106 protein-coding genes and 9 pseudogenes are annotated in these 115,343 nt (G+C 43.5%); 61 read left to right on the forward strand and 54 right to left on the reverse strand.

Annotated elements, in window-relative coordinates:
- Positions 1-240: 240 nt before the first annotated feature.
- Together F6K63_RS12280 and F6K63_RS12285 are read right to left on the reverse strand one after the other, a co-directional pair.
- The gene (locus F6K63_RS12280; RefSeq protein ID WP_287312267.1) at positions 241-2,451 is read right to left on the reverse strand and encodes a caspase, EACC1-associated type; all 2,211 of its coding nucleotides are present in this window, start codon (positions 2,449-2,451) and stop codon (positions 241-243) included.
- A 296-nt stretch (positions 2,452-2,747) separates the two neighbouring features.
- Entirely contained in the window at positions 2,748-3,680 is a 933-nt protein-coding gene (locus F6K63_RS12285) for a hypothetical protein (RefSeq protein WP_287312268.1), read from the reverse strand.
- An 801-nt stretch (positions 3,681-4,481) separates the two neighbouring features.
- Between F6K63_RS12285 and F6K63_RS12290 the strand changes: the two genes are divergently transcribed.
- The 3 genes from F6K63_RS12290 to F6K63_RS12300 all read left to right on the forward strand — a co-directional run bounded on the left by F6K63_RS12290 (position 4,482) and on the right by F6K63_RS12300 (position 5,860).
- A complete protein-coding gene (locus tag F6K63_RS12290) occupies positions 4,482-4,649 on the forward strand; it encodes a hypothetical protein (RefSeq protein WP_154659652.1) in 168 nt (55 codons plus the stop codon).
- A gap of 399 nt (positions 4,650-5,048) precedes the next feature.
- Positions 5,049-5,471 (forward strand): helix-turn-helix domain-containing protein, encoded by a 423-nt coding sequence (locus F6K63_RS12295; protein WP_044492023.1) that lies wholly within the window; start codon positions 5,049-5,051, stop codon positions 5,469-5,471.
- 200 nt (positions 5,472-5,671) lie between these two features.
- On the forward strand, positions 5,672-5,860 hold the full coding sequence (locus F6K63_RS12300; RefSeq protein ID WP_287312270.1) for a hypothetical protein: 189 nt from the start codon (positions 5,672-5,674) through the stop codon (positions 5,858-5,860).
- Here F6K63_RS12300 and ftsY read toward each other — a convergent pair.
- The 3 genes from ftsY to F6K63_RS12315 all read right to left on the reverse strand — a co-directional run bounded on the left by ftsY (position 5,850) and on the right by F6K63_RS12315 (position 9,399).
- A complete protein-coding gene (ftsY, locus tag F6K63_RS12305; protein ID WP_287312272.1) occupies positions 5,850-7,769 on the reverse strand; it encodes a signal recognition particle-docking protein FtsY in 1,920 nt (639 codons plus the stop codon). The genes F6K63_RS12300 and ftsY overlap by 11 nt on opposite strands.
- Positions 7,770-8,000: 231 nt before the next feature.
- A complete protein-coding gene (nusB, locus tag F6K63_RS12310; RefSeq protein WP_008178519.1) occupies positions 8,001-8,630 on the reverse strand; it encodes a transcription antitermination factor NusB in 630 nt (209 codons plus the stop codon).
- A 40-nt stretch (positions 8,631-8,670) separates the two neighbouring features.
- The gene (locus tag F6K63_RS12315; RefSeq protein WP_008178521.1) at positions 8,671-9,399 is read right to left on the reverse strand and encodes a DUF502 domain-containing protein; all 729 of its coding nucleotides are present in this window, start codon (positions 9,397-9,399) and stop codon (positions 8,671-8,673) included.
- A gap of 102 nt (positions 9,400-9,501) precedes the next feature.
- Between F6K63_RS12315 and F6K63_RS12320 the strand changes: the two genes are divergently transcribed.
- The gene (locus tag F6K63_RS12320; RefSeq protein ID WP_154659653.1) at positions 9,502-9,642 is read left to right on the forward strand and encodes a hypothetical protein; all 141 of its coding nucleotides are present in this window, start codon (positions 9,502-9,504) and stop codon (positions 9,640-9,642) included.
- 812 nt (positions 9,643-10,454) lie between these two features.
- Here F6K63_RS12320 and F6K63_RS12325 read toward each other — a convergent pair.
- Together F6K63_RS12325 and hpsJ-B are read right to left on the reverse strand one after the other, a co-directional pair.
- Positions 10,455-11,354, reverse strand: a complete 900-nt coding sequence (locus F6K63_RS12325; protein ID WP_287251762.1) for a glycosyltransferase family 2 protein — start codon at positions 11,352-11,354, stop codon at positions 10,455-10,457.
- A gap of 52 nt (positions 11,355-11,406) precedes the next feature.
- Positions 11,407-12,225, reverse strand: coding sequence for a hormogonium polysaccharide biosynthesis protein HpsJ (hpsJ-B, locus tag F6K63_RS12330; RefSeq protein ID WP_008178528.1), 819 nt, complete (start codon positions 12,223-12,225; stop codon positions 11,407-11,409).
- A 427-nt stretch (positions 12,226-12,652) separates the two neighbouring features.
- On the opposite strand from hpsJ-B, the gene pgl reads away from it, so the two are divergent.
- The 9 genes and pseudogenes from pgl (at position 12,653) to F6K63_RS12375 (ending at position 21,639) form a co-directional block, all read left to right on the forward strand.
- Positions 12,653-13,375 (forward strand): 6-phosphogluconolactonase, encoded by a 723-nt coding sequence (pgl, locus tag F6K63_RS12335; protein WP_008178529.1) that lies wholly within the window; start codon positions 12,653-12,655, stop codon positions 13,373-13,375.
- A gap of 293 nt (positions 13,376-13,668) precedes the next feature.
- Positions 13,669-14,556: a double zinc ribbon and FHA domain-containing protein gene (locus tag F6K63_RS12340; protein WP_008178531.1), complete on the forward strand. Its 888-nt coding sequence runs from the start codon at positions 13,669-13,671 to the stop codon at positions 14,554-14,556.
- A gap of 272 nt (positions 14,557-14,828) precedes the next feature.
- Positions 14,829-15,242 carry a hypothetical protein gene (locus F6K63_RS12345; RefSeq protein ID WP_008178534.1) on the forward strand — a complete coding sequence of 138 codons (414 nt, stop codon included), beginning with the start codon at positions 14,829-14,831 and terminating at the stop codon, positions 15,240-15,242.
- A gap of 136 nt (positions 15,243-15,378) precedes the next feature.
- Positions 15,379-15,874 (forward strand): annotated as a pseudogene (locus F6K63_RS37780) (IS1 family transposase); the annotation flags it as partial.
- A gap of 536 nt (positions 15,875-16,410) precedes the next feature.
- A complete protein-coding gene (locus F6K63_RS12355) occupies positions 16,411-16,887 on the forward strand; it encodes an FHA domain-containing protein (protein WP_229414261.1) in 477 nt (158 codons plus the stop codon).
- Positions 16,888-17,718: 831 nt separating this feature from the next.
- Complete coding sequence (locus tag F6K63_RS12360; protein WP_008178542.1) at positions 17,719-18,270, forward strand: sterol desaturase family protein; 552 nt, start codon at positions 17,719-17,721, stop codon at positions 18,268-18,270.
- 145 nt (positions 18,271-18,415) lie between these two features.
- Complete coding sequence (locus F6K63_RS12365; RefSeq protein WP_008178544.1) at positions 18,416-19,039, forward strand: Crp/Fnr family transcriptional regulator; 624 nt, start codon at positions 18,416-18,418, stop codon at positions 19,037-19,039.
- Positions 19,040-19,335: 296 nt separating this feature from the next.
- Positions 19,336-21,030 carry a cyclic nucleotide-binding domain-containing protein gene (locus tag F6K63_RS12370; protein WP_008178547.1) on the forward strand — a complete coding sequence of 565 codons (1,695 nt, stop codon included), beginning with the start codon at positions 19,336-19,338 and terminating at the stop codon, positions 21,028-21,030.
- Positions 21,031-21,303: 273 nt separating this feature from the next.
- Entirely contained in the window at positions 21,304-21,639 is a 336-nt protein-coding gene (locus tag F6K63_RS12375; RefSeq protein WP_008178549.1) for a DUF8822 family protein, read from the forward strand.
- A 225-nt stretch (positions 21,640-21,864) separates the two neighbouring features.
- Here the strand turns inward: F6K63_RS12375 and rpsN are convergent, their stop codons facing one another.
- The 5 genes from rpsN to F6K63_RS12400 all read right to left on the reverse strand — a co-directional run bounded on the left by rpsN (position 21,865) and on the right by F6K63_RS12400 (position 26,601).
- Positions 21,865-22,167 (reverse strand): 30S ribosomal protein S14, encoded by a 303-nt coding sequence (gene rpsN / locus F6K63_RS12380; protein ID WP_008178551.1) that lies wholly within the window; start codon positions 22,165-22,167, stop codon positions 21,865-21,867.
- 57 nt (positions 22,168-22,224) lie between these two features.
- A complete protein-coding gene (nth, locus tag F6K63_RS12385) occupies positions 22,225-22,941 on the reverse strand; it encodes an endonuclease III (RefSeq protein WP_008178553.1) in 717 nt (238 codons plus the stop codon).
- Between the two features lie 389 nt (positions 22,942-23,330).
- Positions 23,331-24,422 (reverse strand): RIP metalloprotease RseP, encoded by a 1,092-nt coding sequence (gene rseP / locus F6K63_RS12390; RefSeq protein WP_008178559.1) that lies wholly within the window; start codon positions 24,420-24,422, stop codon positions 23,331-23,333.
- Positions 24,423-24,519: 97 nt separating this feature from the next.
- Positions 24,520-25,803 (reverse strand): serine--tRNA ligase, encoded by a 1,284-nt coding sequence (serS, locus tag F6K63_RS12395; RefSeq protein WP_287312273.1) that lies wholly within the window; start codon positions 25,801-25,803, stop codon positions 24,520-24,522.
- Between the two features lie 228 nt (positions 25,804-26,031).
- Complete coding sequence (locus tag F6K63_RS12400) at positions 26,032-26,601, reverse strand: DUF3611 family protein (protein WP_008178563.1); 570 nt, start codon at positions 26,599-26,601, stop codon at positions 26,032-26,034.
- A 741-nt stretch (positions 26,602-27,342) separates the two neighbouring features.
- Between F6K63_RS12400 and F6K63_RS12405 the strand changes: the two genes are divergently transcribed.
- Both F6K63_RS12405 and F6K63_RS12410 read left to right on the forward strand, forming a co-directional pair.
- A complete protein-coding gene (locus F6K63_RS12405) occupies positions 27,343-27,747 on the forward strand; it encodes a PadR family transcriptional regulator (RefSeq protein ID WP_287312274.1) in 405 nt (134 codons plus the stop codon).
- A 248-nt stretch (positions 27,748-27,995) separates the two neighbouring features.
- Complete coding sequence (locus F6K63_RS12410; RefSeq protein WP_008178567.1) at positions 27,996-28,544, forward strand: cofactor assembly of complex C subunit B; 549 nt, start codon at positions 27,996-27,998, stop codon at positions 28,542-28,544.
- A 150-nt stretch (positions 28,545-28,694) separates the two neighbouring features.
- On the opposite strand, the gene F6K63_RS12415 is transcribed toward F6K63_RS12410, so the two are convergent.
- Positions 28,695-29,012, reverse strand: a complete 318-nt coding sequence (locus tag F6K63_RS12415) for a DUF3155 domain-containing protein (protein WP_287296231.1) — start codon at positions 29,010-29,012, stop codon at positions 28,695-28,697.
- Between the two features lie 484 nt (positions 29,013-29,496).
- On the opposite strand from F6K63_RS12415, the gene F6K63_RS12420 reads away from it, so the two are divergent.
- Complete coding sequence (locus tag F6K63_RS12420) at positions 29,497-30,918, forward strand: GAF domain-containing sensor histidine kinase (RefSeq protein WP_008178573.1); 1,422 nt, start codon at positions 29,497-29,499, stop codon at positions 30,916-30,918.
- 532 nt (positions 30,919-31,450) lie between these two features.
- Here F6K63_RS12420 and F6K63_RS12425 read toward each other — a convergent pair.
- Together F6K63_RS12425 and F6K63_RS12430 are read right to left on the reverse strand one after the other, a co-directional pair.
- Positions 31,451-32,701 (reverse strand): S-layer homology domain-containing protein, encoded by a 1,251-nt coding sequence (locus F6K63_RS12425; protein WP_071104304.1) that lies wholly within the window; start codon positions 32,699-32,701, stop codon positions 31,451-31,453.
- A gap of 367 nt (positions 32,702-33,068) precedes the next feature.
- On the reverse strand, positions 33,069-33,497 hold the full coding sequence (locus F6K63_RS12430) for a tellurite resistance TerB family protein (protein ID WP_008178579.1): 429 nt from the start codon (positions 33,495-33,497) through the stop codon (positions 33,069-33,071).
- Between the two features lie 77 nt (positions 33,498-33,574).
- Between F6K63_RS12430 and F6K63_RS12435 the strand changes: the two genes are divergently transcribed.
- Both F6K63_RS12435 and aat read left to right on the forward strand, forming a co-directional pair.
- A complete protein-coding gene (locus tag F6K63_RS12435) occupies positions 33,575-33,760 on the forward strand; it encodes a hypothetical protein (RefSeq protein WP_071104303.1) in 186 nt (61 codons plus the stop codon).
- 310 nt (positions 33,761-34,070) lie between these two features.
- The gene (gene aat, locus F6K63_RS12440; RefSeq protein WP_287312275.1) at positions 34,071-34,655 is read left to right on the forward strand and encodes a leucyl/phenylalanyl-tRNA--protein transferase; all 585 of its coding nucleotides are present in this window, start codon (positions 34,071-34,073) and stop codon (positions 34,653-34,655) included.
- A gap of 12 nt (positions 34,656-34,667) precedes the next feature.
- On the opposite strand, the gene F6K63_RS12445 is transcribed toward aat, so the two are convergent.
- A complete protein-coding gene (locus F6K63_RS12445) occupies positions 34,668-35,243 on the reverse strand; it encodes a hypothetical protein (protein ID WP_287312276.1) in 576 nt (191 codons plus the stop codon).
- A 130-nt stretch (positions 35,244-35,373) separates the two neighbouring features.
- Here F6K63_RS12445 and F6K63_RS12450 point away from each other — a divergent pair, with 130 nt between their 5' ends.
- From F6K63_RS12450 to hpnH, 3 genes are all read left to right on the forward strand, one after another.
- Positions 35,374-38,385 carry an efflux RND transporter permease subunit gene (locus tag F6K63_RS12450; RefSeq protein WP_287312277.1) on the forward strand — a complete coding sequence of 1,004 codons (3,012 nt, stop codon included), beginning with the start codon at positions 35,374-35,376 and terminating at the stop codon, positions 38,383-38,385.
- Positions 38,386-38,479: 94 nt separating this feature from the next.
- Positions 38,480-39,451, forward strand: a complete 972-nt coding sequence (hpnA, locus tag F6K63_RS12455) for a hopanoid-associated sugar epimerase (RefSeq protein ID WP_287312278.1) — start codon at positions 38,480-38,482, stop codon at positions 39,449-39,451.
- 756 nt (positions 39,452-40,207) lie between these two features.
- A complete protein-coding gene (hpnH, locus tag F6K63_RS12460; RefSeq protein WP_287254146.1) occupies positions 40,208-41,227 on the forward strand; it encodes an adenosyl-hopene transferase HpnH in 1,020 nt (339 codons plus the stop codon).
- Between the two features lie 158 nt (positions 41,228-41,385).
- Here hpnH and F6K63_RS12465 read toward each other — a convergent pair whose 3' ends face one another.
- Positions 41,386-41,661, reverse strand: coding sequence for a hypothetical protein (locus F6K63_RS12465; RefSeq protein WP_287312279.1), 276 nt, complete (start codon positions 41,659-41,661; stop codon positions 41,386-41,388).
- A gap of 431 nt (positions 41,662-42,092) precedes the next feature.
- Positions 42,093-42,215: a hypothetical protein gene (locus tag F6K63_RS12470; RefSeq protein ID WP_287312280.1), complete on the reverse strand. Its 123-nt coding sequence runs from the start codon at positions 42,213-42,215 to the stop codon at positions 42,093-42,095.
- Positions 42,216-42,428: 213 nt separating this feature from the next.
- Here F6K63_RS12470 and F6K63_RS12475 point away from each other — a divergent pair, with 213 nt between their 5' ends.
- The 3 genes from F6K63_RS12475 (at position 42,429) to F6K63_RS12485 (ending at position 44,590) form a co-directional block, all read left to right on the forward strand.
- The gene (locus F6K63_RS12475; protein WP_287312281.1) at positions 42,429-42,701 is read left to right on the forward strand and encodes a hypothetical protein; all 273 of its coding nucleotides are present in this window, start codon (positions 42,429-42,431) and stop codon (positions 42,699-42,701) included.
- A gap of 539 nt (positions 42,702-43,240) precedes the next feature.
- Positions 43,241-43,966, forward strand: coding sequence for a hypothetical protein (locus tag F6K63_RS12480; RefSeq protein WP_287312282.1), 726 nt, complete (start codon positions 43,241-43,243; stop codon positions 43,964-43,966).
- Positions 43,967-44,014: 48 nt separating this feature from the next.
- On the forward strand, positions 44,015-44,590 hold the full coding sequence (locus F6K63_RS12485) for a hypothetical protein (RefSeq protein WP_287312283.1): 576 nt from the start codon (positions 44,015-44,017) through the stop codon (positions 44,588-44,590).
- A gap of 75 nt (positions 44,591-44,665) precedes the next feature.
- Here the strand turns inward: F6K63_RS12485 and F6K63_RS12490 are convergent.
- The 3 genes and pseudogenes from F6K63_RS12490 to F6K63_RS12495 form a co-directional block, all read right to left on the reverse strand.
- Positions 44,666-44,911 (reverse strand): annotated as a pseudogene (locus F6K63_RS12490) (IS1 family transposase); the annotation flags it as partial.
- Positions 44,853-45,032: a helix-turn-helix domain-containing protein gene (locus F6K63_RS37785; RefSeq protein WP_502708305.1), complete on the reverse strand. Its 180-nt coding sequence runs from the start codon at positions 45,030-45,032 to the stop codon at positions 44,853-44,855. The pseudogene F6K63_RS12490 and the gene F6K63_RS37785, both read right to left, overlap by 59 nt.
- Positions 45,033-45,044: 12 nt before the next feature.
- On the reverse strand, positions 45,045-45,248 hold the full coding sequence (locus F6K63_RS12495) for a hypothetical protein (RefSeq protein ID WP_287312284.1): 204 nt from the start codon (positions 45,246-45,248) through the stop codon (positions 45,045-45,047).
- Positions 45,249-45,377: 129 nt separating this feature from the next.
- Here F6K63_RS12495 and F6K63_RS12500 point away from each other — a divergent pair, with 129 nt between their 5' ends.
- Positions 45,378-46,160 (forward strand): hypothetical protein, encoded by a 783-nt coding sequence (locus F6K63_RS12500; protein ID WP_287312285.1) that lies wholly within the window; start codon positions 45,378-45,380, stop codon positions 46,158-46,160.
- 741 nt (positions 46,161-46,901) lie between these two features.
- On the opposite strand, the pseudogene F6K63_RS12505 reads toward F6K63_RS12500, so the two are convergent.
- Positions 46,902-48,797 (reverse strand): annotated as a pseudogene (locus F6K63_RS12505) (serine hydrolase domain-containing protein).
- 151 nt (positions 48,798-48,948) lie between these two features.
- Positions 48,949-49,161: a hypothetical protein gene (locus tag F6K63_RS12510; protein WP_287312286.1), complete on the reverse strand. Its 213-nt coding sequence runs from the start codon at positions 49,159-49,161 to the stop codon at positions 48,949-48,951.
- 54 nt (positions 49,162-49,215) lie between these two features.
- Here F6K63_RS12510 and F6K63_RS12515 point away from each other — a divergent pair, with 54 nt between their 5' ends.
- The gene (locus tag F6K63_RS12515; RefSeq protein WP_287312287.1) at positions 49,216-49,749 is read left to right on the forward strand and encodes a hypothetical protein; all 534 of its coding nucleotides are present in this window, start codon (positions 49,216-49,218) and stop codon (positions 49,747-49,749) included.
- Positions 49,750-49,841: 92 nt separating this feature from the next.
- Positions 49,842-50,498 carry an ankyrin repeat domain-containing protein gene (locus F6K63_RS12520; protein ID WP_008178110.1) on the forward strand — a complete coding sequence of 219 codons (657 nt, stop codon included), beginning with the start codon at positions 49,842-49,844 and terminating at the stop codon, positions 50,496-50,498.
- Positions 50,499-50,593: 95 nt separating this feature from the next.
- Here F6K63_RS12520 and F6K63_RS12525 read toward each other — a convergent pair whose 3' ends face one another.
- A complete protein-coding gene (locus tag F6K63_RS12525) occupies positions 50,594-50,764 on the reverse strand; it encodes a hypothetical protein (RefSeq protein WP_154659645.1) in 171 nt (56 codons plus the stop codon).
- A 90-nt stretch (positions 50,765-50,854) separates the two neighbouring features.
- On the opposite strand from F6K63_RS12525, the gene F6K63_RS12530 reads away from it, so the two are divergent.
- Positions 50,855-51,190, forward strand: coding sequence for a XisI protein (locus F6K63_RS12530; protein WP_008178108.1), 336 nt, complete (start codon positions 50,855-50,857; stop codon positions 51,188-51,190).
- Between the two features lie 37 nt (positions 51,191-51,227).
- On the opposite strand, the gene F6K63_RS12535 is transcribed toward F6K63_RS12530, so the two are convergent.
- Both F6K63_RS12535 and F6K63_RS12540 read right to left on the reverse strand, forming a co-directional pair.
- Positions 51,228-51,548: a Txe/YoeB family addiction module toxin gene (locus tag F6K63_RS12535; protein ID WP_502708306.1), complete on the reverse strand. Its 321-nt coding sequence runs from the start codon at positions 51,546-51,548 to the stop codon at positions 51,228-51,230.
- Positions 51,517-51,825, reverse strand: a complete 309-nt coding sequence (locus F6K63_RS12540) for a type II toxin-antitoxin system Phd/YefM family antitoxin (RefSeq protein ID WP_287312289.1) — start codon at positions 51,823-51,825, stop codon at positions 51,517-51,519. The genes F6K63_RS12535 and F6K63_RS12540 overlap by 32 nt, the downstream gene beginning before the upstream one ends.
- Before the next feature lie 132 nt (positions 51,826-51,957).
- Here F6K63_RS12540 and F6K63_RS12545 point away from each other — a divergent pair, with 132 nt between their 5' ends.
- Positions 51,958-53,076 (forward strand): type III secretion system chaperone family protein, encoded by a 1,119-nt coding sequence (locus F6K63_RS12545; RefSeq protein WP_287312290.1) that lies wholly within the window; start codon positions 51,958-51,960, stop codon positions 53,074-53,076.
- Between the two features lie 78 nt (positions 53,077-53,154).
- Here the strand turns inward: F6K63_RS12545 and F6K63_RS12550 are convergent, their stop codons facing one another.
- Complete coding sequence (locus F6K63_RS12550) at positions 53,155-53,286, reverse strand: PIN domain-containing protein (protein ID WP_267875564.1); 132 nt, start codon at positions 53,284-53,286, stop codon at positions 53,155-53,157.
- Positions 53,279-53,526, reverse strand: a pseudogene (locus F6K63_RS12555) (UPF0175 family protein). The gene F6K63_RS12550 and the pseudogene F6K63_RS12555 overlap by 8 nt, the downstream one beginning before the upstream one ends.
- A 318-nt stretch (positions 53,527-53,844) precedes the next feature.
- On the opposite strand from F6K63_RS12555, the gene F6K63_RS12560 reads away from it, so the two are divergent.
- Together F6K63_RS12560 and F6K63_RS12565 are read left to right on the forward strand one after the other, a co-directional pair.
- Positions 53,845-54,915: a hypothetical protein gene (locus tag F6K63_RS12560; protein ID WP_287312291.1), complete on the forward strand. Its 1,071-nt coding sequence runs from the start codon at positions 53,845-53,847 to the stop codon at positions 54,913-54,915.
- A gap of 25 nt (positions 54,916-54,940) precedes the next feature.
- A complete protein-coding gene (locus F6K63_RS12565; protein ID WP_071103428.1) occupies positions 54,941-55,168 on the forward strand; it encodes a hypothetical protein in 228 nt (75 codons plus the stop codon).
- Between the two features lie 202 nt (positions 55,169-55,370).
- Here F6K63_RS12565 and F6K63_RS12570 read toward each other — a convergent pair whose 3' ends face one another.
- A complete protein-coding gene (locus tag F6K63_RS12570) occupies positions 55,371-55,817 on the reverse strand; it encodes a tellurite resistance TerB family protein (protein ID WP_071103429.1) in 447 nt (148 codons plus the stop codon).
- Between the two features lie 306 nt (positions 55,818-56,123).
- On the opposite strand from F6K63_RS12570, the gene ligA reads away from it, so the two are divergent.
- A complete protein-coding gene (gene ligA / locus F6K63_RS12575; protein ID WP_287267468.1) occupies positions 56,124-59,414 on the forward strand; it encodes an NAD-dependent DNA ligase LigA in 3,291 nt (1,096 codons plus the stop codon).
- A 191-nt stretch (positions 59,415-59,605) separates the two neighbouring features.
- Here ligA and rpsU read toward each other — a convergent pair whose 3' ends face one another.
- Together rpsU and dusB are read right to left on the reverse strand one after the other, a co-directional pair.
- A complete protein-coding gene (rpsU, locus tag F6K63_RS12580; RefSeq protein ID WP_008186741.1) occupies positions 59,606-59,785 on the reverse strand; it encodes a 30S ribosomal protein S21 in 180 nt (59 codons plus the stop codon).
- A 424-nt stretch (positions 59,786-60,209) separates the two neighbouring features.
- On the reverse strand, positions 60,210-61,256 hold the full coding sequence (gene dusB / locus F6K63_RS12585; protein ID WP_287312292.1) for a tRNA dihydrouridine synthase DusB: 1,047 nt from the start codon (positions 61,254-61,256) through the stop codon (positions 60,210-60,212).
- A 170-nt stretch (positions 61,257-61,426) separates the two neighbouring features.
- On the opposite strand from dusB, the gene F6K63_RS12590 reads away from it, so the two are divergent.
- Together F6K63_RS12590 and dnaK are read left to right on the forward strand one after the other, a co-directional pair.
- Entirely contained in the window at positions 61,427-61,561 is a 135-nt protein-coding gene (locus tag F6K63_RS12590) for a hypothetical protein (RefSeq protein WP_287312293.1), read from the forward strand.
- Between the two features lie 1,178 nt (positions 61,562-62,739).
- A complete protein-coding gene (gene dnaK / locus F6K63_RS12595) occupies positions 62,740-64,653 on the forward strand; it encodes a molecular chaperone DnaK (protein WP_287312294.1) in 1,914 nt (637 codons plus the stop codon).
- Between the two features lie 117 nt (positions 64,654-64,770).
- Here the strand turns inward: dnaK and F6K63_RS12600 are convergent, their stop codons facing one another.
- Positions 64,771-64,926 carry a hypothetical protein gene (locus F6K63_RS12600; RefSeq protein ID WP_287312295.1) on the reverse strand — a complete coding sequence of 52 codons (156 nt, stop codon included), beginning with the start codon at positions 64,924-64,926 and terminating at the stop codon, positions 64,771-64,773.
- 157 nt (positions 64,927-65,083) lie between these two features.
- Here F6K63_RS12600 and F6K63_RS12605 point away from each other — a divergent pair, with 157 nt between their 5' ends.
- Genes F6K63_RS12605 through F6K63_RS12615 form a run of 3 tightly spaced genes read left to right on the forward strand, consistent with a single transcriptional unit; the run spans position 65,084 to position 67,264 of the window.
- The gene (locus tag F6K63_RS12605; RefSeq protein WP_287312296.1) at positions 65,084-65,773 is read left to right on the forward strand and encodes a HEAT repeat domain-containing protein; all 690 of its coding nucleotides are present in this window, start codon (positions 65,084-65,086) and stop codon (positions 65,771-65,773) included.
- Complete coding sequence (locus F6K63_RS12610; RefSeq protein WP_287312297.1) at positions 65,773-65,931, forward strand: hypothetical protein; 159 nt, start codon at positions 65,773-65,775, stop codon at positions 65,929-65,931. The genes F6K63_RS12605 and F6K63_RS12610 overlap by 1 nt, the downstream gene beginning before the upstream one ends.
- A gap of 10 nt (positions 65,932-65,941) precedes the next feature.
- Complete coding sequence (locus F6K63_RS12615; protein WP_287312298.1) at positions 65,942-67,264, forward strand: ATP-binding protein; 1,323 nt, start codon at positions 65,942-65,944, stop codon at positions 67,262-67,264.
- Here F6K63_RS12615 and F6K63_RS12620 read toward each other — a convergent pair.
- The 3 genes from F6K63_RS12620 to F6K63_RS12630 form a co-directional block, all read right to left on the reverse strand.
- Positions 67,261-68,454, reverse strand: a complete 1,194-nt coding sequence (locus F6K63_RS12620; protein WP_287312299.1) for an HhoA/HhoB/HtrA family serine endopeptidase — start codon at positions 68,452-68,454, stop codon at positions 67,261-67,263. The two genes, F6K63_RS12615 and F6K63_RS12620, sit on opposite strands and share 4 nt — an antisense overlap.
- Positions 68,455-68,862: 408 nt before the next feature.
- Positions 68,863-71,181 (reverse strand): tetratricopeptide repeat protein, encoded by a 2,319-nt coding sequence (locus tag F6K63_RS12625; protein WP_502708307.1) that lies wholly within the window; start codon positions 71,179-71,181, stop codon positions 68,863-68,865.
- A gap of 138 nt (positions 71,182-71,319) precedes the next feature.
- Complete coding sequence (locus F6K63_RS12630) at positions 71,320-72,156, reverse strand: esterase/lipase family protein (RefSeq protein WP_287312300.1); 837 nt, start codon at positions 72,154-72,156, stop codon at positions 71,320-71,322.
- Positions 72,157-72,195: 39 nt separating this feature from the next.
- On the opposite strand from F6K63_RS12630, the gene F6K63_RS12635 reads away from it, so the two are divergent.
- Entirely contained in the window at positions 72,196-72,342 is a 147-nt protein-coding gene (locus F6K63_RS12635) for a hypothetical protein (RefSeq protein WP_287312301.1), read from the forward strand.
- A gap of 332 nt (positions 72,343-72,674) precedes the next feature.
- A complete protein-coding gene (locus F6K63_RS12640; RefSeq protein WP_287256131.1) occupies positions 72,675-72,929 on the forward strand; it encodes a hypothetical protein in 255 nt (84 codons plus the stop codon).
- A 416-nt stretch (positions 72,930-73,345) separates the two neighbouring features.
- Here the strand turns inward: F6K63_RS12640 and F6K63_RS12645 are convergent, their stop codons facing one another.
- From F6K63_RS12645 to F6K63_RS12655, 3 genes are all read right to left on the reverse strand, one after another.
- The gene (locus tag F6K63_RS12645) at positions 73,346-73,573 is read right to left on the reverse strand and encodes a hypothetical protein (protein WP_287255840.1); all 228 of its coding nucleotides are present in this window, start codon (positions 73,571-73,573) and stop codon (positions 73,346-73,348) included.
- Between the two features lie 249 nt (positions 73,574-73,822).
- Positions 73,823-76,204 carry a glycosyltransferase family 39 protein gene (locus F6K63_RS12650; protein ID WP_287312302.1) on the reverse strand — a complete coding sequence of 794 codons (2,382 nt, stop codon included), beginning with the start codon at positions 76,202-76,204 and terminating at the stop codon, positions 73,823-73,825.
- A 251-nt stretch (positions 76,205-76,455) separates the two neighbouring features.
- Complete coding sequence (locus F6K63_RS12655; protein ID WP_287295781.1) at positions 76,456-77,829, reverse strand: hypothetical protein; 1,374 nt, start codon at positions 77,827-77,829, stop codon at positions 76,456-76,458.
- Between the two features lie 264 nt (positions 77,830-78,093).
- Here F6K63_RS12655 and F6K63_RS12660 point away from each other — a divergent pair, with 264 nt between their 5' ends.
- On the forward strand, positions 78,094-79,095 hold the full coding sequence (locus F6K63_RS12660; RefSeq protein WP_008191045.1) for a permease: 1,002 nt from the start codon (positions 78,094-78,096) through the stop codon (positions 79,093-79,095).
- 55 nt (positions 79,096-79,150) lie between these two features.
- Entirely contained in the window at positions 79,151-79,960 is an 810-nt protein-coding gene (locus F6K63_RS12665) for a TIGR03943 family putative permease subunit (protein WP_287252748.1), read from the forward strand.
- Here the strand turns inward: F6K63_RS12665 and F6K63_RS12670 are convergent.
- The 6 genes from F6K63_RS12670 to F6K63_RS12695 all read right to left on the reverse strand — a co-directional run bounded on the left by F6K63_RS12670 (position 79,920) and on the right by F6K63_RS12695 (position 84,107).
- On the reverse strand, positions 79,920-80,057 hold the full coding sequence (locus tag F6K63_RS12670; protein ID WP_165691825.1) for a hypothetical protein: 138 nt from the start codon (positions 80,055-80,057) through the stop codon (positions 79,920-79,922). The two genes, F6K63_RS12665 and F6K63_RS12670, sit on opposite strands and share 41 nt — an antisense overlap.
- Positions 80,058-80,211: 154 nt before the next feature.
- Complete coding sequence (locus tag F6K63_RS12675; RefSeq protein WP_131826926.1) at positions 80,212-80,856, reverse strand: hypothetical protein; 645 nt, start codon at positions 80,854-80,856, stop codon at positions 80,212-80,214.
- Positions 80,816-81,727: a filamentous hemagglutinin N-terminal domain-containing protein gene (locus tag F6K63_RS12680; protein ID WP_287312303.1), complete on the reverse strand. Its 912-nt coding sequence runs from the start codon at positions 81,725-81,727 to the stop codon at positions 80,816-80,818. The genes F6K63_RS12675 and F6K63_RS12680 overlap by 41 nt, the downstream gene beginning before the upstream one ends.
- A 183-nt stretch (positions 81,728-81,910) precedes the next feature.
- The gene (locus F6K63_RS12685; RefSeq protein WP_287312304.1) at positions 81,911-82,819 is read right to left on the reverse strand and encodes an ATP-grasp domain-containing protein; all 909 of its coding nucleotides are present in this window, start codon (positions 82,817-82,819) and stop codon (positions 81,911-81,913) included.
- 354 nt (positions 82,820-83,173) lie between these two features.
- Positions 83,174-83,407, reverse strand: a complete 234-nt coding sequence (locus tag F6K63_RS12690; RefSeq protein WP_287312305.1) for a cyclic di-GMP-binding domain-containing protein, MshE-related — start codon at positions 83,405-83,407, stop codon at positions 83,174-83,176.
- 385 nt (positions 83,408-83,792) lie between these two features.
- Positions 83,793-84,107: a tetratricopeptide repeat protein gene (locus F6K63_RS12695; protein WP_008191057.1), complete on the reverse strand. Its 315-nt coding sequence runs from the start codon at positions 84,105-84,107 to the stop codon at positions 83,793-83,795.
- 777 nt (positions 84,108-84,884) lie between these two features.
- Here F6K63_RS12695 and F6K63_RS12700 point away from each other — a divergent pair.
- Entirely contained in the window at positions 84,885-85,040 is a 156-nt protein-coding gene (locus tag F6K63_RS12700; RefSeq protein WP_287267450.1) for a hypothetical protein, read from the forward strand.
- A gap of 733 nt (positions 85,041-85,773) precedes the next feature.
- Positions 85,774-86,319: pseudogene (locus F6K63_RS12705) on the forward strand (caspase family protein); the annotation flags it as partial.
- A 619-nt stretch (positions 86,320-86,938) separates the two neighbouring features.
- Here F6K63_RS12705 and F6K63_RS12710 read toward each other — a convergent pair.
- Complete coding sequence (locus F6K63_RS12710) at positions 86,939-87,643, reverse strand: AidA/PixA family protein (RefSeq protein ID WP_287267448.1); 705 nt, start codon at positions 87,641-87,643, stop codon at positions 86,939-86,941.
- A gap of 128 nt (positions 87,644-87,771) precedes the next feature.
- On the opposite strand from F6K63_RS12710, the pseudogene F6K63_RS37790 reads away from it, so the two are divergent.
- Positions 87,772-88,047 (forward strand): annotated as a pseudogene (locus F6K63_RS37790) (IS4 family transposase); the annotation flags it as partial.
- A pseudogene (locus F6K63_RS37795) lies at positions 88,042-88,314 on the forward strand (IS4 family transposase); the annotation flags it as partial. The pseudogenes F6K63_RS37790 and F6K63_RS37795, both read left to right, overlap by 6 nt.
- Positions 88,315-88,543: 229 nt before the next feature.
- Here the strand turns inward: F6K63_RS37795 and F6K63_RS12720 are convergent.
- From F6K63_RS12720 to F6K63_RS12735, 4 genes and pseudogenes are all read right to left on the reverse strand, one after another.
- The gene (locus F6K63_RS12720) at positions 88,544-89,230 is read right to left on the reverse strand and encodes an AidA/PixA family protein (RefSeq protein WP_287267447.1); all 687 of its coding nucleotides are present in this window, start codon (positions 89,228-89,230) and stop codon (positions 88,544-88,546) included.
- Between the two features lie 978 nt (positions 89,231-90,208).
- On the reverse strand, positions 90,209-90,400 hold the full coding sequence (locus F6K63_RS12725) for a hypothetical protein (protein WP_008178652.1): 192 nt from the start codon (positions 90,398-90,400) through the stop codon (positions 90,209-90,211).
- Between the two features lie 74 nt (positions 90,401-90,474).
- Entirely contained in the window at positions 90,475-90,717 is a 243-nt protein-coding gene (locus F6K63_RS12730) for a transposase (RefSeq protein WP_071986781.1), read from the reverse strand.
- Between the two features lie 33 nt (positions 90,718-90,750).
- Positions 90,751-90,888, reverse strand: a pseudogene (locus F6K63_RS12735) (transposase); the annotation flags it as partial.
- A 461-nt stretch (positions 90,889-91,349) separates the two neighbouring features.
- Here F6K63_RS12735 and F6K63_RS12740 point away from each other — a divergent pair.
- Positions 91,350-95,219 (forward strand): annotated as a pseudogene (locus F6K63_RS12740) (nSTAND1 domain-containing NTPase); the annotation flags it as partial.
- A gap of 209 nt (positions 95,220-95,428) precedes the next feature.
- Here F6K63_RS12740 and F6K63_RS12745 read toward each other — a convergent pair.
- From F6K63_RS12745 to F6K63_RS12755, 3 genes are all read right to left on the reverse strand, one after another.
- Positions 95,429-96,265 carry an Rpn family recombination-promoting nuclease/putative transposase gene (locus F6K63_RS12745; RefSeq protein ID WP_008187325.1) on the reverse strand — a complete coding sequence of 279 codons (837 nt, stop codon included), beginning with the start codon at positions 96,263-96,265 and terminating at the stop codon, positions 95,429-95,431.
- 126 nt (positions 96,266-96,391) lie between these two features.
- Positions 96,392-97,369 carry an ABC transporter ATP-binding protein gene (locus F6K63_RS12750; RefSeq protein ID WP_008187326.1) on the reverse strand — a complete coding sequence of 326 codons (978 nt, stop codon included), beginning with the start codon at positions 97,367-97,369 and terminating at the stop codon, positions 96,392-96,394.
- A gap of 138 nt (positions 97,370-97,507) precedes the next feature.
- Entirely contained in the window at positions 97,508-99,886 is a 2,379-nt protein-coding gene (locus tag F6K63_RS12755; protein WP_008187327.1) for a lytic transglycosylase domain-containing protein, read from the reverse strand.
- 276 nt (positions 99,887-100,162) lie between these two features.
- Here F6K63_RS12755 and F6K63_RS12760 point away from each other — a divergent pair, with 276 nt between their 5' ends.
- On the forward strand, positions 100,163-100,354 hold the full coding sequence (locus F6K63_RS12760) for a hypothetical protein (protein ID WP_008187328.1): 192 nt from the start codon (positions 100,163-100,165) through the stop codon (positions 100,352-100,354).
- 125 nt (positions 100,355-100,479) lie between these two features.
- On the opposite strand, the gene F6K63_RS12765 is transcribed toward F6K63_RS12760, so the two are convergent.
- Positions 100,480-101,463 (reverse strand): 3'(2'),5'-bisphosphate nucleotidase, encoded by a 984-nt coding sequence (locus tag F6K63_RS12765; RefSeq protein WP_008187336.1) that lies wholly within the window; start codon positions 101,461-101,463, stop codon positions 100,480-100,482.
- Between the two features lie 341 nt (positions 101,464-101,804).
- Between F6K63_RS12765 and F6K63_RS37800 the strand changes: the two genes are divergently transcribed.
- From F6K63_RS37800 to F6K63_RS12835, 14 genes are all read left to right on the forward strand, one after another.
- Entirely contained in the window at positions 101,805-102,011 is a 207-nt protein-coding gene (locus F6K63_RS37800; protein ID WP_008187337.1) for a YqaE/Pmp3 family membrane protein, read from the forward strand.
- 163 nt (positions 102,012-102,174) lie between these two features.
- Complete coding sequence (locus F6K63_RS12775) at positions 102,175-102,333, forward strand: YqaE/Pmp3 family membrane protein (RefSeq protein WP_008187338.1); 159 nt, start codon at positions 102,175-102,177, stop codon at positions 102,331-102,333.
- Between the two features lie 24 nt (positions 102,334-102,357).
- Positions 102,358-102,858 carry a hypothetical protein gene (locus tag F6K63_RS12780; RefSeq protein WP_008187339.1) on the forward strand — a complete coding sequence of 167 codons (501 nt, stop codon included), beginning with the start codon at positions 102,358-102,360 and terminating at the stop codon, positions 102,856-102,858.
- 768 nt (positions 102,859-103,626) lie between these two features.
- Positions 103,627-104,199 carry a DUF3727 domain-containing protein gene (locus tag F6K63_RS12785; RefSeq protein WP_008187340.1) on the forward strand — a complete coding sequence of 191 codons (573 nt, stop codon included), beginning with the start codon at positions 103,627-103,629 and terminating at the stop codon, positions 104,197-104,199.
- A gap of 66 nt (positions 104,200-104,265) precedes the next feature.
- Positions 104,266-105,345 (forward strand): endolytic transglycosylase MltG, encoded by a 1,080-nt coding sequence (gene mltG / locus F6K63_RS12790; RefSeq protein WP_008187341.1) that lies wholly within the window; start codon positions 104,266-104,268, stop codon positions 105,343-105,345.
- Between the two features lie 748 nt (positions 105,346-106,093).
- A complete protein-coding gene (locus F6K63_RS12795; RefSeq protein WP_008187348.1) occupies positions 106,094-106,645 on the forward strand; it encodes a YqeG family HAD IIIA-type phosphatase in 552 nt (183 codons plus the stop codon).
- Between the two features lie 304 nt (positions 106,646-106,949).
- Positions 106,950-107,213, forward strand: a complete 264-nt coding sequence (grxC, locus tag F6K63_RS12800; RefSeq protein ID WP_008187349.1) for a glutaredoxin 3 — start codon at positions 106,950-106,952, stop codon at positions 107,211-107,213.
- 155 nt (positions 107,214-107,368) lie between these two features.
- The gene (gshB, locus tag F6K63_RS12805) at positions 107,369-108,343 is read left to right on the forward strand and encodes a glutathione synthase (protein ID WP_008187351.1); all 975 of its coding nucleotides are present in this window, start codon (positions 107,369-107,371) and stop codon (positions 108,341-108,343) included.
- A gap of 69 nt (positions 108,344-108,412) precedes the next feature.
- The gene (locus F6K63_RS12810; RefSeq protein WP_008187370.1) at positions 108,413-108,880 is read left to right on the forward strand and encodes a DUF4870 domain-containing protein; all 468 of its coding nucleotides are present in this window, start codon (positions 108,413-108,415) and stop codon (positions 108,878-108,880) included.
- Between the two features lie 33 nt (positions 108,881-108,913).
- Positions 108,914-110,044 (forward strand): Gfo/Idh/MocA family protein, encoded by a 1,131-nt coding sequence (locus tag F6K63_RS12815; RefSeq protein WP_008187371.1) that lies wholly within the window; start codon positions 108,914-108,916, stop codon positions 110,042-110,044.
- 308 nt (positions 110,045-110,352) lie between these two features.
- Complete coding sequence (locus F6K63_RS12820) at positions 110,353-111,096, forward strand: DUF4230 domain-containing protein (protein WP_008187372.1); 744 nt, start codon at positions 110,353-110,355, stop codon at positions 111,094-111,096.
- Between the two features lie 249 nt (positions 111,097-111,345).
- Entirely contained in the window at positions 111,346-111,720 is a 375-nt protein-coding gene (locus tag F6K63_RS12825) for a DUF2237 family protein (protein ID WP_008187373.1), read from the forward strand.
- A 152-nt stretch (positions 111,721-111,872) separates the two neighbouring features.
- Positions 111,873-112,751: an SDR family oxidoreductase gene (locus F6K63_RS12830; RefSeq protein ID WP_008187375.1), complete on the forward strand. Its 879-nt coding sequence runs from the start codon at positions 111,873-111,875 to the stop codon at positions 112,749-112,751.
- Between the two features lie 355 nt (positions 112,752-113,106).
- Complete coding sequence (locus F6K63_RS12835) at positions 113,107-114,591, forward strand: GMC family oxidoreductase (RefSeq protein ID WP_008187377.1); 1,485 nt, start codon at positions 113,107-113,109, stop codon at positions 114,589-114,591.
- Positions 114,592-114,736: 145 nt separating this feature from the next.
- On the opposite strand, the gene F6K63_RS12840 is transcribed toward F6K63_RS12835, so the two are convergent.
- Complete coding sequence (locus tag F6K63_RS12840; RefSeq protein WP_008187379.1) at positions 114,737-115,207, reverse strand: hypothetical protein; 471 nt, start codon at positions 115,205-115,207, stop codon at positions 114,737-114,739.
- Between the last annotated feature and the right edge of the window lie 136 nt (positions 115,208-115,343).

Here is a 115,343-nt window from a genome sequence, read left to right on the forward strand (position 1 = left end):
AGCGCATAATTTACAAAAACATACATGCTGCTTTGGCCTGACATCGGACGTAGTTATAACGTAGTTATAAGGGTTTGAGCTTCCAGAAAATGAAAGGAGGGTTAATTTGGAACTGTATCTTCCCTGAGCTCATTGGCCTCAAAGCCTTAATATACTTAGCTTTTTTAGGACTTATGTCACCCCCTCAGATAAGAATCATAAAATTAACGTTATTCTGCACCAAACTTAACCCCTACTCCCTTACATCTTACATCGCTTTCTAAGCCCAGGGTCATTATCTACACGCTTTATAACCGAAGGTTCACCTTTACCCCATCTTTCCAATATATCTTTACAATACAGGTATTCTTTAACTAAATAAGCCACACCGATCAAGACCGAAGCCAAAACAACAATAACTATAACACGCTTTGATAGCATTTTTTTAGGTAAGCTAAGTATTATCAAACTATCTGCTTTTGAACTTGCCTTTATCCCCTCTGGGCTAACTAAAGGCGTATCTGAAACAAGGCTATAATCCCTTGGTGCATTAGCAATTTGAATTTTAGAACCTTCCTGATCAGTATAGATTTTAGGAGTCATGACAGGAAGGGTTTCTCTAATCTTATTTTCGATGTACTCATGTAACTCATCCAGAGAAATCACCCTATCCCCATTCAAATCAGCTTCTCCCGTTTCAATGCCTTGTACCAAATACTGAGTGTAAATTGAGAGCTGTTTGTCCAATTGACTAAAGGAATAGTCAGTTGAAGAGGCGAGAATAGCACGCCCTTCTCCTCCTAATTGATTTTGAAGATCGACGGAGCGATCATCTTTAACCAGTAGGCCCTTACGAAAAGCTGCACTAAAGCAGCAGTCGAGGATAACGACTTGTCGCTTGGAGCGGCTACCATTCATAATGTTATGGATAGCCCTAGCAGAAACGGCTGTTGTCCTAACTAGTTCCCCCTGTGAATTCTTACGAGTAATACGAGTTGTTAAATACAGTTGATTGCTGCTATCTTTGACACCGTGACCTGAAAAGAACAGTAACACCATATCATCTTTTGTAGAACTAGCGAATAACTCTTCAATAGCCTCCTCCATTTCCTGTCGATTAGGATTGCTGAGAGCTTTGACATCAACAAAATTTCCCAGTTGTGGGGAATCCAGTATTCCTTTGATTTCCTCTAAATCTTTGGTTGCGCCAGGTAGTGGCTTTAACCCCTTTCCATATTTACTGACTCCAATCAACAGCGCTCGTTTGACCCCTTGTGATTGGCGAGCATCCTTTACATGGAGCTGTTTATGGCTTGGCTTGTCTAGCACAACTGGCTGATTTAGACGTTGAAATCCTGACTCAATTGGACGTTGAATTAATTGAGCATCTTGCACTTGCATGAAAATCACAGGTGTCGCAAAATCCCGTTTCCAATACCCTGTTGAGTCATGGAGACTAATTTCTCGTCGTCCTTCCTGTACTGCTATATCTGCTGACTTCCCTTGAGCTAATTGTTTATAAAAGTGGCAGGCAAATCGGCTAGCTGTGCTGTTAGACACGGGATACTGCATTGCCACGAGTACAGGAATAATTTGCTGCACAACCTTGGAAGCTAGCCCTACAGATGGTTTCGATGTAGACTCCATTGCTCCCTGACATGCCTGCAACACAATAATTCCAGGTCGATGGCGATTCAATAGTTCACTAAAGCGATTGGCGCTAATCCACTCTGCCTCATTTAATTGATCCACCAAGGCAATTTCACCATTTTCATTCTGAAAACGACCATGACCGATGAAATGGAAAATGTGGGGCTCTTCCTTCAGAATGTTATCAATAGCACTGCGGCTAGCTGGATTCACGACTGGTAACAATTCCACCTGCTCTGGTTGTGCCTCGGCTAGTGTCTCTATCTCCGCCTGTACTTCCTCGTAGGCAACTGGATTCAAATTTGTGGGTGCAGAGACAACTAAGGCAATCCGCATTTTTTCATTTGCGCCTAACTGAATCGGTGATGCTGAAATCGGCTGTGAGCAAAAGCGCGAGAAGACCAAGCGAGGTGCAGTAGCGAACCACATTGTTCTTAAGTTCTTCCTCTGAGGCAAACACATAAATTCCCACGGGAACGCTGCCACTTCAGGGATATTTTGCTCGTCTATATCTAGTTCTACCCGTAGCAGTTGCTTTTGCTTGTGAACAACTTCGTGATAAAAAGTAACAAAATCATCGCAAAGTCGATCATCAAACAAGGCATCAAACAAGGCTTCTCCGAGTAACCTAGACTGGTTAGCATCCTTGGGTCCGTTTTTATGAACCTCCTCGATCAGCTTCTTGACTTCTGGGGTGATCTTATCCTGATAGCGAAATGCTGTAAAGATTGGATTATGGTGCTTTCCAGGTTCTTTCTTTTCAACCCCCACTGTATAATAATTGATCAGGTAGATGCGATAGGTGTAGTAGGCTCTAGTCATAACTTTCTGATCAGATAAAGCTGATGAATGGGTAAGCATACGCGCTACGCGCACGCTACTTGAGGTGCGGTCAGCGGTCAGCGGTCAGCGGTCAGCCTTCAGCCTATGTGCTACGCGCACGCTACGCGAACAGCCTTCAGCCGTCAGCCGATTTTATTCAAAAGCGTGGCACAGGCTTCGACGCTGTGACGCATAAGCTTATAGTTGATAACTGATAGCTGAATGCTGATAGCTGAATGCTGATAGCTGAATGCTGATAGCTTACCATAGATTTACAACCAAAAGATGCACCCGATTTAAGTCGCTAAATCCTGTTGAAGATTAGCTTTCGGTAGCTTCAATATCCATTCCTTGACCTCACTACGACTGAATTTAATTGCTGCCTTATTCTTATTTCGTATTAAGGTTTTTAATCTATCTGCCAGATCGCTGAAAACATCACGGATATCAGCAGTTAACCAGTTCATATCCGGCTCACCCCAGGCGATCCCGCGCAAATTAATAGACTTTATTTCCTTAGGCACTTTAAAGACAATTGCAAATTGGACTGTCAGTATTTTTTGGATTTCCGGCTCTTCAATCCGCCAGTAACACCTTGAGTTACCTTCACCTTGGGAAATAATTTCAAAGTGACCAGCTTCGTAAGCATACTCAGGAATGACAATGAATGCTTTGAGTTCGTTCTTATTTCCTACATTAGCTTTGAGCTCCGCAGGAATAGTTGTAAATTCGGCTAGTTCAGTGCTATCAATCCCGATACTCCAATCAAGATTGCTATTGATACCTAAATTCATGCCCACCCCGAAGTTCATCACAGGTCGCCATTGGCTTTTGGGGAAAATAGACTGAACGATGGGCTCTTTTTCTCCTTTGGGACTGAAGTCAAGCTCACAGCATAATCGCCAAAATATAACCCCTGGTTTAGGACGCAAATCGACAGTCACAGTCATGTAATAGAAATCAAATGCATCACGCATTTGCTGTCGATAAATATTGGTCAATCCCTCTTCAGTTTCTTCAAATAGGTCTTCGGTAAGTAATATCAACTTATCCCTAGGATTGCCAAAGATAACTCTACTTTCCTGCAAGTTTTTAACGGCGGTTCCACCTACACCAAGCTTTGTACTTTCATCCAGGGGACTTTCCCATTTTTTCACTTGCTCAAATAGGTCAGCCAATAAAGTCTCAGCTTCTTGGGGATTCGGTAGCGGAATGTTTTCATCGGTCATTGACTTCAGCTCTCTTTACATTGACAAAGTTACTCATATTTGAAAATCTTGTGTAGGGTGCGTTAGGGGGGCGATCATTTTCTGCCTCGTAGCCAGGGTTATGTTGCTGCCCGTAACGCACCACCGTGTCAAACAGCAAAAACGAGATATACCCGTATAGCACAAGCCACAATCACACAATTATTGATTAAGTTACTGGCAAGCTGCATCTACAGCTTCGATTGATAAGGGGGAAGTTAGAGAAGTTAACAACCCGCCTTTTCAATCAAATCCGTAAATTTACCAGACTATAAACTTATAAAAATTAGTATTATCTGATTATCTAGTATGATGAGCTATCAGGGTTGTAATTGGGGTAACAACAACTTGTCTAGCCAAACCATAACAAATAGCTATATTTTTAAGATTATTTACTTTGAGTATAGTTTATTTGATAATACTATACCACAATCCGGAACAAGAGGAACCAACTAGAGACAATTTTAATCTAATCTTTTATTCTTTCATCAGAGGAAATAACCCCTTTCCAAATAGGTCATGAACACTAAGGCGGATTTCTGATCACATCAAAAAATCCCGGAGTCCTTTGCTAATATTCTCTTTCAGCTGTTTCTTGTTTCCGGTTAGAGCAATTCTCTGTTTACATCTCATTTGAAAACCCTAATGTCCCTGAAACAATCGATAAATTTTAAGACTTATGAATTGACAAAAAAGCAAAAATGTGCATAGGAGAGAATAGAAAAAGCGATCGCATTCCCTATGGTCGAGTAACAAAGGGTTCCAGGAAAGCGTTCCCGTAGCGTGACCTACGGTCAATCGCATTTCCATAACAAAGGCAACAGGGTAACCATTCAGCCGTCAGCCGTCAGCGGTCAGCGGTCAGCGGTCAGCGGTCAGCGGTCAGCTTTCCCTAACTCAGATAAAAAAATGCTTACCTGTTTTATTCAAAAGCTGATGACTGATAGCTGATAGCTGATAGCTGATAGCTTACGCAACAGGCAACAGGCCAGAGCTGATATTTCGATAATGCAATAGTTTTATAGAACCCTTTTATCCTAATCATCCTACAATCTCTACACATCCCATACATCCCACAGAATTAGAAATTGCGACAATGCAATAGTTTTATATAACCCTTTTATCCTAATCATCCTACAATCTCTACACATCCCATACATCCCACATGATTAGAAATTGCGACAATGCAATAGTTTTTAGCACCCTCTTATCCTGTTTAACTTGCTACACCCACTCATCCCATTCGTTTCTCTTTTAAATTGTGACAGTGCAATAGTTTTACCATGCCCTGGCATTTTCCGAAAAAGTGTGTTAAAGTAATAATATCGTTAAAGCAATGGTTTACGACCCATGATGATTTCTACCGCACAAGCCGCTGAATTACTCGGTGTTTCCGCCACTCGCGTCCGTTACCTTCTGGGTAAGGGCAGAGTTAAAGGCGCTTATAAGGTGGGTAGAACTTGGGTAATTCCTTTGTTTGATGGCATGCCGGTGGTGACTCCTGGCACTCGCGGACCAAAACGGAACTGGTCAAAGCGTACAGAGTACACTAAGGCTGTGATCCACGTTAATCAGAAAGTCATTCGCCAAAATCTCAAGACCGGAGAGCGTAATCCTGTGATTACGGTGAAGCGAGGCTCTAAAAATGTTTACGGTCATACGGTAGAGGTCAATGGCCCCTGTCGGGTGATGTATCGTCCAGATGATCCCCTCAAGTGTGGAGCACGGGTCTGGATTGAGACGATTTCTGATTTTGAAGTAATATCGGCTTGATGGGGAATTTGCGATAGCGTAGCGTGACCTTAGGCCAATCGCATTCAAATCGAATCAACCAGAAGCTGGCTTATCCTTGATGAGGGAGACTTTAGCGATCGCGTTTTTTAGCAATTATATTTTTTTGCTTCCATAATAAGTATGGACAACTTAGTCATTACATTACTAAACTGTTGTCCATTTATATTGGATATTATTCAGTGAGAAGCAAAACGAAGCAAAACCGTCAAACCCTATCCCTCTGCTCCCGACTCCCGACTCCCGACTCCCGACTCCCGACTCCCGACTCCCGACTCCCGACTCCCGACTCCCGACTCCCGACTCCCGACTCCCGACTCCCGACTCCCGACTCCCTACTCCCTTGCTGTCAAGACCAGCTTAGCCACTAAGCAAAGCTTCCACAAATTCATAACTAGAGAAAGGCCGTAAATCTTCAATCCCTTCCCCTGCACCAATAAAGCGAATCGGTAAACCCAGTTCCCGCACTACTGCTAAAGCGACACCACCTTTGGCACTTCCATCCAATTTTGTCAATACCACTCCACTCAGTTTTGCCGCCTCTGAGAAGACTTGTGCTTGACGTAAACCATTTTGACCCAAAGTAGCATCCAGCACTAGCAACGATTCAACTTTGGCATCTGGGGCTTTTTTAGCAACAATTCGCCGAATTTTCGCCAATTCCTCCATTAGATTTTTCTTATTTTGCAATCGTCCTGCTGTATCCACCAACAGTAATTCGGTATTTCTAGATTGGGCAGCACTAATACCATCAAACACAACAGCAGCTGGATCAGTATTCTTACCAGGATTAGCAATCACTTCAGTACCACTGCGCTCTCCCCAAATCTTAACTTGTTCCACTGCAGCAGCTCGAAAGGTATCTGCTGCTGCAATTAAACAACGGTAGCCTGACTTCTGACCTAAGTTAGCGAGTTTACCAATAGTAGTAGTTTTACCAGCACCATTGACTCCAGTCATCAGCCAGATATTCAAGGTATCGTTTTCTGGAGCAAAGATCCGACTGTAATTGTTACTGTAAGGTTGCTCTAGCAAATCTCTGATGATTTGTTTGAGATATGCGATCGCTTTTTCTGCTGGTAGAGACTCCTCCCGCAACTTAGCTTGTAGAGTATCAATAATATAGTCAGTGGCCTCAATTCCTACATCTGCTTGTAGCAGCAGCGACTCAATCTCCATTACCGCGTCTTGATTCAACGGGCCTTGACCCACAATCGCCTTTATTTGGTTAATCAAGCTACGACGAGTTTTGCCCAATCCCTGACGCAGTTGCTTGAGCCAGCTAATTTCCTCGATCGAGATATCCTCAGGACTTCTTCCTTGAGATGCCAACACTTCTGCTGACCACAAGAACCCATCATCAAAGGCCAGACCCAGCATATCTTGATCTATCTCTGCTTCCCCTTCATCCTCTTCGATCACAGTTGCCACTTCGGGTTCCGGTTCAGGGGTCTCAATAGCTGTTTCCTTAAGACGTTCCAGCCGTGCTAGTCGGTTAGCACTTGCTCGACGCGCCCAGCTTGGGCCAGAAGCAGGCGTTTCTTCCTCTGTTGTCTCAGCTGATGGAGCTATATCAGTTGTCAAGCTATCTGACTCAGGGATTGGTTTATTCTCAACCAAGGTCATACCTATAGATGAGTCATGATTAGATTCTAAATCCGATGGTGTTGATACTACCTCCTCTACCATCTGATCAGAGGATTGCTCGGTTACTGGTTCCACCGTTTCAGCAGTATCTACCGAAGCTTCACTAACTGTAGACTCTTCTACTTGTGATTCTACTTGTGATTCTACTTGTGATTGTGCTTGTGATTGTGCTTGTGATTCTTCTTCAACAGCTATCTGACCTATCTCAGCGACTTCTGTAGTGTCAGTTTCCTCAGACACTTCCAATGTTTCAGCCGCTGGAGATTCAGTAGACGCTTCGGATGTTTCAGCCGCTAGAGATTCAGTCTCCTGAGATTCTTGAGGTTTTTCCGGTTTAGCCGTTGCTGCTGGCTGAGCCGTTGTATCATCTACTGGCTTACTTTCAGTAGTGTCTTCCTCTGGAGATTGATCTACTTGTTGCTTCTGAATATTTTTGTAGGCAGCTTTTGCCCAACTCAGGTAATCATCAGCTGCTGCTGAGGATGACTCTTCGACAGATTTAGAATCAGCTTGGTCTATTGGTTGTTGCTCTGTTGCCTTTTGTTCCGATTCTACTTGAGATGTATCAGAGTCCTTTTTCTCAGCAGACTCTGCACTAGCATCAGACTTTCGGTGGAACCAATTAAAGACCATTACCCTTACTTGACTATGGCGTCAATTAACTATATATATTCAATATTTGATTTAGGTTTTGAGTGCTTAGCCCTAGGCTAATCCCTAACCTTTTCCCTTAATTTTATCGATATTTGACTTAATATTCTTAATTTTGTGATCTAGCCTGGCCTATTAGGCTAATTTTAGTCTATTCCCGATACTCCTCCTCTCTACTCCCTACTCCCTACTCCCTACTCCCTACTCCCTCCGCTATTGTGGTAGAGCTTGAGTTTTAATCAAGTCATTGGCACGACGCAAGACACCATTAATAAAACGGTGTCCCTCTTCATCACTGTAGCGTTTAGCCAGTTCCACTGCTTCATTAATTGCGACTCGGTCTGGGATACCTAAAAACGCAATTTCCGCCACAGCCATCCGCAGAATATCCCGGTCAATACGAGGTAAGCGCTTCAGTTGCCAATCTTTCAGGGATTGGTTCAACATCTGATCAATCTCAAGCTGTCTACGACTGACAGCTTTGATAATTTCTAGGGTATAGCTACGGACTTCAGCCGTATTAGACAACTGGACAATTTCGGGAATCTCTACCGCACTTCCCAAGTGATTGATCGCTTTCTCGGTTAACTCAATTGCATCCGTTACCATTGCTCTAGCACTACGTACATCAGTAGCGCGAGTTTCACTTTCGAGAATGCGATCGCTACCCCGTTTCAGTTCAGCCGCCGCCGTTTCTAAAGCCTCTTGAATTTCTCCAGTCAGGGTACGAACAGCCGCCAGCACCAGATTATTCAGTTGTTGTGTATCCAACCGCTCTGGTGAGTTGGGCATCTGAGAGATGCTCAAAAGAGCCAGTTCACGGGCCATTCTGCGAGGTTGCATTGTTTGTCCTTAGTTAATTTTGTCCTTTTACCCAAAAAGATTAGGTTTCTTCTGTTGGCAAAACCTGCTGTATCATCTCAGGCAAAGGTTCTTCCAATGGTTGCTTTTCAGGAGGCTGCTGTAGGTTAATTGGGATTGCAGGGCTATCTGGGCTAACAATTCCACCTGAGAGCAATACTTTAAAGGCATCTTCGATGGACATCGAAAGATTAATGACTTCCTCTTCAGGAACCATAGCATACCAGCCACTGGTGGGATTAGGAGTAGTAGGTATGAAAACGCTCAACATCGGACGATTCATGTGGGATTGGAGTTGTGCACTCACAACACCGGTGACGAACGCTATCGCCCAGACTCCTTGGCGAGGATACTCTACCAAAATCACCCGACTAAACTTAGTTTTAGAATCCTGTAAAAGGGTTTCCAAAATCTGTTTAAGGGTTTTGTATACTGAGCCAGCTAAGGGAATCGCTTGCAATATTTTCTCACCCAAATCTAGCAACCACCGTCCAACAATGTTGCGTGCCATCAAGCCAATCAGCATAATAAATAGTAGTGGGACTGTCAGTCCCACTGCTAAATTTAGCAGATTTACTAAGATAGGGTTGAGATTATCAAAAGGGTTAATTTGTTTGGGAATTCTAGTTAAAAAATTTATCACCCAGTTGGCGATTGTAATCGTCAGCCAGATTGTGGTAGCCAGGGGAATTACCACTAGAATCCCCGCAATTAGGTCATTTTTTAGATCCTGCTTCAAGCCCTCGAACACAGAGCACAGATTCTCCTTTTAATAACTGAATAAAATTTTTTACTAGCCACCTAAATCACAACTACTCTCCCAACTTGTTCTAGCCACTTTTTTTTGGAGTGGGTGAAAAAATGCCAAGGTGGCTATAGCCGTTATACACTAGTATACCTCAGTTTCCGTAGCGTGCGCCGTTCCCGTAGCGTGCGCCCATGGGCAATGGGCAATCTAATCAATTTACTCCCTTATGAGGAGGATACAGGATAAAGAATTCAGTTTTCATCATAATAATTCAGCGATGTTAGTGGCACTATACAGAATATTATTGGATTCTTTCGCCAATTTATCGGAAAAGTTCCTTGACAATCAATTAGTCTGAATCGAAGCTCCTGACTTTAGACTCCTCAATGGTCTGATAGTTGGTTAGATTGGGCATAGGCGCACGCTACGGGAACGAACTCAGTTATTCTACACCAATAGACACTGATTTTGCAGTAGGTGGAGTGGGAGGAAAGTTGGGTTGCTTTCACCCATGGGAAGCTATATCATCGGAAAAATCTACGCTGCGCCTATTAGCTTATCTCGATAGTTGGGTAAGTTTTAACGGTGGAATTACACCTGTTTTACCTTCCCGTTCTAGAGTTTGGAGTTGGCTTTAGCTACTCCAAATCTGGTTTCTAGATACTGCCACAAAACGGTAGCCCGTTCGGATCAATCTAGAATACCACTTCCAAAGTCTGGCGCTAGTTAATGGGTGACAATATGATGCCATTAGGGCGTTATACCCATGACTAGATTTTACCCAGCACTAGCTATAGGGTTATTACTGGCATGAACTAACATCAGACCAGCTTTTTCCCTTTGACCAGATCAATCGGTATTATTCTTTACATATTACCAGAGATAGATTAACAAAGATAGAGAATCGGAATTGACACTCACCGGTGATTAGACGCGGGGATTGCTGCTACCCAGTTTTACTATGAAATGTTTGATTTATCAGTTAGTTAGCCAATTCAGTTAGTTAGCCAATGGTATAGTAATCTCTTTGATTCTACCCTAATCTGACATCAAGACTACTAGGATGAGGATGAAGTGACCTGGGTAGCATCAGAGTCTTTTGAGCCTTGGGAAGTTGAGGACATGACACGGCTACTGGGAGGGTGCATGGGATGCTTGAGTTCCCAAAGTTTGACCAATATCAGATACTCATAAAATGCTTGTAAGGTACACCAGGTAAACCCGGCTTGACCATCCAGGAAGCCTCCCAGTAGGAAATACATGTATATAAAACGCAATACAGGTCGCCAGGGCAAGCGTAAGGACAAGTTTTTGAGGGCACGGCGTCTTTCTACTTCCGAACGCCCAAAAAATAGGTCTGCCCACTGAACAGTTCCTTGGTCCAACTGGCGCAAGGTTTCGAGGGCTTCGTCGCTAGAGTAGCGATTGTGTTTATCAATCCAGCGGGTAAATCCCTTACTGTTGGTGTAGTGAGGATATGTTTCTTTGATGAAACCAGTCGGTCCATCACATACTTCCCGTTCCGTATGACCATAATCATCAAACCAAACATTGTCCTTACGAAACAGCCGTAGTTGGTAACGGGGATACTGAGTAGAGTAGCGAATCCACCGATTCATGAACATGACCCGCTCAGCAACGTAATAAGCCACATGCTCCTGTCCTTGTATTGCTCCCTGGCATTCGGCAAATAACTCAGGGGTCATGCGTTCATCAGCTTCAAGGATATAGACCCATTCGTACTTGGTGGGGACTTCCTTGAGCATCCAGGTGCGCTGACGTCCGTGACTTTCAAAGGCGTGCTGCACAACTCGCACCGGATACTGACTAGCAATTTCTACAGTGCGATCGCTACTGATTGAATCTACGATCATCACATCGTCCGATAGTAGGGCTGACTCGATACAAGCAGCAATATCTAGTTCTTCGTTGTAGGTCAGGATATAGATCGAGAACATGTCTTGGGGATCATCATCAAAAATCTGGTCAGGGTTAAAAGTCTCTACCCTACTAAGCTTGTCCACGACGGGTTACTGGTGTACTTCCCAACCCGCGCAATCCGGTCCAGCCAATGGCAATATAGCCAATTGCTAGGAGTAAGCTACTCAGACCAGTTTTAATGCCCAGTTTGAAAGCTTCAGTGGTGGCTCGTTTCTCTAGTTGAAGTTTCTGACTACGGATTTGGTTAATATTCTGCTCTGCTTCTTGATTGAGTACGTCAGGGTTTTCCTTTATTGCCTGCAATTGTTGTCTAACTCTGTTAGCCTGAGCTTTGGCTTGCTCAAGCTGTTGTGCTGGAATCCTACCACTTTTAATGGCTGCATCTAAATCGGCGAGTCTCTTTTCTACCTGGGCTATACCTTGAGGACTTTTGAGAAGTTCAGTGACTTGCTGAGTGCGGTTTTCCAGTTGAACTTCGGCGGTCTTGGCTCTTTGGTTAATTTGTTCTAGAGCCTGGGAACTTTGCAAACGAAGGTTATTGAGATGTAGGGGTACCATTAGCAAAAAGACCAACCCTAGAAAACTAGAGAGACACAGCACCCAAAATCGGAGATCTTGAACCGAAGATTTTGGCTGTGTGGTAGCGGTAGCAGCACTTTGAGCAATCCAATATCCAGCAAATAAAAACCCAATGCCGACCATAGGGATAATGCCTCGGTCAACAACTTGGGTAGCAAAGTTCAACTGCCACTCTGGCTTTAACAGGCTAGCTCCCTGTGAGGGAATTGCCAAAATGATGTAATCCAAAAGAGAGGAAACGATCATTATCACCCCGACAACCTTAAGAGTCAGAGCAGTAAACGAGGAATAAACAGAATTAGTATTCATGGGCTATGAAGCGCGATTATTAGATTAACTTAATCATCGAATTTAGTACTTGAATGATTAATTCCTCCTCAAATTACTGGCTTACTAGTTTTTGGAGTAGTTTTTGGAGTACTCACTCAAGTGTAAAAATAGAATAGCACGAAGGCCAACCATGGCGCTTTGCCCATATTAACCTATGGCAATCAAGAATCCTAACTCCAACATCCTAGCTGGTGTTAAGTTTTAGAGGGGAAGTCCCGCGCTCTACATTTTAGGTGAGCGTCACCAGCCTTAGCCATTAACCATTAACCATTAACCATTAACCATTAACCACTAATCAAGGTGTTAGGATAATTCCTGGTATTCTTCCTTAATCAGGTAAAGCGATCGCACAATCGCTGATTAACGGTAGTCTTGTGGATGTAGTGTTCCTCGGCAGACAGGTTTTATGAACAAAGTGGTTGAAGTTGTACCGGATAAAGAAGCTTTGATTAGGCGAGCTGTTGATGTTGTCCTCAGTAAAATCGAAGGAGCAATCCAGGCTAACGGTCGCTGTACCATTGCCCTTGCTGGCGGTAGCACCCCCAAGCCTTTATACGAAGCGATCGCTACCTTTGACCTTGCCTGGAATAACATTCATGTGTTTTGGGGTGATGAACGCTATGTTAGTCCCGAGCACCCGGATAGTAATCAAAGGATGGCTCGTCTGGCCTGGTTAGACAAAGTCGATATACCAGAGGCTAACATTCACCCCATGCCCACCGATGGCTCTAGTCCCACTGCTGATGCCGATAAACATCAAGCTCAACTGTATGAGTTTTTTGGCATACCAGTAGGAGAGTTTCCTCACTTTGATGTAATTTTGTTAGGCATTGGTGATGATGGCCATACTGCCTCCCTATTCCCCCATACAGAGGCTCTGCAAGTAAAAGACCGACTAGTTACAGTTGGCAACAAAGATGGTCAACCACGAATCACCTTTACGTCGAGCTTGATTAACCATGCCAACTGCGTTATGTTTCTGGTTGCTGGTGCTGGCAAAAGAGCAGCCTTGGCTCAAATATTTGCCCCCGAAGCTGATCCACAAACCTATCCAGCTCGGTTGATCCAGCCCCAAGGAGAACTTTGGTGGCTTCTAGATGAATCAGCAGGTCAAGATTTGAAACATTGACAAGCGCGGAAGTGTCAAGTGTGAACGATGAAGTGCGAAACAGTAACTTCAATCAAGTCTATTACAAGTGGGGCAGGACGTGTTCCTGACAAGAAAACGCGCCATGATGGAATCCAGTTATTGATAGTTCTATCACTAATAGTACCTCGTTCGCGCAGAGTCTCCAAAGGAGAAAGGAGTTCTGGTAGCCTTAAGAGGTGCATTAAGCCTACACTTGCCCGATCGGGAAGTGTATGATCGTCACATTATCTGAAACTAGATAATAGCTGTTAAAAATAATAAATTAAAGTTCTATGATTGTTTGCCCTAACTGCAATCACCAAAATCCGGAAGGGGCTACCCAATGTGAAGCCTGCTACACTCCCTTACCTTCCACTACCAGCTGTCCTAACTGTGGTGCAACAGTTCAGACTGACGCAAGCTTCTGTGGTCAGTGTGGATTTCACTTGAATGTGGGTGCCAATATGGAGAAAGGGGAGAAATCAGGGTCAAACTCTACCCCAGAGATACCCGACTTGGTATCCCCAGACCCACTTATTGAACCTATACCCATGGCTATGAATACTCAAGTCCCCGATCCAGCATCCAATCCTATCAGTTCTGATGATGCTGAATCTACCACCCCTATGCCAGCTACGGTCGTTAATCCAGCCCTCAACTCAGAAGCATTTCAACCGCAGAATCCTGACTTAGAAACCCTGCCATTGCCGCTACCTACCGTTGGCAATTTAGGGTTTTCTCAGGAAGAATCTAGCCAAAACTCGCCATCACCGTCAATACCAGAAGCTGACTTAGAGAACCCGCCACCGCCCCCTGTACCCAATAGAGGTACTGCCCAAACTCAGTTGCAGGTAATCTCAGCTCAACTGCTGCATATGCAAACCAATACAACAATTGAGTTACCGCAGCATATATCGGTGATTCATCTGGGTAAGCCCAATGATAAAATTCCCCCGGATATTGATGTCTCTGGTTTTCCTGACTCAGACATTGTCTCTCGCATTCACGCGGATATCAGAGTGGAGGGGGATACCTACTATATTGAAGATGTAGGCAGCTCCAATGGCACTTATGTCAACCACACGTCTCTAGCACCAGGCAATCGGCATCGGCTAAGAACAGGCGATCGCATTAGCTTGGGGAAAGGTGATAAAGTGACATTTTTGTTCCAAAGTTCTTGAGTTTCCGGTGCTAGGTGGGTGTGACAGCTGGTTGTGCAAAATTGATCTCGGACAAAGCCCCGACCTAAAGCGCTAGCTAGGTCGGGGCAGTTTACTATCGGGGGAGTTTGGCACTGGTTCCGTTAAGCGGGTGGTTGAAAGTCTTGCTATATCTGAATTAGGAGGGATAATAGGTAAGATTTGACCTGTCGCGACTTAGAGGTGAGCAATGGAGTTATTATCCCAAAATTGTCCGTTGTGTGGTAGTCCACAAGTTAAACCCCACGACCGCTATGAGACCCAAAACGGCACACGAACCATCTACCATTGCTTTGAGTGCGATACGTACTGAGCGTGAGACCTTCGCCACCCCCATAGCAGGACTGCGCACCCCCTTAAGTCGCATTATCGAGATTCTCAAAGCCAGAAGCGAAGGGATGGGTCTCCGTGTGGTTCGTACCTTTAACGTTTCCTTGAAAACGGTGATTGATTGGGAAGAACGTTTGGGTGGGCTTAAACCTGTATTGATGCTGTACGCCTTGCTTGATCAGTTTCTGCAACTGGTAATCGTTGGGGATGAACTGTACACATTGGTCAACAAAAACGTCCCACAAAAGCTGAGTGAGGGCTGGACGATCGTCGAGATGGATAGAGCCAGTCGGTTTTTGTGGGAATTACATTGTGGTCAAAAAGAGCAACAACTGTAAGAACCACGCCATCAAGGTGTTAGTTCAAGTTATAGCAGTCGCCAGGGCAGTTAGGACATGACAAAAGTCTCACACCCTTTGTAAGCGCAAGAGTTTGACTTCTGACTTCTGACTTCTGACTTCTGACTTCTGCTATATAGAGCAAACCCAAGACCGAGGGCCTGTTTACAGATGGGGAACGCCGCTATGGTAACTTGCTGTTTGAGATTTGCCATGAATTGGTGCGTGATGGCAAGCCGGGTCGTCCACCCAAACGCTTGCCCAAAGGCATACGGGTCAGACTCTTGAATAAGGGAGCCAAAAAGCGGGTCGGTCGTCCTCGCAAGAAGTACCAAGCTCCCGTACCAGAGCATCCGCAAACAAACTCAGAGGTTCCAGAACACGAGAAAAATGCCAATCATATCGATGGATTTAATCCATCGATGCGGCGGCGCAATAGTGCCAATAGGCGTCGAGCCAATACCTATGCTAAGTCCCGTCAACATTTGCTTTGAACCCTGGATGTGTTTTGGGTGGTTCACAATTTTGTTCGGGTACATTTCACAACTAAAGTTGTTCCTGCAGTGAAGTTAGGAATTATGGAAACAGGTCTGTCTTGGTCTGGACTGTTTAGTATTCGATCTGCTCTGTAACCACCTACTAGACAAGGGCTATACCTGTCCCATGCAACGGAACCAGTGCCCCACCTACGCGCCTGTACCTGAAAAACCTGGAATATAGGGTGACCTTCAGAAAAAAGACTCAATAGTTTGAGTTATCTGTGAATGGGTAAAATTCCATAGGTGCGCTTTCCGTCGGCGAATTAAATTCGCCACAGGTCGCACCTGCAGCTACATTGGAGATAGAACTTTTTGTATTGTTCCGGCGCGGAGGGGCATCCCGTGTCGTTAATAAAGCTTATCGAGTATCCGAACGCGCCCCGCGTCGGGCAAAGCCCGATAGGGATAGCTGGAGTTGGTAAGAAGCCCGCGCTGTACCGTGCTTGTCAGCGTCGGTAGTATGTCACTGTTTACAGTAAATTCTATATTAATATAGGTGTGCCTTAATTGGGGTGCATGTCAGTCCTTGCCAATCTAAGCAGATATGACTAACTCTGGCAGCCTTTTTGGCTGTATAAGCAAGGAAATCCCACGTCGTGTCGGTGGGGGATAGTTAACAGTATCAGGCCGTGAGGACAAAATCCTTGAAAGATGTGACACCGGCGATTACCCTAACCCTACTGCATCCTCTCCAGTCTGTGCCTGTTCAAAGTTGGCCCTTTGAAACAGAATCAGTGATTCGGATTGGCCGGTCAACCGATAATCATGTTATTCTCTATAGCGCTGTAGTTTCCCGTCACCATGTAGAACTACGGCGAAATCCTAATGGTTGGGAAATTATCAGTTTAGGTGCCAATGGCACCTATATGGATGGCAAGCGGATTACCCAAATGCCGGTTATCGATGGGATGATTATTCGTCTAGCTAGTTCGGGTCCGAAAATTCAGATTCATATTAATGGAGAAATGCCTTCAGCAAGGCTGAAGACAATTTTGGATAAGCGTGCCTCTGAAGGAAAGCGGAACATCAATTCATTCAATAATACGTTAATAAATGCCGAAAGCACCCAATCCGATCAAACTGAGTCAACTGAAATGGAAGATTGAACTTTTATGGTAATTTATGATAATTGGTAATTTATGATAATTGGTAATTGGTAATTGGTAATTGGTAATTGGTAATTGGTAATTGGTAATTGGTAATTGGTAATTCGTCATTCAAATAGGACTTACCTGAAACTGGGCACTAAATGCGCTTATTTAGTAGGAACCCACGCCGTGGGTTCCTACTAGCTTAGCCAGCTTAATTTGGTGCATTAGAATTATCCTCCTCTTCTTACCATTTAACCTTTTTCCTCTTACTCTCTATTAGACCATGTTTAGCTGGCCACGGGACTAAAAGTAGCGTTACTGGGTCAGTCCTCTCAAAAAACTTTGATAGTTGTGGGATATAATTGTAATTTTTAAAACGAGAAGTCCATACAGACTTGATTTAGCTAATTAAAATTATGGCTAATTAAATTAGCAAGCCCTAGTTAAAGTTAGTATGGTTTTTAATCAAAAAACTGCTTGATATTGGATTCAATTATAGCTCATATATAGACAGATTGATATCCTGTTCGTTTGACTAATGAGCATTGAAAGTTGTTCCTTAATTGTTAAGGGACAATTAACTATTAACTATTAACCGCAAAGGGATATCAATTAATTCAGTAATTCAAATTATATAGCGTAGCGCGTCGTTCAGGAGTGGTACAACTTAGATGAAGTTGAAAAACTAGAAGTCATAAGTCATAATTTTCAAACATTGGCTTAATTGAAACTATTAGATAATATAACGATTATTGTCCAAGAATGATTTAGAATTGCTAGAGTAGCATACCTTCAATAAATAATAAATTTAAGTTTAACCTCTTCTTTGACAAACCTTAACGTTTGTTGACTAAGATCAGCGCATACGAAGAGGAGTTAGATGTGTTTATCATTAAGATATTATTGGTTGCTTTAGTGCAGCTACTACTTGGGGATTTTCTTTCTACTTTTGTGTACCATGTCCCTGAGCACATTTTTGGTAAATTCCATGCCATAGTACACCATAGTAAGAATCGTAGCTTCATTCACTATGCTGTATTAACTAAGAACCCCCTGGTAATCCTTGATGGTTTCGCAGGTGCCTTTCCTTATTTGATGTTTGTGCCTTGGTTCTGGCAGATTTCTCCTCTAGGAACTATCTTGGGACTAGTCTTGGGTGAGCTTCATGTGATCTGGAGGCATGTTTCTGTGATGGAGTGGAAAACTCCCCAGACCCTAGAGCGCCTTTGCAACTTCTTGTGCATTACTACTCCAGAAAAGCATTGGCTTCATCATCAGGATGCAACAGTTGCTTATGGGGATATCTTCACATTTTACGACCAACCAGCACAAGCCTGGTATAGGTTTTTGATGTCAGTTAAGAAGAAATATAAGCTAAGTAGGGAGAAATCAAGTTAGGATGCTGGCTGTTGACTGTTTACTCTTAAGTATATGGTACGGTCAACCCTGGACGGTAAACAGTCAACGGTAAACCAAAACTATTTTGCCTACCCATTATCAAGAGCGTTTAATAGAGCTTTAGAAGCTACAGAACTTATAAACAATGCCTCTAATCCAAAAGGCCTTTCACGGAATATCCCAAGACGGACAAAAACAGCGACAGCGGCTGCGTTGGTATTCAAAGGGGGAAATGATTCCTTTGATTGCACCTGGGATCTGGCAAGTCTGTCAAGGTATTGTTCAACTCAGTAAAATTAACCTTGATGGAGAGGAAGTGCTACTAGGTTGGGCATTGCCCGATACCTCTTTCCGGATTGGGTTGGCTGCTCTAGACACCTATCAGGCTCAAGCTTTATCCGAAGTGCATCTTAAATGGTTTTCGATGATTGAATTGGAAGCGTGCCCTCATCTATCTCATTCCCTATTGAATCAGCTAGGTCACAGGATACAACAGACAGAAGCACTTTTAGCGATCGCTGGACTGCGCCGAGTAGAAGACCGCTTGCAGCAGTTATTATTCTTATTGAAACAGGAAATGGGGGAGCCAGTTCCCGAGGGCACTCGCTTGAGTGTGCGCATGACCCATCAGAATCTAGCTAATGCCATCGGCACCTCTCGGGTCACAGTAACTAAAACTCTAGGAGAACTCCATAACCGTGGTATGATTACATTTGACAGAGACCGTCACATCATTGTCAAACATGGTATAATATGTAATAATCTCTGAAGCTAACTTGAAGCTAGTACTGAGTACTGATTAGTGTAGTGATTAGTGATTGTGTCAGTGTGGCAATGGCTTTTTAGGCTTTGTTGTCAGGTTTGTTGTCAGGTTTTTTACTTGTGCCTGACTCAAAAGTAGTTGTGTTGCTCAAAGCGCTTCATGGTAGCTCGTTCAACGAATTTAACTGGTCTAGGAGTTGCCAGCTGGAAAAGTGGTAAATAGCAACTCTGAGATCTGAATCCTAAAATAATACTAAGATTAAGTGGTATAAATATAGATTCATAGCTGAAAAGCAGTTATTTATGCCTCTTGATCAATTAGTTCCAAAATTCTTAAAAAAATCTCTCTTCCAACTAGGAGAAGTGCCTGTATCTATTTTCACCATACTTCAATTAATCTTTTTATTTTTAATTGCTAAATTTATAATTCAAGATTTCAAAAAATTCCTGAATTATAAACTGCTTAATAAGCTAGTTAATGATCCAAATAAAAGAGAATTTTTATCTAAAATAATTAGTTATGCAATTTTAATCGTATTGGTATATATTATATATTTTATAGGTGGTTTAGATCTAATTAAGTTAACCATTTTTGAAGTAGGTAATACTAAAGTATCTATTAAATTAATAATACAGCTAGTACTGTCTTTAATGATAGTAATTTTTCTGGCTAGTACCCTAAAAAACTTTCTAAAACAAGAGCTACTTCCCCAAATGGGGATTGACGAAGCTAATCGAGCAGTTATCGCTACAATCATCAGTTACGCATTTGGAATATTAGGCATTGTAATTGTTCTGAATAATCACTTTGAATTGGGTTCATTAGCCGTTATTGCTGGTGGCTTAGGGGTTGGAATTGGTTTTGGACTACAGGATATAACTAAAAACTTTATCAGTGGTGTGACATTACTCTTAGAACGAACAATAAGAGTTGGTGATTTCATTGAATTTGATGGGTTATCCGGATATGTTAAAGAAGTCTCCATGCGGTCTACAATCATCCGGACAAGGGAGGGTGGAGATGTAGTAGTTCCTAACTCTCATTTGGTGGAAAACCGAATGCTTAACTGGACTTTTGACAGCTATAAAGCCCGTATACACATACCTGTAGGAGTCGCTTACGATAGTGACCCAGTATTAGTGACAGAAGTCCTGTTAAAATCTGCTTATTTAGAACCATCCGTCTTATCTGAGCCGACACCTAGAGTTCTTTTTAAAGGGTTTGGTGATAGTTCTTTAAACTTTGAACTTCGGGTATGGGTCAATCGAATTGATCAAGAACCTTTTATAAGAAGTTCTTTGAATTTTATTATTGAATATAATTTACGTCAGCAGGGACTCTCAATTCCTTTCCCTCAAAGGGATTTTTGGCTGCGCAACCCTGAAGCCCTGATGGCGAGAGACATTCACCGCGAAAATATTGAAACTATTGAAGAAAATATTGGACAATCAACTCAGCAGCCATTCAAAGTTAAAACACCTAGACCTTTAGCGTTACGTGACTTACTGCGGCAGGTCGATTATTTTAAAAATTTTACTGAATTAGAACTAAGGCAATTAATTGAAATTGGATACCGAAAGCGCTTACGTGCCTCAGAGATTTTATTTCATGAAGGCGACCCTGGAGATGCGTTTTATATTATCCTAGCTGGTTCTGTCGAAGTCTTTGTAGAGAGGATTAACAAAACTCTCAATAATCTTCAGGCCGGTCAATTTTTTGGCGAACTTTCGTTAATGTTAGGCGTACCAAGAACAGCATCAGTTAGAGGGTTAGAAGAGTCACTACTATTTGTAATTAACAATAAAGGTTTTAAACAACTATTGAAGGACTATCCAGATCTATCGGAGATTATTGTCCAGGAATTAGGCAAGCATCAGGAAGAATTAGCTGAGCGACAAAAACAGATGCGGAAAATGGGTTTGTTGGATGCGGCAGAAGATGACAAAAATCTTCTAGTTTGGGTTCGCAAGCGAGTCAAGAGACTATTTGCTCTTTAATAGCAGGATCAGTTTGTTTAGTATTGATACTAAGTTGCGGTCAAAGGTAAAACTTTCTCTACCCCCAATCTCCCAATCTCCCAATTTCCCAATCTCCCTATCTCCCTATCCAAGCAATCGACTATCTTTGAATCCAACTTGGTATGAGTGTTGAGTATGAAGTGTTGAGTGTTGAGTGTTGAGTCTTGAGTGTTAAGTGTTGAGTGTTGACAGTATCATAGAATCAAAGGTCAACAGAAAACTATTTAGCTTAGCCGTCATTAAACCTTATTTATGGCTAAACCGAAACCAATTCCAGCGATTACTCTGCCACCGGCTGCAAATCCTCAGCAGGAAGGTGAATGGTTACGAGAAACTCTTGCGCAATGGCTAGATCAAGAGTTTCTCCCAGAAGCAATTAATCAAACGATTGCACAACGCGCCGCCCAGATTTTCGTCCGTCAACGGATGGAGGGAGAAAATGATTTGGGTTCACTTGTGATTGCTATTGTTACAGAAATGCAGGCGTTTGACTTTCGAGAAAGTTTTTACGGGGAATTTGCGATCGCTAACGCTGTCAGTGACCTACTCTTAGAAAGTCTTGGCATTGATCGCTGTTGTGGCCAGTAGAGGTTTCAGGTTTCAGGTTTGTTTGCGTAGCGTGGCCGCAAGGCCAAGGTTGAAAGTTTCCAGAGCGTCATGCAAGGGTCGGTTTAAGCTCAAGGGAGAGTAGCTATGCTCCTCTTCAGTAGGAAAACCCGAAGGGTAGACTACGGTAAGTCAGAAAATCTTCTACCCTGCAACCTGTTAACCTGCAACCTGTAACCTGCAACCTAAAACCTGCAACCAGTTAACCTACCAGCTTGATTTAACCACACCTGGCAATAGACCTTGGTGCGCCCATTCCCGCAAAACATGGCGAGATAGTCCAAAGTCTCGGTAGTAACCCCGAGGACGCCCTGTAACCCAACAACGGTTCCGCACACGGCAGGGGGCGCTGTTGCGGGGGAGCTGTTGTATTTTCCGGTGGATCTCTAACCTTTCTCGTTGAGTCGCAGCATTTTTAAACTCTTCCTTGAGCGCCTCCCGCTTAGCTGCGTACTTCTCTACCATTTTTTTGCGCTTTTTTTCGCGCTCAATCATTGATTTTTTAGCCATTAATTCTCGAAACTCTATCTAAAAGAAGACACTGCCTTTTTATCTTATCCGATGAACTTAATCAGAGGCTGGTACAGTAGCGTTAGTTTTCCAGCTCTGTGTTGTAGTAGTCGTTTTCTCAGCCAGATCTGCACTGGCACATAAATCCGCCAAAACACAAGCATCACAATCAGGTTTTCGGGCTTTACAAATTGCCCTACCATGATAAATCAGCCGAATCGACCAGTTTTCCCAATCCTGCTGGGGCAAAAGCCCCATTAAATCTCGCTCAATCCTGATGGGATCTTTGTGTTTTGTCAATCCTAAACGCTGACTGAGGCGCTTGACGTGAGTATCTACAGTGACTCCCTGGTTAATACCATAGGCATGGGCAAGTACGACATTGGCGGTTTTACGAGCAACTCCAGGCAACTTGAGGAGTTTGTCCATTTGTTTCGGTACCTGACCACCGTATTCCTTAACAATCATGCGGCAGGCACCTTGAATATTTTTTGCCTTATTGCGATAAAAGCCAGTAGAGCGCACTAAAGTTTCCAAGACTTCTATATCAGCACTAGCGATGGCCACAGCATCAGGAAACTGGCGAAACAACCCCGGTGTTACCTGATTCACACGTTCATCAGTACATTGAGCTGAAAGAATGGTTGCCACCAGTAACTGTACTGGTGTTTCGTAATTCAGTGTACAGGTGGCTTCCGGATAGAGTCGCTTAAGGCGAATTAGAATCTCTAGGGATCGTTGCTGCTTGGCAGACCATTTACGGCTAATACTCATGGGTTGGAAGGTTGGAAGGTTGGAAGGTTGGAAGGTTGGAAGGTTGGAAGGTTGGAAGGTTGGAAGGCTGGAAGGTTGGAAGGTTGAAGGTTGACAATATCTTAGGGTCAATGTCTTCTGAAGCTACACTAGTAAAACCAACAGGGTAAACTAACCTAGGTCAAGAAATCTTTGTACCTGTAACCTGCAACCTGTAACCTGTAACCTGTAACTTGCAACCTGTAACAACTTGCAACCTGTAACCTGTAACCTGTAACCTGTAACCTGTAACCTACAACCTGCAACCTGTAACCTACAACCTGCAACCTGTAACCTACAACCTGTAACCTGTAACCTACAACCTGCAACCTGTAACCTGTAACCTGTAACCTGTAACAACCAAACACGGGTCACTGGAATAAGTTTTGTACCCAACCCAGGTTAGCTGTATCCCGAATAATCAAGAAGACACCTAAACCCAGAAGCAGCACTAGCCCAGTTTGCATAATATTCTGCTGTACTTCCATGGGCAAGGGCTTACCTCGAAGTCCTTCAATCAGTAAGAAAGCCAGCTGACCACCATCAAGGGCTGGTAGAGGCAAGATATTAATAATCGCTAGATTGATACTAATCAGAGCTGCAAACTGTAAAAGATTGACAGCGTTGGAACGAGCAATATCGGCTCCAATCGCCACAATTGCCACTGGACCGGATACTTGTTCCGCTGTTTCGCCAAAATTACTCAGTAGCTGACCAAAGCCTTCCAGGGTTAAGACTGTAATGCGTTGATATTCTTCGGCACCACGACTGAATACCTCCAGCAAACTACCAGCACGCTTACGCACTTCCTCCCCATTGGGAGACAGTTGTACACCAATTTTTCCTTTCCCATCTATCCCTGGTTCCGGAATCACCTTCAACAGTAGCGTTTGTTTTTGACGCTGTATCCGCATTTCCAGGGGCTGGTTGGGATGATTTTGAATCGCTTTCATCAGGAAAGTAATCCCTTCCGGGTTTGCTTCCAACTCTTGACCATCTACGGCGAGAATTATGTCTCTTGGTTTAAGGCCTGCTTCTGTAGCCACTAAACTGCTTTCTGGGGCAAGTTTAGGCACTACCACACCCGCTTGGTAGTTGAATTGGGAGATGCCAACCATTCCTACCTGAGCCACAAGCAGGAAGTAAGCAAAGACTAAGTTAGCAATGACACCAGCACTAATCACAATTGCCCGGTCTAGAATCGGTCGGTTGCGGAGCAAATTGGGGTCATTGGGGGGAATCTCGCTATCGGGGTCATCATCAGGAAAACCCACAAACCCCCCTAGGGGAATCGCTCGCACTGCATACTCAGTTTCTGGACCCTGATATTTCCATAGAATTGGACCAAAGCCAAGAGAAAAGCGATTGGCATAGATTCCTTGCAGACGAGCTGCCATAAAATGACCCAGCTCGTGAACAAGAATCAAGACTGCCAAAACTGCAATCGCCGCCAAAATTGACATATAAGTGAAGAATTTATTTAATGTAATGTTAACTTCATTTTTCTATTGTATAGGCATTGCAATTAGGTTCTAGGTTCTAGGCTTATGGCTGATGGTATTACAAGACGTCTCGCCCCATATAAGGCTGTAAAGCCTCTGGGATCTTAACCGTTCCATCCGGTTGCTGATAATTTTCCAGAATGCCTGACATAGTACGCCCCACTGCCAATCCTGAGCCATTGAGAGTATGAACAAAGTGAGTGCCTTTTTTGCCGGACTCTTTGAAGCGAATCCTACCCCGCCGTGCCTGGAAATCAAAGCAATTGGAGCAACTGGAAATCTCCCGATATGTCCTTTGCGAAGGCAGCCAAACTTCTAGGTCATAGGTTGTAGCGGCTGAGAAACCGATATCCCCTGTACACAGTTCTACAGTTCGGTAGGGTAATTTCAAGGTTTCCAAGATCGCTTCAGCATTCTTAAGCAGTTTCTGATGCTCTTGGGAGGAGGTACTAGGCTCAACAATTTTCACTAGCTCAACTTTATTAAACTGGTGTAGTCGAATTAGACCCCGGGTATCCCGTCCATAGCTACCCGCTTCCCGGCGAAAGCAGGGGGTGAAGGCACAGAGATTAATGGGAAGTTGGGATGCTTCAAGGATTTCGTCTCGGTAGAGATTCACCAATGGCACTTCTGCTGTGGGTGCTAACCACAAATCATCATCAGAACACTTGAAGCTGTCCTCGGCAAACTTGGGCAACTGACCGGTAGCGGTTAGGGATTCACTGTTGATTAGTACCGGTGGCATCACTTCGGTATAGCCAGCAGCAATTTGCTGGTCAAGCATGAAGTTGATTAGTGCTCGTTCCAAAGCAGCACCAGCCCCGATCAATGTCACAAATCGACTCTGAGCGATTTTCACCCCTCGCTCAAAGTTAAGAATGCCGAGTTTTTCGCCAATTTCCCAATGGGGGAGAATCGGAAAATCCTTGGGAATGTACTCATCACCCCAGCGATGGACTTCCACATTTTCGGCTTCACTCTTGCCAATCGGTGTGGATTCGGAGGGCAAGTTGGGCAGGGATAGCAAGAGGGTGTTCAGCTGGTCTTTTAGGTCTTTTTCTTCGGGTTCCAGTTCGCTCAACTTAGTTTTGATTTGGTTACCCTCTTCCTTGAGCGACTGAATTTCTGGGCTTTGTGGAGGACTACCCGATTTGATTTTTTGACCAATCAGCTTACCAATTTCATTACTACGAGCCTGCAACTGGGTGCGGGATGTTTCCAGCTCCCGCTGACGCTGATTCAGTTCCAGAATAGGTTGTAGGTCATATTGATTGACACTACGTCGGTCGAGTAGTTCTTGAACCTTTTGTGGATTTTCCCGAATTTGCTTTAGGTCAAGCACGAATTTTCTTTACTAAAATGACGCGATCGCATGATCGGTACTCATCTGAGCAACATCGATCTAACTTCACCAATTTGCCACAGTTTTCTTGCCAACGGCAATTAACTTCTCCTGGGAGTAGGGAGCGGTGCGACAATCAAGCAAATTTAATTACGGGTCAAGCGCACCGAGGGAGTAGGGAGTAGGGAGTCGGCTGGTGAGCTGGTGAGCTGGTGTGGGGTATGTTGGCTAGCGACTGACTCGATTAAATAGCCACAGGGAAATGGCTATGCCAACAAAATTAGCAAAAATAGTGTTGATGTTTGCCTGCACAACAAACAGGTCTATCGGTGGAACATCATTACAAGCCAACCCAACTGGACTTTGTTGCTGAGCTAGAGCTAGGGCTACAAGGCTGCCTATGACTGCAAATGAGCCAATGATGGTCAATAACATTCCTACTAAACTGACAATCAAGCCCAGCCTAATCGTTTGAAGGGTTTGAGCTTTGCTTGGTATGTCTGACCCATTGGCAGCTAGCAGCCGACTAGCGATGCCAGTGTAACGGTAGGCAAAATAAATGCCTATACCTAAAGCCACTAGTCCACAAACTACGAAAAAAAGACCGAAGCCGATTCCTTGACCCCCTTGATTGTCAGGTTGAGGGCTGGCAAGGGCAAACCCTGCAAACACTAAAATCAGCGTAGAAATAACCCCTAGGATTAACTGAGTCCAGAAGGAAATCCAACCGAATCTGCGTAGGGTTAGGGCAATTTTTTGACGAGCTGGTGGGATGGAACTGTCAGGTATCTCTCGCATGGGGGCTGTGTCCCTTGAGTAATCACTTTTGAACCGCCTACCACGCGCTCCGCAACGCGAAAAGACGTAGGGCTAATCTTGGGTTGGAAGCTAAACACCCTTGTGGTAGGTCGGGGGGGTCAGCAACCAACTTTATTGTGACAAGGATTGATGACACTCGCAATTCATCCCCAGCTAAATCGCAGATAAAGCCCTGAGGGACTTCTTGTGGGAACCGTTAATTTTCTACAAAACCTGCCTGAATGGGTCCTATGTGAGATGAGCAATATTAATGGTTCACTTTTGTGTTACACTAACCCCCACTTACTCCAACCCCCACAAAGATTGCTATATATTAATCCCTCCATGCCCCCATCCTTCCATCCCCGATCATCCTCTCTAGGTCGCATCAATGAAATTGGTGTTACTCGTCTGTCTTGTCTTCCTTCCCGATGTTCCCCTTGATAGTCGGTAGTTTTGGATAACGGTTTCGAGCAATTATTAAAGTTGATCTTTACTTTTTAGGTGTGTTAAGTCCAAAATTCATTAAACTTTCATCAAATTAGGGAGATATTTAAACCCTACGCCAGAGATTTTTAAGTTATAAAGTGTGATAGCGATGTACCTACCAAGGTGAGTCGTTTAAATAAAACTCACTGCAAAACGCGCGTGAATTTCCCAGGGTGCCTCCAACCATGATTATTTGCCAGAAAACCCTCTAATCCCATCTAGAATAACTGGGAATTCCAACTACATATGCAGATGAAATTCGAAGATATCTATAACTTTTTCCAAGATCCTCCACCCAACTATCTCAATAAAGAATTAGCCGTATGCTATGTGCTATCGGTGTTGTTGCAAGGAGAATCTTATGGAACACAACTGATCCAACAACTGGAACAAGAATACCCCACCTATCGACTTTCAGATACTGTCCTCTACAGTGCACTGAAGTTTCTTGAAGAAAAACAGGCAATTTCAGCCTACTGGCAAAAAGTAGAAGGAAGAGGACGCCCACGCCGGATGTATCAAATCTGCCCAGAGTGGCAGGATAAAGCTATAGAACTGGCCAGTTTTTGGCATGACTATATGGCTGAGGAAACAACCGTGGGGAAATTTCAGCCAAGGACTCCCTGCCACCAGTCTGTTGTTGAGTCAGTTAGGTAGGGAAGTAGCAATTTTTTCCAGGGTGCTGTCTTTGAAAACCCTGGTGGCATCCCAGAAGTCAGGTGATGCATTGTCTTACCCAGATGTGAATTCAGGTGAATTCAGGGCGTGCTAGCTGCTAGCCATCTACCCACACCAGCATCTTACAGCCTCTAGCTAGTGGGTACCGAGGAGCTAACCTGACCAAAGTGTGTCTAAGAAATTGTAAAGTAGTAGCAAAGGATGTGTATTTTTATCGTTAATATTCAGTGAATACAACTATTCTTGCTTCTACACTTTTGCTAACCCTTTTATTGGCAGTAGGTTTGTTTTTCTTTATTCGAGCCTCTGTGAAAGACCGAATACAACAAGTCAAGTTAGCTTCCCCAGAAACAGAAGAATCGCTTCTAAATCAGTTGAAGCAATATTTTGATCAAAGAGCCTACCAGGTGGCGGCGGTGGATGCTGCCACTAATCAAGTCACGTTCCAGGGGATAGTCCGACCGAGTTGGTTTCTGGCTATCTTTTTAACCGTCTTAGCTGCCTGTGGTATAGTCTGCTTATCTCTAGTGCTCTCTATTTTGTTTCCGACTTTGACTAAGGTGTTTTTGGGGCTAGTGGCACTAGCTCCCGCTGCGGGCCTTTTTTATTGGAAAAAAGCTGAGCGACTCGAACAGGTATCTCTGAAATTAGAATCAGCGTCTACCCAAGCCCCTGGGGATCAAGCCACTGCGGAGCAATCTTTGGTTATAGTCACTGGCCATCGCGATGAACTAATACAACTTCAACAGTCTCTGAAACTAAAACCCTTGCTGTAAGCAAGCAGGGTTTGACATCCTCCCCAACTATAATCAGCGAGATCAATTTCCAGAATAGGTAAATTTACCAAGATACTTAGCCCTCCTCAAGCCAAAGAGTTTGAGGAGGGCTAAGTCAAAGCACTTTCAATAAATATTACCAGTAAGGTTTCAGCGGCTACGAGCGGCAACCCCTACCTTCTTTAAGGGAGAGTTGATTAATCGCAAACTGGGAAACAGAAAATGATTTTCTTCCACATATTGGGCACCGAAGAGCCCTTTTTCTGCCCAGAAATAACGGTCTGTGGTATGCTCGTTACGTTTGACCAGTAGTAGGGCAGGTGGAAGTATCCCTTGTGATCGAATGTATGCCCGTGCTGCTGTAACCGGTTTATACTCGCCACTTTCTAGATTGTACTGAGGTACATGCTCAAGTATCTTGCGCCCTTCTTGGCGGCGGCGACTCTTACGCTTACGTCTTCTTGCCAACCTTTTTACCTCCTCTTTTTGCTGGCAATTGTAAAGATAGTTACAAAAGCCTTGGAAATTATATCGAGTCTTTTGAGAAATATCAAGCTCTTGTCATAGAACTAAATAAACCGGCTGAAACCTTTGACAGCAATACTTTAGGGGATTTTCAGTTTCCTGATGACCTCCGGAAAATTCATACAAAAATTTAATTTATTTAATAAAAATTAAATATAATTAGAAGAAATAGCCTTAAACTCATCCGAGCATTACACTGATCAGGTGATGAGGTGATGGGGTGATCAGGTGATTGGGCAACGGATGTAACGGATATTTGCCATAGGTCTAATGACTGATGACTTATCACGCTATGACTTATCACGCTATGACTAAAGCTGACTAAAGCATAATAGTCAATTGTTTAAGGGGTTCGACATTTATAGAAGGGAAGCTGATAGTGGCTTAACTTCGAGTAGGATTAACCCAGATCACTCATCTATAGCTCATGTTCACTCGATTCAGTTCAGAATTTGTCTCCCTGTGTCGAAACCAAGTGGCTTTATTAACCCAAGGACTGGGAGCAGCTAGTGGTGCTGTATATTTAACGGAAGAATTCGTTGAGGGAAATCAGGCAAAGCTAATTCCTGTGGTAGTTTATCCGGAAACAAGTACCGTGTGGGATATGAGTGATCCTGACTGGGTTTTGCCACAGAAAATAGGTGAGATTGATCAGATTCCTCGATTATCCAGCAGCTTACCTCGGCTACTCCCTCAGGGAAATAACCAAGATCAAGATTTGGGTTCAACCTCTTTTGACTGGACAGAAAATTCCCTACAGCAGCAGCACCAAATTGTTTTACCTCTAATCCATGAAGGGATAGTGATGGGGTTATTGGTGAGTGCTCGTGATGATAGACCTTGGAATCACACAGAACAGGCAAGTGTGGAAAGCATTGCCAGAACCTTAGCGATCGCATATGTCATAGAACAGCGTCAAGGTTGGTTTGAGCAGCAGTTGACTCAGCACAGACGTCTACAGGCAAAACAACGGGATATGCTTGATGATCTGCTGCATCAATTTCGTAATCCCCTGATGGCCTTACGAACCTTTGGTAAGCTACTGCTGAAGCGACTGGTACCAGGAGATAAAAACTATCCAGTGGCTTCGAGCATTATACGAGAAAGCGATCGCTTACAGGAGTTGCTGCAACAGTTTGATGCTTGCCTGGACATGAACCAAACCGGTACAGCATCCTTAACTTTGCCTGTAGCTACGGCTGAGGCTTGCTCATCCCCAGAATCAGATGATCTTGGGGAGATTTACCCAACTAGTCACTCCGAACCACACTCCACCCCAGGGGAATTTCCCCTACTCACGGACAAAACTCTTCCGTTGCAACTGTTTGCGGTCAAGGATGTCTTAGAACCCTTGCTTATATCTGCTGACGCTATTACTCAAGAGGCTAATTTGGAGTTGCATTGCTCTATTGCCCCTGATTTACCTTTGGTGAAAGGCAATCCTAAGGCTTTACGGGAAGTGTTGAGTAATTTGATTGACAATGCTTTGAAGTACACTCCAGCTGGGGGAAAAATTGATATCCAAGTTGGTGTTGGACAATGGCTTGATCATGGTGATGCTATAGCGATCGCAATTAGTGATACTGGTCCAGGTATTGCTCCAGAAGACTTAGACCATCTGTTTGAGCGACATTATCGGGGAGTTCAAGCTAATGGTCCTATCCCTGGCACTGGTTTAGGATTAGCGATCGCAAAAGAACTCATGGCATACATGCAGGGTGATATTGAAGTCTTTAGTCCTGCCAAACTACTATCAACTGAGGAAAATGGGGAATTATCCATTAGTCATGGTCAAGATAACTCAAGGATGGGAACAACCTTTATCGTTTGGTTGACTTACGCTCAGTAGCCCTCAGTAGATAGTTGTTGTTGACCAAAAATATGGGTTTCAAGCCTGGCCTTTGGCCACGCTACTTGAGGTGCCCTTCTAGGGCGACTTTTCCAGGAATAATGTATAATATATTTAATTGTGTAGCCTAGCACAGGCAGGATTCGTCGGTACTGCCCTATTTAATAACGAGCGTTTTGCGATGCTAGTACACGAGGCGCGAAAAACCTCGCTATACGCATGGATCTTAACGGATACCGAACACCAGTAAAATACAGTTTCAAAATATTTAACGTACCGTGGGGCACACGGAAACGGGGAAATTCCCAACGCTTAGGGAGATCAGCCCACTGGGGTTAGTTAAATTAGGCTCGATATTTGGTTTTTAAACGGGTATTTGGCTTAAGTATTGCCTTTCAGGATAGCTAATTTTAAGGCGTGTCGTAGAACTAAGAATCCTCGCTCTTTTAGGGCGGGGAGTGTCAACGTTGAGAGGTTGGCTGTGATTGGTTAATCTATCATCCTCTCAACAGTTAACTGTCCACATATGTAGTTACTGACTGCTAATCACCAGGTCAGAGTCGATGGTAAGCTGTAAGTCGGTTTCTGGTTCAACCACAAATAGGTCAACGCTGCTGCTACCAAATAAACGTTTGCCGATATTTAAAGCGATGCCAGAACTAACTCCGATCAAGATTTCTTCTGTAGCGATCGCACGGTCACCGGTAACGGCAGAGATAGCAGCGGCGGCAGCGGTACCAACTGCTGCATCTTTTAGGATACTTCCTGGATTGCTACCCTTGCGAATGGTTTCAGTGGTGGTAATTTCCTCAGAGGTGGCATTAAACGATAGGGTTTCACCATTGATCAACAGCCGCTGAGCTACAAACTGAGCTCCCTCTTTTGTCGCACGCAGTTCGCCAACCACTTCACTACCAGCAGGAATCAGCAACTTGCCCTCATCAGCAGTGGTAATGTTTAGATCCACTGTCAGGGTTAGGGGAATAGTTTCCTCTTGGGCGAGCAGAATTTTATCTTTTTTGTACTTAACCGGAATAGAAGTACCTGCAGGAATTGTGAAGGCTATAGGTGCTGGATTGGGATCGATAATGTATTGGGAGCTAATCACTGGGGCTTGTTCTGTTGCCACCAGCGCTTGGTACATAAAAGCTGCAACTTCTGCACGAGTTGCATTCCGAGTCGGATTGAGAAAGGCAACGTTAGGATAATTAACCACCAAACGATTTTCTGTAGCAGCAGCGATGGGAGCACGGGCAAAGTTAGAAATTTGGCTGCCGTCCCGGTAGAAACTGATTAGCTCTGAGGTAGAACCGCTGGAAGAGAAATTCAGTCCATTAGAAAGGGCAACTAAAACTTGTTCACGGGGAATATTTTGTTCAGGTCTAAAGATATTACCAGGATAACCACTTAAAAATCCGGTTTGGTAGGCTTCCTGAATGGCAGGATTTGCCCAGTAGTTGGAAGCAACATCTACGAAACTGTTGCCACCGCGAATGGCGGGTTTATTGAAATCTTGATTTGCTTTACGCAGCATTGCCGCAAACTGAGCGCGGGTCACTGGTGCATTTGGTCTGAAGGAGCCATCAGGAAATCCGGCAATAATACCGCGCTGGGACAATTCCCCAATAAACTCACTTGCCCAGTAGTTGGATGAAACATCGATAAAGTTAGTGCTTTGGGCAAAGGAGGGAGCAGGTGCGACTAGGGGAGCCATGGTGGTGGCGGTGAGTCCAAGGGCTAAAACAGCAGCAGTTCCTGATTGAAAATGATTTAGGTTAAGCATGGAAGGCATTCTCTTAAATTAATGTGTTCTTAATTAAATAGAACCAATCAGATGCTAGATGTTCCTAGGTTCAATAAAATTGTTTTTTTTGCTCAAAATAAGCATAAAAAACCAGATTACGCCTGTTTAATAACAATCATTTCGGCACAATCTGAGTAATTTGACGCTAGTAACATTCCATGAGTTGCCAACCACTTGCCAGATCAAAAATTGTCACATTAGCCCAAGGGGGTGGGGTGACCAGTTGACCCCGTGTGGAGTGTAGTAGGAGAGTGCTCAGGGTGACCCTAGAGCTAGAGTTGCTGGGTAAGTCCTGAAGTTTTGAAGACTTACCCAGCACTTAGCCACTGATCTACTGACGCAGTAATCAATCAGTAAATTGCTTATTAATCCACCGGCGGTAAATTTTTTGAATTGCTTTGAGTACTTTTTGACTACTCGACTGCTGAGATGGACTGCTGGGGTCGAGTAACTGCAAGCGATTCAGAAGTTTCGCTTCTTCTGTGTCTACCAGCCCATCACTATAAATTAAAGCACTGAGGGCTTCAATCAAGCGCTGATAGTCTTCTGGACTAGGGCGATCGCCTAAATACTCTTCCACCCAACTGTAGCATTCATCTGCTGACACAGCTTTGAGTTCATACAGTAACGGTTTAATCTCTGGGTCGTCAGCAACTCCATATTCCTTGGCGACTTTATACAGATATTCCCGTTCCTCTGCCTGAACTTTACCGTCTATCCAGGCGGCACCGATTAAAATTTTGAGCAACTGTTTGACATTAGAATTTGTAACCATGACTTTATCTCTCCAGTAGGGGGGAACCGAACCAATACAGCACTTGTTGCCGGGAGCAGGTCAAATTTGCAGAACAAATGAACTATATAGGGAACAGGGAGCAGGGAGCTGAGGAGTTGGGAGCTGAGGAGTTGGGAGCTGAGGCCGTAGGCCACGCTACGCGAACGGAGTTGGGAATATGGCATCAAAAATTCTCACAATTCCTAAACGGTACCCTATACTATCAGAGCAACCTAAAACACATTAGGGAGCTATGGCTTTAGTACAAATGTTCTGCATAAGTGACATGCTCCCCTTGTTGCCAATCAACCTTGAATCATCAACAGCTTGCCACGATTAGGGGAAAAGGGAAAGTGGAAAGGGAATAGGGGGAAGAGTGGGAAGATTGGGCAGACGGGGGAGAACTTTGTCAAAAAACCGGGTTTGTTAAAACTAACTTAGTTACACCCCTTTATCTAGGTAATAAACCTCATTTCTTTAAAGCAAATTTTTTTTTCACAGAAGTGTCAACCGCTAGTATGTTACGTTTAATTTTACTTAACTAATTTATGTCTTACTTACACAGTTCTGTGAATGGAAATCGATATTGATTACTTAATTCAAGGGTATGCTCAAGGCTATTTCCTAATGGCAGATGATACTGGTAATTTAGGCTGGTACTCAAGCCGCGAACGTGCTATAATTCCTCTTGATGACCGGTTTCGCTATCCTAAATCTCTGCGTCGTGTCCTAAATCAGGAACGATTTAGTGTCAGCATTAACCGAGACTTTTTAGGGGTAATGACTGGTTGTGCTGACCGTGAAACCACTTGGATTTCTCCAGAACTTAAGGAAATTTATTGGCAATTTTATAAGGCTGGATGGGCCTACAGCTTTGAAACTTGGCAGGGAAATCAGCTAGCAGGAGGAATTTTGGGCATTGTAATTGGTGGAGCGTTTATTGGTGAATCGATGTTTTATCGGATTCCGGAGGGCTCGAAGGTAGCGATGGTTAAGCTAGTAGAACGGTTGCGTCATCGAAACTTTTTGCTGTTTGATGCTCAGATGATGAATTCTCATCTAGAACGGTTTGGTGCCTGTACGGTAAATGAGCAAGAGTATAGTCTGCTATTACAGCAGGCAATAGCACAAACCTGTTCCTTTGATGAACCGATCTAACTCAGCTAGGGCTTACTTGCTCCAAATAGCCAAACCTCCTCCCCGACCTCTAGCAGCAATGCAACGGTTTTCCACTAAAAAGTAGGTGAAGAATGCTTGTTCTTTTAAGGGTTGCTCATAGAACCTAGTTTCCCGGTCTTGTCCACCTTTAATGTAACCTTGATAAAGTGTTAGACCAGATAACGATATCCTGATTTGACTAAAGTCGAAAGCTAAGATATTAGTCTTAGGATAAAACTGGGTAGGACCGGTGAGAACTATCTGAAGCGGTCCGAGTTGAACAGCATTTTGAACCGTTCCTTGGTCTTGAGAAGACTCTGATGGAGAGTAGGATAGGTAAATTTTGATCCACTTTGGTAGAAATCGTCCGCTACCCAAGATCACCCCTGCTCGTTGGCGCGATCGCTTTGTCCCAGTAATAAACCCTAGTCGCCAAGTCCCGATCAGTTGTGAATAGCCATGGCTGACTTTGGTTCGTTTAGCTGTTGTCTCTGCCTGAAGTAGTGCCTCGACTACAGCTGATGAAGTCGGGGGGGTCACTGATGGACTCGTTAAAAACTCAATCGCTTGGTCTAGAGCTTTATCCATTGCTAGCAAGTGTCTTAGGGAAGTGTGGCGCTACTGGGTCAATCCCATGTCTTGAGAATCTAATCCGATCTTATCGCCGATCGCTAAAAGTATATCCTAGGGGAACAGTGAATTAACATAATTGTCTTGAATGGTCAAGTTGAGTTCCCTCAATGCCTTACGAAAGCGGTTCAATATTTCCCGGTTAGCCATTAAGTATTCCCGAGTAACCATCGGTTTTTGGATCGCAATGGTTGTGGCTGGGCTTTTGGCGTTCAGTTCCCTTAAGTATGCCCTATTCCCTGATATTACCTTTCCGGTGGTGGTGGTCAATGCTCAAGTGCCATTGGAGACTGCCCTGGAAACTGAGCAGAAACTGACTCAACCGATTGAGGAAAGGCTTTTGCCTTTGGCAGGACTCGATCAAATGGTTTCCTCAACCTACCCTGGTCGAACGGTGGTTACCCTCTATTTCCATGTCGGAACCAATCTCAACTCCTCTTCAATGGAGGTTGAAAAGACACTGTGGCAAATTGCTCTTCCTGAAGGTGCAACGTTTCAGGTCATTCCCTTCAATTTGAACGAATCCTCTGCGGTTAGCTACACCATCAAGAGTGATACTAAAGACCTAAAGGAATTAGCTGAAATTGCTAAGACTAGTATTTTATCAGAGATTGCTCAACTTCCAGGAGTTCTGAAAGTCAATTTGTTGGGAGGGGGGGAAACTACCTTTACGGCTATCAATTCTGGCTCGGAGTTGACCAAACAAGCACCAGAAATTATTAAGGAGGAACAGCGGCGGGATAGTCCCGAATCTCCCATACCCGTTACCGCTACTCGGATTCGCTTCAATGGACAGGAAGCTTTGGCTTTTCAGGTGATCAAAGGGGGTGATGCTAACACCTTAGATGTGGTTAGTCGGGTAGAGGAAGCGGTGCAAAGGCTACAAGCTACTTTGCCAGGGGTGCAGTTAGTCTTAGCAGTGACTCAAGCTAACTATATCCGGGAAGCAACTCAATCTACTATTGATGGTTTAGTACTGGCAATTGTTCTGGCAGTGTTGGTAATTTTTACTTTCTTGCGCAACTGGCGTGCCACCCTAATTACTGCCTTGGCAATTCCAATTTCTCTGCTGGGAACCGCTATAGTGATGGCTATCTATGGGTTCAATCTCGAAACGATTACTCTACTAGCTTTGGCTCTGGTAATTGGAATTATCATTGATGATGCGATTGTAGAAGTCGAGAACATTTCTCGGCACTTGGAGGCTGGGAAGTCTCCTCGACAAGCTGCTCTTGCTGCTACTAATGAAATTGGTCTGACGGTTTCTGCTTCTACTTTGACCATTGTGGCGGTATTTCTACCGGTTGGTTTAATGGGTGGTAACTTAGGACAGTTCTTTAAACCCTTTGGTCTGACGGTTTCGGCAGCAGTTCTTACCTCTTTGCTAGTTGCTCGAACCTTATGCCCAGTGCTTGCGGTTTATTGGCTTAAACCTAGGCAGGGGAGGAGGGAACAGGGAACAGGTAACAGGGAACAGCGATGCAGCGCGGTCTTGGGGGTTTCCCCCATGAGCGACTGCATCAAGACGGGAACAGTAAACAGGGAAAAATTATCGACAGTAGTTTTCGACGTTTGGTTGAGGTCTCATCCCAAGTACCGTGATTTGCTGCGCTGGTCCCTGGGGCATGGTCAGGTTGTAGTGGGATTAGCGGTATTGAGCTTTGTGGCTGGAATTTCTTTGATTCCCCTAATTCCTCAGGGGTTTATTCCTACCCTAGACCGAGGGGAATTTATGATTACCTATACGGCACCGTTGCCTCAGATGCCTAGTGCCTCTCAATTTGGTAATTTAATTAATAAGATTCTGAATTTGGGAGGGTTTGATACTAATAGTGAGGAGTCAAAGTCATTAAGTAATTCAGATACTAATTCAGATACTAATCCAGACCTTAGGGAGCAGCTAAAACCACAACTATCAAAACCACAACTATCAAAGTCAGGGTTTAATGGTCTATTTCCGATTAACAGTGGGATGCAATTGGTACTGAAGCAATCTGAGCAGGTGGCTAAGCAGTTAGAAGAGGCGGTGCTGGCTTTTCCTGAAGTGGAATCGGTCTATACAGTTGTGGGGGTACAGGGTGAGCCGAACAAAGGTAACCTTCAGGTCAAACTTAAACGTAATCGCCAATATACTACTGCTGAGGTTCAGGAAAAAATGCGGGCTGCTTTGCCGAAGATCTCTGGTGTAACTACTAGTGTTGAAGATATTCAGTTTATTGAACTACCTACTCAAAAACCGGTTCAAGTTGCTTTATTGGGTGATGATTTAGAGGTGTTAGGCAATACGGCTGCGGATCTCAAAACTCGGATTGAGACATTACCAGGATTAGTGGATGTAGAGGCAACTGGTCAAAATAATCTAGGCAATAAGATTACTGAGATTGAGCATGTTAATGGTCAGCGAGGGGTTTATGTTCGTGCTAGCCTTAACCAGGGTCACAGGTTGGGAGATGCTACTGAGGAGGTGGTAAAGGTGGCCAAATTGGTTTTACCCGATGGTGTGAGGTTAGAACTGTGGGGGGATTCGGCTCTGAGTAGTCATGTGCTGGGGAGTTTTGCTGGCACCTTGACCTTGTCTGTTACCTGTATGCTGTTAGTGCTAATTTTGCCTTTTGGTCGATTGTTAGAACCGATGGTGGTGGGCTTGTCGTTGCCCTTATCTATTGTGGGAGCAATGCTGGCACTTCTGATCACCCAGAGTGATTTTGGCATGATTTCTCTGATTGGTCTAATTTTTTTGCTGGGACTACTTGACAAAAATGCGCTTTTGCTGATGGATTATGTTAACCAACTTCGTCGAGCTGGTTTAAGTCGCACTGAGGCAATTCTGGAAACGGGAGTGGTGCGTTTGCGACCGATTATAATGACTACTGCTTCGACAATTTTGGGGATGTTGCCCTTGGCATTGGGATTTGGCGCAGGAGCAGAATTGCGACAACCGATGGCTGTGGCAATTATTGGTGGATTGCTTACGTCTACGTTGTTGAGTTTGATTGTTGTACCAGTATTGTATAGTCTGCTGGAAGATTGCTGGGTAGGATTATTTTCTGGTATAGCGCTACGCGCAAGTCAGAAGTCAGAAGTCAGAAGTCAGAAGTAAGCTATGACTAAGTTTCAGAGTTTAGAAATGTCAAACACCTTAATTGGTAGTGCTATAAGCAATAAGGAATTGGGAAACAGAGGAGCGTGCGTCAATGGCAATCAAAGCTTTCGTCACTGGAGGAACAGGGTTTATCGGTGCTCATGTTGTGCGATCGCTACTTGAAGCAGGATACTCCGTGCGAGCTCTGGTGCGCCCTACTAGCCAACTCGATAACCTCGAAGGTCTAGATATAGAAGTCGTTATTGGTGACTTAAATGATCCAGGTTTGTCAGAACTGATGCAGGGATGTCAGGTATTATTTCATGTTGCTGCCCATTATTCCCTGTGGCAAGCGGATCGAGATTTACTCTATCGTAACAATGTCGAGGGAACCCGTAATGTGCTACAAAGTGCTGGGAAAGCTGGGATTGAACGCACTGTTTACACCAGTTCAGTAGCGGCTATTGGTGTGGGTAAACCTGGGGAAATTGTGGATGAAACCCATCAGAGTCCTGTGGAGAAATTGGTGGGAGACTATAAAAAATCTAAGTTTTTTGCTGAACGGGAAGCAATCAAGGCAGCTGAATCTGGTCAAGATGTGGTGATTGTTAATCCTAGTGCTCCCATTGGTCCAATGGATATTAAGCCAACTCCTACCGGAGAAATCATTGTGCGCTTCTTACAGCAGAAAATGCCGTTTTATTTGGATACGGGATTAAATTTTATTGATGTGCGGGATGTTGCTCAGGGTCACCTGTTGGCGTTGGACCGGGGGAAAAAAGGCGATCGCTATATTTTAGGTAACCAAAATCTATCCTTCAAATCCTTATTAGAGCAACTTGCGGACATTACTGGATTGAGTGCGCCTCAAAAAACTGTTCCGGTCTGGCTACCGCTGAGTATAGCTTGGATTGATGAGTGCGTGTTAACTGCTTTCGGCAAAACCCCTTCTATTCCTCTCAATGGAGTGCGGATGGCACAACACCCGATGTATTACGATGCCTCGAAAGCGGTGAGAGAGTTAGGGTTACCCCAATCTTCAATTAGCAAAGCCCTCAAGGATGCTGTTGATTGGTTTAGTTGACACTCCCCGCCCTATAAGAGCGGGGATTCTTAGTTCTACGACACGCCTTGTCTTGATGCAGTCGCTCATGGGGGAAACCCCCAAGACCGCGCTGCATCGCTAAAATTAGCTATCCGAAAGGCAATACTTAAGCCAAGTATCCGTTCCAAAGAACCAAATACCGAGCTTAACTTAACTAATCCCAGTGGGCTTGTCTCCCTAAGCGTTTGGATACGTTTCCGTGTGCCCCACGGTACGCTGATTATTGAAAGTTGACTTTACTGGTTGTTCGGTATCTGTTAGGATCCATGCGTTTTGTCGAGGTTTTTCGCGCCTCGTGTACTAGCATCGCTTTACGTCGTTGGGGAGGCAAGGCAGTACCGACGAATCCTGCCTGTGCTAGGCTACATTCTCATTGTACATTATTTCTGGAAAAGTCGCCCGCTTATGGGCGTTCGCGTAGCGTGGCCAAAGGCCAGGCTTGAGACCCACTTTTTTGGTCACAACTGCGTCAAAGTCTAGGATTTAAAACAATTCACCAACAGTATTATTAAGGCGTTGCTTAATAATGGAATGATTTTAAGAGTGAGGTGGAATAGGCATCTTGCCTGTCCCTTGATCTCTTGGGGCGGGCAGGATGCCCACTCTACTCCTATTCATTCAAAGATTCACGAACAGTATTATTAATTTATCGGCGAGGCTGATCATAGTTCAAGCTGTAGGGTAATCATGATTACCCTCAATGATTAGCGTTGATTATATGGTGTGAGGACAATTATGGCAATTCAATTACAACAAGCCCTTGATGTCGGAAAGTATATTGTTACCCAGCGTCTTTTGGGTCGTAAACGCTTTCCCTTGGTGCTGATGTTGGAACCTCTGTTCCGCTGTAATCTAGCTTGTTCTGGTTGTGGCAAAATCCAGCATCCTACGGAAATACTCAAGCGCCAGCTGACTCCAGAAGAGTGCTTTGCTGCGGTGAAAGAGTGTGGTGTTCCTGTGGTTTCTATTCCGGGGGGAGAACCTCTGCTTCATCCACAAATTGACGAAATTGTCAAGGGGTTGGTGGCATGGCGAAAGTATGTCTATCTCTGTACCAATGGGTTGTTGTTAGAAAAGTGTCTGGATAAGTTCCAACCTTCCCCTTACCTGACTTTCAGCGTTCACTTGGATGGCTTACGGAAACGGCATGATCAGTGTGTGGACCGTCAGGGGGTATTTGATAAGGTGGTGCAGGCAATTCGAGCGGCTAAAGCTAGGGGATTTCGTGTGACTACTAACACGACGGTGTTTGAGGGAACTGATCCTAAGGAAATCCAGGAGTTCTTTGATTTCTTGGCCATGTTAGGTATTGATGGCATGATGGTTTCTCCTGGATATAGTTATGAATGGGCACCAGATCAGGAGCATTTCCTGAAGCGGGAACAGACTAAGGCGATGTTCCGGGAAATTTTAGCGCCTTTGAAGGCTGGGAAGAAAACCTGGAATTTTAACCATAATCCTTTATTTTTGGATTTCCTGATCGGGGAGAAAGATTACGAGTGTAGCCCTTGGGGAAGTCCTAGTTACAGTGTTTTGGGGTGGCAAAAGCCTTGCTATTTGTTAAATGAAGGGCATTATTCCACTTTTAAGGAATTGCTGGAGGAAACGAATTGGGATCAGTATGGTCGCGCTAGTGGTAATCCTAAGTGTGCGGATTGTATGGTCCATTGTGGGTATGAGCCTACGGCGGCTATGGATGCGTTTCAGCCCCAGAATATGGTTCGTGCTATGGGCAGTGTGTTAGGAGGGGTTTAAGCTAACACGCATTTTAAATGCTTTTTAGCAAGGCAAAAGGCAAAAGGCAAAAGGCAAAAGGGGACTGGGATCTATTTGATTAAACCTGACTAATTTCCTAGACCCTGATTGACTGACAAAAGTTATTCCGGAGCATATTGGTACGTCAGTACTTTGAACTAATGCCTATAAGTTCGTTTTTCGTGTTGTTTGCGCGATGCCATAACTGGGTCAGGATCACGGTGGTCGGTGAAACTGACGTGACGAATCAGTCGCCATCCGTTTAACAGAGCAGTTTTGACCCAATCTATGCCGATGCGGAAATAGCGGTTGCCACGTGCGCCAATGGGTGTCAACCCACCGTCGTTTTCCCGTTTCCACAACCAATGTGCCTTGCGCTGTGACATAAAGTGTGGCCAAGGCCAAGATGAACCACAGTCTCGTGCATAGCACATACACACCGAATCTCAGACTTCTGGATGTTCCAGCCGTTGGATTGGTCGTCCAAAAAAGCCTCCTCAATATCGAATCTCAATCCGTATTCACAGCAATGAAAGTAAGGTGGTCGGTTCATCACTGACGATGGCCCATTATCACCATTGATATTGTTGCGCCCAAACGCTATGTGAACCGAGCCATACCATTGGTCTTTATGCAATCCCACGTTGTGAAAACACAGCGCTTCGCCCCGTAGAGCGTGAAACTGTTTAAGTTGACACCAACCAATGCCCTAGCGCCAAAACAAGCGCATCCTTTTTCAAACGGATACGATAATGCCTTAGCCAATTGCGCCACTCAGGGCTTTGATCAAATCCTTATGGACAAACCCGATTAGCAGCCAATAAGACAATTTTCACGTCTTTGGGTAGGCACCGAGCTGCCTGATTCAAAACATCTCGGTAGTCGCGTGTGGGAAACCATAGCACTGCTGTGGTGAAGCATAGCCCACGCCACTGGCTTCGGCTCGACCCCGATAAACCACTGCCACAAGGGAGCTGGCAATATTCATCCGGTGAACAACGACGTATCCAAGCTCAAGTAAAGACACTCCTGTTGCCAGTGGACCAAGGCGGCTTGGATCAAGGGTTTATACAGTCGATGTACATTGATACGAGGGTTATTGAGCCATCGACGGACCCGTCTGTGCTTACTGTGAGCATACTGTCGGAGGCAGGGCAGATAAGATATCCAACGGGTCAGATTAACTTCACCACTATGGATCTTGGCTACCACCATCCATAGACAGACCGTTAGATGGGCTTTGTGTGCCCAGGGACTGGCAAGACCGGTGCCAGGTATTCAGGGTATTGTAGAGGCGGGAGTTTTTTTTCGAGTGCGTTCCTATGGTTTTGAGTGGCATCGCGCATCAAAGAACGCTGGCTCCCACTCAGCTTTTTTTAATCCCTCAAACATCGATCTGACAAACAGTTTGACAAAACAGTCACCGCCTTTTGTCAGTCAGTCAGCTCTATACGTCACAGCCGCTTGGTGTTGAGGTGGTAGAAACGGGTAAACGCGGTGGGTAGACACCCACTTGTTTCGGGGCAACAGCTATTTTCGAATAGGCAAACGATTGGGTCAAATCTTATGAGCGAGAATGGCTGGAGACTGATTCGTCGGGTCCGTTTCACCAGTAATCATGATCCTGACCCAGCTATGGCTGAGGGCAAGCAACATGAGAAACGAAGCTATCAGCATTAGTTCAAAATACTTTCGTACCACTACGCTATAGATTGGCTAAATGTTCCCCACAGCCTAAACCCTACACCCTACACCCTGTCTCAAACAAAAGATCCCGTGAAAAGTTATAATGACGACAGCCCTCTTTGTATGCCACAGCAGCAACAGTCATAGCCAAGGGAAAAGCCTCATGGGTTCATCTAGCAGAGTATTCATCCCAGTTGATTTTGTCTCCCCATATGAAACCAGCAACCATGGTGCTGTTGCTACAACTTACTTTGCCGTAGCATTGGCAAGGTCGGAACCTACTGACATACCTTTAATACCCAATCTTAGAGCTAATTATTAAGAAATATGGATATTCTTAGTCTAATTTTGTATTGGACTTTTCTTCCTCTAGGAGGAAAAACTTTAGCAATTTTGGGTGGGCGTGCAACTGGTAAGAGTTCTTTAAAGAAATTTTTGGAAACAGGAAAAATTCCCGACAGTTATAAAGTAACGGATATTGCAGAGCAATACGCTTCATTTCGTTCAGCAGACTTACGTATTCGTATTCAAGCATCACAAGACGTGGGTGGTGGTGACGATCCCAAACCAATAAAGGCATATTATGACGCTTGGGAGACTGTTGTCAAATCATCTGATTACGTATTCTATCTCATTAATCTTTATCTTTTTTTATTCAACAAGGATGAATCCAATAATGGTAAATATAAGGAAAGAGTTAAAAACGACCTTCTACAGATAATAAAATGGGTTCAAAAGGATAAGCCAATTATAATTGTCGGAACATATGCTGACAAAGACAAGAGATTTTCTATTGATGATACTAATAAAGCTAAAAATCAAATCAAAGAAATCCAAGATCAACTTATGCATGATAATATAATGAATGGTTTCTTTCATAAAAATAGGTTTGGAGAGGACTATGTGATTATTATTGGTAGCCTCGTTGATAATAAATTTGCCAAAAATTTAGTTTGTGAGCTAGCAGGAAAACTAGACCTTGTCAGAAAAATATCTAAGCGTAATCAGGAAGCAAAAAAAAAGGAAAACAATAAAAAAGATAAAAGAAAGTAATAAAAATAAAGCATAATAAAACTAGCAAAATAAAACTAGGAGGTTGATATGGAAAATGAATTAATGTTTTTTTCGCAAAATCCTACGAATCAAGGATCTGATTTTTATGCTTTAGGTGATAAGTTGCTAGACTCTAATCGTAGTGAGGATGAAGATAATATTAATACGCTTGTCAAGCGCGTATTTGAAATAAAATCTACGGGGACTATAGTTGAAAAACTAACAGATATTGAAGGAATATTACTTAATGATGAATTTGTCCTGACTATACCCCTTAGCGATTTGGACAATCTTCGCAGAAAAAGCTCGATTACTTGTTATGGAAACCTGTATGAAAAAGATGATTATAAAGAATTTAATTATGAAAAAATAGAGAACAATCTAGAAGAATTAGAACAAAAAATTCTTCATCAAACGAAGATTTTTGCTGAAAATATATCACGAAAGCTACCCAGTGATTTTGAGGAGTCTGAAAACATAAAATCTATTTTGAAAAAGTTTTATAAAAAAAGAAAAAGGAAAAAAAACAATTTTTTCAAGATTTACAAGAATTTATTGAATATTATTGTGGTTATTATTATTGCTATTATTATAATAATTTGTCTTGCTGTACCTGCAATGTGATCCTCTTTAGAGGCATACTGTAAAAATAGCGACATTGCCAAGGAAAAAACAGGCGTTGCATCTGTGCGGGATGATTTAACCAGGAACAGGAACAGCACGATGATGGAGGTAGTATAGTAACAATTTTACAGATAATCTCAGCATTTATACGGATTTAGAGTAGCAGAGCGTCTTTCGTTTCAAACGAGCTAAATAATGTCTCAAGCGAGTATTTTCTCCTTCGACACGTGTCATATAAGTTTTGAGCACTAAGTGGTCACAATCATTTATAAAGCGAGGATATACTTTGTAACCATCTGTAACATAAAGAAAACACTGCCATCCTCTCAATTTGAAAGATTTTTTGCCAATAATTAAATAAGTTATGAGCCGTTGAATCGCTTACTTGAAAAAGCAAACCTAAAAGTTTAAAACTTAAGTTATGCCTCAGATAAACTAACATTAAAATTATTTGTTATTCCTCAGATAATTTCGGATGATTACCACCTCCTGCTTTAATAAGTCTAATTTTATTTTTTTCATTCTCTTCTTGTTTTTTTTTAGCTATAAGATTTCCTTGCTCTATCAGTTTTATTAATTGCTCATAATAATTAATTCCTAATAATCTTTTTGTTGGTTTAGGATGTTTTTGAATATATTCCCAAGTATAATTGCTCATTTTTTCAGCTTATCTATGACTAATTCCTTCCATTATAGTCTAGTTTTAGGATTTTATGGTATTATGGAGATGTCTAGTACAGTAAATTAGGTTTGTGAATATTTGTTTATCTACAAAGGAGAATAAAAAATGAGTTCAAACCTGCCTCGGATAATCTTTGTTATTAATAGCCAAGAGCAAAGCAGTCTCGCTTTCAATGAAAATAGCGAGCAACTATTTAATAATAAAGATGTAGGAATAATTCTTTATCCATTAGAAGATAATTCAAGCAGTTCAGACTGTTATCCAGGAGAGGATTTAGTTAATAAATTGCAACAACAAGGGCTCATTCAGACAGGTAATATCCTCATCAAAAGTCCCTTTAATGATGATTATGCTCTTGCCACCGATGCAAGTCAGACTTTTGCTTTGGCAAAACACTCTATCTTTACAGAACTTTGTGGTTATTTAGGTGCGAAAGAGGTTTTGGTAAATGAAGTAAAAATTAATAACAAAACTAAAAAGAGTCTCTTCAAGACAAAACTAGAAATTGATGGGGTAACAAAGTTAGTTCCGGCTGATGTTAACACGGAAAGAGAAGAAGCTGAAAAAATTGAAATTCAAGTAGAGTTGCGGACTAAGTTTGCGGGGAGTAATCCTAATTTTACTGCAGTAAATCAGCTACTAACTAACACCCAATTAGAGAATGATCAATATATGAAATCTCTTGTAGGACTTCGTCAAATGGAAAATTTGGCTCAAGAACAAGAAGTGAGTCTAAATTTGAGCAGAGAAAGCAATGTAAATTTTAAGATAGGTGCCTCTCTACTAGCTAAATTTCCTTCATTACTGGAAGTTAATGGCATTGCAGAATATCAGTCTTCGATTCAAAATGTGACTGAATATAATTTCAGGTACAAAGTTACTTTTTGAATTAACTTTTGCGTCTGGGGGGGCGACGATAGCGATTGAAACGATTGATACGTCAAGAGTGTAACGATCTGTGCTAGAAAAAGATAGGTCTTTCATTGTCAATAAGACCTATCTGTTGAAAATGTTACCCTTATTATATCAAAACAATCTGAAATTTAAACTAAAGGATCGTAATTTTATTTTAGTAAATATTGTAGTTATTCTGCTACAATCAATTAAAAGAGAAAGCCATTGAAAAGTTAGCCAATGCTTTACCTCTTGGAATAAAGTTTGAAAGTAGAAGAAAAAGACTACAGCGCTTCTTGATGCAGTCGCTCATGGGGGAAACCACGGCAGTTGCTCATGGGGGAGACCCCCATGAGCAACTGCATCAAGACAACAGAAGTATTATTTACGAGGAATGAGAGCTAGATCGCTTGCCCTGTCTGCTTTATAACTATTTTCGTCACCCCCCCAGGTCAGTCAACCAGTCCTAGACCATAAAGCTGGCGCTAGTTCCTAGGTCTAAGTGGTGATGGATTGCTAAGCCTGGCAGGATCGGCAAGGTCAACTTGAGCACAATACACACAATACAATAAAAGCGATCGCATTAATCTGAGGCGCACGAATAAATGCGATCGCATTAATCTTAGCTCTTGATTAAATTGACATTGAAATCAACTTCAAGGTCATTATTGAATTGGGAATGAATTGGTTTTACTAAAACCCCATTATCTGCTGCCCCTTATCTAATCACAAAAATTAAAATTTAAATCCTAATAAATTCCAATAATTTAGGAGCCAGATAAATAGCCATGCCGCTAGCATACTCAAACAATAATACCCTCGTCTGATCCAAGACCAATTTTTGTCTCTCCAAGCCAGTAAACCAATAATCGATACTACAGTAGTCAAGCCTGTGGTGACAATGGGTAGATAAAGTAACGCAATCATCACAGGGGGGATTCCGAATAAAAATTCCCAGAAATCTATTATACTAATAGCTATCCCCATCCCGCTGAAAAAGCATAAATTCAAGATACTAATCAGACCAATGATCAACTCCACCAGACGAGTATGTCGTGAAACTAGAGATAAGCTTTGATTTTTGCGGCTAATTAATGGTCTAATTAGCCAAACCAAACATCCCCATAGGAAGATTAGCACACAAAATCCTACCAGTCCAACCTGTAAAACAAGAGTTTCGTACCAGGCTAACTTTTCATAGGTTAAATGGACATGACTACTCAAAGACATAGCAGTAATTTTACCCTGACTATCTTTCCGAAAACTTATATACATATTGCTGTCAGGATAGCGAAATAGGAATGGCTCAAATTCCTCCCATTTACTTCCTCCTGGAAATACAGTTAACGTGTGGTCTTGATTAGTTTTAATAGTAAATAATCGTCCGGATTCTAGCAAAACTATGGCTAGTTTAACCAGGGATTTTCGAGGATAGCGAATGAAGCGATAGCCGCCATTAATTTGTTGATATTGCTGTTGATATTGCTGTTTATACTGCTGGGTACTATTAGCTTGAGGGCTAGCTTGAGAGCTAGATTCAGGGATAGGTTTAGTAATCGTTTCAGTAGGTGAGGTAATGGTTTCCTGTACAGGATAATAACGATCTAAAAACTGTTCAACCAAGTCGTCTCGCAAACTTTCATTAAGACTGTTACGATTGTAAGCAATATAGAAACCTAACTTTTGTTCTGGGATTAAAAACACCAGATTAGTATACCCTGACATGCTACCGCCATGCTCAATTATCCGTTGATTATTCACAAAGCGCTCAAAAAAACCATAAGTAGATCCTGCCGATTGAGGAATGTTCGGAAAATTAGTATAGTGTTGGTGGTGCATATCCTTTACTGTAGTATCATTCAGGATACGCTGTTTACGATAACGACCTCCCTGTAAATGAGCAATCATAAAGTGGGCCATGTCTTCAGCAGTAGTAGTTAAAGCTGTAGTAGGAACACTTTGATTACAGGTAAAGGCTTGCTTTAGATAATTGCCATTTTTGTACCGATATCCTACAGCTAAGTTAGCTGCCAGCTGATACGGTAATGGTTGCTGAAAACTACTTTGACTCATATCCAAAGGTTGTAGGATAGTTTGGTCAATATATTCACTGAAAGGAATTCCAGCAACCACTTCTACTAAGTAACCTGCCAATGCTAATCCTACATCACCATAAACATATAATTGACCTGGTGGTCGCACTCGCTCTGGTAAATTTTCTGTGAGAAATTTTTCTAAGGATAGCAGCTTAGACTGGCAACGAGTGGCTCCGCCAATCACCCAAGCTACATCGAATCCATCAGTATGAGTTAAGAGATGATCAACTGTAATTGGCTTAAATTTATCAGTCTTAATTTGAAATTACTTAAGATACTGGTTAATATCTTCATGTAGCTTAAGCTTACCTTGCTCGACTAGTTGCATTACTGCTGTAGAGGTAACTAGTTTAGATACAGAGCCTACACGAAACAGAGTTTTGTTAGGAATAACCGGTATCTTATCCTCAAGGTTAGCGTAGCCGTAGCCTTTCGAGAAGAGAATCTTGTCATCTTTTACTAAGGTGAATACGGCACCAGGAATATGATTTTCTGCCATTTGATTGACAAAAAAGTCGTCACTAAATTTTTCTATATCCTGGAATTTAGTTAGTTATAACTGGGAATCATCCCTTGTAGATACCATAGGCAAATCCCGGTTAGATACATCCTGAGCAAATACGGGAAGTGCATAAATACTAACAATCAAGATAGCTAAACTTATTGATTGAATCAGTTTTAATAATCTATCTACTATTTTTTTCACTAGTTTTAGATTTGGTAAATTTTTGATAAAAGGGAATCGGGAATCGGGAATCGGGAATCGGGAATCGGGAATCGGGAATCGGGAATCGGGAATCGGGAATCGGGAATCGGGAATCGGGAATCGGGAATCGGGAATCGGGAATCGGGAATCGGGAATCGCACATCAAGTAGCGTGGGCTATGCCCAGTGGCCAAAGGCCTTTGGCTGATAGCTGTTCGCGTTCGCGAAGCGTCGGCTTTGCCGAAAGCGTGGCCAAAGGCCTTTGGCTGATAGCTGAATGCTTACCTAAAGCTAATGCAATAAAAGCTGCCAATCTTACCAAGAATAAACATCCTATCTTCAGCTCTATCACAGTTATTGATGGGGGAAAAGATTGGGATTATGATTATACAAGTCGAAGAAGTAAAAGTGAAGATGGCAAAAAAAAAGCGGAAAGAGATAGAAAACATTCAAATCAGACCTGTGAAGATGAAGTCCTTGAGAGACTCCAAGGGGAAAAAGATGCAATTTGTGGTTCTATACCACTGCCTGGGTGTAAGCCAGCTTTGGATAAGCTAAAAGCCGGGAAAAAACTCAAAGGAAGATCAGTCAAAGGAATAACGAAAAACCATGTTATTAACAGAATTAAAATTCTACAAGAATGTATTGATCAAAGACAACAAATACAAGATGAATGCTTTGGTGGAAAACCGGTTCAAAGACACACAGATGCTCTCAATCAAATGAGGAATGCACTGGAAAACTGCCAAGAGCTATTAGACAATTATGGAGATTATATATAAAGAATATTTTTAGCTCAAGCCTTGAACGTTACTAGTAATCTCAAGGATTGAGTTTAAAGTAGTTTATCCTCATCTTATTTTTGTTAATTAAAATGAACAATAAAGATATTTTTGAGATAATTCGATACCATGATGATAGTAATCTTGCAAAGATGATTGAACAAGGTCTCGACGTTAATTTTTACATGCCTAATCCCCCTTTCTGGACTCCCTTACAAGAAGCGATAGATGAAGTTGATTATGGAGGAAAAATAGAAATTGTAAAACTTTTGATAAAAGCCGGAGCTGATGTCAATGCTTGGAATCTAGACCGGGATTCTAATCCATTACTCATGGCTATGTGGGGCGGCCACAAAGAGATAGTAAGCTTACTATTGAAAGCGGGAGCTAATCCTAATGTCAAGGATAATGAAGGCAATTCTCCTCTGAGATGGAGTGTAGAGGAAGAAAATATAGAAATGGTTAAACTGCTCCTCAATCACGGAGCAAAAGACACAATCAATGAAGCTGGCGGATTTAGTGGAATGAATGCATTAGGGATCGCGGTAAGTAAGCTGAATATTCCTATAATTAAAACGCTTCTCGATCGAGATGCCGATCCGGAAGTAATTGATAACGATTACCGAAAACCAATAGAAAGGCTGCCGAAGAATGCAGACACTGAGATAAAAGAGAAAATCAAAAGATTATTGGTGGGTTACGGCGCAAAAGAGCCAAATGTCTCTTACCTCAAGCAAACAAGCCCATGACACACTCTAGACATACCTCATATAGTATGGTAAGAGGCGTTCAGCTTAGGACATTTTTCAAGGCGGAATCCTGACCGCTCCCTGAATCTTATGTCCTAACTTATTGGCCTAGGGCTATACGCGATCGCGTAGCGTGACCTACGGTCAATCGCACAAGCGCGGAAGCTGAGGCCGTAGGCCACGCTTTGCGTTCGCGTAGCGTCGGCTTTGCCGAAACGCTTCATCGCGTAGCGTGACCTACGGTCAATCGCCGATCTAACCCACAATAACTTAGAACTCTAAAAGAAGTTGATTATTGTATAATGGTTTTGTATCAAGATTTGCATAGATTGCTTATCTGAAGAGGTGATTTTAGAATGGAAAAAATAATCCAGTATCGCCAATACATTAAACAACTTCTGAGTGATTATGCCAGTAAAAGTCCATCTGATCAAGATGTTGAAGCTGCCTTAATTTTTGACTCAGACCACGACCATTATCAAGTTGTTTACACTGGTTGGAAAAACCGCCAACCCATGTATGGTTGTGTTCTACATTTCAGCATCAAAAATGCCAAAATTTGGATACATCATGATGGAACTGAAATTGGTTTTGCCAACGAACTCGTCAAATTGGGAGTACCAAAGACTGATATTGTACTAGCATTTCAAGAACCTGCTGTACGTCAATATACTGACTTCGCAGTGAATTAGAGGAAATTGGCTTAAAAAATAAAACCCAACAAAACCACTACTCATAATGATACCGACAAGCCAGAAAATCAATCTGACTACTTCCCACCCGATAAACCAGCCGATGCTCTAAATCAATACGTCGTGACCAAATATTTGCATCCATATACTTTAATGGTTCTGGTTTACCAATGCCCTCAAATGGATTGTCCATTACAGCAGTAACCAAATCCAAAATTTTCGACGCGACTTTAAAATCATGCTTGAACCACCAAGCCAAATCTTCCTTAAACCTAGAACTAAAACCAGGACTGCGATTAACAACCACTGGCTTTACTTGATCGGATTCAGCCTTTTTCTTCTTCTTCTTCTTGCTCAATTCCCAATTCAGAGTAAAGTTCTTCAATGGTTTGAGGTTTAATTTTTCCAGTCTTAGACTCCTCAATTGCATCCAGCAGGCGAATTGCATTAGTAGGGTTTCTTAACAGATAAACTGTCTCAACCAAACTCCTCAAATCCGATTCTGTAATCAAAGCAACATTCTCACCATCACGACGATTGATGATATATACTTGATTATTTTGTGCAACTATATCCAACAACTTAAAAAAGTTATTTTTAGCATCCGTTGGAGATGTAATTTCGTAATCAAACATCAATTTATGTAAAGATTTACGTAAATCTATTATATCACTTCTCCCAAATCAAGCAACAGATGCTTTCCTGGAAATCAAAACCTGATCTGACTTTCTAAATTTTGAATTTTGAATTTTGAATTTTAAATTGTTATGAGTAACCATACTGAAAACTTCCCTTTAGACAAAGAGTTAACCTTAAATGACTCCTCCAATCCCTTAACCATTACCACAACTTCCCTATCCCTCACCAAACAAAACCACCAAATCATCGAATGTCGTCTTACCTTCCAGGTAACCCCCGAACTTTACCACCGCATCGACACCGAAAAACTATTCAACCTCAAACCAGAAGTACGGGCACCCATGAGTGGTGGTAACTTTCTCCCCAGTGGTGATATCCAAATTGAAACCACTCTCCAACCGGATTTACTGCCACAGCTATTAGAAAAAGCTTCCACCGCAGAAGAAGCTGCTAACTACCTGCTTCAGATTTGTCAACAACCCGAAAACCCCTTAACAAACAAACTACTCAACACCGAAAGCTGGCTATGCTTATCCGTCAAACAGCAACAACCCAACGGTGAAGTCGGTTATAACACCTTCTGGAACTACCTTAATCCTTCCACCATTAACCACCCAGAAGCTACCAGCGAAGAACTTTCCGCAGGAATTGTTAACTTTTTCCAAGAATGGACCCAAGCCAACTTAGCTGAAGCTACCCAAAACGCTACCTCTGAATTTCTTGAAGGAATTAGCAGCATTTTCAACGAATTAGTTGATGAAACATTCTCCGACACAGAAGAAGATACCACCACAAACCAATCAATCTTTACCGCAATAGTTAACTTTTTTGAATCAGACCAATGGCAATTTGTCAAGATCCCAGAAACATCAGCCTTGCGTCTTTTATTCCGGGGTGAAAATGGACAATGGACTTGCTACGCCCAAGCCAGAGAAGAACAAAGACAATTTGTATTTTATTCAATTTGCCCCGTTAAGGCTCCAGAAAACAAGCGCCTAGCCATCACAGAATTTATCACTCGCGCCAACTATGGCATGATTATGGGTAATTTTGAATTCGATTTCGACGATGGAGAAATCCGCTACAAAACCAGCATTGATGTAAAAGAGGACAATCTTAGTTTGGCTTTAATTAAACCAATAGCTTATGCTAACGTGATGACAATGGATGAATATTTACCGGGAATTATGGCAGTAATTGAATCAGAGGTCGAAGTGAAAGAAGCGATTTTGCGGATTGAGGGTTAGGACAGAAATAGGCTTACCAAGATAATTCACCAGCAAGTTTCAAAACAGCCATTCCTGTGGATTAATCAAGACGAAATACTATCCAGCAGCTAATTCATTCGCCACAGCTTGAGGTACAATAACCGAACCATAAAGTTGTGGTAGTAAATCCAGTAAATTTGTTTGATAGAGATATTGGATTGGTGAGGTATCAGCAATCACATTAGGCATTCGCTAAATCCTCTGTTAATTCCGCTTCTGTTAATCTGAAAGTGTTGATGCCATAGTCACTCAACTTAGATAAAAAAACTACTCGCTCAATACCAGCTAGTTGAGCAGCAGCACCAGAGGAAAGTTTACCTAATTCATAAAGTTTCATCGCAGCACTTAAACATAATTCTTGTCCTAGTTTGGTTTTAGGTTTAAAGCCTGTGCCGTTTCTTCTGGAACACATAGGGTAACTTGATACATAATCAACAGGAAAGCTACTTTGCTATAACTATAGCATTTATCCAATAAGTAAGGTATAGCGTTTCTTGCAGTTATGAGGTACGCTTATCAACTTCAAAGTCCCCCTTATTAAGGGGGATTTAGGGGGATAATAGGTACCTTATGGGATATAGAATTGCTATATAGTCCGTAGGGAGCATGTCAGTGCTATGAGGTACACAATTCATGGATTTTAGGGAACAGAGAACAGGTAACAGGTAAGAAGGTAAAAACTATTTGTACCTCATTAGGCTAAAAACCGCTATATTAACTTTAACAAGGATAACTGTGAGGTGCGCAATGGATCTACACAAATCTAAAACTATACTCTTGAGTACCATACTCTTGGCATACTTGAGTCTCAATGCTTGTAATGAACAACAGACACCGCCACCAGATACATCCACTTCCTCTCCATCTCCTATAACAGAAGTAGAAATATCCCCAACTCCTACCCAAACTCAAACTACTCCTAAGCAAAGAAACGTTAAGGTTTTTTTACCCAAGCAACCTCAAAGTAATCAGGATTTTAGCTATGTGGAACCTGTAGTCAGAAGCACCACTAGTCGTGCAGTCGCTACTTTTGCCATTGAACAGTTGATTATTGGTCCGACCAAAGCAGAAACTAAAATTGGTTTCACCGAAGCACTACAACTTAAAGGTCAATCCAACTGTGGTAAAGACTTTACCCTCTCTATTGCAGCAGAAACCGCCACCCTCAAGTTTTGCCGTGCCATTCCTTCCCCTGGGGTAGGCTATGATGCCAGAGCTACCAGTGCTATTGAATCTACCCTCAAACAGTTCTCAACTATCAAATCGGTAGTTATCCTCAACAAAGACGGCAATTGTTTTGGGGACTTAAGTGGTGAAAACCTCTGTTTGAAGACTGGGAGCAAGGGAGAAAGACTTTCTACTAAATCTAAAATAGCAATTAATGGCATTGGCCCCATCACCGTGGGCATGACGCTGGAAGAAGCATCCCAGGCTGGCAAAGTTAAACTACTGCCAGAAGACGCTAGTAGTCGAAGAGACTATGGTTGCTTAATATCTCAGCCAGAAGGCATAGAAAATCTGTGGTTTATGGCAATAGAGGGAAAAATTGCCAGGGTAGACACACGTTCTCCCCAGATTAGCACCATTAGCGGTATCAAAGTGGGGGATAAATTAGAGAAAGTCATGTCTGTATATGGTAACAAAATAGAACTTGAACCCCATCAATATGTACCGGGTGGGAAATATGCAACCTTCGTACCAACAGATACTTCAGATAAAAATTATCGAGTGATTTTTGAAACCAATCCAGAGGGTAAGGTAACTAGTTTCCGCGCTGGTAAACTACCGGAAGTGGCCTATGTAGAAGGATGTAGTTAACTCAACATTAGAGATAAGTTAGGTTATGAAAATCTTAAAGGTTCTCAAAAACGGCATGGACTTCAAATTCGACCAAGCTTTGAAAGTCCTGTGCGCTTTGTTGGTAGCGGCACAACTGTTTTTAACTAGCGCACCCCCTGCGATCGCACAACCCATTGGCCCTTGTGTACTAGATCCGGCTGATATTGGTGTGCCCTGTACTCGTGACATCAATCGCTGTGGCAATCCTAGGGAACCAAATACAGTGCGTTGACTGGTTCTTGTGAAGTACAGTTGGGATACTAGAAAGTGAATCTGTTAGTAATTCTATAAAGTGCCAGATGATCACAATTTAGATCAGATCACAATTAACAGTTGAGGGTTCACTTTCAACAGTGAACCCTCAACTAAATAGATTTAGCCAGTTTTGTCAAACTTAATTAAGTTAGTAATTGTTAATTAAACGAAAAATCCTATTACCCTTGATTTTTAATTAACATTACGTCTATAATTTTTATAGCCGTTTCTTCTGATATCTCTAAAGCATGATAAAGCTCGTTCAAAAACTCTTCTTCATCATCGGTAATTTCTCCATCTGCTAAGATAATATCAGTAGCGATCGTAAAGGCGGTTGCTTGTAGTTCATGGGGGAGTGATTTCAGGGCTGCACTAAGAAGAGGATCAGAACCTTGCCGCTGCAGGAGCATCAAAAGTCGTTCAAACATTCTTGCCATTACATCAGCTGAGTAGCTCCTAAACAGCTGCATTCGAGATAAGGCAGTAATAATTGCTTGTACTTCAGAATTAGTCGCGTATCCGTCAGCAGCACCAGCAATTAATGCGATCGCAGCAAAGGCTTCAGCTGGTCCGAGTGTTATTTGGCTGTGTTGACGACTAATTGAAATTTTGTCAAACAGACCCATTGTTGTTGTCTCTTGGAAAAGTACCTTAGTTAATACCAAGATGACATTGGTGACCGCAAACGGAATTAGTATAAATACTGAACTTGTGACTAGACTTTGCCAAAGTTTTCTATGGGTGAATCTGATTAAAGCTGTTTGATTAGCTGGTGCGTTACGGGGCGGGCTGTGTCAACCAGAGGCTAAAAGGTGGAAAATCAGGACTAGCCCGTCCCTAACGCACCCTACGTGAGTCAAGCAGGGCTATAGTTAATTTGGTTAATCTGACCGATAAACTAGAGTCAATCTCCATCAAGGATAATCCCCCCTGTGGCACCAGTAACCCCCGACGTAAACCAGCGAGTTCAGGAACTGCGCCGACTGTTGCAAAACGCTAGTTATGCCTACTACGTCCTGGACAATCCCATCATGGCAGATGCCATCTACGATCAACTCTACCGGGAACTGCAAGAGCTGGAAACAGAGTATCCTGAGTTAGTAACCTCTGATAGTCCAACCCAGCGGGTAGGAGAAAAACCAGCTACTGGTTTTGTTTCCGTGCGCCACAATATCCCCCTCTATAGTCTGGATAATGCCTTTAACCTTGAGGAATTTAGCCAATGGCAAGAACGATGGCAGCGTCATATTTCTGGTGATATTTCCCAAGACTCAGAAGTCAATACTGAATACGTTTGTGAACTCAAAATTGACGGTTCAGCATTAGCACTGACCTATGAAAATGGGATTTTGGTCAGGGGAGTGACCAGGGGTGATGGGTCCACAGGAGAAGATATTACTCAGAATGTCCGCACTATTCGCTCCATTCCTTTGCGGCTCAATCTAGAGGAAGTTAATCTAGACCAAAATCTAGACCAACTGCCAGCTTTAGTAGAAGTGCGTGGTGAGGCATTCTTACCTCTGGATGTATTTGAGAGGATTAATCAGGAACGAGAACAAGCAGGTGAGGCATTATTTGCTAATCCTCGTAATGCCGCTGCTGGTACCTTGCGCCAATTAGAACCTCGAATTGTTGCTAAACGGCAATTGGCTTTCTTTGCTTATACCTTACATATTCCGAATCAGGATAGTAGTGAGAAGTACACTATCCCAATGCCCAATTCCCAATGGGATGCTCTAGAATTGCTGCAAAAGCTGGGTTTTCCGGTGAATCCCCATCGCCAATGTTGTGCTTCTCTACAGGATGTTCAGGATTATTACAATCACTGGGATGAGAAACGGCAAGATTTACCTTACCTGACCGATGGGGTAGTGGTGAAAATTAATGCTTTCCCGATACAACAACAATTGGGGTTTACCCAGAAGTTTCCTCGTTGGGCGATTGCTCTGAAATATCCGGCTGAAGAAGCTCCCAGTCGTGTGGAAGCAATTACAGTTAATGTGGGACGGACGGGTGCAGTGACACCCTTGGCTATTTTAGAACCAGTGCAATTGGCAGGCACAACAGTACAACGGGCTGCCCTACACAATGGTGATTATGTTGCCCAATTAGATTTGCGAGTTGGGGATACGGTGATTGTACGGAAAGCGGGGGAGATTATCCCGGAGGTGGTACGTGTCTTACCAGAGTTACGTCCTGACCATGCTAAACCCTTCGAGATGCCTACCCATTGCCCTGTTTGTAATCAACCACTGGTGCGTCCTAAGGGTGAAGCAGTGACTCGCTGTATTAATTCATCTTGTCCTGCCATTGTTAAGGGCACTCTCACCCACTGGGCAAGTCGTAATGCTCTTGATATTAATGGTTTAGGGGAAAAGATTGTAGAACAATTGGTAGACCAAGGCTTGGTGACATCTGTTGCTGACCTTTATGATTTAACCCTAGACCAGTTGGTGTCATTGGAGCGTATGGGGCATAAGTTAGCCGAGAAGTTGCTAAATGCGATCGCAAAATCCAAAACTCAACCTTGGTCACGAGTCCTTTATGGGTTAGGGATTCGTCATGTGGGTAGTGTCAATGCTCAAACCCTTGTCCAGACTTTTCCTACCATTGAGCAGTTGGCTCAAGCAACCGTCACTGATATTGAGGGAATCTATGGCATTGGACCAGAAATTGCTCAGTCTGTCTGGGGTTGGTTTCAGATTTCCAGCAACCAGACCTTGATTGCTCGATTGCGAGAAGCGGGTTTACAGTTAGAAGCTTCTACTAAAACTATAGCGCTAGACCAAACCCAACCCTTAACCGGAAAAACCTTTGTGATTACTGGCACTTTGCCTACCCTTAAGCGTAGTGACGCGAAAGACTTGATTCAAAACGCTGGTGGTAAGGTTACTAGTGCCGTTAGTGCCAAAACTGATTATTTGGTGGTTGGGGAAGATGCCGGTTCTAAGTTAGAAAAGGCTCAAAAATTAGGAATTACCCAATTAACTGAATCCCAGCTATTAGTAAAATCCCAGAAGTTTCCTGCTACTGAAGAAGCTCCCACAGTGCAATTGGCAGGGACAAAAGTACAACAACGGGCTCTCACCCACTGGGCAAGTCGTAATGCTCTTGATATTAATGGTTTGGGAAAAAAGATTATAGAACAATTGGTAGACCAAGGCTTGGTAACATCTGTTGCTGACCTTTATGATTTAACCCTAGAGCAGCTGGTGTCATTGAAGGGTATTGGGTATAAGTTAGCCCAGAAGTTGCTAAATGCGATCGCAAAATCCAAAACCCAACCTTGGTCACGAGTCCTTTATGGCTTAGGGATTCGTCATGTGGGTAGTGACAAGGCTAAAACCCTTGCCAAGAAATTCCGTAACATTGAGCAGTTGGCTCAAGCAACAATCCCCGATATTGAGGGAATCTACAGCATTGGACCAAAAATTGCTAAGTCTGTCCGGGATTGGTTTCAGAATTCCAGCAACCAGACCTTGATTGATCGATTGCGAGAGGCAGGTTTACAGTCGATTGACAAGAGACCTCTGACCCACTGGGCAAGTCGTTATGCTCTTGATATTAATGGTTTGGGGAAAAAGATTGTAGAACAATTGGTAGACCAAGGCTTGGTGACATCTGTTGCTGACCTTTATAATTTAACCCTAGAGCAGCTGGTGTCATTGAATGGTATTGGGCATAAGTTAGCCCAAAAGTTGCTAAATGCGATCGCAAAATCCAAAACTCAACCTTGGTCACGAGTCCTTTATGGGTTAAGGATTCGTCATGTGGGTAGTGTCAATGCTCAAACCCTTGTCCAGACTTTTTCTACCATTGAGCAGTTGGCTCAAGCAACAATCCCCGATATTGAGGGAATCTACGGCATTGGATCAGAAATTGCTCAGTCTGTCTGGGATTGGTTTCAGATTTCCAGCAACCAAACCTTGATTACTCGATTGCGAGAAGCAGGTCTACAGTTAGAAGCCTCCCAGAACACTATAGCGCTAGATAAAATCCAACCATTAACCGGAAAAACCTTTGTGATTACTGGCACCTTGCCTACCCTTAAGCGTAGTGAAGCGAAAGACTTGATTCAAAACGCTGGTGGTAAGGTTACTAGTGCCGTTAGTGCCAAAACTGATTATTTGGTGGTTGGGGAAGATGCTGGTTCTAAGTTAAAAAAGGCTCAAGAATTAGGAATTACCCAATTAACTGAATCCCAGTTGTTGGAGTTGCTTTAACTGAACGTATCCCAAACAAATCTATTTTCCCGATTCCCGATTCCCGATTCCCGATTCCCGATTCCTGATTCCCGATTCCCGATTCCCGATTCCCTTACCTTGGTTGGTTAAACCGGTCAGGTGATAGCGAGTCAGTTAACCAAGCATCCCCGCGTCTGATGACCGGGGAGTGGCAACAGTGATTTGAAGGTTTAGCGGTACCGACGCTTGCGTCTGCGAGCGATCGCTTTGCGCTTTTTCTTTTCAATGGGAGTCTCAAAATGACGTAGACGCTTCATATCAGCAAAAATTCCTGCTTTTGATACTTGTCGCTTAAATCTACGCAGGGCTGACTCAATGCCTTCATTTTCACCGACAACCACTTGGGTCATACTAAATTAATCCTCCTAAATTTGAACAAAAAATTCTACCGATTTTATCATACAATTATACTATCTAGCAAGATTGCTGATAACAAGACGTGATAAGATATTACCCACGAGGGTCAATACCCGACAGAATCTGCCTGGGTGATTATACCGTCAAATACTTTCAAATACTTGAAAAAAAGACTATTTCATCAACAATTGCGGTTGATCTCGATGAAGGTAAGCTATAAGCATATGCGCTACGCGCACGCTAAGCGAACAGATATCAGCAATCAGCAATCAGCTAAAACCCTGTGGGCATGCCAAGGGAACAGTTTATGGGTTAGGTCCGATGGGTCGAAGCCTGTGCCACCCTAGAAGCCTGTGCCACGCTACTTGAATGCTTTTGAATAAAATAAGCTGACGGCTAACGGCTAACGGCTAACGGCTAACGGCTAACGGCTAACGGCTGACGGATGACGGCTGACGGCTGAAGTTTAGCGATCGCATTTTCAATCAACTCAACTCCTTGGTCAACCGTCTCTATTCTACTGAGTTTTTTACGCAATTCCCCTGCTCCGGGAAACCCTTTCGCGTACCAAGCCATGTGTTTCCGGGATTGATAAATACCCCGCTCCCCCTTATAGTGCCATAGACCTTGTAAATGCTCCTTAGCACATTCAAGCAGTTGTACTGGTGTGGTTGGGGGTAACAGTTGTCCGGTTTTCAGGAAATAGTCTATTTCTCCGACGAGAAAGGGATAGCCCAGGGTTCCCCGAGAACACATTACCCCATCAGCACCGGTTTCTTCCAAGCAGCGCACTGCTGCATCGACGGACAAAATATCCCCATTAGCAATCACTGGGATAGACAGCACATCTTTTACCCGCTTAATCCATTCCCAGCGAGCCGAGCCATTATACCCTTGGTCACGAGTACGACCATGGAGGGTCAACATCTGAGCCCCGGCATCTTCCATACGTTGGGCAAATTCTACCGCATTGATCTCGTGATCAGTCCAGCCAATACGGGTTTTTACGGTTACAGGTACCTCCACTGCCTTCACTACTGATCGTACAATTGCTTCTGCCGTTTCTGGATCTCGCAGTAAAGCAGACCCGCCACCATTTTTAGTAATTTTATTAACAGGGCAACCCATATTGATATCCACAGTATCTGCCCCTTCTGCCACTGCCCTTTGTGCCGCTTGAGCCAGAAATTCCGGACGACAGTCGAATAATTGGATACTGATCGGTTTTTCTAATGGGTCTACCTCCATAACCTTGGGCAATTCTCGGAGATACTTTAACTGGCTAGCATGAACCATTTCGGTATACATCATGGACTCAGTGGCGTAGCGACGCACTAGGCGACGAAACACCAAGTCGGTTACTCCAGACAGGGGTGACTGTAACACCCTGCTGTTGACCTCAACTGAGCCAATTTTAAGGGGTGACCCTAACCGTTGCTGTAATTGTGGAGATATAACTGCCATGGGTAATGGTGTTGTTTCCGTAGTGATCACCTAATAGCATTTTTTAATTAGGTGAGGTACATTTTATTGTTTTAGGGAGCAGCGATGCAGCGCGGTCTTGGGGGTCCCCCCCATGAGCGACTGCATCAAGACGGGAGCAGCGATGCAGCGCGGTCTTGGGGGTCCCCCCCATGAGCGACTGCATCAAGACGGGAGCAGCGATGCAGCGCGGTCTTGGGGGTCCCCCCCATGAGCGACTGCATCAAGACGGGAGCAGGGATAATGATTTAATAGTAAACAGGGAATGGGTAACAGGGAATAGCTAATAAAAATGCACCTCATTAGTATAAAAAAAAGCTATATATCTTTTTCATCAGTCTGGGAAAACTTTTGTGATTCCTAAGTTCTGTAACTTTTGTACAAACGGCGATCGCGTAGCGTGGCCGTAGGCCAATCGCTTATCTATTTTCTAATAAGAATCAGAAAATAGAGCTAAATCTCAACAACTCTGTGACTGTAACCTGAAAGCGCGATCGCAATCTCCGAGAATGACAGAACACAGATATAGCGCTGATCATACTTAGCTGATCATACTTATAGCAGTTCTTATAGCAGTTCTTAATTATCACTCCCGATCTCCCCACAGCTCCCGACTCCCGATTCCCGATTCCCGATTCCCTACTCCCGACTCCCGATTCCCGATTCCCGATTCCCTACTCCCTACTCCCTACTCCCTACCCTACCCGTAAGCAGTTTCCGCAACTACTCTCAAGACGGCAAACACAACTGATTTGTTACGGTTCACACCAATCCCAACAGCCGTTAATTTTCGTAAATTAGACACAGGCAAGGCAACAAAAAGGGGTCAGGAAAAAAACATACATGGGTTTTGACCATAGCAGTCCTAATTCAAACGTGACGGAAATCAGAACTCTTGGTGGATTCTTCCCCAACTTCGGTGATATTCCCTATTTTCGGACTCTCACACCTAATCGAGAATGGCGCTGATTACCCATAACTTTTTTCTTTCTTGCTGCCCCCTGACCGAGACAATCAGTAGATAATCGGTTATCGAAGAGGGGAGTTTGAGGGGAAAATTCATCCCCGACCTAAGAGGACGGGGTATTCTTTTCCCCTCAATGGCGTTAATAAACGAAAAAACTGGGTATCGATCCTACCCGGCTACCCCCGGAACGTTCGCGCAGCGTGGCCTACGGCCAGGGAAAGTTACGCCCATGGAGTTAACAGCCACTTAGTTGGTTCTGCCTGGGAATCCCCATCCAAGACGGTTGGGGAGGTTCAATCAATAGAGAACCGTCCGATCTTAGGTTCGGGAAACCACCCTTCATTAGACTGGCAAATAAAGTTCAGTATAAATAATGGTAATCCAACCGATGGTATAAAAACTGGCAACGGTTATTCCTTGAACCAAAAGGCACGGATAATTCTCTAATCCTCTCCTACCCTACCAGTATTTGTAGTTATAGGCACCCGGAACACTCTTATGGCAAAAGTTGTTGGAATTGACTTAGGTACAACAAACTCCTGTGTAGCAGTAATGGAAGGTGGTAAACCCACGGTTATTGCTAATGCAGAAGGTTTTCGGACAACCCCTTCAGTCGTAGCTTATGCCAAAAATGGCGATCGCTTAGTCGGTCAAATCGCTAAGCGTCAGGCGGTGATGAACCCCGAAAACACTTTCTATTCAGTCAAACGCTTCATTGGACGTAGATACAGTGAAGTCACCAACGAGGCTACCGAAGTATCTTACAAAACTCTCAAGGTTGGTGATAATGTCAAGCTAGATTGCCCAGCTCAAGGAAAGCAATTTGCGCCAGAAGAGATATCAGCTCAGGTGCTGCGCAAGCTGGTTGATGATGCTAGCAAGTATCTTGGGGAAACCGTTACCCAAGCCGTAATTACTGTGCCAGCTTACTTCAATGACTCCCAGCGTCAAGCTACTAAGGCAGCGGGTAAAATTGCTGGGGTTGAAGTGCTGCGGATTATCAACGAACCCACCGCAGCCTCTCTGGCTTATGGTTTAGACAAGAAGAGCAACGAAACTATCCTGGTGTTTGACTTGGGTGGTGGTACCTTTGACGTCTCTATTCTAGAAGTAGGTGACGGGGTGTTTGAAGTGTTAGCTACCTCCGGTGACACTCACCTCGGTGGTGATGACTTCGATAAGAAAATTGTTGATCATCTAGCCAAAGAGTTCCAAAGCGCAGAAGGGATTGACCTACGTAAGGACAAGCAAGCTCTACAACGTCTGACTGAAGCCGCCGAGAAAGCCAAGATTGAGTTGTCTAGCGTTATGCAAGCTGACATTAACTTGCCTTTCATCACGGCTACCCAAGAAGGGCCTAAGCACCTGGATATGACCTTGACTAGGGGTCAGTTTGAAGATATTTGCTCTGGCTTAATCGACCGTTGCCGCATTCCGGTAGAGAATGCCATCAAGGATGCCAAACTCGACAAGAGTGCCATTGATGAGGTGGTGTTGGTTGGTGGTTCTACTCGGATCCCTGCAGTGCAAGAGGTGGTCAAGAAGGTACTTGGCAAGGATCCTAACCAAACCGTTAACCCAGATGAAGTGGTAGCGGTAGGTGCTGCTATCCAAGGTGGTGTATTGGCTGGTGAAGTCAAGGATATCCTACTGTTGGATGTCACCCCCTTGTCATTGGGTGTGGAAACTCTCGGTGGCGTGATGACGAAACTGATTCCTCGCAACACTACTATCCCCACCAAGAAGTCAGAAACCTTCTCTACTGCTGTGGATGGTCAGACCAACGTAGAAATTCATGTTCTTCAGGGTGAGCGGGAAATGTCCTCTGACAACAAGAGCTTGGGAACCTTCAGATTGGATGGTATTCCCCCTGCACCCCGTGGCGTGCCTCAGATTGAAGTAACCTTTGATATTGATGCCAACGGTATCCTGAATGTTACCGCTAAGGACAAGGGCACTGGTAAGGAACAGTCGATCAATATTACTGGTGCGTCCACCCTATCCGATCAGGAAGTAGACCGGATGGTGAAGGATGCTGAAGCTAATGCAGAGGCTGACCAAGAGCGTCGTGAGAAGATTGACCGTAAGAACCAAGCTGATTCTCTGACCTACCAGGCCGAGAAACAGATTAAAGAACTTGATGATAAATTGCCAGCAGCTGATAAGGAGAAGATCGAAGGGTTGATCAAAGACCTGCGAGAGGCAATTGGCCAAGAGGATGATGAGAAAATCAAGACTCTGACCACTGAGTTACAACAAGCTCTCTACAGTGTTAGTGCTAACCTCTATCAGCAAGCTGAGGGGGCTGCTGAGGCCACTGATGCTGCTGGCGCACCCGGTTCTGATGCTGGTGCTTCTAGTAGCTCTGGTGGTGATGATGTCATTGACGCTGAGTTTTCTGAAAGCAAGTAGGGATTTGGTACTAGTTAATGACTAATCGCTAATCCCAGAGAATCCTAAAGCTTAGTCTATCCTTGTTCAAAGTCTAATAAAGGTTGATGAGTGATACAATACTCATCAACCTTTTGTTTATTGGATTTTAGGGAATAAGGAATAGGGAGTAGGGAATAGGGAGTAGGGAGTAGGGAATAGGGAATAGGGAATAGGGAATAGGGAATAGGGAATAGGGAATAGGGAATAGGGAATAGGGAATAGGGAATAGGGAATAGGGAAAAAAATTATCACAATTACAACAGGGATTGCTATATGATAAATTAGTAGCTAAAGTCTAGGCAAAAGCCATGCATGCTAGAGGCAAGAGTCGTCACTTAGTAGAGTTGATGAATAATATAGTGTATCAGTACTTTTAGCAAAAAAAATAAATCTTTAAAGTAGTTTATCTGTGACATTTTTAAAACATCAAAACATCAAAATAAAACCAACTTTTGCCTCTTGCCTCTTGCCTCTTGCCTCTTGCATTATGACATTTTATCCTGAACTAAACAATCTGAATCTAAGCCAGCTAATTGAAAGGTTTCAAAAACAACCTTTAGAGGGAGAGGATGCATCGATATACTATAGTGAGATCGCTCTCTTGATTAGCCAACAGGGTGAGCAAGGGTTTGAGTATTTGTATGAAAGTATAAATTCAGCTGATCAAGAACGATTAAGGGGGATTATTGTTGCATTGACAGAGTCTCAAACCAAGACCGAAAAACTGCGTAAACTTCTGATTAGGTATCTTGATGACCAGCGCCCCATGATTGTTGCTGAAGCAATTGATGGGCTATCTAAACTAGAAGAGAAACATGCGATTGACCACGTTTTAGTAATGCTTGACCATTCTTCTCCCTATGTTAGAGGTAGTGTTTTGCGATTTTTAGCTCGATTATATCCTGAGCAAGCACTACCGCAACTGCTGGATAAACTGAAAGATCCACATTTTATTGTGAGGGAAAACGCTGTTGATGAACTGGATGAATTAGGAATACCTACTGTAGTTCCTTGTCTTGATGCAGTCGCTCATGGGGGAAACCCCCAAGACCGCGCTGCATCGCTATTTAAAACCACTTTTGTCCGATCCTCATCCTGATGTTCAGCAGGCTGTCCAAACCGCTATTCAAAACTTATCAACGATTACGTCTTAGATTGGCCGTGGGCCACGCTACGCGATCAGAAGTGTTGAACCCCGATTCCCGATTCCCGATTCCCGATTCCCGATTCCCGATTCCCGATTCCCTAACCAACTGAAAACCCTATCGTGGATAAACAAACCATTGATTCAATTCAAAACCTCCGCTACCAAGCTGCATCTTTGCTAGTTTATCAGTCAGTATTGAGTGAAGGAGTAGGTTTAGCGTTTTTGAAACTATTAGAAGCTATAGTTAACAGGGATGTGGATGACATCCGTTGTTTAAAAACTTATGGTGACTGGTTTCAAGGGTTAGCTAGCCAAAACCAAAGTTGGCAAGATTATCTGTTTAGACAAATCCTTAGGGCTGATAATTCCTTTACCAGGCAAGTGCAAAGTTCTGAATTAGAAACATTACCGCCAGCATTGGTAGACGCGGCTCGTCATGACTTACAAGCTTTACAAAATATCTATAAGTGCAGCACTAAACAACTTTGTAAGTGGGTCAAAAGAGCATCGGTTTTACCAGTTGAACTGGTGCCTTGGAATTTTGAGTCAAGTCAATCAAGCTCTGGGTCTGACCAGATTAATAAACGTACTCAATGGCACGCTGATCTACAAGCTAAACTAAACAATTTAGACAATTGGGCTGATGCCTTGGAAGCGATCGCGGCATACTATCAAGAGTTTGGGACTGGACTTTTTGCTGACTATCAAGGATTTCGTTGGCAATCGGGTCAGTTGTTTGGTATTGCCAATCCAGATCCGATTAGACTCAGTGAGCTGGTGGGCTATGAATTGGCGCGGAAGCAATTGCTCAAGAATACAGAGTTTCTGCTGAAAGGCTACCGAGCCCTGAATATATTACTTTATGGTAGTCGCGGTTCAGGTAAGTCTTCTTTGGTCAAGGCGTTGTTAAATGAATACGGTGAGCAGGGATTGCGAATTATTGAAGTCCCGAAATCAGAGATGATCGATTTACCGGTGATTACGGAGCAATTGCGAGACCAGCCTCAAAAATTTATTATCTTTATCGATGATTTATCCTTTGAAGAGGATAATGATTCCTATAAAGCTTTAAAGGTAATATTGGAAGGGAATTTAACGGCACGACCTGACAATGTTGTGGTTTACGCTACCTCTAATCGACGACACTTGATTCGAGAATTCTTTGAAGACCGTCCCCGTCCTAGCAATGAAGAAGTCCATGGTTGGGATACGGTTCACGAGAAACTGTCCTTTAGCGATCGCTTTGGCTTAACCTTAACCTTTGAGAAAGCTGACCAGAAAACCTACTTAAAGATTGTCCACCATCTAGCTACCCTAGCCCAAATCCCCCTTGAGCCTAGTGAAATCAGACCTCGTGCCTTACAGTGGGCAATCCGAGCCAATGGTTTCTCTGGTAGAACAGCACGACAGTTTATTGATTTTTTACAAGCAGAGGAATGCTAATTATCCATGGGAAACGCCCCTGGTCGCACCACGATTAATTTGGTCTTACCGTTACGAAGCACTTCCACATTTAACTGGGAGCCAACTTCAGAGGCTTCCACACCCTGCTGAACCTCAGTGGCATTTTTAACTGGTTTCGACGCAACGGTTTTAATGATATCTCCTGATTTAAAACCAGCTCTCTGGGCGGGGGAACCTGGCACCACCCGGACGATTAAAACCCCATCATCTTGGTTGACTCTCAGGTCAAAGTCTTGGTCTTGATTAATTTTTTCTCTCAGCTCTGGGGTCAAGGTCACCATCTGAATACCTAGGTAAGGATGCTCAACTTTACCTTTAGAAAATAGTTGATTGGCAATCCGTTCTGCAGTTTCCACGGGGATAGCAAACCCTAAGCCTTGGGCATTGGCTCGAATAGCGGTGTTAATCCCAACTACTTCACCAGTGGCATTCAACAACGGACCACCAGAATTACCAGGGTTAATGGCGGCATCAGTTTGGATAAAGCTGACCCGTTTTTCAGGAACTCCGACTTGGGAACTGGAGCGCCCTAAGGCACTGATGATACCGACCGTTACAGTATTATCTAAACCGAGGGGATTACCAATGGCAATCGCCCATTCTCCTGGGGTCAAATTCTCAGCTTTACCCAAGTTGACTGTGGGCAAGTCCGTTGCTTCAATTTTGACTACGGCTACATCGGTGACTGGGTCAGTGCCTACTACTTGACCGTCAAAGCTGCGACCGTCTTTTAGGGTGACTTTAACTTCCTCTGTGCCTTCTACAACGTGGGCATTGGTAATCAAGCGTCCATCGGAGCTGAGGATAAACCCAGAGCCGGTGCCTTGCTCGATGCGCTGTTTTGGCATAGGCAGGTCATCCCCAAAAAAGCGCCTAAAGAAAGGATTGTGGAACGGTTGTGGGATATCCCGTGATACCTGACGGGCTGCATCGATTCTCACCACTGCCGGACCTACTTTTTCTACTGCTTTAGCAATGAAATTCAGGTTTCTCTGGGGTTTAACCGTTGGTCGTTGTGGCGTGAATGGTTGTAATACTGCTGGAACGATTTGTGGGCGTCTGATTACCTCTTGCTCTGCCATGAGATAGCGACTACCCAAAACCCCTGCTCCTCCGCCCAAGCCCAGCAATGTCAGATAAACGGTCAGTTGCTTTAGGGATAAACTCATGGTTTTAGAATTTTCAATAATTGCTTTTGGGGTCTATATACTTACACTTTACTGAAAAATGTTGAGTCTTGGCCGAAGAATATTTGTAGTTAGGGAAAATAGGGGGTTGGGAGTGTAGGGAGTGTGGGGCGGGGGCGCGGGGAGTGTGGGGCGTGTGAGTAATATTATATTATAGCGCTTGTGATAGGAATTAGGGAAAGAGAGCTATTGTTTCGTTGTTGGGTTGAGAATGCGATCGCTTAGCGTGACCTATGGTCAATCGCGTAGGGTGACCTACGACCAATCGCTTCCTGTGAATTATGATTTCTTGTGATCATCACTGATCAACATTATGACGATATAGCGCAAAATCGTCAATTTATTCCAAAGATGTAGTGATTTGGCTAGGGTCTAGTCAAGCTTTAGGGGTTATAATATCACTACTGCAGCACTACCTATTTTTAAACAACGCCAAATTCCCAGAATCCCACGGATGTTTACAGTAAGAGGATGATTTAACCCTAACTTCCGCTCTGCAATCTCCAATGCCTCGACCAAGAGGGGTTCTGCTTCATCGTGCTGCCCCTGAACATAGTAGAGATGTGCCAAGTTGTTAAGAGTTTCGGCCACATCGGGATGGTCCTGACCCAACAGTTTCTTTCTCATCTCCAAAGCCTGGACATAGAGGGGTTCCGCTTCATCACACCGCCCCTGAGAGTTGTAGAGAAATCCCAGGTTGTTGAGACTTTGAGCCACATCGGGATGGTCTTCACCCAGCCGGTGCTTTGTGATCTCCAAAGCCTCAACATAAAGGGGTTCCGCTTCATCGTAACGCCCCTGAGACTCATAGAGTCCTGCCAGGTTATTGAGACTGGTGGCTACATCAGGATGGTCCTCACCCAGCCGGTGCTTTCTCATCTCCAATGCCTGAACATAGAGGGGTTCCGCTTCATCATACCGCCCCTGAACATTGTAGAATCCTGCCAGGTTGTTGAGACAGGTGGCCACATCGGGATGGTCCTCACCCAGCAAGTGCTTTCTCATCTCCAATGCCTGAACATAAAGGGGTTTCGCTTCATCATACCGCCCCTGAGCGTAGTAAAGTAATCCCAGGTTGTTGAGACAAGCGGCTACATCAGGATGGTCCTCACCCAGCCGGTGCTTTGTGATCTCCAATGCCTTGACATAGAGGGGTTCCGCTTCATCATACCGCCCCTGAGCATAGTAGAGAAATCCCAGGTTGTTGAGACAAGCGGCTACATTGGGATGATCCTCACCCAGCAGCTTCTTGTTCATCTGCAATGCCTTGACATATAGGGATTCCGCTTCATCATACCGTCCCTGAGCGTAGTAAAGTAATCCCATGTTGTTGAGACTGCTAGCCACATGGGTATGGTTCTCACCCAGCAGCTTCTTGGCAATATCCAAAGCTTGGAGATAGAGGGGTTCGGCGAGATCATAGCGCCCCATTAATCTGTAGAGTTCTGCCAATTTGTTCAGAATTGCTCCGACAGGGAGATGGTCGTGACCCAAGCGGCTTCTAGTTATCTCTAAACATTGCTGATACCACGGTTCAGCCTGGTTATAGCTACCTTGACCCTCATAGAATGTTCCTAAGCCAACAAAGAGCCATGCTAAATCTTCATGCCTGAGCCAGTCAGTTAGGGCTGTGGCTGTTTCGGCTAAATGAAGGATGGTGGGAGTCAATTCTGCAATCTGATCGCGAGTTGGTGTCTGGGGAATTTCTTTTGCCTTAGCCACCATTTTTCGACAAAAGCTTTGCTTGTAGCTATCGGCCTCTGGTAACTGAGCCAACTTGGTTTGGAAAAATTCTCGAATTAGTTGATGGAGCCGATAGGTTTTATGTTCGGTCAGTTGCAAGATATTACGATTGACTAGAAAGCGATTACGTAACTCCTCCAATTCTTCTTGTGCTTGTTCCCATTCCTCTTCATCGTCAGTTTCAATAACACAATACTCTACCAGTGACCAATCAAAAGAAGCTTGAGCAAACAGACTCAAACGAGATCCTAACTGCTGGGCTTCTGATGGCAACTCCTGCCAGGATAATTCAAAGGCTGCTGCTACTCCTGCAAACTGGGTTGTCATTTCCCCTTGGTTTTCAGGACAAAGTAATGCCTTTGCTGCTAATTTTTTTTTCTCTAAACGTTTCTGAACTTTAGCGATAGTTAACGTTTGATCTAGATCTAAATATCGTCCGACTAACTCTAAGCCCAAGGGCAAATAACCCAACCATTCACATAGGGCTTCTGCTGCGTTTAGTTCTTTCTCAATGCGTTCTTTATCAACAAGGCATTCCAATAATTTTAAGGCTGCACCAGGTGCTGCTTCTGGGGAGAGTACATCCAAGTCAATTCGTCGGTAAGAAGCCCCTGGACGCTGACGACTGGTGACCAGTACCTTAAAGCGGGATTGGGCTGGAGGTAAGTAGGGCTGAATTCTCTGTTTATAGTCGTTGCCGAAAGAAGGAATATCATCCAGCACGATCAATACTGTTCCTTCTGGCCAATTTCTCCAGCAATATCTTACCTGGTCATTGAACTCTAGTTCATCTGGAATGTTTAATCCTAATTCCGTACGCCCAAAACTGACAATTTGAGTTCCGAGATCTGCACCGCGCACCGATAACCAGCACAAACCCCCAGGGTAGTTGTGCTGATTTTTCAGAGCATATTGTAGAGCTAACTCGCTTTTGCCCACACCACCCATTCCGGCAATGGCACAAATTGCTAGTTTATCGGTCTGTTGAAGTTCCCGATGGAGCTGCTCAAGTTGATCTTGTCTCCCGACAAAGTGGAGAGTGCCACGATTAGTAATGTTAGTGAGGGGATTTAACTTTGTCCGTTCCCGGTCGGACGACTTCAGCTAATGCTCATGAATAGGAATCTCGCCAACATAAACTGTTCCGTTGCTGTCATCTTTTAGCCGTACAGTAGTCTTGAGGCATTCCTTGATAAATTTCTTGACACCAAGATAGACCTGACTGTTTTGAGACTCTGGTTTGCATAGGTGAATGTGGTTATTTGCCAGAGCAACCGGCTTCACTTTTTCAATCCCTGGGTTAGCACTATCTGGGTCTACCACCAAAATTCCTTTTACAGGCTGGGTTTCATAATAGACCTTTGTGGCAATTCCTAAACTCCGAACGTTTTCTCGATACCATTCATTCAATTCTCGTAACTGAGGGTGATGAGCTTTTAGTTCCTTTACACTTACGGTGGTTTGTGTCAAAACACCAATATTCTCAATTAAATTAGCAAGATGAGACCCAGTATGAGGAGTAGCCAGAAATACAATCCCTTTAGTCTGCTCAAGAATAGCTTGCTTTTGAAACGTCAAGGCACTGCTAAGCATTTTTTTGACTAAAAGCCCGCCCATACTGTGAGTAATAAATACTAAGGGACGCTTGCCGATATCGTGAATATCTAACCAATCTAATAAATTACTGGCTTGGTCAAAAAGGGGCATACTGCTGTTGTTTTTCCAGTTTGTCCCTTCAGCGTCATACCCAAAAGACCAGATATTAAGACCTAGCTGTTCTTTTCCTAACCAAACTGGCCAAAAGTCATCATCATCCCGTTTTCCTTCGGGATGCCACGTGCTTCTAGCATGCCCTCCCAGCCCGTGAACAAATACGACATCCGCACTGGGCAATGAGTCCTGATGGCTTGAGATTTCCATCAAGCCGATTATTTTACTCAAGGATTAGCCTCCAGTTAATTATATAGTATTAACCAGTAGATGCTTGAAACCCAATCTCGATTTAGTTTAACACAGCGAAAAATAGGGAGTCGGGAGTCGGGAGTCGGGAGTCGGGAATCGGGAATCGGGAAAAAATTATCAAAATTAATTACTTTTTCGATTTACTATTACCGATACTCTCGATAAAATTACTTATCAAAAAAATACGATTCTCTGAAAGAGACGCTACGCGAACGCTAACATTTTTTTTATGAATTTTACTTTGGCTGTTTGACCTTATGGTGCGTTACGGGGCAGACTATACCAAGGCTGGCTAAAAAGCAAATAATTAGAACAAGTCCGCCCCTAACGCACCCTACACAACTATTCCCTTTTCCCTTTAAAAAAAAACAATATTCTATTTCCTTTCCGTACATTTTCTTTCAATACTCCCTCAAAAAATATTTTCTAAAACCCCTTGACAAAACATTTTATAATCATTATGATTATAGTATAAACTTCAAACAAAGGTTTTAACGATGACTGAAGAGTTTATCCCAAACGAAAACAACAATCCTGAAGAGATTACTCCCGCTAATACTCCTCAGGAACCTTCTCCAAAAAAATACCCAGTTAAGCACATTTTGAAAGGATCACGTAAGGCCATAATTAAGACCATGCATACCCTATATGCCCTGCGTTACGCGGAAATCTCGGAGTGGAGCCCCCTTCAGCCGACGGGAATCCCAGGCGAATTCATCACGATGATGACCAAGTACCTCATTATCGATTAAACTAGTTGAGGGGGGGTAACCCCCCTGGCCAAAACATCAGGTCTCATGACATGGGATTGTGTTTAGGTTTGGTTAAAAAATTGTAGTCATCATCAAAACCTATAGCCGTGGAAATTATTTCTGCGGCTATTTTTTTGTGGAGTTGAAGGTTAGGATGTTGTTCGCGTAGCGTGGCCTATTGGCCAAGGTTTAAGGTTAGGATGTTGTTCGCGTAGCGTGGCCTATTGGCCAAGGTTTAAGGTTAGGATGTTGTTCGCGTAGCGTGGCCTATTGGCCAAGGTTTAAGGTTTAAGGTTGTTTACCCTTGGCCTTTCAGTAGAGTATAGTAATCCTAAATTAATCGTGATAATTTTTGATCCGAATTTCCCGACTCCCGACTCCCGACTCCCTACTCCCGACTCCCTACTCCCGACTCCCTATTCCCTACTCCCTGTTCCATTTTCTTGATAAGCTTTAGCGGAAGCTCTCAACCAAGTAAATGCTCCGGTAGCGAATGGAATTAGTAAAAATAGGGTACCAAATGTCAAGGGATGTTCTCTGACGTATTCGCTGTAAACCATCACTGCTATTGCTGAGCCACAATAAATTAAGCCACATAGGGGAATAGCAATTACTAGTAAAGCAAATTTAGTGTCTTTATCCATAGGAGTTTCAGTAGTTTTGATTGTTTTACTTAAGCTATCAGCTGTCAGTCGTCAGCTGTCAGTTCTTAGCTATCAGTTTGACCTGGTGGTGCGTTACGGGACGGACTTTCTCAACACTGGATACCGATAAAATGAAGGCGAGCCCGTCCCTAACGCACCCTACGCAAATTTTTTACTGAGTGAAGTCACAGGCTGGAAGCCTGTGCCACGAAGCTGACGGCTGACCACTGACCGCTGACCGCTGACTGCTTAATTATTAACACATCGATAAAGCTTATAACTATATTGACCAGCCCACTTTCGAGACTTCTTTTCTCGAAAACATTGCTGAGATTCTAGGTCAATTTTGGTACGGAAATTGACTAACCATAAGTCTAGTGGTCGTGGCAATTCCTTTAATTGTTGTTGTAATTGTTGGACAGCATCCTCGTAACTGGAACTATTCCGGTCACGACCTACTAAGAAAAATTGGGGAAAATCCCTGGAATTATCATTAGAACCATTAGCAACAGCCATACCTTTCAATCCCCAAGCTAATCCCATCATGCGCCCGGTCTGTCCATGGTGTTTGTAGGTGGTTGCGATCGCAAGCGATGCAGCGCGGTCTTGGGGGTTTCCCTCATGAGCGACTGCATCAAGAACCGGCGCTTCACTTGTTTCCTTAACAATAGACACTAATAGATCCGGGCGCTCGTTTTGAAGATAACCAAGATTCGAGACTGTCACTAATCCACCCAACAGCCCAATCAACCATACCGCTACAACTATCCTTTTGCCAAAGTAAGACTTATAGCCTTTTTCAGATGAATTGACCTCACTGCTTTTAGCTGCAAGCCCCCTAAATCCCCCAATTCTGGGGGACTTTGACTCAATTTCCCCCCAAATTTGGGGGGTTAGGGGGGCGGAATTTGCTGTATACCCTTTGTCATCCCGATCAGGTACATCGAATTTTGTTCCATTTCCCTGCTCCCTGCTCCCTGCTCCCTGCTCTTTCCCCCCCTTATTAAGGGGGGTTAGGGGGGATCCCAGCTCTGTCTGCCTCTGAATAAGACTTCCGTACTCTTTCCCCCCCTTATTAAGGGGGGTTAGGGGGGATCCCAGCTCTGTCTGCCTCTGAATAAGACTTCCGTACTCTTTCCCCCCCTTATTAAGGGGGGTTAGGGGGGATCCCTTGAAAACTGCGGAATGATCAATCTGATTCCAACAACCACCTAAGCTTGCTGCTACCAACAGCATCACTGCTGGAAAGTAGACGAAGTGAAAACGAGGGGCTGTGCTTAAATCTATACCGAAACCCCAGGTCAAGACTAAACATAACCCAATTGCTGCTAAGACATACTCCCTTAGGATGGTGATAGCGAAACGGTTATGGTGATCGAGTTGCTGCAATTTCAGTCCATAGCGGAGATGGGATACTATCCAAACCACTAGGATTAAGGTAACTATACCGGAAACAATCACAATTCCTAGGGATAGGTCATAGAAAGAGGAAGGTAGCAGTAAAACCATACTGAACAGCCATAGTAGGAATCGTCCTATGGGTTCAATCCATCGTGCGATCGCATTTTGACTATAAATCCATTGGGTAGGGGGACTATCATGAATAGCTTGTAAGGCCGGTATCCACACTAAACATCCGGCTAAGGAACCCATAGCTACTCCATAAATCCGCCACCAGTAAGGTTTGAGCAAAGCTAGTCGGTCTTGCTGAGTTTCTCGCCAAGCTTGTCCCAATAATGCGATCGCTTCCGCACCTAAAGTCAAGATAAAGAAATAATGGGTAGCAATCCCCAGACTATTCACTCCCACCCACGCTAACCCTAGCCAACTGGGCAACCGTTCACCACGGTGGATTAACTCTACCGCTTTCACCAAGCAACCCAGAGATACTATCACCAGCAAAATAGCCAGAGTATAATGACGAGCCTGTTGAGCTAGAAAAATCCCGAAAGGGGAAACAGCCATCATTGCTGCTGCTATGTGACCTACCAATAGTGAGCGAAAGGCCAGCCGACCTAGGCAAAAGATAGCAGGAATCGAGATTACTCCCAATAAAGCAGAAAGCGATCGCACTGCCCAAATCGAAACCATACCATCCTCTAATCGGAATAGTTTCAGCCACAGATGAGTCAGAGCAAAATAAACTGGGGGATGGGTACTTTCCGTTAATAAATAATGAATAACATCACTAATGCCAGCTTCAGGAGACGGTTGTAGTGGGCTTAATAGGGTTTCTACTCCCATAAACTGATTCAGAGGTAACGAGTAAAAACTGTTACCCAAGCTAAATACTGTTGTGGCACATTCATCAGTCCAAGGAGGTAAAACCCCTAGACTAGCAAAGCGCAGCAAAGCCCCAATCGTAATCCACAGTAGGAGTAATAAAGCGGTTTGGGATTTTTTTAAGTACATATAGGAAAGGGAACAGGGAATCGGGAACAGGGAACAGGGAATCGGGAATCGGGAATCGGGAATCGGGAATCGGGAATCGGGAATCGGGAATCGGGAATCGGGAGTAGGGAATCGGGAATAATTTAGCTTAGTTATTTCAATAATTACTGGATAAATTATGTCAATAATAATGGATTTTGATTTAACAAAACAGTTATTAATTGACAATCTATTTAGCATTTATATAATTCTTTTAAATAGCAACTTATTAAGTTAATCAGCATTGAAATTTTAGATTTATCCACTTGTTCAAAAGCCTTAAATTTCTCTCCCCATCTCCCCATCTCCCCATCTCCCTATCTCCCCATCTCCCCATCTCCCTATCTTCCCATCTCCCCATCTCCCCACACCTCCCACACCTCCCACACTTCCCTCTCTTTCCTACTCCCTACTCCCTACTCCCTACTCCCTACTCCCTGTTCCCTATTCCCTCAACGACTAAATAACCGTAAAATCATCCACATTACCAGAGTAGCGATCGCACCAGTGAGAAGACTCCAGGCAAAAGCTGGTGTCATGATAAAAATAGTATTATTATCAGGGGGTTGTTGTTTAACTAGGACAGTAGCAGTAATGCTACTAGTTGCTACTCCCACACCAGCTAGAGCAATGCTTTGGTGTAAGCTACGATTACTCTGGGTTTGGTAAGTTTGGGTCATGCCATCTACTGTCCGAATCATATTTTCTAGTAAGGTTAAACCAGACTTTAATCTGCCATGCTCCATCTCCACTTGTTGCAGATATTGGCTAGCTGCTAAATCCCTAAATTCTTCCAGAATGTGCCAATCACCCCGTTGATAAACCTGTTTTAATTTAGTCAATCGTTGTTGGTAATCTTCGATATTGGTTTTAATGGTTTGGGTTTGGGAATCCAGCATCCCTAAATTAGTAGCATAACGAGACAATAGGTTGAGATTATTGCTTAGTATTTCCCTTAATTTTAATGTATTTTGGGGTAACATGCTGATCTGAGCAATACTAGTTTTAACTGAGACTAGATCAGCTTTAAGTTCTGCTAGTGGTCGGTTAATTTCACCATAAGCCCAAAGAATTTTGTTACGATAATACAATAAGTAAATTAAGTCTATATAAATACCAGTAATGCTATCGATGATAGAATCAATAGAACGCTTTTTGGGAAACAACCAAATTAAAAGATGATGGTTGTTTTTGATCGCTTCTGGCTCTGACCAATCAGCGGGAGGACGCCAAAATTCAAATAAAGTACCCCCTAGCACTTTGCCTTGGGCTTGAAAGTCTCTTGACCAGTCGGGTTTAGACACCAGTTGCTTGTAGCATTCTAGGGCAATTTGTGTAGGGTCTTGATCACGGTCACACAGTTGACCCCACATGATCCAAGTTTGACCAATTGCTCCAGGTTGATGATTGATGTGGGCAAGAATTTCCCCTTGGATTTTCTTAATATTTGTAATGGGTTGGGGTGAATGGTTTGATTGTCTGATCCCATCAGCATAGACTCCGGAACAGTTTACCTGAAGGGCGTAAGTGTTACCAATTTGGATAGGGTAGTAGTAGCCTTCCAAAGGACGCTCGAAATGCTTGACCACATCAGCACCCAATAGTTCCACCAACCTAGATTCTGAGCGTTCTGCCTGTTTGAGCTTAGCCAGTAACGTCGGCTCTAGGATCAGGTCTGATTCATCACCCTCGGGATGACCATAGATTCTTTGCCAGAATCGTTCACGGTTATAATCAATAATTTCCGGGTCTTGCCCTAGACCTTCCCGTAGATCGTAGAGGAATAGGTCAAGATTAGGGTATACTATTTTATTTAGGTCAGACATTGGCTTAACCTTCCAACGGATAGTAACAAGGATAGTAAACTCTCAACTATTCCAAACGCTCTCACGAAGTGTAGCTATGCGCCACCCTACGGGGAAAGATCTGGCCTCTATGTCACAAAACAATCGTCTGATATTAGGTAAGGTTTTCCCGATTAAATTTCCCTATCGGTGGTATCCAAAAGCCTTACCACAGACTAGTGTTTGACTTTTGACCTTTGATTTTTGTCTTGCTTATAACGTTGCTCAAGCATAAATAGGAAATGCATGAATCAGCTCAACAACGCCTTCACCCTATTCTTGAGTTTGTTGGTTGAAGCAACACCTTTTTTGCTACTGGGGGTTATTCTCTCCAGCTTACTGCTGTTTTTTGTGGATGAGCGCAAGCTGATTGCTAGTATGCCTCGCCACCCCTTTCTAGGAGCAGTTTTTGGTAGTTGTGTCGGCTTTTTGTTCCCAGTGTGTGAGTGTGGTAATGTGCCAGTGGCTAGGCGGCTGCTGAGCCAGGGAGCACCAGCACCAGTTGCAATTGGGTTTTTGCTCGCAGCCCCAACCATCAATCCTGTAGTAATTTGGTCAACCTGGGTAGCCTTTCGAGACCAGCCGGAAATCTGGGTATTGCGAATTTTATTTTCCTTAAGTATTTCCATTTTTATCGGCTGTGTCTTCAGTACTCAGAAAGACTTAGGCCCCCTACTGCAACGAGCAGTGTTTCGCTCTAGACCAAGGAAATTTGCTGAGGATAAGCCAGCATTACTACAATCAGGCTCATATTTACTCGGTCAATCTGGTACACCCTTGGCCTTAGACGCTAATGTCTTAAACACACCCCCTAGCCAGGACATACAAAGCAAACCCTTGCCTGACCGACTACAGCTATTTATCGAAAATGCTATACAAGAGTTTCGGGAGCTAGGCTCAATCCTAGTTTTAGGTAGTGCGATCGCAGCCATAATTCAAGTCGTTATCCCCCGTGATATTATCATCAGCCTCGGTCAAGGACCAGTGATGTCTATTTTGGCCATGATGCTATTGGCCGCTGTAGTATCCATCTGTTCCACCGTCGATGCATTTTTTGCCCTCGCCTTTGCCTCAACCTTTACTAGTGGCTCGTTGTTAGCATTTCTAGTCTTCGGACCAATGATTGACATCAAAGCCATCGGCTTACTGTTATCGGTATTTAAAACCAAGTCAATCATTTACCTATTTCTCATAGCAGGGCAGTTAACATTTTTATTGACTTTGTTTATTAATTTGTATGTTAGTTAGGGAGTAGGGAGTTATAAAATTTTAAATCCTCCTACAATCCATTGGCTTGTTAATCATGAATCCATCTAAGCATTCAGGACGTTTGTCCAGAAAAAGTTCCTACAGGAGAAACTGGTCAATTCCTCTTTTAGAAGTAATTTCTTTAGCGTTATGGGGAGTTTTATTGTTGAAATACTGGCTAAGTGGTCAGTTAAGCTTATTAATTCATCCCAATTACTTTAGCTTGGTAATTATCACTGGTGTAATTTTATTGTTAATATCAGGCTTGAGGTTATCCCAACTGCTGAAGTTAGAGCGTCAACACCGGTTAGGTAAGGGAGTAACTAGGCCAGCTGCTCAACATACAACCTTATTTCCCCCTAGTTGGAGTAGTGGCTTCCTGATCGCTACGGCAATGGTTGGTTTAATCGTGACACCCAAAGCATTTACTAGCCAAACCGCCCTACACCGGGGTATTGCCGACTCCGCCACCATAACGCGATCGCAACCGCAATCCTTCCGCAGTGCTAGCAATCCTGAAAAGCGCAGCCTAATTGAATGGATCAAGCTTTTGAATGTTTATCCTGAACCAGATGCCTATACCGGTCAAAAGGTAAAAGTAGATGGTTTTGTAGTGATTCATCCTAATCTCCCTCTAGACCATATCTTAATTTCCCGGTTTGTGATTACTTGTTGTGCTGCTGACGCTTATCCTTTAGGTTTGCCAGTTAAACTTACTGAAAACCGTAATGATTATCCGTCCGATACCTGGATCGAAGTTGAAGGTAACATGATTACAGAAACCCTCGATGATAAACGCCAGCTGGTGATTGAAGCCAGTGGGATTAAGAAAATTCCTGAACCGGAAAATCCTTATTATTACTAAAATCTAGGGAGTAGGGAGTAGGGAGTAGGGAGTAGGGAATCGGGAGTAGGGAATCGGGAGTAGGGAATCGGGAGTCGGAAGTCAGAGTTGCGAACATTGAATTTATAATTTACCTCAATTCTCCCCCACTCCCCACACTCCCCACACTCCCCACACTAGACCTCTTGCAAAAATAAATATGAAATCAAAATCTAGCCCTTTTGCCTTTTGCCTTTTGCCTTTTGCCTTGTGTTGACCAAGGTTTATGAGACTTATGCAAGAGGTCTAATAAAGACCGAGCCACCATTCCCTGAAAACCTCTGCTTACTACTATCTATCTCAAACTTCGTAAACTTATCATTGACTAGGTTAGCTACGGTACCGTCACCAGTCAGAATTGAACTAATTTTCAGGGTTTCACTAACTAACGATGGGTTAGCTTGATACTGATTGGTTAACAATACCAGTCCATTCGGTGCTTTAATCTCAATGTTGCCAATTTCGATATTTGCACTAGTAGCAGCAGTCCCAAAATTAGGAGCAAGGTTACCACTATCGGTATTTCCTGGAAAACCTCCCAGTAATGTCCAATCTATACCAGCCCGGATATCGAGGGTAGGTCGCTTACTGCCATCAATCACTACAGAAGTTCTCGCTTCATCGGACAAGGTCACATTAGCCAGACTAGCCAAGAACGGATTGGAATTATTAGGGCTAATCGCATTATCTCCGGTATCGGTAGAGTTAATTTCGATGTCCCCAACGGTAACACTTCCTCCTGCCAAAATATGCAGTGATGCTCCGGTATAGTTTCCTAAACTAACATCTCCATTGGCCAGAATAATGGGATCATTGGGACTGATGAAATTCCCTGGGTTACCATCCAACTGCCTGCTCGATGCTGATATTTCCGCCAACGGTATAGTTAGTATCTCCTGTGATCGGACCCGGCGATCGCAACCGTAAATCGGAACCAACAAATAAACCGCTATCGGAATGGTTCTTTGCTGCAATAGTAATCGACTGATTACCCTGAATTACGAACAAACCACCTGCATTGGCGATAAACGGTTGCGCTACACTATCGCTAATGTTGACTGTATCTTCTGCCAACAGAGTCAAATTCCGACCAGCTTCGAGTTGACCCTGTAAATCCAGATTGCCTGCGGCTAGAGTTAAATCTTGTCCTACTGTTAAATTCCCAGCATTTGTAATTGTTGTCCTGGGGTCATACTTACCATACTGCAATCCTGGAGTAATATTAATGGTTAACAGTGGCGGAGCTTGTGGGGATGTGGCACTAAACTCCTGCCCATCACCAAATACCAAGCTATTGGAAGTAGAGGCAAAAAACGAACCAGCTACATCTAATTGGGCTTGGGATCCAAACACAATACCATTGGGATTGAGCAAAAACAGATTTGCTGCACCATCTACTCCCAAAGTGCCTAGAATATTGGATAGATTCCCCCCGGTTACCCGGGTTAGAATATTCTCGATCCCAGAGGGATTAGCAAAATAAACCCGTTGCAGTTCTCCGACATTAAATTCCTGGAAACTGTGAAATAAGTTAGCACCTCGTGTTGCGCCACCTTCGATCACATCCCCGATTTCTCCTCGGACAGTGGTATTAGGTATCACCACTGACGATTCATTACCCAATGTCCCATCCGGAACTATGTCAGCCAAGGCATAGTCGGCCAAAACACAGTTTCCCGAAATGGCTAGGGTTACCCCACCTAGGGCCAGCGATATTGCCCTAACCCTGGCTGCAGTGGGGGTGAGCACCGACTTTACTGCTCCCATATTCAGCTTCAAGTTATTGATTGAGATAGCGTTAGGGGAATTTTATCAGTAAATGCCTTCGCGTAATTGTAAGCATTCGGCTATCAGCCATTCCCGTAGCGTGGCCAACGGCCAAGGCCAAAGACTGACTGCTGACTGCTGACTGCTGACTGCTGACTGCTTACATTAAACATGCTGCCCTATATTTTTGTTTAATTCCATATAAAATTCCTCCTTGTTGGCATTATCTGGGAGCCCAGCTGTTTGGCCATCACCAAGTTCTATAATAATCCACTCATCATTAGTATTCTTAGCAATATCCATCGTGAAAAAATTACTATCTATTTTTTGGGCAACATCAATAAAGGGCGTGAGGTCTAGTATTGTATCACCATAGTCACCTTCATCCCAATAATTAAACAGTTTTACCAATTTACCAAAAACGAAGAATAGTCTGTACTCTTTTGTCAATGGCATACCACTTTTAGAATGTTCCGTTAAAAATTCCAGCTCTTCAAATTTTCGGAACACCAGCCCTTCATTCAAGGCCGAACCTCGCAGCTCTATAAACCTTTCTACTATCTTCTTCACGTTGTCTTTATTGGATGCATCTGGAATAAAGCAAGCTTCCTGCCAGTTATGTTTTTCTGATTTTACATAATCCTTGACAATAATAGGATAATTTCCAAACTCATCGGTCAGGGAATTAATCACTTCCCAATTATTCATTTCCTGACCCACTGTCCAATTCGATTTTGGAGTTAAAGCATTGATTTTTGGATAATACTCAGGTAAATAGTGACAATATTTAAATTCTGCTGGAGTATTAATCAGTTTGATCTTCTTGTTTAAAAGTCCATGATAAAGTAACCCATAGGATAAAGGAGTTAACATCCATCCACGATAAATAGCCAATTCCTCCACTTCCGCATTTTCCACATACCTTAATGAACGAGCTACCTTGCCATCAGTCAAGTCTTCAAAGCTGAATAGGGAAGTTATGAAGCCAGCTAATTTGGCAGCTTTAATCTCTTCTTCGTAATCAGGTTCTATCAGTTTATGGTCAAAGACGCTATCGCAAAATATTACTCTCATTTCCAGTTTTATCTTATGAATGATGAGGATTTAAATAATTACAGCGGTTTTCAATTCGGTCAGCTATAAATCTCTGGATTTTAGGGACTTTGGAGCAGTGAATTCAGCAATTGCTATAGTAACGGATGTAGTAAAGTATGTAGTAACGGATGTAGTAACGGATGCCGTACTTGATGTAACAAATGGGGTGTGATGGGTGATTAAACGGAGGCGATCAATTGCTCCTATTGTTTCTAATATCTAATCCCTAAAGCTAATCCGAAGATACCATTCAAAGCTATCAAAACCTTTAGATAATAACGATGGAATACGTTTGAATTTTGGCGTTTGAATTTTGAATTATATCCAGTGGGACTAGTCAATCACCCAAAACCCATTTATTCGCCAATATTGTTCCAAAAGTGCTTGCTCCAAATCCTGAGATTCAATCAATCCTTTAGTTACCAAAATTTCTCCCAATTGGATTCCTGTTAAAGACTGGATTTCCAGGGCTTTATTGAGTTGATTTGTAGAAATAATTCGTTTACGAATCAGAATTTTACCAAGTTGCATGACTGGGTGCTTTTGTTTCAAGTAATAATCGAACATTGGTCATTAGTCAATTTCCAATTTCCAAAGTTAATTGGAAATTGACTAATGACATTTGACAAATGATTGTTAAATGAGTTAATCAATAGATGCCGTTGGCGAGCCTCACCAATAGTGCATAGTCTTTGAACAACCCACTAGTTAATCACGCGCTTTGTGAAAATTTATGAAAAAGGCGAGAGTAAGAATTCAGGACTTCCGTAGTAACACTATCTGTATGGTGCGTTATTAACGCAACCTACTACTTGTAGCGTTTAGTGCCCAGTTTTGTGTCAGTCCTGAAGCGGAAAGCGCACCTGTAGTTAACTTTTGCCTCTTGTCTCTTGCCTATTGCCAATGCCATTGCCCCTAGCCCTATACCATTCACTACACAGGCTTAAGCGAATCACCGTGAGTAAAGGTGGTGAATTTTGGCTATTATCTTTTGATAATCATCCGTTTTACCCTTTTTTTGGTAAATTGCAGCTGATTTTTGAAAATTTGCTAGGGCTTCTTGATGCTTACCTAATTCTCGAAGGCATATGCCACGGTTGTCATAGGCAGCAGCATGGTTGGGGTCAATCTCAATGGCTTCATTCAATTCCAGAATGGCTGCTTGAAATTTGCCCACCACTAGATGGCTAATTCCTCTAAAGTAGTAAAAATTAGCACTTTGAGAATTAGTTTCTTTTGGCTGCTGACGTTGCTTAAAAATTTCCATTGGCTTACCTATTGCTACTTCAATTAGTAGGTAGCTACAAACTACTCAGGAGCTACCGATTTAGATGTTATTGACCAATCCCTAAAATCCCGGTTTTTGGGAATATAAAGATTAGGTTTCAGTCTTGCCTAGTCTGTCTTTGAATACTGGTTTACTCAACAATGTTGGGCTTTGCCATCAAACCTGCCATGGATTTAAGTCCACAGCTCATAGCTAAGGTCGGTTTCAACCGACTACAACCCTTTATCTCTAGTCCGTTTTAACAGACTTGAGTTATTAGGTAGTTATTAATCCTAGGGTGGGCAGTGCCTACCAACGCGCTTTGCAAGCTTGATTATCTGTCTGGTGCACTGCCCACCCTACATGAACTAGCTAGTCATTAATCCTAGGGTGGGCAGTGCCTACCAACGCCCTTTGCAAGCTTGATTATCTGTCTGGTGCACTGCCCACCCTACATGAACTAGGGGTTTTACCCCCTAGCGGGATAGCAGCGACACCATAGTTTGTAGGAGCTTTGTCAGTCAATCAGCCCTGAATAACACCTGAATAACAATAGAGGTAATAACCTCTATTACAATTAACTACCAGTACGACATCCTATCAGGGTAGAGTGAAAAATTTGTGAACAGAGAAAAAGGCAATTAGGTGGGCTTTCCGCATCTAATTATTAAATTCGCCACGGGTTGCATCTGAAGACTAACAGACAAAAGAAAACGACCGCACAATCAAAGGGAGTTATAAGCTAGGCAGATAGGGAGTTCAATGCTGTAGGCACCCATGCCACCCAATATAACAGTTCTCAATTGGGTTCGGGAATTGGGAATCGGGAATCGGGAATCAGCAATCGGGAATCAGCAATCGGGAATCAGCAATCGGGAATCGGGAATCGGGAATCGGGAATCGGGAATCGGGAATCGGGAAAAACTTCTGTAGAGATAGCTATTTTAAGTAATTACAGTCCTAAAGCTAATAGTTCCAGGATTAAGAGTACCCACAAGGGTACTGTCAAAACCTGAAAAAAGGCACGAAACTAGAGGAAGTTGATTAAAGCTTGTTAATTGGAGAGTTCTAAACGACAGCTATGTCAGGATTCAGTCTAGGGCTAACGGGCTAGTTGAAAAGCTACCCTTATCAGCTATCAGCTGTTGATAGCTGAATACTTACTAATCCTTACTATTATACCTTCAATTACTAAGTTAATCAGTAATTTCATCCCTAACTATTCTGAGGAAATTAGAAATGAGAGAGTTCAATACATTAAGCCTAATGTTAATTATTTATCTGGTTATTTTTGTTAGCATTAGCCCTAGAGAAGCCAACAATTTTGTTCAATTTATCAATGAAGCCTGGTAATTGGTAATAGGCAGAAGTGTTGCCTAGTTAACAGGGGCAAGAGTGTTGCGATAGGGGAAAGATGGGGACTTAAGAGTGTTCGTGGGTAAGTCCTGTGGGAGAGCCACCCTTGAAAATTTGCTGCATAATTTTTGGGGGTTAGCCAGATAAGTTTATAGACACTTAAAAATCGGCTATTAGCACTCAGCATTCAGCAGGTAGTGCCTTAGCTAAATGCTTAGGAATATTGAAATATACCTGCCCCTTAATAAGGGGTTATTCCTGTTTCATAAAAAACCATAATTTGGCATTTAAGAAAATCGCCAACTGCTATATGTTCTCCCGCAACCTCGCATTTATCATCGGTATTAATAACTATACAAACGGCATTTCCACCCTGAACACCGCCGTCAACGATGCTAAACAACTAGCAGAAATTCTCCGCGAGAAGCATGATTACGAAGTCTGGGAATGCCTAGACGAAGTGGCAACTCTGTCTAAGTTTAACAAATTTTTATCCCATACCTTACCCGAACAAGTTACTGAAAATGACCGCTTATTATTTTACTTTGCTGGTCATGGAGTCGCTCTCAATGGCGATGATGGCCCGGCTGGTTACCTAATTCCTCAAGATGCCAAACTGGGGGATACTAATAGTTATCTGCCCATGACGAAGTTACACGATGCTTTAAGTCAATTACCCTGTCGTCATTTCTTGGGTATCCTCGACTGCTGTTTTGCTGGTGCTTTCCGTTGGTCGAATACTAGGGATTTATTAACCTCGCCAGAAGTAATTCACCAAGAACGATACGACCGTTTTATTACTGACCCAGCCTGGCAAATTATTACCTCCTCAGCTTCTGACCAAAAAGCCTTAGACTGAAGTTCCCCCATACACGTGTACTATGAATCCCTCAACTCTTACGGTGCCTACATTTTGACAGGTAGGACTAATGTACTACTGGGTACCAATCGATTCATCGCCTGATGTAGTGCTGATTTTGGCGCTCATCTATTAATTTTTTATTATAGAGCGTACACATTTCAAAAACAAACCTTCACATGGCTACGGGGTTTTCTGGCCTAGGGATACTAAGTTGTGCTATAATGAATAGCCTAAGCGTACGCGCCACACTAGTCTAGTACGCTGTAATCTAATCATAGCAATAGGTACAAGCATTTTATCAAACTGGTTGTACCCAGTAGTACTATTGTTCTACAGCACTCAAAGCCTTGATTGGCATAACTTTTGGGCTATGATAGTACATTTGTACAGGTGAACTTCAGTCCATGAGCTTCCAGTTCCCTAGCCAGGGTAAGCGCAAGAAAAAATTGCCCATAATGTGCATTGGCTGGATATCGGTTGATCGTGCCTCGAAACCCCTATAATCTCGTAGAACTTTATTCTCAATAGAGTTTAATTGTTGATAATTATCCCCTTTTTTTCTCAATAAGCTACAGCTTATTGATTCTTGCGCTTACCCTGGTTACCTAGCGTTTCATAGCTTAATCCAGAAACGCCTATTTGTAATTATATTACACAATCGGTAAAAGCCATGAGTTTCACCTTTTCGATCCAACACAGTGAAATCAAAAGTGTATTTTTGCCGACCGAATGCGAGTACAGTGGCCTCCCAAAAATCACCATCTTGACGTTGCAGCGTGTAATCTATACCCCCGTAATTTACTACTGGAGTTGAACCACAAGATGGAATGTCTTGCCGAGCCTCACTCATAGGGACTGCGACACACTTTTTTATAACCATTTTTTTAGGAGTGTCCAACACATCCGGCCTTATTCTTCTTCTTGTTGGGCTAAATTTATACGACACAATATTGTATAACTCATTGTTAGAAAATGATGTACTAGACCAGCGAATTACATCGCTTGGAAATGCTGATATTGTTAGTTCTGCTCCTTCTCGTAAATTGTAAGCCCGACCGTTATTCGCTAGCATGTGAATTAATCTATTGTCAACTATCTGGGGGCTAAGTTCTGTGCCTTTACAATCAACCCATTCTATAACACCCCCGTTCACTGTTGGCGTGCAGTGGTCTTCTAGTATCCCTTCGACATCAATCGCAACGACAACATTGGTTATGACTCGCTCTTGTCCATAGACTTTAGTAGGAAAGCCAAGGACTATTCCTAGCATGACAACCCCTACCAAGCAAAAAGACAGGAATTCTTTTCCTAATTTCATTCTTCTTCCTCTTTTGGTTATCTTCTCTAGCATAGCTATTCCGAATCTAAGTACAGGACAAAAAGCTTGAAATGAATAGCAGGATAGGGTTTCATCAGAAATACCACAATCTGCCCTTAACCCTATGAATCAATAAGCGCGAATTGAAGCAATTACTCCAAGAGCATAAAGAGCTGGGATGGAGCCAGACTCTCGCTTAATGCCCTGTTCTTGTTGGCTCTGTTGAAGGTAAAAACCGTCAATCTCTGTGAGCTGTCGTTAGGGTTTGGAGGCAGGGCACTGCCGGAATCGAGCTTACTTGCGTCTCAGAGCGATTTTTTCGAGGCTTTGAGGTGGATTACGCCCAGATTGCCAAAATCGTTGTGAGCTGGATGGGGATTCCTGATGGGTGGGTGCTGACCCTCCGCTTTTGCCTTGAGTCTACTCACTTTACATTAGCTGAGCGTTTACGCAAACTTAAAGCCGCTGCTGACACTGGCACGCTCGTTGGTCAATGGGAACGGGTTTGTGGTTACACCAGTATCAACCCATTACTATTAAAAAACACGGTCGTCGGCGAGCGAGCTTATTTCGCGAACGGATTTGACTACTTGCGGCATTTGGTTTTAAATCCTTTTATCCACAATCAGGCTGACTTTTCGCACTCTCTAAAACTTTTGTCCTGTACTTAGATTCCGAATACCAGGTTTAAGCAGGTTCACAAAATTAATAATTAATTACACATTTTCCAAAACTCAAAGCCTTACAATGTAAGGGTTACAGAGATTGGGAGTAGGCAATTAATTATGTGTAGGTGCTTAGCATTGCCGTAAGAGGAAGAAATAATATATTATTTCTTCCTCTATATTGAGACTCAGTATTTTTCAAGATAAATAACTTTACAGCAGTAAAAGTTATTTATCATCGGTAGCTGATTATAATGTAAGGATCCCATCGGTAAAAGCCATGACTTCCACCTTTTTGATCCAACACAGTGAAATCAAAAGTGTATGTTTGCCGACCGGTTGCAAGTACAGTGGCCTGCCAAAAATCCCCATCTTGACGTTGCCGCCTGAATTCTATACCCCCGTAAGTTACATCTCCAGTTCGACCACAAGCTGGAATGTCCTGCCTACCCTCACTCTTGGGGATTGCGGAACAGTTTTCTGTAACCAGGTGTTGAGGGTTGTTCAACAGGTCACTCGCCCCTCCAATTTTGCGAAATTTATACAAAGGAACAGTGTACGCAGAATTGTTAGAAAATGATGTACTAGACCAGCGAATTACATCGCTTGGAGCTGCTGATATTGTTAGTTCTGCTCCGCCTTGCGAAGATACAGCCCGATCTTGCTTCACTAGCATGTGAATGAAGTCAGTGTTAACCATCTGGGGACGAGCTTGTGTGCCCTTACAATCAACCCATTCTATAACACCCCCGTTCACTGTTGGCCTGCAGTAGTCTTCTAGTATCTCTTGGGCATCAATCGCAACGAGAATATTGGTGAAGCTTGCCTGTTGTGCATGGGCTTTAGTAGGAAAGCCAAGTACTATTCCTAGCATGACAACCCCTGCCAAGCAAAAAGACAGGAATTCTTTTCCTAATTTCATTATTCTTCCTCTGTTGGTTATCTTCTCTAGCATAGCTATCCCGAATACCAGGTTTAGCATTGCCGGTTTTGGTGAATTCGCCTTTTTAGCCTTTTGTTTTTAGGCTTGGCTATCCTTCACACTCTTTAATGGTTGGCTAATTTTCCGGTTGTTCGACTCTATTTCTTCCTCTCAACTTTACCTGAGCACCTTTTAAAACACGAGCTTTTTTTTGTTTTTTGTTGTTCGGCTCTATTTTTGCCTCTCATCTCAACTTTACCTGAGCACCTTTTAAAACAGGCTTTTTTAAATCAAACCTTATTTAGGCTAGCAACTATTTTTCAACAACGAGCATTTAGTTAACTAAACGTTACACTTGATTTTGGCTAGGGTAAAACCAGGGTAATCGCATTTTGTTTGGTATAAATTGTACTTGACAAAAACAAAGATATGTAATATAACTAATTTTTGCCGTTGATTAGAGTCGATGTCCGATATTACCCGGAGCACCTCTCCTGTCATACCGTACGTGAAGGTTTCCCCTCATACGGCTCCTAGGTATCCTTAGAGGATGTTTGAAAAGTGATGAGAGGTCAAATTTTAGGCCAAGCGGCGAACCATGATCCGTATCTAGGCCAGGTAAATGAATGTCTCTGATGTTTCAGGCAACAACTCATGAACCTATCCCACTAATATAATTTTAGTAATCCACATATGAATAGTCGCGCTTGGCAAGGAAAGCATCGAACACAACACAAGCCGCGTTCCCAACGAACCACCAAACGTCGGTACTTCCTTTGATACCAAGTGAATCTTCGTTCTTGTTGAAATCGTGGTGTATCATCTTTGATTGGTCTACCTCGATGCACCAAGGACTGATCAACTCTTTTAGGGAACTGGGGTCTAATACCCCTTTTTCTGAGCAGTGAACGTTTCTCTAATGAGTCGTAACCCTTGTCAGCGGCTATTACTCGGAATCTTTTCTTGGGACGACCCCGTTTACCTGTAACAAAGCGCGATGCTATCTAGTAATGGTATCACCTGCTCCGGTTCACTCCCATTAGCTGGTGTGGTGCTGTAAGCCATGGGCATACCATTACCTTCTGTGACTGTGTGTATCAACACTCCTTTCCCTTTATATCCATAGGCTACTCCTTCACCTCCTCCCTTGCCAGGGGGAAAAAGAGCCATCTACGGCTCCATAATTCCAGTTAATCAACCCTCGATTTTGCGCGTACGCCAATACTCTACATTGTATTTTTTCGCTAAGTTCCGTTTTTTTGCCATCGTTTCAACCATCGATGTGCTGAACTTTTTGATGCCCACTGTTCCCCTCTGGGCACATCACACCAACGACATCCTGTAATTAATACGTACAGCAGTGTGTTTAAAACGTAACGGAATGGTACATGGGGCATACCTCTACCTCGCTTTTGCGCTTCACACGGCAAAATCTTTTCAAACAGCTCCCATTCTATGTCACTTAATCCTTCAAATCTTCCTGGCATTTATCTGTTCAAGTTTTTCTGATTACTTGATTTTCAGTCTATCAAGTTTTCGGACAATAGTGGGATAGGTTCATAGTCTCTGACCAATCGACGGCACCCCATCAGCCAACCAAAAGTGCGCTCCACTACCCAACGCTTTTTAAGTAGTACGAAGCCAATGGTTATGTTGGGGTCGGAGCACGACTTGTACAATCCAACCGCAGACATCCATGACTGAAGTTCCCCCGTACACATGTACTAAAGAAGTCCAAAAGTACTGCCAATCCTAGCTTTGAGGGTTGTAGAACAATAGTACTACTGGGTACATACTGATTGGGAAAACGGCTGAACCTATTGCTTAGAATAAATTGTAGCGTACTCGTGCAGTGAAGGGTGTAAACTGTTGCCATTTATTTTAGCTTAATTTTGCGCGATAGTTCAATGCAACTCCTCTGCCATGTAAAAACTTGTTTTTGGTTAGCGTATGCACTACAATGGGAACTTAGACTAAAAACATGTGATCCAGCCGAAACTCCCACTACACAAGGCTTAGAGAGATTTGTCCCCAGTAGTACATTAGTTCTACACTATCAAAATGTAAGCGCAGTAAAGCTTTGAGAGACAGGTAGTACGTTTGTACGGGGGAACTTCAGTTAGATAACTTTAATTTAGGTAGCGAACGCGGTCAAGTCGGTAATCATTCCCCTTTTGCTAGTGCATTATTAGAAGCCCTCGAAGGTGCAGCAGATATCTATCCTCCTGCTACGAATGGTAAATCGGCTGGAGATGGGGTAATTACAGCCACAGAATTATATTTATATTTACGGGATACCATCGAAATACCCACAGAAAAATGCCGTCTGCGACAAACGCCCGGTATTTGGTGTTTAAACAAGCACGATAAAGGCGAGTATATCTTTCTTTCTCCGGAACATGAACTTAACTTACCACCAGCACCACCTTTAGATCAGTCACAAAATCCCTATCGTGGTTTAAAGTCCTTTGAGGAGAAACACAGTTCACTGTTTTTCGGTAGAACATTACTAGTAGAAAAGTTAGACTATTTTGTCAAAGCTAATCCCCTGACAGTGGTGTTGGGTGCTTCCGGTTCCGGTAAATCTAGCTTGGTGAAGGCAGGATTAATTCCCAAACTACGGCAAGATAATACTGAGAAATGGTGTATTTTGCCACCCATCCGTCCTGGTGAGACTCCCTTGGAAGCATTAAATAATGTGCTGACTGAAGCTAAGTTACCTAATGTTGAGCCACAAAACCCCCAGCATAACCTGGCAATGAGCATTGATGTTTGGGCGAAAAATAACCCCAACTCTAAGTTATTACTGTTTATTGACCAAAGCGAAGAAATTATTACACTCTGTCAAAACTTAGATGAGCGTAAGGAGTTTTTCCAACAGATACTCACAGCCATCAATGCCCATCGGGATAAATTACGGGTAGTATTAACCCTACGTTCTGATTTTGAACCCCAAGTCAGGGATGCTGGCTTAAAGTTGGCACCGGAAGTACTAAATCAATTGGGAAGCACGGTACTGATAAATCTTTGGCAAAGTGGACGATTTATTGTACCGGCGATGACACGAGGGGAACTAAGGGAAGCGATAGAAAAACCGGCTCAAGCACGGGTAATGTATTTTCAACCCCACGAACTTGTAGAAGAATTGATTAATGAAGTGGCGGATATGCCCGGAGCATTGCCCCTGCTGTCTTTTGCCTTGAGCGAACTTTATCTCAAGTATTTAAAACGACAACGGGGGGCACAATATAGAGGAATCACTATTGATCGGGCCTTGACTCAAGCCGATTATATTGAATTGGGGGGAGTAATGCGATCGCTAACTCAAAGGGCTGATCACGAATATGAGGCGCTAGTTAATGAAAACCCTGCTTATGCCCAAGTTATCCGTCATGTGATGCTGCGGATGGTCGCCCTGACTGGGGGTGAGTTAGCCCGTAGGCGGGTACCGTTATCGGAACTAGAATATCCACCACCGAAAAATGGTTTAGTGAAGGAAGTAATTGAGCGCTTTAGCAATGCACGGTTACTGGTTATTGGAGAAGATGCTGAGGGGAATCCCTATGTGGAACCTGCCCATGATGCTTTGGTGCGGGGTTGGCAAAGGTTGCTGGAGTGGAAGCTTGAGAATGAGGAAAATTTACTTCTACAACGGCGGTTGACTCCCGCAGCCCAGGAGTGGGAAAGCCAGCAACAGGCAAGGTTTCTTTGGAATGCTAACCCTCGTCTTGATTTGTTGAAAAAGGTATATTTATCCGATGATAACTGGCTTAACCAAGTAGAAGCTGAGTTTGTGCGGCGCAGTATTGGGCGAAAAAGCTTTAATACTCGTCGGAATTGGGGTGTTGCGATCGCAGTTATGCTAGGGTTAGGTACGGGTTTGGTCTTTTCTTTGATTGGACAGAGAGAGGTACTGATAGGTCAAGTCAGAACTAATATAAAATCTGCAGAATCGACCTTACCAAACCAAGAGTTGGATGCGTTGCTTAACAGTTTACGGGCAGGGAAAGTTCTTAAAGATTGGCCTGGATACTTATCCCTATTCAAGCCAGAAAGTGAGCTACCGTTTTTAATGGAGCCAGAAAGTGAGCTTCAACATCAATTGTTACGAACTTTGCAAAAGGTATTCTATTTAGCGAAAGAACGTAACCGCATAGAAGTGCCTCAAAACTTTAAGAAGATGTTTTTTAAGGATGGTGAGTTACTGATTGCTACAGCAGGAGATGATGGTATTGTCCGCTTACAAGAGTTGATGGGACAACCACTAGCCCAAGTATTTTCAGGACATACAGGTGAAGTCAATCTTGATATTAATAAGGATGGTCGCTTATTAGCAACCATTGACAAGCAATGTACTGTTCGCCTGTGGAACTTGGAAGAAAAACAGGAAGAGCCACCAAAGCTTATAGCTTCTATCTCACAGTCTAAAGATTGCGAAGTGAGCGGTGAGGTGAGCGGTGAGATCATTTTCAGTCCTGATGGCAAGAAGCTTGTAGCCTATAAAGACCGAACAAGCACTATCTACCTGTGGGACTTAACGGGAAATGAACCGAAGCTATTAAAAAAGGATCAAGACAATTTCAGTAGTATTAGCTTTAACTCCAAGAACCAGCTAGTTGTAGCTGTAGCTAACGAATCTGACTATACCCTCCGCTTGTCAGACTTTGTGTCTGGCAGTCAGTTAGCAGAGTTTAAAGATTTTTATGGGTGTTATTCGTGTGAGAGTCAACTCTTTGGGAACCTCGTTTTTAGCCCTGATGGTACATACTTGGCAGCCGCCTATGGCACTGATAACAGCATTGCCTATGTTGTTAGTTTAGATCATGAATCGTGGGAGAGTTTTAAACCCCTAAGCAGAGCTGCAAGCATCAGTTTTGATGCCAATAGTCGTCTGATTATCGGTCAACAGAATAATGGTATTATTAGTGTTCATGATTTATCTGGGTCTCATTCTTTACAATTTGAACTGAAAGGGCATCAAGGTAGTATTGGTGAGGTTATTTCTAGCTCGAATGGCAGAAAAATTGCTAGTATAGGTGATGACAAGACTATTCGCTTGTGGGAAACAGAGAACAAGCAAGTGGAAGAGTTAATCCCAATTGAGGGGAAGTTTAAAAGTCTCAGCATCAGCCCCGATAGCAAGCAACTAGCTGCTGTAAAAGAAGATGGGAGTGTCCATTTGTTAGATTTGAATGCTAATAATAATAAGTGGGAGCAATTTGCAGATATTCAAGGCATAAGTCAAATCATTTTTAGCCCTGATCGTAAGCAATTGGCTGCTGTAGACAAAGATAATACGATTAGCCTATTAGATCTAAATGGAAAGGAATTGTATCCACCCCGAAAATTCAAAAAACCAATTAGCCAGCTTATTTTTAGCCCTGATAGCAAGCGTCTGGCTGTTATAGAAAATGATGATGGTATAATCCATCTGTTGGATTTGAACAAAAAAAACTGGAAAACCTTGCCCTTCAAATTACCTCTTCGTATCGCTTTTAGCTCGGATGGCAGGCTGTTGGTGGTGGATTTACTAGATGACGAACATGTAGATAAACCCACTATCGTCTTAAAGGAATTGAAGCCTGGTAATGAATTGGATTCTGGGAAGGAATTAGTTCGGTTTAAGGGTGCTGAGAACCCCAGATTCAATAAGAATAGTATTGTTCTTAATACTCAGGGTAACTTATTAGCAGCTATTGCGGACAGCGATTATATCCATGTATGGGATATATCAGGAAAATTATTGACTGCTTTCAAAGGGCAGCAAAAAAACAAATTAACCAGTATAAGTCAAAGTGCTGATGGTAGCTTAATAGCTACCCTTGACCAGAATGGTACTGCAAAGTTGTGGCAGTTTGGAGGATTGGATGAACTCCTATCCAAGAGTTGTGATAGGGTGCGTGACTATCTTGAGAATAACCCCAATGTTGACAAGAGCGATCGCAATCTCTGCGAGAATGTACCAAAATTGGCGATCACCGAAGACTAATCGCACTCCAAAAACTCTTGGCACACAAGTGCGATCACTTGTAGGCAGATTTACTACGGTTGCTTGGGAAGTGCGATTGGCCGTAGGCCACGCTACGCGAGTCACGCTTCGCTTCCGCTAAAAGCGATCGCACTCTCGTTAATCTTGGTTGAGAAGTCGTGCGCTAAACGTAGCTATGCCTCTAGGGCTTATCCCACCGAAAGCATTACCTACGAGTTCGATTTGCTATCAGCAACAGATAGTGAACGCATCCATTCATCCAAATCGTCAGGTTTCGTAAAGTCCAACAACGCTTCCCCCAAAGCTTCAAGCTGAGGGAGGGATAAGGCTTGAACCTGCGCTCGTATTTCTGGGGACACTTCGCCAATGCGACGCAAGAGTTGGCGGAGTATAAGAGATTGTTCCCCTTCGTAACGGCCTTCATCCTTAATGTCTTGATAAATTACAGACTGCTCCATGATATCTCTGCGTAAAACCTGGTTAATGAAGTTCCTCTTTAATAATAGCCCTGCTAGAATCCCAGCGGACGCAGCCACATTGGTCTGTATCCTCATTTCTGGAATCGCCTCAACTCTTGCAGCCACCTGACGCAAGGTTTGAGCAGCGTCGGGGGTTTGTGTCAGCACAGCCAAGGGCAATAACCCCGTCGATTCCAGAAACGGCTGAGTTGGTTGTTCCCATAGCCGAATCACCTCAAATTCGTGACGAGTACCAGGAATCTCAAACGCTGTCTGATAAACGAGTGCAGAAGTTGAACGGGTTAAGTAAATGACCACTTGGCGCATCTGCTTATTGGGAAAACGGCGGAAAACTCTTAGGCGGTAATCTGCCATTCTGAAGGCCATAGTTGAGTCAGGTTTAGTCTGAAACTCGACGTGAAGGACAAAATCATCAGAATTCAGCAAAATCAAAGCATCCGCTCGAATGGGTTCAAGGGACAGTTCAGATGGACTGAGTTGGGTCATGGTGATGGGTTCACCAAGTAACCAGGAGGCAAAATCTTCCGAAAAGCTTTCAGCGAGGAACTTGCAGGTATTATCGAACATTAAACGATTATATCAGAGTGCCCGTCTCAGGGATTCTGCTGGATCCCGACTCCCGACTCCCTCGGTGCGCTTTCCGTAGGCGAATTAAATTCGCCACGGGTCGCACCGCTCCCGACTCCCGACTCCCTACTCCCTCAAACCCGGATTATTCAACTGCTTCATAAAAAACTCTTCCAAAGAAGGACGATTTAAAGTCATATTCATCAATTGGGCATCCATCAGCCGGAGGGAAGCCATAAACTCTTGGGGTTCCCCTCGCAATTGACCGTACCAGCAATCATCCTCAAATTCCAATTCCATCAACCACCGTTTGATAATCTCTATATTCCCACCTTTGCCTTTAACTCGGTAGGTGTTATCGGTACCCAAAAGTTCATCTAACGCTCCCATACAAATTAATTCCCCATTAGCGAGAATAGCGATGCGATCGCATATTTTCTCCACATCTGACAACACATGGCTGTTGAAGAAAATAGTCTTGCCTTGAGCTTTCAGAGACATAATAATTTCCCGGATTTGGTAGCGTCCCATGGGGTCAAGACCGGACATGGGTTCATCGAGAAATACTACTTCTGGGTTATTAATCAGTGCCTGGGCCATACCGATGCGCTGGAGCATCCCTTTAGAATACTGACGTAGTTGTTTCTTGCGTGCTGCTGATTGGGACAATCCTACTAGTTCTAACAGCCGAGGAATGCGTTTACGTTTTACCTCATGGGGAATTTCAAATAGTCCAGCCGTAAAGTGCAAAAATTCCCAGCCAGTGAGATAGTCATAGAAGTAGGGGTTTTCTGGTAAGTAACCAATGCGCTGCTTGACCTTTACATTACCAAGGGGATGTCCCAGTAACCATCCTTCTCCGCCAGTAGGACGGACAATTCCTAGTAAGGTTTTTAAGAGGGTAGTTTTCCCGGCTCCATTTGGACCGAGTAATCCAAAGGTTTCTCCCTGATAGACCGTTAGGGAGCAATTTTTCAGGGATTCAATTTTTTGATTGAGCCAGAAGCCAGTGCGGTAGACTTTGCGCAGTTGGGAGGTCTGAACCACTGGGATTGCTTCAGAGGTGGTGAGTTGGGGGGGGAAAGTGAGAGTAGATTGCTCCATCCTGTTGCTCAGAAATGAGGGATATAATCTATATTTATTTATTCCCTATTTTGGGGGTGTTTGTGTCTATTCTTAATAAAATTCCTGATAGCTGATCGGGTAAGGTCTGGCTGAATGTTTACGGTCAGTCTTGCTGGATTACTCTTGAGCGAAAAAGTCTACTAACTGCTGACCAACCTCAGGATTGTATAAGCGTAAGTAATTCCAGTAATTACCCAAAACTTGCTTGACATAGTTTCTGGTTTCACTAAAGGGTATAGTTTCCACAAATTCATCTAAATCAATGGGTTCATTTTCCTTTAGCCATTTCCCTACATTACCTTGACCAGCATTGTAACTAGCAATGGCGAATGCGGAGTTATCCTTATACACGCGATGGCTATGGGCAAGAAACCAGGTTCCTAGTTTAATATTATCGTTGGGATTATCGAGTTTATAGTCGTTAAAATTGATGGATTTCCCTACCCAAGCTGCAGTACTGGGCAACATTTGCATTAAGCCCATGGCACCAGCAACTGATGTAATGTTTGCCTCAAATCGGGACTCTTGACGAATTAAGGATATAACCAGTAGAGGATTAATGTTACGCTGTTTTGACTCGGTTTCGATTATCTCTAGATAGGGAAAGGGATAGAGGGCTTGCCAGTAAGCCGGTTTTTTCCTGATTTTCTGGTACTGCTCCTGTTCTTGGGAGGTTTCTCGGTCTTCGAGAGTCTCTACCTCGGAAATTCCTTTGAGGTATTCTCCCATCGCCAGCCTGAACAAGCCATCAGTAAACTGTTGTGGCACAGTCGGCTTGAGGCGAGTTTGAAATTCCCCTTGCCATAGGCTCCAAGCATCCTGGTCTTGACCAAGCTGATACAATTCCTTCAAAGCTGCTGAGCCCACAGGTAACTCGGGTCGCACCGTTGGCCAGTTTAACGTAAGGGATGACTGGCGCAGTGTGGTAAAGTCTCCCACATCCCAACCCAACTGTACCGCTGAGCGCCAAGCATAGTATGATTGAATATGATTGGTAATTACCTGCTTAAACGCTGCTTCGGCTTCCTGCTTCCGTCCTAGCTGAGTTGCCCATTTTCCCGACCAAAACCCTGCCCGACGGGCGATCAGACTGTGGGGATTATCCTTAAGGATCGGCTGAACGTTATGCCAAGCTGTCAGGATGTCTCCGTTTTGTGCCGCCTCTTGAGCCATCTGCCAGCGATAGTCCGCTGCTGCATCAGAATTGCTATAGTTGTCGATTAACAATTGATAGGCTTGCTCAGCAGCGTTGGGACTTTTGAGTTGCTCTAGAGTTTTGGCTTTGGCCAAAAGTGCCTCAGCAGCTCGGTCGGGAAAGCGATCGATAACTTGGTCTAAATACGGGATCTTGTCAATGGGTGGTTCTAGTTCAGCTAGTTGGAGATAAGCCAAGGCAGTTTCCTTGGCATCGGGAAATTCCTCGACCATCTTTTTATAAGCCAGTTTAGCTGCTCTGGGCTTTTGAGCATACTGAAGTGCTCTAGCCCCTAAGTAGCTATGCTTAGGTAATGGTTTAGCATTGCCATAAGCAGCACTGGCTTGAGCATATTTGCGGTCTTTCCAATAGGCTAATGCGATCGCTTCCCAATCTTTCGGCTGGATTATAGCACGATTTTTATCATCGACAGATTTTCCGTAATTACTAACTAGTTGATCTAGCACTAGGGTAACCCCTGGTTGGTCAAAGGTATACCTGGCTAATAACAGCATCAGTTCAGGTTGATTGGGCTGATCCTTAAGCTTTTGCTGGATTAATTCAATGATGCGAGGATGAGAAGGATAGTTTTTCAGTGCTCGTTCCCAGTATTTTGGCTCTTCCGCAGAAAAGTCATACATCTGCTGTATTTTTGCCAACCAGGGCTGCTCAAAACTCCAGATGGTGCTGGCATATTTCGGAGCAATAGATTCCTTTTCTGGTTTGCGGTAGGGTGAATCATCTGACAAGAAGGCATACAAGGCTTCAGCTGCCACTGGCTGATTACCATAGCGTTGGAGCAACTCCTGCCAAGCTTGTTGGGCTTGAGCTTTGTCCCCAGTGAATTGGTAAGCCTGTGCTCGTTTGAGCACAATATGTCCTGCTAATACTGGATATTCCCACTCTAATTTATCTAACCAACGCAGTGCCTCCCTTCCCTGCTGCCCAGCTATAGCATCAACGGCCAATAGGTAACGAGCACGACCACGATTGAGGGATTTTGGTCCAATTGCGATCGCTTCGAGTTGTGCCACCCGCTCCTCGGGGGATTGAGATGCTAGTTTTAGTACTGTAGTGTCCTTGGGATTTCTGCGCCCCATGATTTGCTGGGGGAGCAACACTACCCAACTGGTTAATCCTAGCGGGTTCTTGGGATCAATCAACACTAAGATGCTGATCGAGATCAGCAGTAGGCTCAATCCCACACTAGACGCTAGTAGGATTTGTCGTCTGGTACGCTGCCGCAATTGCTGGCGCAATAAAGGATAGTAGCGGGAGAATTTCAAACGTGACCGTTTCATAGAGCCTCCTTCTGATGCACGTCCATATTAGGATGAGATTTTGGGAATAGAAAGCTCTGTGACATCATCTCCGGCAGCATTGGTATTGTTAAGCTTGAGTAATTGGTGATTATGATCACTCAACGAGCCATTACCAATGCACCATTACTCTGACCCAAAAACACCTTTAACTATAAACACTACTGAAAGAACCGGACAGGATCTGACATTCCAACCTCTATTCCTTTAACCATATTTAGGAACCCCACAACCGTGCTGTGATTTGATAGAAGACTTATGGAACGCGGAAAAATAGTTGCTATTATAACTGGAGCTATATCGATATTGCTAGCGATCGCTTACTTAATTATTGTCCAGCTGCTGGATTTTCGAGGAGAGATGATCCCTGCTCCAGTCAGCCAATCATTAAACTGGGGATATTGGATTGGGTATTTCCCACCAATTGTTGCGCAATGGTTAATCCCTTAATAAAGCGATAAGTGTGAATGAAACTCCCCGCGCGTTTACGCGCGGGGATGCTTGGGCAAGAGAAATACTATTCCCTTGCCGGATCGTTGCCCTAGGTTCTGATCTGCCCTGTGCTTTAGCTGTTTCTAGTTAGCTGTATCCCGCAGTGCTGCCAACACCGTCTCATGAATCACACCATTGCTGACAACCACACCCTGATTTTCAACTAGCTTAGAACCGATCGAAAAGTTCAGGGGCTTGCCATGCATATCTGTAACAAGCCCACCAGCTTCCTCCACAACAATGGTGCCTGCAGCATGGTCCCAAATTTTCTCACGGTAGTTGGGATACTTCGATGACGGTAAACGTAGGTAAAGGGCTGCTTGACCAGAGGCAACCGCACCATACTTAGCCTGAGAATCCATCCGCAGGGAATCTGCAGTAATTCCCACCGCCTTAGCTACCAAATCTTGCCGAGAATGGTCACCATGACCAGACTCCACGCTTTCGACGAACCGGAGTTCTGCTGTATTGTCAGCATCAGTGACTTGAATCGATTCGGGTTCCCCACCACTAATCGGTACCATGGTTGCTCCCTGACCCCGTACTGCCACAAATAGCACACCCCGTTCACCATCTGGTTGTGCTAGGTTGACGGGTAAAGCTGGGCAAGCTAGCACTCCTACTTTCACTTCACCTTGTTCTACCAAAGCCAAGGCAACAGCATATTGATCATTACGCAGAAACCCTTTGGTGCCATCAATCGGGTCTAAGGTCCAGTAGCGAGGTCCAATCTCTCCATTGCCTAGATTAATCCAACTAACCACTGCCTCAGGAGTAGCATCATTAGTTACAGATTGCACATAACTGGTTACCTGTGCCAACTGATTCGCCATGGTTGGTTCCACCAAATCAGCAGCATCTTCTTCACCCACTACTGGATCATTAGGAAAGCCTTGGGCAAGTAAGCGGCAAATCACTGCCTGAGACCCATAATCGGCAACAGTGACAGGGCTTTTGTCACTTTTTTCCATAGCTTGAGTCACCCGTTCACTCCGGACTTGCTCACAAATTTTGGCAGCGGCTAAGGCTGCCTCAATCGCAACCTGTTTCTCTTGTTGATAAGACATTGTAAATAACTGCTCCTAAGGGCGAAAAGGTTTTTTGAAGTTTTTTTGGTCATGGGTAATAGGTATAGCTAATAGGTAATAGTCCCTTGAGTAATCACAAATCCCAATTAGGGATTACCTATTACTGACTACGAACTGCCTGGTTTTAAAGGCTTGTGGCCTAGCAGCATGTTTTTCCCTGACCTTAGGGACAGAGCTAGGAACTGGCAGTCATTCATAGGTGTCATAACCATTACAAAGGGGGAACTAATCTCCATTGCTGGCATCTTAGCTAGGAAATTCCGGATTAAGAGGAAATTACCAGGGAATTAACTAAGAGCAGTAATCGAGGTACAACAATAATGTATTTCATCCGGATCATCTGTGCCATTTTCCTGCCACCACTTGGTGTGTTCTTGCAAGTGAGTTTTGGCAAGTCATTTTGGCTTAATATTCTGTTAATGGTATTGGGTTTCATTGTAGGCACTCAACTTGGTTTTCCCAAATATGGTGTAGTGCCTGCCATACTCCATGCCGTATGGGTGACTGCTAATCAATATCAGGATTAAACTGTTTACTAGGGACTCTGCCCTAACCGAACACAGAACAGGGATTATAGGTCCGGTAACCCGGCTCTAAAACTAGAAGAATTTGGCACAATGGAAGTGAGTACGCAAACGCAGTGCTTAAGGCAATCAGCCTTGTCCTAACAAACACCAAAGGTATACCAGAATGGATTTAATTCGGATTTTATGTGCTATTTTCCTGCCACCACTGGGAGTATTTTTGCAAGTGGGTATTGGCTGGCCCTTTTGGATAAATATTCTTTTAACCCTATTGGGGTACATTCCAGGTATTATCCATGCCGTTTGGGTGATTGCCAAGAGATAAAATAAAGGATTAGACTGACTACAAATGTACAGTTCAAAACAATCATCCCAACCTGTGAAGTATAAGGCTTTGAACTATCAGGGAGTCTACCCCTGCCCAGTCTGTCGTGTGGGTCAGATTCAAAATTTATCGTTAATGGAAGCTTTTGCCTGTCACGAGTGCCGCCACATTTTCACTGCTGATCTCGAAAGGCAAATACTCAAAATAACCGATCGGCAGCCCCCAATGACCTGGCACTGGAATGGCAAAAAGTGGACAGGGGCCCATCTAGAGGGGGTTGAATGGGGATGGGTGAATTGGTTCTTAGCCTTGGCATTTGTAGTTTGTCCAACGACCTTAATTGGGGCAGCCGTTTATATGTTTCCCCCTGCCCCAGATAGTCCTGTATCTTGGCTTCCAGCTGCTTGGGTAGGGTTAACGTTTTTATGCCATCTGGCAATCGTTGTCTGGTTGGTGATGGAATTTTATCAATTTCCAGTTTGGGAGTACTTGAGAATTGGACGGCAGCGAATTATGGGTCGTTAGTTCTGTTAATTAACTTGAAAATAGTGCTGAGTATTGTTAAGAATAACACCCTTATATTTTCATCCTTTATAGTTTATAATTACTAATTCATACTTGCTCAGGCTCACAGCTCTAGCCGTTTACGTGTAAATTAAGTATAATTGGTTACAAAATTGAGTAATCCTGCTATAAGATAGGGGGTTGCTAAGCTGATGTGCATTTAAAGTTGGTTATTACCTGTTCCCAGATCCCCGCTATCCGAAGTTCCCTTCGAGTAATTTAGGTCTCCCAATCTAAATTCTGAACAGCTTAGTGCTAATTATGCTCGCGTAGCGGCTCGGAAAGAGCATCGCAACCCATGGCACTAAAACCTTTTGGCTGAGCTGATTTCCTAGAGCAACACATTCTTCTGCTCATGTTAAGTCCCACTGATTAGTTATACTTATAGGTTGCTAACAACACTTTTTTGCAACTGATTGACCGTAGGTCACGCTACGCGAACGCTATGATTGAAGAATGTGCAATTTTTAGCCATACCATAGTCAACTAATGCTTATGCTCACAGAAAGCCCATCATTGTATAAATAGTATAGACTAACCCATTCAAAGACAACTGCTGGAACTATCGTACTTGGTTTTGGTGCTATCCTGATGGGAAGCAGTCTACACTTGAGCGTACTGTCGCGTACTGTCAAAGCGTACTGTCGCGTACTGTCAAAGCGTACTGTCAAAAGGGAGGTTGGATTTCTTTCCACGACCACTTGACCACTAATAGACACATTAAGTGCCATGTTTTCATCTCAATCCCCCCAAGAAAATGGGGAATCTCCAAAAGGGGACATTACGCTGAAGGACGCTAACGGTAAAACTCTCGAATGTTACATTGAGCATTCCCTAGAGCTGGAGGGTTGTGAATACCTTCTGCTGTTACCTGTGGACTCACCCATAGAAATTGTTGCTTGGGATGATGATGAAGACTTAGCTGATGCCTCTCTAGTTGAAGATGAAGCTGAGCTTGACTTGATCTTCCCTGACGCCCAAGCTGTTCTGGCTGAGCAAAATCTTCAGCTCAAGCGCACCGCTTTTACCTTAACTGTTGCTGGTGAGTTGCCACCAGTGGACGAAGATGACATTCTCACCCTGGAAATTGAAGACGATAATGTTCCGATGGAAGCAGAGGAACTACAGGAGCTAGCGAGCTTTTATTACAAAGAACAAGAGTATGGCATTTATACGCCTGTAGAACCACTCCTGTTTTTTGCTCGCTCCAACCAATCTGGTCAACCCGAGTTACTGTCTACAGAGGAAATTAAACAAGTTCAGCCATTGCTCGAAGAACTGCTATTCGATGATCTTGATTAGGAGACAAGAACTCGGGTTGACCCCTTAAACGATTCAGGGGAAACTAGTGTTTTGGTGTATAAGAGTATGAAAACTCTCAAAAGCATCTCCAATAGGTTTTTTTATTTCGTTCTGTTGCCAACGACCCTTGGTCTTTGTGCATGGCAGGGCTGGGAGTGGTGGAGTTGGGTGGTATCCCCACCTGTTAAAGCACAATCTTCCGAAGATGTAGCTCCAACCCTCATAAAAATTGAGATTCCCCCAGGAACCCCAGGTCAGCAAATAGGCAGAGATCTTGAAGCTTCTGGTTTAATTCGCTCAGCCGATGCTTGGAAACTCTGGACTCATTGGCGTCAGCTGCTAGACCGAGATGGTGAGTTTAAAGCTGGAACTTACGAACTATCACCAACTCAACCCCTGCCAAAAATCGCCGAAACGATTTGGAAAGGGAAGGTGATGCAGCTGTCTTTCACCATACCGGAAGGGTGGTCGATTCAGCAAATGGCGGATTATTTTGAATCTCTAGGATTTTTCTCGGCTTATGACTTTATCGCTGCTAGTAGCAAAATCCCCTGGGATAAGTACCCTTGGTTGCCCAGTGAGCTCCCTCATCTAGAAGGTTATTTATACCCAGATACCTATAAGTTACCCAGTGATGGCATCTCGCCACAAGCAGTCATCCAACAAATGCTTAATCGATTTGAACAGGTAGCCTTACCAGTATACGAAAAAGGTCAGTACAAAACCCAGCTTAGTATCAATGATTGGGTAACATTAGGGAGCATTGTCGAGAAGGAAGCAGTAGTTGCTGAAGAACGCGATCGCATTGCTGGTGTCTTTACTGAACGGTTGCGGCGAGGGATGAGATTAGAAACCGATCCCACGGTTGAATATGGATTGGGGATTCGACAAACTGCTGATCAGCCCCTGACCTACAAGCAAGTGCGGCAACCCTCCCCTTACAATACCTATCTCAACCCAGGACTACCTCCGACCCCGATTGCCAGTCCTGGAATAGGGAGTTTGAAAGCAACCCTTGATCCCGAAGACACCGAATACCTGTTTTTCGTGGCTCGTTACGATGGCACTCATGTTTTTAGTAAAACCCTAACAGAACATGAAGCAGCTAAAAATGCTATCCGTAGAGAACGGCGAGCAAAGCAATAAACTACAACAACCACTGATCACAGAAGCTTTATCTACTGGGGAGGTTGAGAGAAAAGAATACCCCGTCCTCTTAGGTCTTAAAGTTACCGTAAGGAGAGGGTCGCATTAATCAATGGAGGCGCGCTTTCCGTTTGAAGAATTAAATTCTTCAAACGGAAAGCGCCTCAAGTTTTAACCTTTTTCTGCATTTGAAGTTACCTTAAGAATAAGGCAGCCTTAATCAAACAGTTTTAACCCTTTTTCCCATAGCCGACCAACCAGAAAGGCTGCCTTATTCTAAGGTTTCGTCTTTGAGCCTGCCTCAAAGTTACCGTAAGGATGGTGGAGCCTTAATCAACAAGTTTTAACCTTTTCCGCATAGCCGACTAACCATAAAGGCTCCACCATCCTAAGGTTTCGTCTTTAACCATAAAGGCGACCCTCACAATCAGGTTTCGTCTCCAGGGATGAATTTTCGACAATGTTAATATTAGGAGATAAGGGTGTCAAAAAACTGGGTATTGACCCTACTCAGCTACCGACCGTGCGGGGGAAAGTTACGCCAATGGAGATAACAGCCAATTAGGTTGTGCAAAGGATACCCCATTCCTGCGACGGATGGGGAAGTTCAAAGGTTCAATAGAACTGAATCACTTAACCGTTGCCCGCTGCCATCATCAGGCTGAGCGGGCTTAGTGTATTGACAATTGACGGGTAAGCATCAAAAATCAACAGAGTTACCAACCTTAAATTTATCAGTTAACTAAATATGTCTTGGGTCTCAAAGTTACAACCTGACTTAATCCTTGGTGGCTCCATCTTAGACCTGACACCAGAGATTCTCCAGCAATATCAGCTCTCAGGTCTAGTATTGGATGTTGACCAGACTTTAATACCAGTGACGAAATCCTGTGTTTCTGGAGAAATTGAACGGTGGGTAGAGCAAACTAGAGCGATGGTTTCCCTGTGGCTGGTTAGTAATAACCTCAGTGAACATCGCATTAGCCGTATTGCTTCCTCCCTCGATTTGCCTTACATATATGGAGCTCGCAAACCTTCGCGACGCAAGCTGAAAATAGCTGTAGATGCGATGAACCTACCTATAGACCAAGTGGCAATGGTAGGCGATCGCTTATTTACTGATGTCTTAGCTGGGAATCGACTGGGAATGTTCACCATTCTTGTAGAGCCCATAAGGGATCCGGCTATGAGTAAGTCTTTATACCCAATGCGTGATTTGGAAGTGTGGTTTTCTCAAGCCTTAGGGGTTTCGCTGACCACCATGCAACAAAACTTCAACAAACCTGACAAATCACAATAAACGGAAATATAAAGAAAATATTATAAAAATTACTAAACCAAGATTTGTCGGAAATAATAAGGGGGAGTTGGAAATTGGGTCAGCTTATATAAAGACCCTAGATATGACCAACCTTTTAAATGGGGTCAGCCTATATAAAGACCCTAGCTATAATAAGCGCCTATAACTAATAGACAGCCCAGCCTTGAGGTAATCAGGAGCTGGGCTGTCTATGATTTGGCATTACGTTACTGAGCTGGTGCGCCAAGCTAAACCACTAGTTAAAATTTAAGAAACATTACTTAACAACACGCTACCGCCAACTATGAGCCCAAACGTTGAAATCTACACCTGGAGCAGTTGCCCCTTCTGTATCCGTGCTAAAGGTCTACTAAACAAGAAGGGAGTTGAATTTACTGAATACTCTATTGATGGTGATAACCAGGCACGGGAGAAGATGGCTCAAAGGGCAAATGGAGCACGCTCTTTACCACAGATTTTTATTAATGACCAGCATATCGGTGGCTGTGATGAGCTTCACACTCTGGAATTTCAGGGTAAGTTAGACAACCTCCTCAAGGCAAGCTAACCACTAGGTGATTGAGCATCTAGTCTGTAGGATCGCTAATGGTTATCGGCAATATCCCTGTTACCCGTTCCCCGTTCAAGATCTTGACCAGTATATTCCCCAATCAAATAGTATTGCTGTAGCATAGGGGAATTGGCTGACAGGGGAATTCAACCGTGAAATTTGCGTTTATCATAGACCCTCTCCCGAAACTTGATCCCGGTCACGATACTAGTGTGGCACTGATGGAAGCCGCACAAGAATTAGGTCATGAGGTTTGGGTCACTCAGGCTCAACAATTGAGTGTTATTCAGGGTCAGGCTTGGGGGCTTCTAGAACCTGTGCAACTAACTCCAGCCAAACTCGATGACGGGCATTGGGTCGTCAGTGAGCAGTGGTACCAGACTGGTAAGGCTCTGTTGAAACCTCTAGAGGAGATGGATGCTGTCTGGATGCGGACAGACCCGCCCGTTACCATACCTTACCTCTATGCCACCTATATCTTGGATTACATCAATCCAGATAAAACCTTGGTGATTAATGCACCAACTGGCATCAGGACAGCTAACGAAAAAATGTATGCCCTCCAGTTTCAGGAAGTGATTCCACAGACCATTGTCAGTCAGGATAAATCGGTGATTCGGCAATTCGTTGAGGAAAAAGAGGCAGCAGTACTGAAACCTCTAGGAGGCAAAGCTGGTGAGGGGATTATATTTCTACAGGCAAGCGATCGCAATTTTAACTCCTTGGTGGAAATTAGCACTAAACAGGGTAGTGAGCCAGTGATGGTTCAGGCTTATCTGCCTGCGGCGAAAGATGGAGATAAGCGGATTATCCTCTTGAATGGTGAACCGATTGGAGCAGTAAATCGCATTCCCACAGGTAAGGAATTTCGGGGTAACATGGCTGTGGGTGGTCGAGTAGCGGCTACGGAAATTACTCCCCGAGAGGAAGAAATCTGTGCCCGGCTCTTGCCAAAACTGCAGCAAGATGGCTTATATTTTGTTGGCATAGACGTTATCGGCGGCTACCTCACCGAAGTTAATGTCACCAGTCCTACTGGCATCCGGGAAATTGACCGCTTAGACGGTACTCACCTGGCTAAAGAGGTAATTACCTGGGTTGAGGCAGTGAAAAACAACGGCGGTTAAACAATATAATGGCTTAACCAGACTCTTGAGCAAAGTCATGGGATGTAATGTCGGTTTTGGGTCAGTTTTATGGATCAAGTAACAGTGCCACGGAACGATAGGAAAGCTCGAATCTGGGGGATGCTGTGTCATCTATCCTCCCTGCTATGGATTCCCCTATTGATTATGGGTCTACCTATCCCTTTGGCTAACCTGGCAGGCCCGTTGATGATCTGGTTAAACAAGAGAAATAAATACCGCTTTGTCAAGGTTCACGGTCAAGAATCTATTAATTTTCAAATCTCGATTACCCTGTACGCTACCATTATCCTGACCATATTTACGGCCTTTGCCTGGGCGTTTTTCATCCTGATTGGTGCAATAAAGGGTTTTGACCGTAACTCTTGGTTGGAGCTGTTTAAGCTGATAGAATTCTGGCTATGGTGTCTAGCTAGTATCCTGGGAATCATTGATTCGCTGCTGGTGACTATGGCCTCAATCGCTGCTCAATATGGTAGGGTTTACCGTTACCCATTTACCCTGCGATTTTTAAGATAAGCACTAATAATATAAGTCACGAGATAGTCTAGAATGGCTGAGTTTTCTGCAACAGGTGCAACTGAACAGCTACCTACAATTGGTGTAGCGGTAGTGGGAACTGGATTTGGACAAAAAATCCACATCCCTGGCTTTAAAGCTCATTCCCGGACGGAAGTGGTGGCTGTCTATCACCGAGACCCGGATCAGGCAAATGCGATCGCAAACCAATATGATATTCCCCATGGATGCGATCGCTTAGAAGATATCCTAGCTTTACCGGAAGTAGAAGCAGTTAGCATCTGTACTCCCCCGTTTCTGCACTACGAAATGGCCAAAAGGGTTCTAGAAGCAGGGAAACATCTGCTACTAGAGAAACCGATGACTTTAAGGGCAACCGAAACCGAGGAGCTTTACCAACTCGCTACAGAAAAGGGTGTTGTCGCTATACCTGATTTTGAATTCCGCTTCATCCCCTCATGGCAGCTATTAGCGGAATATCTCGAAAAAGACTATGTCGGTAAAAAGCGTCTGATTAAAATTGACTGCTTATTCTCTAGCCGAGCCAATCCTGAACGCCCCTGGAACTGGTATGCTCAAAAGGATAAGGGTGGCGGAGTACTAGGCGCAATTGGTTCTCACGTTTTTGATTATATTCATTGGCTATTTGGACCAGTGCAGCGGTTGTGTGCTCAAGTGAGTACTGCAATTCCAGCACGACCAGACCCCAATGCTAGCAATTTACTTAAGCCAGTAGATGCTGATGACACCTGTCTGTTATTACTGGAATTGGCAGATGGTACCCCTTGTCAACTCAGTATTAGTTCCGTAACCTATGAAGGGCGAGGTCACTTTGTAGAGGTTTATGGCGATCGCGGCACCTTAGTTTTAGGCAGTAACAATCTCAAAGACTACGTTCATGGATTTCGTCTGTGGGCAGCTACCGCAGGTCAATCCTTGATGGAAGTAGAAATTCCCCAGCGACTAGCATTTCCTGAAACCTATCTCGATGGTCGTTTAGCCCCATTTATCCGGGTGGTTGACCATTGGGTGCAAGCCATTGACAATGGTAGCGTCACTACACTATCTCTCAAAGAAGGAGTGTACTCCCAGATGTTAATGGATTTAACCCATGAGTCCCATGAAACTAGAAGTTGGGTTGAGGTAGATAAGCACAAGTATTAAGCATCAAGTATGAAAGAATAGAGACGAGGTACTTTAGCCAATCGATAACTGCTATATAACAACATAGCAGTTGCTTACAAGCAATCGCTCCATAGAATTGTTAATCAGGCTATTCGGTACCTATTATGCTAGTCTTTTAACTTGAATCAATCGCCTAAAACTAGGTGTATAGGTTTGATATTTTTATAATAGATTTTTTACACTAAATATAATTTAGTTATTCTTATATAATAGCATAGATTGAGAATAACTAACTGTTAATAATTAAAGTTCATAATTCCTGACGATAATTTTTAAGGTAAACAAAAATGAAAAGTCAGCATCAAAAGCATCAGTTACTTAGCATTATCTCTAGTATACCTAGAGGTTTGATTTTGATGAGCACAGGGGGCATGATAATCACGACGCTAATTATAGGAGTGGTGATGTGGCGCACTAGCTCCCGCTTGTTTGAACAAGTTAATGGTCTATTCGACTTATCACAATTAAACTTATCACAGCCAGAACCAGATGTGGATGTCAGAAACGTTGTGGTTAATAAAGTTCGTGATGTTAGTGAATTGACCACTGCTGTGTTTAGCATGGAGGCGGTGGTCCCAACTCGTCAAGATAGAAACTTAGGACAATATCGCTTAGCGTCAACGACATTACTCTATATTGCTTATGGGGAAGTGCGAGCTGGGGTTGATTTAGGGAAATTAAGCGTCGATGATGTCAAAGTCAGCAATGACTCGATCCAAGTGCAGTTACCAGCGCCCCAATTACTGGATAGCAAGATTGATGTTACCCGTTCCCAGATTTACGACTACAACCGAGGATTTTTGGGTCTCGGACCTGATGTTGCTCCTCAATTACAGATGCTAGCTCAACAGCAAACCCTCCGGAAAATTCAGGCTACTGCTTGTCAGCAAGGTGTGCTAGAGCAAGCTAATCAAAGGGCGCAATTAGTGGTTACTAATTTATTGATGACAGCTGGTTACAAAACCGTAGATGTAAAGCTTCAACCTTCATCACCATCGATGTGTATGGCAGCTTCGTCTCTAGCATCTTAGTATAGTCTTTGGTAAGTATTCAGCAGTCAGCTCTCAGCAGTCAGCTCTCAGCAGTCAGCTCTCAGCTAAAAAAAAATTATTTACCGTAGCGTGGCACAGGCTTCGACTATTAAAAAGCTGATAACTGATAGCTGAATGCTGAACGCGCACGCGTGCGCGTAGCGCATTAGCTGAATGCTGACCACTGATAGCTAATAGCTTACAACAAAATACCAACATTATTGGCTTAAATAAAGTTTACTATTTATCATGAACAATGATGCCAAAAACGTCCTTGGCGGAACACTAAAAGTGTGCTGCACATTTCCGATGACGGGATTTTTTCGGAATGGAAAATGTGATACAGGACCATCTGACGTTGGTGTACATATCGTTTGTGCAGAAATGACTGCAGAGTTTCTCTCCTTTACTCAGTTAAGGGGCAATGATTTGAGTACACCATCCCCTATATATAATTTTCCTGGTCTTAAACCCGGAGATCAATGGTGTTTGTGTATCAGTCGTTGGAAGGAGGCGCTGGATGCTGGAGTTGCGCCACCGGTGATTTTGTCAGCAACCCATGAAGCAGCGCTTGATTACATTCCTTTAGAGGTATTTAAGGAACACGCTATTATTAACCGCTAACCGTCGATGGTTGACTGGAAAGGGTGCATATCATTAAAGCTGTTTGACTCTGTGGTGCGTTACGGGGCGGACTATCCCAGCGCTGGCTACGAGGCGAAAAATAAGGGCAAGTCCGCCCCTAACGCACCCTACGCACCTAACCCTAAATTTTGATGAGAAAAAAACTCTTAGTCACAGGAGCTAGCGGTTTTCTAGGATGGAACCTTTGTCAGCTCGCCAAAGAACAATGGGATATTTATGGAACGTATTTTTCCCAAACGATAGATATTCCGGGAATAACCTTGGTAAAGGCTGACTTGAGAGAATTTCAGGAGATAAAGCATCTGTTTGCTGAGATTCAACCAGCAGGAGTAATTCATACCGCAGCTCAATCTAAACCTAATTTTTGCCAGACCCATCGAGAGGAATCATACTCGATTAATGTTACAGCTTCTATCAATATTGCTCGACTAAGTGCAGATTATGATATCCCTTGCGTGTTTACCTCTACTGACTTGGTCTTCGATGGTTTAAATCCTCCTTATCTGGAAACTGATCCGGTATCGCCTATCAGCTATTACGGTGAGCAAAAAGTGATGGCAGAAGAAGGGATGCGATCGCATTATCCTAAAGTCGCGATTTGCCGCATGCCCTTAATGTTTGGTATAGTTCCCCCTACTGCTAGTAGCTTTATCCAACCCTTTCTCAAAATCATCAGAGAAGGGCGACCCTTGAGCTTATTTACCGATGAAATTAGAACCCCTGTCAGTGGCACAACAGCAGCCAAGGGATTGTTATTAGCTCTAGAGAAAGTCCAAGGTCTAGTTAATCTGGGCGGAAAAGAACGGATCTCCCGCTATGACTTTGGTTGCCTGATGGCTGAGGTGTTTGAACTTTCCCAAGATAACTTAGGACGCTGTCTACAAAAAGATGTACCGATGGCTGCTCCTAGATCTCCCGATACTTCATTGGATAGTTCATTAGGATTTAGTTTGGGATATCAACCGTTATCAGTGCGGGAGCAATTGGAAGGGTTAAGGGGGAAAGTGTAATTATGTAAGCGGTCAGCGGTCAGTGGTCAGCCATCAGTGGTTAGCAGTCAGCGGTCAGCTTTGTGGTAAAGGCTTCGACGCTATGACTTTCGTGAGTATTAAACTAATACTTACCTATTTTATTCAACAACTGATTACTGATAGCTAACCGTTGATAGCTGAATGCTTAGGGGGTGATTTCCCTACCCGTAGTTGCAGTAGCCTGCGCCAATGCGCAATGCAAAAACAGTAGAATCTAATATTGATAGATTAATGAGAATTGAAAGTCTTCATCAAAGTTCTTGGCCTTGGCCAATTGCTATCAGCTTAAGCTGATAGCAAAATTAATTAGCAGATTCTACTGGGAGCAGTCAATATGGCAGAAGCAAATTTCATGTATGACTACATTGTGATTGGTGGAGGTTCTGCGGGAAGCATAGTAGCTTCAAAGCTTGCTGCTTCTGACTCAAATTCACAAATTCTCCTGATCGAAGCTGGAAAGCTCCTACTCAATCCCAAGATGTACAACCCAAGTGATTGGTTTGAAGTCCTACAACAACATCCAGAGATTGATTGGGGTTATAAGTCAGTACCTCAAACAAATTTAAACAACCGTGTAATCATGCTGCCCCAAGCAAAAGCCCTAGGTGGGTGTGCATTACATAATGCCATGGTTTATGTCAGAGGTGGACGCTCTGACTTTGATGAGTGGGGTAAGGTAGCACCCGGTTGGTCATGGAATGATGTACTACCGCACTTTGAAAGTGTAGAGCAAATCATTAAGGTTTTGGTGGCTCAGACAGATAATTTGAATTTCATTAACGATTTATTCGCTGCTGCTAACCAGTACGGTTTACCTGAAAATCCTAATTATAATACCAGCGAGAGTCAATATGGATACGCTCCATTTCAGTTCAACAATATCAAAACACTTTCAAAGCTTTTTCGTGAAACCACATTTAACACTTTTTTACCAGCGGTTCATACAAATGTAACTATAATAGCTGAAGCTTTGGTAACCAAGATCCGATTTAATAATACCAAAGCAATTGGTGTTGAATATGTTCAGAAGAACGAAAAATACTTTGCAGGGGTGCGACATGAGGTTGTGCTGAGTGCTGGTGCGATTGCGAGTCCAAAAATCTTGATGCTTTCAGGCATTGGCGACGAAACTGAGTTGGCGAAATTTGATATTCCAGTAGTTGTGAATGTTCCAGAAGTAGGGAAGAATTTACATGATGATCTTTTTGTTAGTGCCGGATTTTCTATTCCCGAAGATAAAGATGTACCAGTGTATTCCTATAGCCTAGCTCCAGCTGTGATTTTCGGCTCTACGGAAAATAGTAGTTCAGTTGTTGATATAGAGTGTTCAGTGGGAGTGGGAACACTCAAAGGTTTCCCTGGCCCAAAAAATTCTTTTTGGTTATGGCCAAATGTCATGCACTTGAAGAGTAAGGGAACTATTACGCTGGGTTCAAGTTCTCCTGATCAAGCTCCTGTTGTTGATCCAAAGTATCTGACAGTGCCAGGAGATCTCCAGTCATGTATAACAGCGCTTCAGTTAGGTATCGATATTGGCAATCAATCCAGCTTGGGGCAATGGCGGGAAAAACAAATTGCTCCAGAACCGGGAACAGATTTCGAGAGTTACATCAGAGAAACAGCTAATACAACACAGCACTATTGCGGAACTTGCAGAATGGGGATTGATCAGAATTCTGTGGTGGATACAGAACTTAACGTTCGAGGAGTATCAGGTCTGCGTGTGATTGATGCTTCTGTCTTCCCATTACCGATAACTGCAAACACAGCAGCAGCAACAATGATGATTGCTGATAAGGGAGGTGACATTTTGACCTGACGGGGTGACAAGGAGCATTCCGCGCCTTACTGGGTGAAGAATGAAGAATGCAGAATGCAGAATGCAGAATGCAAAAAACTTCCAATTCTTAATTCTTAATTCTTAATTCTTCATTCCTTAAAGATGTCTTAGTGTAAGTCCTGAGTTATTTCTTTGTGATGCCCTGAATCTTGGAATACTCCTGAACCTTAGAGATGAACATTGTGCCGACATCCCCTTCACACTTGGACTCAGAAGTGTTGAAGTTGTAGACCACACTGATAGCATTGCGGTCCCTGGTTATCGCCCCCCAATTTTTAGCTATTGTGGTGTCCGGCTTTCCCTCAGGAGATATTTCCAATTCAATAAAGTTGTTAAACTTGCCTGACAATGTACCTTTGAAAAGTCGTTCAGGAGAACATTTTGTGTTGCCCACCACTGAGGTACCGAATACGTTATCCCCCTCTTGATTTATATACATCTCGATCACACCGTTATAGGTGGTAGCATTCAAACTAGTCCAAGTTCCTATCCACTCACCCTCGAGACTTCCTGGGTTTGAGACAGAAGCCTCCGCCGCGCTAACATTGGCGAAGAGCAGGAATATTGAAGCAACCAACATGATCACTATACGCATTATTATCTCCTTAATAGAAGGTTATGAAAGATCAGCTTACCTGTCAAAAGACCTAATATAACAACTATAGCATTATTGCCAACAATCTCGACTAAATTAACAAAACTTAATATTTTAAAAAAATCAAGGACATTGC

Source organism: Moorena sp. SIO1G6, from assembly GCF_010672795.1.
Taxonomy (GTDB): domain Bacteria; phylum Cyanobacteriota; class Cyanobacteriia; order Cyanobacteriales; family Coleofasciculaceae; genus Moorena; species Moorena producens.

What these genes read in the sequence shown, in the direction of transcription:
- F6K63_RS12280 (WP_287312267.1), bottom strand. Translation starts at nt 2,451, where the DNA reads ATGACTAGAGCCTACTACACCTATCGCATCTACCTGATCAATTATTAT.
- F6K63_RS12285 (WP_287312268.1), bottom strand. Translation starts at nt 3,680, where the DNA reads ATGACCGATGAAAACATTCCGCTACCGAATCCCCAAGAAGCTGAGACT.
- F6K63_RS12295 (WP_044492023.1), top strand. Translation starts at nt 5,049, where the DNA reads ATGATGATTTCTACCGCACAAGCCGCTGAATTACTCGGTGTTTCCGCC.
- ftsY (WP_287312272.1), bottom strand. Translation starts at nt 7,769, where the DNA reads ATGGTCTTTAATTGGTTCCACCGAAAGTCTGATGCTAGTGCAGAGTCT.
- nusB (WP_008178519.1), bottom strand. Translation starts at nt 8,630, where the DNA reads ATGCAACCTCGCAGAATGGCCCGTGAACTGGCTCTTTTGAGCATCTCT.
- F6K63_RS12325 (WP_287251762.1), bottom strand. Translation starts at nt 11,354, where the DNA reads ATGTTCTCGATCTATATCCTGACCTACAACGAAGAACTAGATATTGCT.
- hpsJ-B (WP_008178528.1), bottom strand. Translation starts at nt 12,225, where the DNA reads ATGAATACTAATTCTGTTTATTCCTCGTTTACTGCTCTGACTCTTAAG.
- pgl (WP_008178529.1), top strand. Translation starts at nt 12,653, where the DNA reads ATGAACAAAGTGGTTGAAGTTGTACCGGATAAAGAAGCTTTGATTAGG.
- F6K63_RS12340 (WP_008178531.1), top strand. Translation starts at nt 13,669, where the DNA reads ATGATTGTTTGCCCTAACTGCAATCACCAAAATCCGGAAGGGGCTACC.
- F6K63_RS12345 (WP_008178534.1), top strand. Translation starts at nt 14,829, where the DNA reads ATGAGACCCAAAACGGCACACGAACCATCTACCATTGCTTTGAGTGCG.
- F6K63_RS12365 (WP_008178544.1), top strand. Translation starts at nt 18,416, where the DNA reads ATGCCTCTAATCCAAAAGGCCTTTCACGGAATATCCCAAGACGGACAA.
- F6K63_RS12370 (WP_008178547.1), top strand. Translation starts at nt 19,336, where the DNA reads ATGCCTCTTGATCAATTAGTTCCAAAATTCTTAAAAAAATCTCTCTTC.
- F6K63_RS12375 (WP_008178549.1), top strand. Translation starts at nt 21,304, where the DNA reads ATGGCTAAACCGAAACCAATTCCAGCGATTACTCTGCCACCGGCTGCA.
- rpsN (WP_008178551.1), bottom strand. Translation starts at nt 22,167, where the DNA reads ATGGCTAAAAAATCAATGATTGAGCGCGAAAAAAAGCGCAAAAAAATG.
- nth (WP_008178553.1), bottom strand. Translation starts at nt 22,941, where the DNA reads ATGAGTATTAGCCGTAAATGGTCTGCCAAGCAGCAACGATCCCTAGAG.
- rseP (WP_008178559.1), bottom strand. Translation starts at nt 24,422, where the DNA reads ATGTCAATTTTGGCGGCGATTGCAGTTTTGGCAGTCTTGATTCTTGTT.
- F6K63_RS12400 (WP_008178563.1), bottom strand. Translation starts at nt 26,601, where the DNA reads ATGCGAGAGATACCTGACAGTTCCATCCCACCAGCTCGTCAAAAAATT.
- F6K63_RS12405 (WP_287312274.1), top strand. Translation starts at nt 27,343, where the DNA reads ATGAAATTCGAAGATATCTATAACTTTTTCCAAGATCCTCCACCCAAC.
- F6K63_RS12420 (WP_008178573.1), top strand. Translation starts at nt 29,497, where the DNA reads ATGTTCACTCGATTCAGTTCAGAATTTGTCTCCCTGTGTCGAAACCAA.
- F6K63_RS12425 (WP_071104304.1), bottom strand. Translation starts at nt 32,701, where the DNA reads ATGCTTAACCTAAATCATTTTCAATCAGGAACTGCTGCTGTTTTAGCC.
- F6K63_RS12430 (WP_008178579.1), bottom strand. Translation starts at nt 33,497, where the DNA reads ATGGTTACAAATTCTAATGTCAAACAGTTGCTCAAAATTTTAATCGGT.
- F6K63_RS12435 (WP_071104303.1), top strand. Translation starts at nt 33,575, where the DNA reads ATGAACTATATAGGGAACAGGGAGCAGGGAGCTGAGGAGTTGGGAGCT.
- aat (WP_287312275.1), top strand. Translation starts at nt 34,071, where the DNA reads ATGGAAATCGATATTGATTACTTAATTCAAGGGTATGCTCAAGGCTAT.
- F6K63_RS12445 (WP_287312276.1), bottom strand. Translation starts at nt 35,243, where the DNA reads ATGGATAAAGCTCTAGACCAAGCGATTGAGTTTTTAACGAGTCCATCA.
- F6K63_RS12450 (WP_287312277.1), top strand. Translation starts at nt 35,374, where the DNA reads ATGGTCAAGTTGAGTTCCCTCAATGCCTTACGAAAGCGGTTCAATATT.
- hpnA (WP_287312278.1), top strand. Translation starts at nt 38,480, where the DNA reads ATGGCAATCAAAGCTTTCGTCACTGGAGGAACAGGGTTTATCGGTGCT.
- hpnH (WP_287254146.1), top strand. Translation starts at nt 40,208, where the DNA reads ATGGCAATTCAATTACAACAAGCCCTTGATGTCGGAAAGTATATTGTT.
- F6K63_RS12465 (WP_287312279.1), bottom strand. Translation starts at nt 41,661, where the DNA reads ATGTGCTATGCACGAGACTGTGGTTCATCTTGGCCTTGGCCACACTTT.
- F6K63_RS12470 (WP_287312280.1), bottom strand. Translation starts at nt 42,215, where the DNA reads ATGAATATTGCCAGCTCCCTTGTGGCAGTGGTTTATCGGGGTCGAGCC.
- F6K63_RS12480 (WP_287312282.1), top strand. Translation starts at nt 43,241, where the DNA reads ATGGATATTCTTAGTCTAATTTTGTATTGGACTTTTCTTCCTCTAGGA.
- F6K63_RS12485 (WP_287312283.1), top strand. Translation starts at nt 44,015, where the DNA reads ATGGAAAATGAATTAATGTTTTTTTCGCAAAATCCTACGAATCAAGGA.
- F6K63_RS37785 (WP_502708305.1), bottom strand. Translation starts at nt 45,032, where the DNA reads ATGTTAGTTTATCTGAGGCATAACTTAAGTTTTAAACTTTTAGGTTTG.
- F6K63_RS12495 (WP_287312284.1), bottom strand. Translation starts at nt 45,248, where the DNA reads ATGAGCAATTATACTTGGGAATATATTCAAAAACATCCTAAACCAACA.
- F6K63_RS12500 (WP_287312285.1), top strand. Translation starts at nt 45,378, where the DNA reads ATGAGTTCAAACCTGCCTCGGATAATCTTTGTTATTAATAGCCAAGAG.
- F6K63_RS12520 (WP_008178110.1), top strand. Translation starts at nt 49,842, where the DNA reads ATGAACAATAAAGATATTTTTGAGATAATTCGATACCATGATGATAGT.
- F6K63_RS12530 (WP_008178108.1), top strand. Translation starts at nt 50,855, where the DNA reads ATGGAAAAAATAATCCAGTATCGCCAATACATTAAACAACTTCTGAGT.
- F6K63_RS12540 (WP_287312289.1), bottom strand. Translation starts at nt 51,825, where the DNA reads ATGTTTGATTACGAAATTACATCTCCAACGGATGCTAAAAATAACTTT.
- F6K63_RS12545 (WP_287312290.1), top strand. Translation starts at nt 51,958, where the DNA reads ATGAGTAACCATACTGAAAACTTCCCTTTAGACAAAGAGTTAACCTTA.
- F6K63_RS12550 (WP_267875564.1), bottom strand. Translation starts at nt 53,286, where the DNA reads ATGCCTAATGTGATTGCTGATACCTCACCAATCCAATATCTCTATCAA.
- F6K63_RS12560 (WP_287312291.1), top strand. Translation starts at nt 53,845, where the DNA reads ATGGATCTACACAAATCTAAAACTATACTCTTGAGTACCATACTCTTG.
- F6K63_RS12565 (WP_071103428.1), top strand. Translation starts at nt 54,941, where the DNA reads ATGAAAATCTTAAAGGTTCTCAAAAACGGCATGGACTTCAAATTCGAC.
- F6K63_RS12570 (WP_071103429.1), bottom strand. Translation starts at nt 55,817, where the DNA reads ATGGGTCTGTTTGACAAAATTTCAATTAGTCGTCAACACAGCCAAATA.
- rpsU (WP_008186741.1), bottom strand. Translation starts at nt 59,785, where the DNA reads ATGACCCAAGTGGTTGTCGGTGAAAATGAAGGCATTGAGTCAGCCCTG.
- dusB (WP_287312292.1), bottom strand. Translation starts at nt 61,256, where the DNA reads ATGGCAGTTATATCTCCACAATTACAGCAACGGTTAGGGTCACCCCTT.
- F6K63_RS12590 (WP_287312293.1), top strand. Translation starts at nt 61,427, where the DNA reads ATGAGCGACTGCATCAAGACGGGAGCAGCGATGCAGCGCGGTCTTGGG.
- dnaK (WP_287312294.1), top strand. Translation starts at nt 62,740, where the DNA reads ATGGCAAAAGTTGTTGGAATTGACTTAGGTACAACAAACTCCTGTGTA.
- F6K63_RS12610 (WP_287312297.1), top strand. Translation starts at nt 65,773, where the DNA reads ATGTTCAGCAGGCTGTCCAAACCGCTATTCAAAACTTATCAACGATTA.
- F6K63_RS12620 (WP_287312299.1), bottom strand. Translation starts at nt 68,454, where the DNA reads ATGAGTTTATCCCTAAAGCAACTGACCGTTTATCTGACATTGCTGGGC.
- F6K63_RS12635 (WP_287312301.1), top strand. Translation starts at nt 72,196, where the DNA reads ATGCTTGAAACCCAATCTCGATTTAGTTTAACACAGCGAAAAATAGGG.
- F6K63_RS12640 (WP_287256131.1), top strand. Translation starts at nt 72,675, where the DNA reads ATGACTGAAGAGTTTATCCCAAACGAAAACAACAATCCTGAAGAGATT.
- F6K63_RS12645 (WP_287255840.1), bottom strand. Translation starts at nt 73,573, where the DNA reads ATGGATAAAGACACTAAATTTGCTTTACTAGTAATTGCTATTCCCCTA.
- F6K63_RS12650 (WP_287312302.1), bottom strand. Translation starts at nt 76,204, where the DNA reads ATGCTAAATAGATTGTCAATTAATAACTGTTTTGTTAAATCAAAATCC.
- F6K63_RS12655 (WP_287295781.1), bottom strand. Translation starts at nt 77,829, where the DNA reads ATGTCTGACCTAAATAAAATAGTATACCCTAATCTTGACCTATTCCTC.
- F6K63_RS12660 (WP_008191045.1), top strand. Translation starts at nt 78,094, where the DNA reads ATGAATCAGCTCAACAACGCCTTCACCCTATTCTTGAGTTTGTTGGTT.
- F6K63_RS12665 (WP_287252748.1), top strand. Translation starts at nt 79,151, where the DNA reads ATGAATCCATCTAAGCATTCAGGACGTTTGTCCAGAAAAAGTTCCTAC.
- F6K63_RS12670 (WP_165691825.1), bottom strand. Translation starts at nt 80,057, where the DNA reads ATGTTCGCAACTCTGACTTCCGACTCCCGATTCCCTACTCCCGATTCC.
- F6K63_RS12685 (WP_287312304.1), bottom strand. Translation starts at nt 82,819, where the DNA reads ATGAGAGTAATATTTTGCGATAGCGTCTTTGACCATAAACTGATAGAA.
- F6K63_RS12690 (WP_287312305.1), bottom strand. Translation starts at nt 83,407, where the DNA reads ATGTTCGATTATTACTTGAAACAAAAGCACCCAGTCATGCAACTTGGT.
- F6K63_RS12695 (WP_008191057.1), bottom strand. Translation starts at nt 84,107, where the DNA reads ATGGAAATTTTTAAGCAACGTCAGCAGCCAAAAGAAACTAATTCTCAA.
- F6K63_RS12700 (WP_287267450.1), top strand. Translation starts at nt 84,885, where the DNA reads ATGCCACCCAATATAACAGTTCTCAATTGGGTTCGGGAATTGGGAATC.
- F6K63_RS12710 (WP_287267448.1), bottom strand. Translation starts at nt 87,643, where the DNA reads ATGAAATTAGGAAAAGAATTCCTGTCTTTTTGCTTGGTAGGGGTTGTC.
- F6K63_RS12720 (WP_287267447.1), bottom strand. Translation starts at nt 89,230, where the DNA reads ATGAAATTAGGAAAAGAATTCCTGTCTTTTTGCTTGGCAGGGGTTGTC.
- F6K63_RS12725 (WP_008178652.1), bottom strand. Translation starts at nt 90,400, where the DNA reads ATGGCTCTTTTTCCCCCTGGCAAGGGAGGAGGTGAAGGAGTAGCCTAT.
- F6K63_RS12730 (WP_071986781.1), bottom strand. Translation starts at nt 90,717, where the DNA reads ATGCCAGGAAGATTTGAAGGATTAAGTGACATAGAATGGGAGCTGTTT.
- F6K63_RS12745 (WP_008187325.1), bottom strand. Translation starts at nt 96,265, where the DNA reads ATGTTCGATAATACCTGCAAGTTCCTCGCTGAAAGCTTTTCGGAAGAT.
- F6K63_RS12750 (WP_008187326.1), bottom strand. Translation starts at nt 97,369, where the DNA reads ATGGAGCAATCTACTCTCACTTTCCCCCCCCAACTCACCACCTCTGAA.
- F6K63_RS12755 (WP_008187327.1), bottom strand. Translation starts at nt 99,886, where the DNA reads ATGAAACGGTCACGTTTGAAATTCTCCCGCTACTATCCTTTATTGCGC.
- F6K63_RS12760 (WP_008187328.1), top strand. Translation starts at nt 100,163, where the DNA reads ATGGAACGCGGAAAAATAGTTGCTATTATAACTGGAGCTATATCGATA.
- F6K63_RS12765 (WP_008187336.1), bottom strand. Translation starts at nt 101,463, where the DNA reads ATGTCTTATCAACAAGAGAAACAGGTTGCGATTGAGGCAGCCTTAGCC.
- F6K63_RS37800 (WP_008187337.1), top strand. Translation starts at nt 101,805, where the DNA reads ATGTATTTCATCCGGATCATCTGTGCCATTTTCCTGCCACCACTTGGT.
- F6K63_RS12775 (WP_008187338.1), top strand. Translation starts at nt 102,175, where the DNA reads ATGGATTTAATTCGGATTTTATGTGCTATTTTCCTGCCACCACTGGGA.
- F6K63_RS12780 (WP_008187339.1), top strand. Translation starts at nt 102,358, where the DNA reads ATGTACAGTTCAAAACAATCATCCCAACCTGTGAAGTATAAGGCTTTG.
- F6K63_RS12785 (WP_008187340.1), top strand. Translation starts at nt 103,627, where the DNA reads ATGTTTTCATCTCAATCCCCCCAAGAAAATGGGGAATCTCCAAAAGGG.
- mltG (WP_008187341.1), top strand. Translation starts at nt 104,266, where the DNA reads ATGAAAACTCTCAAAAGCATCTCCAATAGGTTTTTTTATTTCGTTCTG.
- F6K63_RS12795 (WP_008187348.1), top strand. Translation starts at nt 106,094, where the DNA reads ATGTCTTGGGTCTCAAAGTTACAACCTGACTTAATCCTTGGTGGCTCC.
- grxC (WP_008187349.1), top strand. Translation starts at nt 106,950, where the DNA reads ATGAGCCCAAACGTTGAAATCTACACCTGGAGCAGTTGCCCCTTCTGT.
- F6K63_RS12810 (WP_008187370.1), top strand. Translation starts at nt 108,413, where the DNA reads ATGGATCAAGTAACAGTGCCACGGAACGATAGGAAAGCTCGAATCTGG.
- F6K63_RS12815 (WP_008187371.1), top strand. Translation starts at nt 108,914, where the DNA reads ATGGCTGAGTTTTCTGCAACAGGTGCAACTGAACAGCTACCTACAATT.
- F6K63_RS12820 (WP_008187372.1), top strand. Translation starts at nt 110,353, where the DNA reads ATGAAAAGTCAGCATCAAAAGCATCAGTTACTTAGCATTATCTCTAGT.
- F6K63_RS12825 (WP_008187373.1), top strand. Translation starts at nt 111,346, where the DNA reads ATGAACAATGATGCCAAAAACGTCCTTGGCGGAACACTAAAAGTGTGC.
- F6K63_RS12830 (WP_008187375.1), top strand. Translation starts at nt 111,873, where the DNA reads ATGAGAAAAAAACTCTTAGTCACAGGAGCTAGCGGTTTTCTAGGATGG.
- F6K63_RS12835 (WP_008187377.1), top strand. Translation starts at nt 113,107, where the DNA reads ATGGCAGAAGCAAATTTCATGTATGACTACATTGTGATTGGTGGAGGT.
- F6K63_RS12840 (WP_008187379.1), bottom strand. Translation starts at nt 115,207, where the DNA reads ATGCGTATAGTGATCATGTTGGTTGCTTCAATATTCCTGCTCTTCGCC.